Genomic DNA, 108226 nt, shown 5'->3' with positions numbered 1-108226 from the left:
GATGCAGAAGACCATGCAGGCCGACGCCGCCGTGTTCCGCACCGCCAAGACCATGGCCGAGGGTGTCGAGAAGATGACCGCGATCGCCGGCAAGATGGACGACATCAAGGTCACCGACCGCAGCCTCGTGTGGAACTCCGACCTGATGGAGACGCTCGAGCTGGCGAACCTGATGCCGAACGCGCTGGCCACCATCATCTCGGCCGAGGCGCGCAAGGAAAGCCGCGGCGCGCATGCGCACGAGGATCACCAGGAACGCGACGACGAGAACTGGCGCGTGCACACCATCGCCCGCGCCGAGGGCAACCGGATCAACTCGATCCGCATGACGCTGACCTACCGCCCGGTCATCACCGACCCGCTGACCACCGAGGACGCGGGCGGCATCGCCCTGAAGAAGATCGCGCCCAAGGCGCGGACCTTCTGATGGCGCGCCGTGCCCGGGGGGCGGCATGAGGCGCGCGCTGACCCTCGTCCTCGCGCTGGCGGTTCCGCTCGCGGCCTGCACCGCGGCCCAGCAGGACGCGGTCGCGCGCAACGCCGCGCGCTCGACCGTCAACCGCGTGGTGCTGGAACGGTATCCCGGCGTGCCGCTCGAGCCTGCGATAAACTGCGTCATCGACAATGCCAGTGCGCAGCAGATCCTCGCGCTTGCAGCCGACTCGGTGGGCGGCCCGACGGAATCCTCGGCCCAGATCGTGGCCCAGATCGTCCGCCAGCCGGCCACCCTCAACTGTCTGGCAGCCCAGGGGCTGCCGGCGTTGCTCCGAACAGGAGGATAGAATGGTTCAACTGACCCTGCCCAAGAACTCCACCATCCGGACCGGCAAGACCTGGCCGAAGCCGGAGGGCGCGACCAATGTCCGCAAGTTCAAGATCTATCGCTGGTCGCCGGACGACGGCCAGAACCCGCGGGTCGACACCTACTTCGTCGACATGGACAGCTGCGGGCCGATGGTCCTGGACGCGCTGATCAAGATCAAGAACGAGATCGACCCGACGCTGACCTTCCGGCGGTCCTGCCGCGAGGGGATCTGCGGGTCCTGCGCCATGAACATCGACGGCATCAACACGCTCGCCTGCATCTACGGCATGGACGAGATCAAGGGCGACGTGAAGATCTACCCGCTGCCGCACATGCCGGTGGTCAAGGACCTGATCCCCGACCTCACGCATTTCTACGCGCAGCACGCCTCGATCATGCCGTGGCTCGAGACCAAGACGAACCGCCCGGCCAAGGAGTGGAAGCAGTCGATCGAGGACCGCGAGAAGCTCGACGGCCTCTACGAATGCGTGATGTGCGCGTCCTGCTCGGCCGCGTGCCCGTCCTACTGGTGGAACGGCGACCGCTATCTCGGCCCCGCCGCGCTGCTGCACGCCTATCGCTGGATCGTCGACAGCCGCGACGAGGCCACGGGCGAACGGCTCGACGATCTCGAGGATCCGTTCAAGCTCTACCGCTGCCACACGATCATGAACTGCGCCAAGACCTGCCCCAAGGGCCTGAACCCGGCCAAGGCGATCGCGGAGATCAAGAAGCTGATGGTCGAGCGCACCATCTGAGGGTGACGCAGGGGCCGGCATGCACAAGGCTCATGCCGCACTTGCAGCCGGTCCCCCGTGACAGGGACCGGCGAACCCCCCATCTTAGGCGTCGGGGAGGGGCCACATGCAGCATCTGCGAAAGGCACCCGACATGACGCAGCAGAGCGAATCCCGCCCGACCACCCGCGCCGACCAGGCGCTGGCGATCCTCGCGGACCAGTTGTCCTACTTCACGCCCGACAGCCCGGCGCGCCCCGTGCGCGAGACCGACGAGATGCCGGGCTTCGTCTACTACAACGCGGCCTGACACGCCCGCGCGGCCCCGAGGGGCCGTGCCCTGCGCTCCGTTCCGCGCGGCACCGCCCGCGCGGGGCGGCACGGCGGCGCAGACGGGCCGGGGCAGGCGCAGCCTCGGGAGCCGGCCCATGCTCACGCTCATCGGCCTCGTCGTCGCCTTCGTCCTCGTCGCGGTCCTGACGAACCGCGCCACCCGCGCCTGCCGCTGGCGCGAATACCGCCACAGTGACACGGAAAGCACATGGACCTGCGTCCAGTGCGGGGCCAGGACCACCGGAATACGGGGTCGGGCGCCCGAAACGTGTCTGCGCGACAACGCCTGAACGCTCCGGGAAAATTTCGTCGAAAGGGCGCAGATCCCCACTTGATACGACTCGGGGTTTGCCCGATATGCGCATTCAAGACGCCAACGCACGCGCCTCTGTCCCATGGGTGCGCCCCACGGTTACGTAGCGACGGTAACGTCTCTGACAGCACTGGTCGGTTCCTGAAGGGACCGGGTCCTATTGGAGATGAACCATGAACGCTTACGCAACCGAGTTCTCGGCACCAAAAGTCGTGCGCGCTGATCGCGCATCCCGCCCCGAAACGCGGGCAGAGGCGTTCATCCGCCAGAACAGCTTCGACCGTCCGACCCTCGTGATCGACACCGAGGCCGTCGCGCAGCAGTACCGTGCGCTCAAGCAGGGCCTCGGCCGCGCAACGCTGCACTACGCGGTCAAGGCGAACCCCGAGCCGGCGGTGATCCGCACCCTCGTGGGCCTCGGCTCGCATTTCGACGCGGCCTCGCGCGCCGAGATCGCGCTCTGCCTGGCAGAGGGCGCGCAGCCCGACCACGTCTCCTTCGGCAACACGATCAAGCGCGCGACCGACATCGCCTGGGCCCATGACGCCGGCATCCGCCTCTTCGCGGTCGATGCCGAGGAGGAAATGCACAAGATCGCCGAGCACGCGCCCGGCGCCCGCGTCTACGTGCGCATCATCGTCGATGCGTCCGAGGCCGACTGGCCGCTCTCGCGCAAGTTCGGCTGCGCCCGCGACAAGGCGGTGGCGCTCCTGGACCTCGCCCGCGCGCTGGGCCTCGAGCCGGTGGGCCTGTCCTTCCACGTGGGCTCGCAGACGAAGCGCGCGCGCGGCTGGGCGGTCACCCTCGACCAGGTGGCGGCGGTCTGGACGGCCGCGCAGGAAGCCGGCCACGCGCTCAGCGTGCTGAACATCGGCGGCGGCTTCCCGGCCTTCTACACCGAGGAGATCGACGCGCCCAACGCCTACGCGGCCGAGGTGATGGCCCAGGTGACCGAGCGCTTCGGCGACGTGCCGCACATCATGGCGGAGCCCGGCCGCGGCCTCGTGGCCGAGGCGGGCGCCATCGCCGCCGAGGTGCTGCTGGTGTCCAAGAAGTCCGAGAACGACCTGCACCGCTGGGTCTACCTCGACATCGGCCGCTTCTCGGGTCTCGCCGAGACCGAGGGCGAGGCGATCCGCTACCAGTTCGTGACCGCGCGCGACCACGAGGATCACGGTCCCTGCATCGTCGCGGGCCCCTCCTGCGACTCGGCCGACGTGCTCTACGAGAAGCGCCCGGTCGAGCTGCCGCTCGGGCTGAAGGCCGGCGACCGCGTGATCATCCGCTGCTGCGGCGCCTATACGTCGACCTATTCCTCGGTCGGCTTCAACGGCTTCCCGCCGCTCGCGGTCGTCGCCATCTGACGATCGCCGCAGCACGAGATCGGAAAGGCCGGGCATCGTCCCGGCCTTTGCCTTTTCGGCGGCGCGGGATTTGGATATTTGGGCCAAGAAGAAGCAGGGGGACGGCACGATGACCGACACGCGGCACCCGGAGGCACCCGAGGATGCGGAGGCGCGCCGCGCGGTCCGGCCCGTGATCTGCTATCCCGACGACACGCTGCCCGACCCGCCGCTCGCGCTCTACCGCGCGGCGCTGGCCGCCGCCGTGCCCGCGGGCGGCGTGACCGTGCCGCCGCGCGAGGCCGCCTGTTTCCGCGTGCCGGCGGGCGCGTTCTTCCGCATCCGGTCTGTTGGGGGGCCGCAGGTCGGGGATCTGAACCTCTGGTCCGCCGAGGACCTGTCCGAGCGGTTCTATTCCGGCAAGACCCGGGCGCTGCACGGCACGCATGTGAGCACGGGCGACCGGCTCTGGTCCGCGTTCCCGCACCTGCGCCCCATGGCCACCATCGTGGAGGACAGCCTCGGCTGGTACGGCATCGACGCCGACGGCGGGTCGGTCCACGATGTCATCGGCACGCGCTGCGATCCCTACACCGCCCGGCTCTTGTCGGGGCACGATTACCACCAGTGCTGCCATTCGAACCTGACGCGGGCGCTGGCGGCCGAGCTGGGCGTCGCGCCCGAGGCGGCCGAGCCGCACGTGCACGACGTGCTCAACGTCTTCATGTGCACGGGGTTCACCCGCGAGACCGGCCAGTACTTCATGAAGGCGAGCCCGGTGCGCCCGGGTGACGCGCTGACCTTCTTCGCAGAGATCGACCTGCTTGGCGCGCTCAGCGCCTGTCCGGGCGGCGATTGCGGGTCGGAGCATTCGAGCGACACCGCGCGCTGCTTCCCGCTCGAGGTCGAGCTCCTCGCCCCCGGTGCCGGCACGCTGGCGGGCTGGGTGCCGCCGGCGCGGAGCGCCTACGACCGCAGCCACGGCCTCTGACGCGGCGGCGGGGGCGGGCCCGCCGGGCCCGCCGCCGTCATTCCGTGCCGAGCGCCGCCTCGAGCGCGATCTCGACCATCTCGCCGAAGCCCCGCTCGCGATCCTCCGACGGCAGCGCCGCATGGGTGATCAGGTGGTCGCTGACCGTCAGGACCGCGAGCGCCCGCGCGCCGTGGCGCGCCGCGACGGTGTAGAGCTCCGCCGCCTCCATCTCGACCGCCAGCACGCCGTGGCGGGACAGCTGTTCGCCGAGATCCGGCCGCTCGTCGTAGAAGACGTCCGAGGAATGGATGCCGCCCACGTGCACGCGCGCGCCCCGCGCCTCGGCCGCTGCGACCGCGGCCCGGAGCAGGCCCCAATCCGCGCAGGGTGCGAAGTTCATCTCGCGGAATATGCCGCGCGAGGGCGTGGACACCGCGCTCGCGGTCATCGCCACGATCACGTCGCGCAATTCGATGTGGTCCTGCATGGCGCCGCAGGATCCGATCCGGACCAGGGTCCGGGCGCCGTAATCGCGGATCAGCTCGTTGGCATAGATCGACAGCGACGGCATTCCCATGCCGGAGCCGTGGATCGTCACGGGTTTCCCGCGCCACGTGCCGGTATAACCCAGCATGCCGCGCACTTCGTTCACGAGCCGGCAATCCTGGAGATAGCGCTCCGCCGCCCATTTCGCCCGGTAGGGATCTCCGGGCATCAGGACGGTTTCCGCGATATCCCCGGGAGCCGCGCCGATATGAATCGTCATCTGCTCAGATCTTGAGGTCGTCGAGCGATTTTCCGGCGTCGAGTGCCTCGATGACCCAATTCGGCTTGCGGCCGCGACCGGTCCAGGTCTGCGCCGGATCGGCCGGATTGCGGTAGCGCGGGATGCCTTTCCCGGCCTTTCCGTCCGCCCCGATCAGGTCGTCCAGCGAGAAACCGTATTCCTTTGCCGCCGTTTCGGCGGCGCGTTTCGCTTCGGCCTTCCGGCGCGCATCGATCGTTTTCAAGGCACGATCCACGTCTGCTTTCAGTTTCTTGAGCTCGTCTTTGGACAGCTCTTCGATGTTGATATCCATCATGACTCCGATGTTTTTCTTTTTCTGATCCTCGCATTCCCTGAAACGCAAGCATCTTATTGTGTCAACCCTGCCTCGGGCTGCAATAATGTATAAGGCCGTTCACCTTTCGGATGAACGGCCTTCGAAAAATGATCCTGAAAAAGGAGTCCGGTCGGCGCTATTCCGCCGCAACCGCTTTGGCATCGGCCAGAGTCACAATATCGTGCATGATGCGGTTCAACTCGAAATCCTTGGGTGTATAGACCTTCGCCACCCCCATGGAGAGCAGCGCGCGGGCATCATCCTCGGGAATGATCCCGCCGACGATCACCGGCACATGGCCCAATCCCTCGGCGCGGAGCCGCTTCAGCGTGTCCTCGACGAGCGGCAGGTGGCTGCCCGACAGGATCGACAGGCCGATCACGTGCGCGGCGCCGTCGCGGGCCGCCGCGACGATCTGCTCGGGGGTGAGCCGGATGCCCTCGTAGTCGATCTCCATGCCGCAGTCGCGGGCGCGGAAGGCGATCTGCTCGGCGCCGTTGGAATGGCCGTCGAGGCCCGGCTTGCCCACGAGGAAGCGCAGCCGCCGGCCCAGCCGGTCCGACACCGCGTCGACCGCGCTGCGCAGGTCGTCGAGCCCCTCGGTCTTGTTCGACCGCGCCGCGGAGACGCCGGTGGGCCCGCGATACTCGCCATGGGCCGCGCGCATCTCGCCGGCCCATTCGCCGGTGGTCACCCCGGCCTTCGCCGCCGCGATCGAGGCGGGCATCACGTTGCGGCCCTCGCGTGCCGCCGCGCGCAGGTCCGCGAGCGCCGCCGCCACCGCCGCCGCGTCGCGGCCGGCGCGCCAGGCCTCGAGCCGCGCGATCTGCTCCGCCTCGACTGCCGGGTCCACGGTCATGATGCCGCCGTCCTCGCCGAGAAGGGGCGAGCGCTCGCTCTCGACCCAGCGGTTCACGCCGACGACCACCGTCTCGCCGCGCTCGACCCGGTTCACCCGGTCGGCGTTGGATTCCACGAGCCGGCTCTTCATGTAGGCGATGCAGCCGATGGCTCCGCCCATGGCGTCGAGATTGGCCAGTTCCGCCCGCGCGCCCGCCACCAGTTCGGCCACCTTGCGTTCCACCGCCGGGTTGCCGTCGAAGAGGTCGTCATATTCCAGGAGGTCGGTCTCGTAGGCCATGATCTGCTGCATGCGCATGGACCATTGCTGGTCCCAGGGGCGCGGCAGGCCCAGCGCCTCGTTCCAGGCGGGCAGCTGCACCGCGCGGGCGCGGGCGTTCTTCGACAGCGTCACCGCCAGCATCTCGATCAGGATGCGGTAGACGTTGTTCTCGGGCTGCTGTTCGGTCAGGCCCAGGCTGTTGACCTGCACGCCGTAGCGGAAGCGGCGGAACTTCTCGTCGGCGACGCCGTAGCGGTCGCGCAGGATCTCGTCCCAGAGCGCGACGAAGGCACGCATCTTGCACATCTCGGTGACGAAGCGGATGCCCGCGTTCACGAAGAACGAGATGCGGCCTGCGAGGACCGGGAAATCCTGTTCCGGCACGCGTGGCCGCAGCTCGTCCAGGACCGCCGTCGCCGTGGCCAGCGCGAAGGCCAGCTCCTGCTCGGGCGTCGCGCCCGCCTCCTGCAGGTGGTAGGAACAGACGTTCATCGGGTTCCACTTGGGCACGTGCTTGTAGCAGTACTCGGCGACGTCCCCGATCATGCGCAGCGACGGCTTCGGCGGGCAGATATAGGTGCCGCGGCTCAGGTATTCCTTGATGAGATCGTTCTGCACCGTGCCCTGCAGGCGCGAGACGTCCGCGCCCTGCTCCTCGGCCACCGCGATGTAGAGCGCGAGCAGCCAGGGCGCGGTGGCGTTGATCGTCATCGACGTGTTCATCTGGTCGAGCGGAATCCGGTCGAAGAGCGTGCGCATGTCGCCCAGGTGGCAGACCGGCACGCCGACCTTGCCGACCTCGCCGCGCGCCAGCAGGTGGTCGCTGTCATAGCCCGTCTGCGTCGGCAGGTCGAAGGCCACCGAGAGCCCCGTCTGCCCCTTGGCGAGGTTCGAGCGGTAGAGCGCGTTCGACGCCTGCGCCGTGGAATGGCCCGCATAGGTGCGGATGAGCCACGGCTTGTCGCGTTGCGGCAGGTCAGGGCTGACGGTCATGGCGGCACTCGCTCCGGTCTGAATCGTGGTGGCAACTATGTTGCGCCGAAGAAGTCATATGTGAAACTTTGTGGCGGTGTCAATTCGCCGCGCCGCGGCGACGCGGGTGGCGAGCGAACCGCTCCCGCACATGTCTAGCCGTGAAGCCGCGCGCGGCCCAAGACTTTCCGTGGGGCAGGCCCGGCCCGACGGCAGCCATACGCGACCCATACGCGGGCCATACGCCTGCCGGCGCCTCTTGCCGGGGCCCGGACATGCTGCAACGGTTCCCCTCATGACCGGTACCGTGACGCTTCCCGTGTGGCTCTTCGCGCTGATCCTCGCCTTCGCGGGCGTCACCTTCGCATCGCATTTCCTGTTCCCGTCGGTGCGCTGGTTCTTCCGCCGCCGGCTCGAACGCGCGGTCGCGCGCCTCAACGAGCGGCTCGAACGGCCGATCCAGCCGTTCAAGCTCGCGCGCCGCTACGACCTGATCCAGCGGCTCTGCTACGACCCCGAGATCACCCGCGCCATCGTCGACCATGCCCGCGCCACCGGCGTCCGCGAGGACGTGGCTTTCGAGGAGGCGCGGCGCTATGCCCGTGAAATCGTTCCGTCCTTTTCGGCATTTGCCTATTTCGGCTTTGCCATCCGGGCGGCACGGGCGCTGTCGAACGCGCTCTACCGGGTGCGCATGGGCCACCATGCCGCCGAGGCGCTGTCGGAGATCGACCCGCAGGCGACCGTGGTCTTCGTGATGAACCACCGCTCGAACATGGACTACGTGCTGGTGACCTACCTCGCCGCGGATCGCTCGGCGCTGAGCTACGCGGTGGGAGAGTGGGCGCAAGTCTGGCCGCTCTCCCGGCTCATCCGCGCGATGGGCGCCTACTTCATCCGCCGCCGTTCGCGCAACGCGCTCTACCGCCGGGTGCTGCAGCGCTACGTGCAGATGGCCACCGAGGGCGGCGTGACGCAGGCGATCTTTCCCGAGGGCGGGTTGTCGCTCGACGGTGGCCTGGCGCCGCCGAAACTCGGCCTGCTCAAGTACATCGTTGAAGGCGCTGACCTTTCCACGCGCGACGTGGTGTTCGTCCCGGTCGCGCTGAACTACGACCGGGTGCTCGAGGACCGCGTCCTCGTGGCCGCGCACGGGGCCGGCACCCGGCGCTTCGAGGCCCGCCTGTCGGTCGCCGCGCGGTTCGCGCTGTGGCAGTTGTGGCTGCGCCTGACGGGCCGCTTCAACCGCTTCGGCTATGCCGCGGTCAGCTTCGGCACGCCGGTCTCGCTGCGGGCCCTCGGGCCGCTCGCCGATCCCGCGGTGCTGGCGCAGCGGCTCCTGTCCGACATCGCCGCGGTCGTACCCGTGCTGCCGGTGCCGCTCGTCGCACGGATCCTGTTGCGGCAGGGGCCCGTCGACCGCGCGGGGCTGCAAGCGGCCGTTGGCGCCGCGCTCGACACGCTCGGGCAGGCGCACGTGCACCTGCCGCGCGACAGCCGCGACTATGCCGCCGAGGTGGGCCTGCGCACGCTCCTGCGCCGCGGGATCGCCGAGGAGACGCCGGAGGGCTTCCGCATCACGGCGGCGGAGGTGCCGCTCGCGGCGTATTATGCAAGGTCCATCGGTCACCTTTTCGGCTCCGACGGCGATGCTGGACAGGACTCACCCCACCCGATCGGCCAGGTTTCTGCAACTGCTCGGTCATAAAATTACAATCGCAGACCTCAATGTATTGAAAAGTTGCGTGACGGGCGATATTTCCCTGTGGAACGGGCCGCGATTCTGCGTTGCGGCAGAGGCCCGATGCGCATGTCAGCACAAGGAGGCCCCGATGGCTCTGGATACGCAAACCGGCATCGCCAAGTACGACGCCCCTGAAAAGGAGCTGTACGAGATCGGCGAGATGCCCCCGATGGGCTACGTGCCGAAGAAGATGTATTGCTGGGCGATCCGGCGCGAACGCCACGGCGATCCCGACAAGTCGTTCCAGCAGGAAGTCGTCGACGTGCCCGAGCTCGACAGCCACGAGGTGCTGGTCCTCGTGATGGCGGCGGGCGTCAACTACAACGGCGTCTGGGCCGGCAAGGGCGTGCCGATCAGCCCCTTCGACGTGCACGGGGCGGAGTTCCACATCGCGGGCTCGGACGCGTCCGGCATCGTCTGGGCCGTCGGCGACAAGGTGAAGCGATGGAAGGTCGGCGACGAGGTCGTCATCCACTGCAACCAGGACGACGGCGACGACGAGGAATGCAATGGCGGCGATCCGATGCTGTCGCCCACCCAGCGGATCTGGGGCTACGAGACGCCGGACGGCTCCTTCGCGCAGTTCACCAACGTGCAGGCGCAGCAGCTCATGCCGCGGCCCAAGCACCTGACCTGGGAGGAGGCCGCCTGCTACACGCTGACGCTCGCGACCGCCTACCGGATGCTCTTCGGCCACCACCCGCACGAGCTGAAGCCCGGCCAGAACGTGCTGGTCTGGGGCGCCTCGGGCGGCCTCGGATCCTACGCGATCCAGCTCGCCAACACCGCGGGCGCCAACGCCATCGGCGTCATCTCTGACGAGGACAAGCGCGACTTCGTCATGTCCCTCGGCGCGAAGGGCGTGATCAACCGCAAGGACTTCAAGTGCTGGGGCCAGCTGCCCATCGTCAACACGCCCGAGTACAAGGAATGGCTGGGCGAGGCGCGCCGCTTCGGCAAGGCGATCTGGGACATCACCGGCAAGGGCGTGAACGTCGACATGGTGTTCGAGCATCCGGGCGAGTCGACCTTCCCGGTCTCGACCCTCGTGGTGAAGAAGGGCGGCATGGTCGTCATCTGCGCCGGCACCACGGGGTTCAACTGCACCTTCGACGTCCGCTACATGTGGATGCATCAGAAGCGTCTGCAGGGCTCGCACTTCGCCCATCTCAAGCAGGCGGCGGCCGCGAACCAGCTGATGATCGAGCGCCGGCTCGACCCCTGCATGTCCGAGGTCTTTCCCTGGACCGAGATTCCTGAGGCGCACATGAAGATGATGCGCAACGAGCACAAGCCGGGCAACATGTCCGTCCTCGTGCAGGCGCCGACCACCGGCCTCCGCACCCTCGAGGACGCGCTCGCCGCGCGCCGCTGACGCCCCCGACGACCCGCCCGCGCCGCCTCGGCGCGGGCCGCATGGCGGGGCGCCAAGTCCCTCTCCAGAAATCAGCAGCTTGCCGCGACGCACCTCCCCGAAAATGGGGAGTGCGATTGCGCGAATACCGGCCGACGGCAAGTTTTGGTAGAGTAACGTTAACTGCCTGTTAACGATTTCCGGTGAGCAAGTATGAAACACGAGTGGATCATCGACGTGATCTCCGATCTCCGGGGCTATGCGTACGCGAATGGCCTGGACGCGTTCGCCCGGGAACTCGACTCGGCCGAACGTGTCGCCCGGGTCGAGATCGCGTCGGTCGCAGGGGACGGCGAGCTTGGGTCGGTTGGGGCAGTTCATCAGGGGGGCGTCCGCGGAAAACGCGCTGGCCCGGTTGGAGTCGGTTGAAACCCTGGCCGACTTGCAGTCCATAACCGAAGCGTTGCGCGACCAGTACGGCGTGGACCACATGGTCTACCACTGGGTGAACAGCGACGGAGAGCAGTTCGGCTGCGGCACCTATCCGCAGGCATGGGTCACGCGCTACCTCGACCAGGGCTACCTGCGCATCGATCCGGTCATCAAGGGCTGCTACCAGCGGTTCCATCCCGTCGACTGGAAACGCCTCGACTGGAGCGGCAAGGCCGTGCGCATGTTCCTGCAGGACGCGCGCGCCCACGGCCTCGGGCACCAGGGCTATTCGGTGCCCATCCGCGGGCCGAACGGGCAGTTCGCGCTCTTCACCGTGAACCATTCCTGCACCGACGCGGAATGGGAGACGTTCTCGCAGATGCACCGGCGCGACCTGATCATGCTTGCGCACGACTTCAACCACGCGGCGCTGCGTCTCGAACCCGGACGCACCCCGCGCGAGGCGACGCCGCTCTCCCCGCGCGAGCTCGAGGCGCTGACGCTGCTCGCGCTCGGCTACAACCGCGCGCAGGCCGCGAACGCGCTGTCGATCTCGGAACACACGCTGCGCGTCTACATCGAATCCGCGCGCCACAAGCTCGGGGCGCAGAACACCACCCACGCGGTGGCGCGCGCCATGCAGCGCGGGATCATCGTGGTCTGAGGCAACGCTCGCTGTCGCGCAATCGCGTTAACCGCGTCCGCGCACGGTCTCCCTGTCGATCCTGACGAGGGAGATCCAGAATGATCCGCTTCATCTATGGCGACGCGCTCGCGGACGCGCCCCGCCTTGCCGACAGCATGTTCCGCGACCGCGCCGCGCAGTTCCGCGACCGCATGGGCTGGGACGTCACCGTGGACGCTCAGGGCCGCGAACGCGACGCCTACGACGACCTGAACCCCCTCTACGTGATCTGGGAGGGGGCGGATGGCCGCCACGGCGGGTCCATGCGCTTCCTGCCGACGCTGGGCCCGACCATGGTCAACGACCATTTCGGCCACCTCACCGGCGGCGTGCGCATCGAAAGCCCGCTGATCTGGGAATGCACGCGCTTCTGCCTCGCCCCCGGCGCGGAACCGCGGGTCGCCGCGGCCCTGATGCTCGCCGGCGGCGAGATCATGCGCGGCTTCGCAATCGAGCACTTCGTGGGCGTCTTCGACGCGCGCATGGTGCGCATCTACGGCCGCATCGGTGCGTCGCCCGAGGTGCTGGGCAGCGTCGGGCAGGGCCGGTCTCTCGTGGCCGTGGGGCTCTGGAGCTTCAGCGCCGCGGCGCAGGCCCGGGTGGCGGCCCAGGCGGGAATCGCGCCCGCGCGGTCGCGCGCGTGGTTCGAGGCGGCCTTCGGCCCCGAGGCCGCGCCGGCCCGCGCGGTCGCCTGACGCCGACGCGACCGCTTGCCGGGGCAGGGGGCTTCGGCTAATCCCGGCGCCCATGCCCCGCTACGCGTTCAAGGTGGAATATGATGGCCGGCCCTTCTCGGGCTGGCAGCGGCAGGCCGACCTGCCGACCGTGCAGGGCGCGGTCGAGGCCGCTCTTGCGCGGCTCGAGCCGGGCCCGCACACCATCGCCGCCGCCGGCCGCACCGATGCGGGCGTCCATGCCCGCGGGCAGGTCTGCCATGCCGATCTCGCCCGCGACTGGTCGCCCTTCACGCTGCTGAACGCGCTGAACCACCACCTGAAGCCCGCGCCGGTGGCGATCGTCGCCGCGGCCCTCGTGCCGCCCGACTGGCACGCGCGCTTCTCGGCGGTCGAACGGCGCTACCTCTACCGCCTGCTGAACCGCCGCGCGCGCCCGACGCTCGAGGACGGGCAGGTCTGGCAGGTGCCGCGCCCGCTCGACCTCGACGCCATGCGCGAAGGTGCGGGACATCTCGTGGGCCGGCACGACTTCACCACCTTCCGCTCCAGCATCTGCCAGGCGAAAAGCCCCGACAAGACGCTCGACGCGCTCGACATCGACCGGGTCGAGGGGCCGGGCGGGCCCGAGCTGTGGTTCCGCCTGCGCGCGCGGTCCTTCCTGCACAACCAGGTGCGCAGCATCGTCGGCACGCTGGAACGCGTGGGCGCGGGCGCCTGGACGCCCGACGACGTGCGCACGGCGCTCGAGGCGCGCTCGCGGCCCGCCTGCGGGCCCGTGGCGCCTCCCTACGGCCTGTCGCTGGTGGCGGTGGGCTATCCCGACGATCCCTTCGCCGAAGACGACACCGGCCGCGCTTGAAGCGGCCCCGCCCGCGCCTAGCTGCGCCTTCCATGGAAAACGCATTGATCATCGGTGCCTCGGGCGGCATCGGCGCAGCCATGGCGCGGGAACTCGAGACGCGCGGCACCCGCGTCACCGGGCTGTCGCGCTCGGCCGACGGCCTCGACGTCACCGACGAGGCGTCGGTCGAACGGCTGCTGGGCGCGCTCGAGGGGGCCTTCGACCTGGTCCTGACGGCCACCGGCGCGCTCGAGATCGACGGCGCCGAGCCGGAGAAGACCATCCGCCGGCTCGACCCGCGCGCGATGATGGACCAGTTCGCGCTGAACGCGGTCGGGCCGGCCCTGGTGCTCAAGCACGCGATCCGCCTCGTGCCGCGCAGGGACAAGGCGGTCATGGCGACGCTTTCGGCGCGCGTGGGCTCGATCGGCGACAACGGCTATGGCGGCTGGTATTCCTACCGCGCCGCAAAGGCGGCGGTGAACCAGGTCGTGCGCACCGCGTCGGTGGAGTTCGCGCGCTCGCACCGCGCGCTTGCCTGCGTCGCCCTCCATCCCGGCACGGTCGCGACGGCCTTCACCCGCAAATATGCGGACCGCCACCCGACGGTCACGCCAGAACACGCGGCCGGGCGGCTCGCGGACCTCCTGTCGGGTCTCGACGCGACCCAGACCGGGCGCTTCTTCGACTATGCCGGCAAGGAGATCCCGTGGTGAGCCGCCTGATCCTCGTTCTCGGTGACCAGCTGTCGGACAGCCTTTCGGCGCTGCGCGAGGGGCACCGCGACAGCGACGTCGTCATCATGGCCGAGGTCGCGGACGAGGCGAGCTATGTCCGCCACCACCCCAAGAAGATCGCGCTGATCTTCGCCGCCATGCGCAAGTTCGCGCGCCATCTGCGCGAGGACGGTTGGGACGTCCGCTACACCGAGCTCGACGACACGCGGAACAGCGGCTCCATCCCCGGCGAGCTCTTGCGCCGCGCCGACGAGACCGGCGCCACGGAGGTCATCGCGACCGAGCCCGGCGAGTGGCGGCTGATCGGCCTTCTCGACGACATGCCGCTCACGTGCCGCCAGCTGCCCGACGACCGCTTCATCGCCAGCCACGAGCGGTTCGAGACGTGGGCCAGCGGCCGAAAGGCGCTGCGCATGGAATATTTCTACCGCGAGATGCGCAGGGAAACCGGCTACCTGATGGAGGGCGGCGAACCGGCGGGCGGCAAGTGGAATTACGACCACGACAACCGCAAACCGGCGCCGGACGGGATCGATTTCGGCGGCCCGATGCAATTCGCACCCGACGACGAGGTCGAGGCGGTGCTCGACCTCGTGGAGCGCCGGTTCGGGAATTCCTTCGGCGAGGTGCGTCCCTTCTGGTTCGCCACCGACCGCGGGCAGGCACGGCGCGCACTGTCGCATTTCGTGAAGAACGCGCTGGCGAATTTCGGGGATTTCCAGGACGCGATGATGGATGACGAACGGTTCCTCTACCATTCCGTCATCTCGGGATACATGAACATCGGACTTCTCGATCCGCGCGAGGTCTGCGACGCGGTCGAGGAGGTGTGGAAGTCCGGCGACGTGCCCCTGAATGCGGCCGAGGGATTCATCCGCCAGGTGATCGGCTGGCGCGAATACATGCGCGGCATCTATTTCCACGAGGGTCCGGATTACCCGCGCCGCAACCGGCTCAATCACCAGCGCAAGCTGCCGGATCTCTACTGGGGTGGCGAGACGCACATGCGGTGCCTGTCGAAGGCGGTCGCGCAGACCCGCGAGGAGGCCTACGCCCATCACATCCAGCGGCTGATGGTCACCGGGAATTTCGCGCTCCTCGCGGGAATCGATCCCGCCGAGGTCGAGGAATGGTACATGTGCGTCTATTTCGACGCCTTCGAATGGGTCACCGCCCCCAATACCGTGGGCATGAGCCAGTTCGCCGACGGCGGGATCATCGCGTCGAAACCCTATGTCTCGTCGGGCAGCTACATCGACCGGATGTCGGATTATTGCGGCGCGTGCCATTACCGCGTGAAGGACAAGACCGGCGAGCGCGCCTGTCCCTTCAACCTGCTCTACTGGCATTTCATGGACCGGCACCGCGACCGGTTCGAGGGCAATCCGCGCATGGCGCAGATGTACGCGACCTGGGACCGCATGAAGGACGACCGCAAGGAAACCGTCCTGAAGGAGGCCGAGGCCTTCCTCGACAGGCTTTCCGCGGGCGAGAAGGTCTGAGCGCGGCTCAGCCGTCCTCCGCCGGCGGCTCGGGTGTCTCCACGTCCGTCTCCTCGGGCGCGGCCTGCGCGGCCTCGTTGCGCAGCGCGCCGTTGACCCACTCGCCCTCGGCCGTCTCGCCGGTGGCGTAGGTCATGGTGCCCTCGCCCTGGCGCTTGCCGTCCACGAACATGCCCTCGTAGACGTCGCCATTCGCGTAGGTGGCGGTGCCGCGGCCGTTGATCTCGCCGTCCTGCCACTCGCCGGCATAGCGGAACCCGTCCGCCATCACGATCTCGCCCGTGCCGTCGCGCTGGCCCTCGGCGAAGGTGCCGGTGTAGACCGTGCCGTCGGGATAGGTCGCGGTGCCCTCGCCCTCGCGCTGGCCGTCGACCCAGGCGCCCTCGTAGCGGTAGCCGTCGGGATAGGTCATGACGCCCTGGCCATGGTTCTTCGCATTGCGGAACCCGCCCTCGTAGACGAGGCCGTTGGCGTATTGCGCGCGGCCCTCGCCCTCGATCACGCCGTTGACCCAGTCCCCGGCATAGGTCGAGCCGTCGGGATAGGTGATGGTCCCCTCGCCATGGGCGAGCCCGCCGGCCATGCCGCCCTCGTAGACCGATCCGTCGGGATAGGTGACGCGGCCCTGGCCCTCGATCCGGCCCTCGACCCAGGTGCCCTCGTAGACATACCCGTCCTGACCGCGGAAGGTGCCCTGGCCGTGGCGCTGGTCGTCGGCGAACTGGCCCTCGTAGGTGTCGCCGTTGGCATAGGTGACCGTGCCCTGGCCGTCGCGGCGGCCCTCGACCAGCTCGCCCTCGTAGACGTCGCCGTTGGGCTGGATCAGCCGGCCCTGGCCGTCGATCTGCCCGTCCTCCCACATGCCCTCGTAGACGAGCCCGTCTGGCATGGTCAGCTTGCCGTCGCCCTCGCGCGCGCCGCCCGACACGCGACCCTCGTAGACCGACCCGTCGGGATACTCGATGCGGCCGTTGCCTTCCTTGACGCCGTTCACCCAGTCGCCGTCGTAGACGTAGCCGGTGGGGGCCGTCATGGTGCCGCGCCCGTGGTGCAGCGCGTTGCGGAACGATCCCTCGTAACGCACGCCGTTGGCGTAGATCGCGACGCCCTGTCCGGTGATGTTGCCGTCGACCCAGGTGCCCTCGTAGGTGCCGCCGTCGGCAAAGGTGATCTTGCCCACGCCCTCGGGCTTGCCCTTGGCGAACTGGCCCTCGTAGAGCGACCCGTTCGGGAACTTCGCGGTGCCCTCGCCGCGGATCTCGCCCTCGACCCAGTCGCCGGTATATTCGTAGCCGTTCGGCAGCCGGTAGGTGCCGGTGCCGTGCTGCAGACCGTCCTGGAATGTGCCCTCGTAGACGCCGCCGTCATCGTACTGCTTGGTGATGACCTCGCCATCGGACTGCGCGCCGGTGACGACCGGCAGCATCAGGATGGCCGCCGAAATGGTCAGAATGCGCCCGTATCCGCTCATCGGCTCCCGCTCGCCCCCGGTCTTGTGCTGCCGTGTGGAAGTGCCCGGAAACTAGAGGACGCAGGCGCCCCGCACAACGCCTTTCGCCGCACCGCGCTTCCCCTCGGGGCGTCATCTGCTATGTCGGCACGCGAATGTGACCGCGAAGGATGGGCGGATGACGGACCGGTTCCGGCTGACACTTGCACAGCTCAACCCCACCGTGGGCGATCTCGACGGCAATGCCGCGCTCGCCCGCGAGGCATGGGAGGCCGGCCGCGCCGCGGGCGCCGACCTCGTCGCGCTGCCCGAGATGTTCGTGACCGGCTACAACGCGCAGGACCTCGTGATGAAGCCGGCCTTCCACACGGCCGCGATCGAGACGGTGCGCGCGCTGGCCGCCGACTGTGCCGACGGTCCCGCGCTCGCCATCGGTGGCCCCTGGGTCGAGGGGACGGAGCTCTACAACGCCTACTTCATCTGCCGCGGCGGCCGCATCCAGTCCACCGTGCTGAAGCACCACCTGCCGAACTCGGCGGTCTTCGACGAGGTGCGCATCTTCGACAGCGGTCCCATCGGCGGGCCCTACAGCGTCGGCAACACCCGCATCGGGTCGCCCATCTGCGAGGACGCCTGGTTCGAGGACGTGGCCGAGACGCAAGCCGAGACCGGCGCCGAGTTCCTGCTGGTGCCGAACGGCTCGCCCTATCACCGCGACAAGTTCGAGCTGCGCCTGAACCACATGGTCGCCCGCGTGGTCGAGACCGGCCTGCCGCTCGTCTACCTCAACATGGCCGGCGGACAGGACGATCAGGTGTTCGACGGCGGCTCCTTCGTGCTCAATCCCGGCGGCGAGATGGCGGTGCAGCTGCCGCTCTTCGACGAGGTGATCGAGCATGTCGACCTCGAACGCGGCCCCGAGGGCTGGCGCGCGGTCCCGGGCCGGTTCGACCGCCACCCCGACCCGATGGAGCAGGATTACCGCGCCATGGTCGTCGGCCTGCGCGACTACCTGCGCAAGGCGGGCTTCGGAAAGGTGCTGCTGGGCCTGTCGGGCGGCGTCGATTCGGCGCTCGTGGCCACCATCGCCGCCGACGCGCTCGGGCCGCAGAACGTGCGCTGCGTCATGCTGCCCTCGGAATTCACCTCGGAACATTCGCTCGAGGACGCGCAGGCGGTCGCCGAGCGGCTGGGCTGCCATTACGATCACGTGCCCATCGGGCCCGGTCGCGACGCCATCACCGCGACGCTCGCGCCGCTCTTCCGGGGCCGGAACGAGGACCTGACAGAGGAGAACCTGCAGTCGCGCCTGCGCGGTCTCCTCCTCATGGCGATGTCGAACAAGTTCGGCGAGATGCTCCTGACCACCGGCAACAAGTCCGAGGTCGCGGTGGGCTATGCCACGATCTACGGCGACATGGCGGGCGGCTACAATCCGATCAAGGACATGTACAAGACGCGGGTCTTCGCCTGCTGCCGCTGGCGCAATGCCAATCACCGCCCGTGGATGCAGGCGCCGGCGGGCGAGGTGATCCCCGACCGAGTGATCTCGAAGCCGCCCTCGGCCGAGCTGCGTGCCGACCAGAAGGACAGCGATTCGCTGCCCGACTATCCCGTCCTCGACGGCATCCTCGAGATCCTGATCGAGCGCGACGGGTCGATCGAGGATTGCGTGGCGGCGGGCTACGCGCGCGAGGACGCGGCCAGGGTGGAACACCTGATCTATGTCAGCGAGTACAAGCGTTTCCAGTCGGCACCGGGCACCCGGCTGACGGCAAAGGCGTTCTGGCTCGACCGGCGCTACCCGATCGTGAACCGCTGGCGCGACGGTAGGCGCTGAGGCGCGGCGGTCATTCCCACCAGCGGTCGATCTCGGCGATCTCGTCGTCGGACCAGCCGAAATGGTGCGCGAACTCGTGCACGGTCACGTGCGCCACGAGATCCTCGAGGGGGACGTCCCCCCGGTCGCGCCATTCTTGCAGGATCGGTTCGCGGAACAGCCACACCGTGTCGGGCCAGGGCGCCGGGTCGCTCACCGATTTCTGCGTGACCGGGATGCCGTCGTAGAGGCCCGTCAGGTCGAGCGGGTCGTCGATGCCGAGTTCGTCCAGCATGTCGGCCTCGGGCCAGTCCTCGACCCTGAGCACGACATCCGCCGCTCCGCGGCGGAACGGGTCGGGAAGGGCGTCGATCGCCCGGCGGGCCATCGCCTCGATGGCGGAAAGGTCGGTCGCTGTCATGCCCTTCCTATGCCGCAGCGGCGCCGCGGCCGGAAGCCCCGGCAGGTCGTCGTTTCCGACCGATCGCGTCGCTGCCGGACGTGCCCGGCGGGGGCGATCATGGCATGCGTGCTGACCTTCCTTCCGATCGGCACACCCATGATCTGCACCCATACCGTTTCCGACGCCTTCAGCGGCGTCGACTGCGACCGCATCCTCGACCTCGTGGCGGGGGCACCCGCCAACGACGCGCGGCTCGTCGGCCGGCAGCGCGACCACAACCTGCGCCGCGCCGATCTCGTCTGGCTCGACGACCTGCCGGGCACGGGCTGGGTCATGGACCGCATCGTCGATCTCGTGCGCCGCGCGAACCGCGCGGTGTTCGATTTCGACCTCTCGGAATTTGCCGAAAGCCCGCAGGTCGCCCGCTACGGGGCCGAGCGCGAGGGACATTTCGACTGGCACGCCGACATCGGCGACGGGCCTCTCGCCGCGCGGCGGAAACTGACCATGGTCGTGCAGCTCTCGGACCCCGAGACCTATCGCGGCGGCGCACTCGAGATCATGCCGAGCGCGGCTGTGGTGACCGCTGCCGCGCGCCGCGGCGCGGCCACGCTCTTTCCCGCGTTCCTCCTGCACCGCGTGACGCCGGTCACGGGCGGCGCGCGCCATTCGCTGACGGTCTGGGCGCACGGCCCGGCCTTCCGCTGAGCCGCCTCGGTCAGGACAGGGGGAACTCCGCCAGCGGTTCGTAGACGGCGCCGTCGCGGGTCAGGATCGATTCGTAGAGCACGAAGCGGTCGGCGGGCACGTCGTCCAGGGCGATGTCCGCCTCGCGCGCGAGGAACGTGGCCAGCCGCCGGTCCTCTTCCGGCGACATGCGGCCCGGCAGGCGCGCGAAGGTGACGTGCGGCCGGAAGCGCCGCCGCTCCTGCGCGAGCCCCGCCCCGTGCAGCCGCGAGCGGATCCGGTCGCGCAGGTCGCGCAGGGCGGCGCCGCCATCGGCCGCGAGGGCCAGCGCATGGCCGGCCTGCGGCGAGCCGAAGCTCTCGACACCGGACAGACGGTAGGCGAAGCGCGGCGGCGCGAGCGTCTCGAGCATCTGCGCGGCCTCCGCCAGGTCGGCCTCGGGCACCTCGCCGAGGAAGGCGAGCGTCAGGTGGACGTTGTCGGCGGGAATCGGGCGGCCCACGCCCAGCCTGTCCCCCATGGCCTCGAGCGTCTCCGCATCCGACGGTGGCAGCGGCAGGGCGAGGAAGGCGCGCATCGATCAGGGTCCGGATGGCAGGGGCGGGCGATGCCGCGACGCTGCCGCCGATCGCCGCCCGATGCAACCGCCCTCCGTCAGGCGGCGAAGGGCGCGATGCCGCGCGCGGCCAGGGCCTTGTCGATCCAGCCGCGCAGCGATGCCGGCAGCACCTGCGCCCTAGGGTAGAGCGGCGCGGCGCGATCATCCAGCACCGGCGTCTCCCACCCCTCGGTCGTGTCGAAGAACCGCGCAGCACCCGCCTCGCCGAACATGTCGAGATAGCCCTGCAGGACCACGTCGAGATAGCTCAAGAGGATCGGCGCGGTCCGCCGGCCCGGCGCGCGCGGCGCCCGTGTCTCGGGCACGGCGTAGATCGCGATGGCGGCGGCGGGGCCGTCATGGTGCACCACCTCCGTCGCGTCGAGCCGATCGTAGAACGCCTCGCGCAGGTCGAGCGCGCGCCAGTCGCCGCCCGGCACCGGCGCGATCACGCCCTCGATCTCGGCGCCCGCGTCCGGCACCGCCGTCAGAAAGGCGTGGTCGCCCTCGGGCAGGGCGCGCCATTCCCGCCGCCAGCCCCGCGCCCGTGCCAGGTGCGCAGGCGCGTGATCGTGCGTGCGCAGGTTCACGAGGCTGCCATAGCCAAAGAAAAAAGGCGCATTCTGTTCTGGTGTTTGCATATAATTATGTAGTACACTTAAGTTGTTGGCTGGGCATCTGGGTCCCGCGCTGCACGAAAAGGGATGCCGGTCACATGCGCATCACGAAACGGGCGAACATTGCAACGCGGGTCCTCATGTATTGCGCGGCCAGTCCCGGCAGGCGGATCACCAAGACCGACGTGGCCGAGGCGTGCAACGCATCCGAGCACCATCTCGGCCAGATCGTCAATCAGTTGGCCCAGCTCGGCTACCTCAAGACCTGGCGCGGCCGCTATGGCGGGATCGCCCTCGGGCGGCCTGCCGAGAAGATACTCATCGGCGAGGTCTTCCGCGCGTTCGAAAGCGACCTGCCGATCGCGGAGTGCTTCTCGAACGAGACCAACACCTGCCCGCTCGTCAACGGCTGCCGGCTGCGCCCGGCGCTCGCCCGCGCCGGCGAAGCGTTCTACCAGGTCCTCGACACGATCACGCTGGCGTCGCTCATCGACGACAATGCCGTTCTTCTGGGCCTTCTGACCGAGAGCGACGTTCCCCGCCCGCGATCGCTTGTCACTTCCGGCACCTTCGTCTAGCGTCCGTCTCGACCGCGATGGGAGAACCGGCGCAAGGCCGGTGCCGAAGGAGCAACCGCCCCGGAAACTCTCAGGCCAGACGGACCGTCGCGGGCGACACACTCTGGAGAGAGGCGTGGGAAATCTGCCCGCGCCCGCCGAAGGGATAACGATCTCAGGCGGATGGACAGAGGGGGCGTTCCGGGCACGGGGAAGATCCGTGCCGTGAATGCCCGCGTGTCGGCCAGCCGAGTCGCCGTTCCGGGCAAGCAAGGACGGGAGCCGATGGCGACAGGCGAGGACGACAGGTTCAAACATCTCGAGACGCGGGACATGTGCGGGTGCGGGCTGCCGCACGGGCATGACGGGCACCACCACGCGCCCCAGCAGGAAGCCGCGGAGCCCGACCAGGAGCCCGATGCTCCGAAACGCACCCCGCTGCACGCGCTGCACCGCGAGCTCGGCGCGAAGATGATCGATTTCGCGGGCTACGAGATGCCGGTCCAGTACCCGATGGGCGTCCTGCAGGAGCATCTGCACACGCGCAGCAAGGCGGGACTCTTCGACGTCAGCCACATGGGGCAGGTGGTTCTGCGTGGCCGCGGTGCGGACGTGGCGCAGGCGCTCGAGCGGCTCGTGCCCGCGGACATCGCGGCGCTCAAGGACGGGCGGCAGCGCTACGCGGTCTTCACCAACGACGAGGGCGGGATCGAGGACGACCTGATGGTCGCCAACCGCGGCGACCACCTGTTCCTCGTGGTGAACGCCGCGCGGAAGGTCGAGGACCTCGCGCTCCTGCGCGCGGGGCTCGAGCCCGACGTGACGGTGAAGGAGATCACCAACCGCGCGCTCCTCGCGCTGCAGGGGCCCGCTGCGGCGGATGTCCTGGCGGCTCTCGCGCCCGCGATCGCCGAGATGCGGTTCATGGACGTGGCCACGGTCGAGATCGCCGGCGCGGAATGCTGGGTGTCCCGATCGGGCTATACCGGCGAGGACGGCTTCGAGATTTCGGTGCCGGCCGCGGCGGCCGAATCGCTTGCGCGGCGGCTGCTCGACCACGACGACGTCGCGCCGATCGGGCTCGGGGCGCGCGATTCGCTGCGGCTCGAGGCCGGGCTCTGCCTCTACGGGCACGACATCGATGCTGGCACCTCGCCGGTCGAGGCGGCCCTGTCGTGGTCGGTCGGCAAGGCGCGGCGCGCGAACGGCGCCCGCGCCGGCGGGTTTCCCGGCGCCGACCGCATCCTGCGCGAACTGGCCGAGGGCGCGCCGCGCATGCGCGTGGGCCTTGAGCCCGAGGGACGCGCGCCCATGCGCGAGGGCGTGGCCCTGTTCGCGGCCGAGGACGGCGGCGTCGCCGTCGGCCGCGTCACCTCCGGCGGGTTCGGCCCGACCGTGGGCGCGCCCATCGCCATGGGACTCGTGCCGGCGGCGATGACAGCGCCCGGCACGCTGCTGTATGGCGAGGTCCGCGGCAAGCGCCTTCCGGTGCGCGTCGCCCGCCTGCCGTTCACCGAACCCGGCTTCAAACGCTGAGACTTCCAGGAGATATCCATCCATGAAATTCACCGAAGAACACGAATGGCTTCGCCCTGAAGACGACAACATCGTCGTCGTCGGCATCACCGCGCACGCCGCCGAACAGCTGGGCGACGTGGTGTTCGTGGAACTGCCCGACGTGGGCCGCACCGTGTCGAAGGACGACGAGGTCGTGGTGATCGAGAGCGTCAAGGCCGCGTCGGACATCCTCGCGCCGCTCGACGGCGAGATCGTCGAGGTCAACGACGCCATCGTCGACAACCCGTCCAAGGTGAACGACGACCCCGAGGGCGACGCCTGGTTCTTCAAGATCCAGGTCGAGAGCCTGTCGGCGCTCGACGAGTACATGGACGAAGCCGCCTACAAGGACTTCATCGCCTGAGGCCCGGCTGGCCCGGCCCCCGAGGGCACGGGCCATGCCTGCCGCACCGCGCGACACGCGGGAGGGAAGGGCGCGCGCCGGTCGACGCGCGCTCCTCCTCCCGGTCACGGAGACATGACATGCCGTACGAACCCACCGATTACCGTCCCTACGATTTCGCGAACCGCCGGCATATCGGCCCCTCTCCGGCGGAGATGGACGAGATGTTCGCGACCCTCGGCGTCGACGGCATCGGCGCGCTGATCGACGAGACGCTGCCCGACGACATCCGCCAGGAGACCCCGCTCGAGACCGGCAAGGCGATGTCGGAACGCCAGCTGCTTTGGTGGATGCGCCAGATCGCCAAGGAGAACCAGGTCCTGACGTCGCTCATCGGCATGGGCTACCACGGGACCATCACGCCGCCGGCGATCCAGCGCAACATCCTCGAGAACCCGGCCTGGTACACGGCCTACACGCCCTACCAGCCCGAGATCAGCCAGGGCCGGCTCGAGGCGCTCCTGAACTTCCAGACCATGGTGTCGGACCTGACCGGGCTCGAGATCGCCAACGCCTCGCTGCTCGACGAGGCGACGGCCTGCGCCGAGGCGATGACCATGGCGGGCCGCGTCGCCAAGTCGAAGTCCAAGGCGTTCTTTGTCGACGAGAACTGCCACCCGCAGAACATCGCCGTGGTGAAGACGCGGGCGAAGCCGCTCGGCATCGAGGTGATCGTGGGCGATCCCGACGAGATGGATGCCGGCAGCGTCTTCGGCGCGCTCTTCCAGTATCCGGGCACCTACGGGCACGTGCGCGACTTCACCGACCACATGGCGCGGCTGCACGCGGCCGATGCGGTCGGCATCGTGTCCGCCGACCCGATGGCGCTCTGCCTGCTGAAGGAGCCGGGCGCGATGGGCGCCGACATCGCCGTCGGCACCACGCAGCGCTTCGGCGTGCCCATGGGCTATGGCGGGCCGCACGCGGCCTACATGGCCTGCCGCGAGGCCTACAAGCGCGCACTGCCCGGGCGACTCGTCGGCGTGTCGATCGACGCGCGCGGCAATCGCGCCTACCGGCTCGCGCTCCAGACCCGCGAACAGCATATCCGCCGCGAGAAGGCGACCTCGAACGTCTGCACCGCGCAGGCGCTGCTCGCCGTCATGGCGGGCTTCTACGCGGTCTTCCACGGGCCCGAGGGGCTCAAGGCCATCGCGCAGCGCATCCACCGCAAGACCGCGCGGCTGGCGCGCGGGCTCGAGGAGGCGGGCTTCGTCATCGAGCCCGAGGAATTCTTCGACACGATCACCGTCGAGGTCGGACTCTTCCAGAAGGGCGTGCTGGCCGCGGGCGTGCGCGAGGGCGTGAACATGCGCCCGGTCGGCAGCACGAAGATCGGCATCAGCGTGGACGAGACGCTGCGCCCGGCCAAGATCGAGGCGGTCTGGCGCGCCTTCGGCATCGACCGGCGCGACGACCCCGCGGCGCAGGACTACCGTCTGCCCGAGGCGCTCCTGCGCCAGTCGGCCTACCTGCAGCACGACATCTTCCACATGAACCGCGCCGAGACCGAGATGGTGCGTTACATGCGGCGTCTCGCGGACCGTGACCTCGCGCTCGACCGCGCAATGATCCCGCTCGGCTCCTGCACGATGAAGCTCAACTCGGCGGCCGAGATGATGCCGCTCTCGTGGCCCGAATTCGCGAACCTGCATCCCTACTGCCCCGACGATCAGGCCAAAGGCTACCGCGCGCTGATCGACGGGCTGAGCGGCAAGCTCTGCGACGTCACGGGCTACGACGCGATCTCGATGCAGCCGAATTCCGGCGCGCAAGGCGAATATGCGGGGCTCCTGACCATCGCCGCCTACCACGAGGCGAACGGCGAAGGGCACCGCAACGTCTGCCTGATCCCGACGAACGCGCACGGCACCAACCCCGCCTCGGCGCAGATGGTGGGCTGGAAGGTCGTCCCGGTGAAGTGCGACGCCAAGGGGTCGATCGACCTCGAGGATTTCCGCGCGAAGGCGGAAAAGCATGCCGCCGACCTCGCCGGCATCATGATCACCTATCCCTCGACCCACGGCGTGTTCGAGGAGACGGTGAAGGAGGTCTGCGAGATCACTCATGCCCATGGCGGGCAGGTCTACATCGACGGCGCGAACCTCAACGCCATGGTTGGCCTGTCGCGGCCGGGCGACCTCGGCGGCGACGTGAGCCACCTGAACCTGCACAAGACCTTCTGCATCCCGCATGGCGGCGGCGGTCCCGGCATGGGCCCGATCGGCGTCAAGGCGCATCTCGCGCCGCACCTGCCGTCGCACCCGCTCGCGGGCGAGGGACCGGGGCCGGTATCGGCCGCGCCCTACGGCTCGCCGTCGCTCCTTCCGATCTCGTGGGCCTACTGCCAGATGATGGGCGGCGAGGGGCTGACGCAGGCGACGCGCGTGGCGATCCTGAACGCGAACTACATCGCCAAGCGGCTGGAGGGGGCCTACAAGGTGCTCTACCGCGGGCCGAAGGGGCGGGTGGCGCACGAATGCATCCTCGACGTGCGGCCGTTCCAGGAAAGTGCGGGCGTGACCGTCGACGACATCGCGAAGCGGCTCGTCGATTGCGGCTTTCACGCGCCGACGATGAGCTGGCCGGTTTCGGGCACCCTGATGGTCGAGCCGACCGAGAGCGAAACCAAGGCGGAGCTTGACCGCTTCTGCGACGCGATGCTGGGCATCCGCGAGGAGATCCGCGCGATCGAGGACGGCACTGCCGACGGCGAGAACAACCCGCTCAAGCATGCGCCGCACACGGTCGAGGACCTCGTCGGCGACTGGGACCGGCCCTACAGCCGCGAACAGGGGTGCTTTCCGGCGGGCGCCTTCCGGGTCGACAAGTACTGGCCCCCGGTCAACCGCGTCGACAACGTCTACGGCGACCGGAACCTCGTCTGCACCTGCCCGCCGATGGAGGATTACGCCGAGGCGGCGGAGTGATCGCATGGGGGCCGGGGCGCGCGCGTCCCGGCCTCAGCTTTCCCGTTCGGTCGTGAATGCCAGCGGATAGCCCTCGGCGCGGCCGCGCGCGTTCGCGGCCCGCGTCTTGGTCTCGGCGACCTCGCGGGTGTAGACCGCGACGACGCAGGCGCCGCGCCGGTGGGCGGTCAGCATGACGCCGTAGGCTTCGCCCTCGGTCATGCGGAAGACACCCTTCAGCACGCCCACCACGAAGGCGCGGGGCGTGAAGTCGTCGTTGAGCAGGATCACCTTGTAGAGCTTCGGCCGTTCGGCCCGGACCCGCGTCCGTGTCCGCCTCTCGACGATCTGGTCCATGGGCGCCTCCGCTTGGATGCGCCGCAATGATCCTGATTCCCGCCTGCTGCGTCCAGTGGCGCCGCGGCGCCGTCCTCAGCTTTCGAGGAGGAACGACCAGAGATCGCGCAGCCGGTTCCACGTCGGCCGGTCCGCGGCGGCCAGGAGGTAGCCGTCGGTGCGGCCCGCGCGGTAATCGGTGCCGTCCAGCATCGCCACGTGGCCGCCTGCGCGCTCGATGATCAGCGCGCCGGGCGTGTGGTCCCAGGGCGTGACCTTGGCCGCCAGCACGAAGTCGACGCCGCCCTGCGCCATGGTGCGGAACTCGTGCGCCGCGCAGCGCATGGACACGGCCCGCGACAGCCTGGGCAGGGTGGCGGCGAACCGCTCCTGCTTGTCCTGCGGCAGGAGGTAGAGCCCCGCGAAACCCGACAGGTCGGCGATCTGTCCGCCCGCGGACACCGACAGCGGCTTCGGCCGGCGCTGGCCCTTCACGAATTCCGCGGCGCCGCCCGCCTCGGCCCAGATGCAGTCGTCGATGACCGGGTCGTAGATCAGCCCGAAGACCGGGACGCCGTAGCGCGTCATGGCCACCATCACGCCGAACAGCGGCAGGCCGTTGGCGAAGTTCCAGGTGCCGTCCACCGGGTCGATGGTGAAGCCCGTCTCGGCGTCGCCGATCCTGGACACGAGTTCGGGCCGCGACGATGCCTCCTCCTCGCCGACGATCAGCGCGTCGGGCCAGAGCGCCTGCAGGCCGCGCGTGATCATGCGCTCCGCCGCGCGGTCGGCTTCGGTCACGAGGTCCTGCGGGCCGGTCTTCTGCGCGATGTCGGCCGCAGACAGCGACCGGAAGCGTGGCAGGATCTCGGCGCGCGCGGCGCGCCGGACGAGGTTCAGCACCTGAACCTTCTGCGCGCGGGTCATGCGCGAGGAGAGCGGCGCGGGCAGCCCGCTCGCTGCGGCGGGCGTCGAGGGCGTGCGGTCTTGCATGCGGTCCGGGGTCCCTTTCGGCGGGGTGGCGTCGGCCGCCATCGGGCGGCGGTGGCGTCGGCTCCGGGCTTAGGCGCGGGCGGCCCCGGGTTCAAGCCGGGACCGGCACCTGCGGGCAGGTCATTCCCGCGCGCGCAGCACCTGGGCCGGCCGGGCCGACAGCGGCCGCCATGCAAAGGCGAGCCCCGCGCCGAGCGTCGCGGCCACGCCGCCCGCCACGATGCCCACGGCCGAGGACCAGACCGGCGTGAACGACGTCTCCATCACGAAGACCGACACCGCCCAGCCGCCAAGGACGCCCGCGACGATGGCCACCACGCCCGCGCCGGCGCCAAGCAGCGCCGAGCGCAGCGCGAAGCTCACGAGGATGCTGCGGCGTCCCGCGCCCAGCGTCTTGAGCAGCGCCGCCTCGTAGGTGCGCGCCTGCTCGCCCGCCGCCGCGGCGCCGATCAGCACCAGGAACCCGGTCACGAGCGTCGCCGCCGCGCCCCAACGTACCGCCTCGGCCACCCCGGCAAGGAGTTCGGAGACCCGGTCGATGGCGTCGCGCACCCCGATCGCCGTGACGTTCGGCAGCGCTTCGGCCACGTCGCGCAGGATGCCGGCTTCGGCCGAGGCGTCGGCGTAGACGGTCGAGATGAAGGTGTGCGGGGCGCCCTCGAGCGCCGAGGGGTTCATCACCATGACGAAGCCGATACCGGCGGTCGAGAAATCGACGACCCGCAGCGACGTGATCTCGGCGGTGATGTCGCGGCCGAGGATGTTCACGGTAACCTCGTCGCCGATGTCGAGCCCGATCTCACGGGCCTCCTCTTCGGCAAAGCTCACCTGCGGCGGGCCGTCGTAATTCTCGGGCCACCAGGCGCCGGCGGTGATCCGCGTGTCCTCGGGCGGGGTCTCGGCATAGGTGATGCCGCGGTCGCCGCGGATCACCCAGTGGTCGCCCGCGACCTCGGTCGCCGGTGTTCCGTTGATCTCGGTGACGACGCCCCGCATCATCGGGGCAGACTGCACCTTCTCGACCGCCGGATCCCCCTCCACGATCTCGAGGAAGCGTGGCATCTGGTCCTTCTGGATGTCGACGAAGAAGTAGGACGGCGCCACCTCGGGCAGGTCACGGGCGATGGCGCTGCGCAGGTTGCCGTCGATCTGGCCGATCGCCGCGAGGACCGCGAGGCCGAGGCCCAGCGACAGCACCACCGACGACGCCTCCTCGCGCGGGCCGCCGATGGCGCCGAGGGCCCAGCGCCATGCGGGACGCCCGCGGGCGGCGGGCGCCGCGCGGCGGGCGAGGAACCGCAGGCCCGCCGCCGCGGCAACGAGGATGATCAGCGACCCGAGGATGCCGCCGGCGGTCCAGAGCGTCAGATCCCAAGCCCCGGAAAAGGCCATGGCGATGCCCACGAGAAGGACGAGCAGGACCACGGTCGCTGCCACGTAGCGCGGCGCGGGCAAGAGCCGCGCCGACCCGAGCGCGTCGCGGAAGAGCGTCGCGGCGCGCACTTCCTCGGTCCGGGCGAGCGGCCAGAGGGTGAAGAGGAGCGCGGTCAGTACCCCGTAGATCGCCGCCTCCATCAGCGGCGCCGGGTGCAGGCCGAAGAGCGCGGGCACCGGCAGCGCGTCCGAGATCAGCGGCGCGAAGAGAAGTGGCAGTGCCGCGCCCAGCACCAGCCCGATGGCGATGCCGAGCAGAGCGAGCGCCCCCACCTGCAGGAAATAGGTCTGGAAGATCGTCGCGCGGGTGGCCCCGAGGGTGCGCAGGGTGGCGATGACCGACGTCTTGCGCGCAAGATAGGCGCGCACCGCCGCCGAGACGCCGACACCGCCCACGGCGAGGCCCGAGAGGCCCACGAGGACAAGGAACGCGCCCAGCCGGTCGACGAAGCGCGCGGTGCCCGGCGCGCCGTTGCGGCTGTCGCGCCAGCGGATGCCGCTGTCGCGGTAGCGCGCCTCGGCCTCCGCCTTGACCGCGTCGAGGTCGGTGCCGGGCGGCAGCGTCACGCGGTATTCCGTCTCGTAGAGCGTGCCGGGCGACAGGAGCCCCGTGCCCTCGAGCGCCTCTGTCCGCACCAGCGTCCGCGGGCCGAGCTCGAAGCCGCCGCCCGCATCGTCCGGTTCGCGTTCGAGCGTCGCGCGCAGCGTGAAGTCCTTGTCGCCGAGGCGGAACGTGTCGCCGGGGGCGAGCCCAAGCCGGTCCGCGAGGATCGGCGCCATCACCGCGCCGTCGTCGGCCAGCGCTTCGGCGAGCGGCATCTCGGGCGCCAGCACCACCTCGCCCAGGAGCGGATAGGCATCATCCACCGACTTGACCTGCGTCAGCGCGCGCGCGCCGCCCTCGTCGTTCGGCACGACCGCCATGGACCGGAAGTCGGTGACCTCGGAAATCTCGGTCGAGATGCTCTCGAGCCAGGCGCGTTCCTCCTCCGTCGCGAAGCGGTAGGTGAACTGCGCCTGCGCGTCGCCGCCGAGGAGCACCGCGCCCTGGTCCTCGAGCCCGGTCTGGATCGCGGAGCGGACGGAGCCCACGCCGGCGATCGCGGCGACGCCGAGCGCGAGGCAGGCGAGGAAGATGCGGAAGCCCTTCAGGCCCCCGCGCAGTTCGCGCCGGGCGAATGTCGCGGCCGTGGCGAGGCTCATTCCGCGGCCCGGAGCTGCGCGTCGGCGACCCGCCCGTCGGTCAGGCGCACGACCCGGTCGCAGCGCTCGGCCAGCGCCGGCGCGTGCGTGACGAGGACGAGCGTCGCCCCGTGCCGGTCGCGCAATCCGAAGAGCAGGTCGATGATCGCGTCGCCGGTCGAGCCGTCGAGGTTGCCGGTGGGCTCGTCCGCGAGCAGGATGCGCGGACGCGGCGCGGCGGCGCGGGCCAGCGCGACCCGCTGCTGCTCGCCGCCCGACATCTGGCTCGGGTAGTGGTCGGCGCGGTGACCGAGGCCGACCGATTCGAGTTCGGCCCGCGCGCGGTCGAAGGCATCCCTCGCACCGGCCAGCTCCAGCGGGGTCGCCACGTTCTCGAGCGCGGTCATGGTCGGGATCAGGTGGAAGGACTGGAACACCACGCCCATGCTGTCGCGACGGAAGCGCGCGAGCGCATCCTCGTCCATCGCCGTCAGGTCCTGTCCCAGCGCGTGCACCGATCCGGCGGTCGCCCGCTCGAGCCCGCCCATGATCATCAGGAGCGACGACTTGCCCGACCCCGAGGGGCCGATCAGTCCCAGCGTCTCGCCTGCCGCCACGTCCAGCGAGATCCCGTGCAGGATCTCCACCGGCCCGGCATTGCCGCTCAGGCTCAGGGTCACATCTTTTAGGGACAGTACGGTATCAGGCATGAAAACAGAGGACCCCGGTCATGAAGCACGAGTGCAGATATGGGGCCTTGCGCCACGGCAGCAAGGCGGCGCTGGCGGTGGTGCTGCTCTGCGGAACGGCCGCGGCCGATCCGCTCGAGGTTGTGGCGCTGGGCGATTCGCTGACGCAGGGCTATGGCCTGCCGAACGGTCAGGGCTTCGTTCCGACGCTTCAGGACTGGCTCGACACACGCGGGCATGACGTGGAAGTGATCAACGCCGGCGTGTCGGGCGACACGACCGCGGGCGGGCTCTCGCGCGTGGAATGGTCGCTGCGCGAGGACACCGACGCGATGATCGTGGCGCTCGGCGGCAACGACATGCTGCGCGGGATCGCCCCGGAGGTCACGCGCGCGAATCTCGAGGGGATCCTCGACGTCGCCGAGGCGCGCGGCGTGCCGGTGCTGCTCGTGGGCCTCGACGCGCCGCGCAATTACGGCGCGGACTACGAGCGCATGTTCGAGGCGATCTACCCGGAACTCTCGCAGGCCTACGGCACGCTCTATTACGAGAATTTCTTTGCGGCGCTCGGATCGGGCGATCCGTCCGCCATGACGCGGTTCATGCAGCCCGACGGCATCCACCCGAACGCCGACGGTGTCAGCCGCATCGTCGATGCCCTGGGTCCCTCGGTCGAGGACCTGCTGTCGCGGGCGGAATGACATGCCCGGCCGGCTCTTCCTGACCCGGCCGCTGGCAGAGGTCGCGCAGGCCGCGGGAATGGCGCCGCCCGCCGGCGGTCCCGACGACGGCCCGCGCCCGAACATCGCGCCCGGCCAGGAAGTGACGGCGCTGACCGCAGGCGGGTTCCGGCGCATGCGTTGGGGTCTTATCCCGCAGGGGCGCAGGAACGCGCGCGGCCGCCCGGTGATGGAGACGCTGGTCAACGCGCGGTCCGAGACGCTGTTCGACAAGACGGCCTTCGCGGGCCTGCACCGCGCCGCCGTGCCGGTCGACGGCTGGTATGAATGGACCGGCGCGCGCGGGCGCAAGACCGCCTGGGCCATCCGCGACAGCGGCGGGGACACCCTCTGGATGGCGGCGGTCTGGGATGTCTGGCAGGCCCCGGGCGGCGTCGAGGTCGCGCAATTCGCCACCGTGACCTGCGCGCCCAACGCCGATATCGCGCCGGTGCATGAGCGGATGGGCGTGATCCTGACGCGGGACTGCGTCGACGCCTGGATCGCCGGAGCGGAAGAGGAGGCGCGCGCCCTCATGGTTCCGTGGCCCGAGGGCCGGCTGTCGGTGGCGCGGACGCAGGACCCGAACGCCGCCTGACGCCGCGGGGGCAGGGCGCGCAAAAAACGGGCGCCCAAGGGGCGCCCGTTCCGAGAATGCCGGGTCGCGCCGCGCGGGTGACGCGTCTACCGGATCAGTCGACCACCAGGTTGACTGCCGACTCGCGGCCGTCACGGCCGGACTGGATGTCGAAGGTCACCTTCTGGTTGTCCTTCAGTCCGGTGAGGCCCGAACGCTCAACCGCGCTGATGTGCACGAAGACATCCTTCGCGCCGCCATCAGGGGCGATGAAGCCGTAGCCCTTGGTGGTGTTGAACCATTTGACGGTGCCGGTGGCCATCGTCTCTACTCCTGTCACGTTACTGCCCGCGGGATTGCGGCAGGTCGGCTCGGTCAGTGCAAAATCGAAGCGCTGGACCTTGAAGAGGAGCAGGTCGATAGTGGTAACGTCGCGGGCGCTTCTATGCGCGCGCAGAGCCAATTTTGCAAGAAAAATCCCACCCGATCACGCAGGGTTTGATGGCTCCGGGCTTGCCCGTCGGCGGCCTTGCGCCACGTCACACGCTCGACATGTCGCACGGTTTGGACGCGGCATGCGGGATCAGACGAGGCTTGCACGATGGACGGATCGAACATTTACGGCGCGGACGACACGGAACGCATGAAGGAGCGGTACGCGACGCTGCGCAAACAGCTGGTGCGTCGGGAGCGCATCGAGAAGGGGCAGGGTGGTGCAGCGTTCTACGCGGCGCAGGCCTACGGGTCGGTTCTCGAGGAAAGCGCGATGCTGCAGAAGGCGACGCACGCGGCAAAGTTGTTCTGCATCGCCGCGGTCTTCGCCGTGCCGAACCTGCTAGTGATACACGTGCTGCTCTGACACCCGCAGGGAGCCGTTGGCGGTGACCGCCACCCGGTCGGGATAGTCCGGCGGATCGCCGGCATTCGACCGGGCCACGCTGGCGATCATGCCGAGACACAGCGCCGCGATGCCGGTGCCGGCGTAGAGCGAGAAGGCTTCGAGCATGCTGATGCCGAAAGCCACGTATCCCAGACCGCCGAGGACAAACCCGAGGGTGCTTCCCGCGATCAGCATCATGAGTGCCATGCGAACCGTGCTCCACCATGTACCCGGCGGACACGGTGCCCGCCGCCTTGGGGTCGAGATTGACCGTGGAACGCGGGCGAAAATGTGGCGCGAAACGTGCGGAACGGCGGTCTTTCCCGCCGTTCCGGAAGTCCGGTTAACGGGCCTCAGAGCACCGTGACCGGCGTGCCGATCGGCACGCGGTTGTAGAGGTCGATCACGTGGTCGTTGATCATCCGGATGCAGCCGTTCGACACCGAGCGTCCGATGGATTGCGGCTCCGTCGTGCCGTGGATGCGGTAGAACGTGTCGCGTCCGTTCTGGAAGAGGTAGAGCGCACGCGCGCCCAGCGGGTTCTCGGGCCCGCCCGGCTGGACGTACTCGTTGTCCTTGAAGCGGCTGTAGGTCTGGGGCTCGCGCTCGATCATCTCGTCGGTCGGCCGCCAGGTCGGCCATTCCTTCTTGACCTCGATCACGGCGCGGCCGGAAAATTCCAGCCCCGCGCGACCGACGCCCACGCCGTAGCGGAGCGCGGATCCGGGCTGGTCGATGAAATATAGGAAATGCGCCCGCGGCAGGATGAGGATCTGCGTCGGCGGCAGGCTCTGCTTGATACTCACGCGCTGCGGCGCGTAGATCGGATCAAGCTGGAAGCTCGACTGCGCGCGCAGCACTGCAGGCGTTGCGAGGCCCGCCGCGGTCGCGGCGAGAAAACGTCGGCGAGAAATCATGGCAGCACTCTTTCCGTTCCGGACAGCAAAAGTCTTGTGCAGAAGCCGGCGCGGGAATCAATCTCCTCGTGCCGGCACCCCGCGTGGGGGCGGCCCCTGCGCCACACCCCGTCTGCATCCAAACGCACGAAACGCCTGAGGTTTCCCGCTTTCGGACCGATGCGGCATGCTGACGCCACGTCGGGGCAGGCGCCTCCCGACGCCGGTCCCGGCAGGCCGTCCGTTTGCAAATCGCGGTCACAGATACTACGATTCCCCGTGTACGACGACGAGTACCTGCGCCGGGACGTCACCGCGCGGCCTCGTCCAAGCCACCCTCCCGAACGCGATTGGAAAATACATGACCGAAGTCAAGACGGGTGACACCGTCCGCATCCACTATACCGGCACCCTCAAGGACGGCTCCACGTTCGATTCGAGCGCCGGCCGCGATCCGCTGGAATTCACCGTGGGCTCCGGCCAGATCATCCCGGGCCTGGACCGGGCGATGCCGGGCATGACCGTCGGCGACACCAAGAAGGTCGAGGTCCCCGCGGCGGAAGCCTATGGCGAGCCGAACCCCGAGGCGCGCCAGAACGTGCCGCGCAGCGAGATCCCCGACGACATCCCGCTCGATCCGGGCACGCAGCTGCAGGTGCAGACGCCGAACGGCCAGGTGATGCCCGTGGTCGTGGCCGGTGTCACCGACACCGAGGTCACGCTCGACGCGAACCACCCGCTCGCGGGTCAGGACCTGACGTTCGACATCGAGCTCGTCGAGATCAAGGCGGCCTGAGGCCGCGTGCGGCCGGCCATCCCGAGGGACGGCCGGTCCCCGCGCCGCCGGTGCCCTCAGCGGGCGCCGGCGAAGCGCGTCTGCCAGTCCTCGCGTTCCGCGTCGGTGATCTTGCGGAACGTCACGTCCGGCACCTTGAAGGCATGGCCGGGCGCGAGCGTCGACAAAGCGGTCTCGATGTCGTCGGGCCAGTCCGCGTCTTCCGCCTTCAGCGCCGCCAGCAGTTCCGCGCAGGCATCGGGAATGAACGGGCCCGAGATCGCCGCGTAGAACCGGATCAGGTTGAGACCCAGCCGGACCTGCATCGCCGCCGTTTCCGGGTCGGTCTTGAAGGTCGACCACGGCGCGGCCTCCTGCAGGTACTCGTTCCCGAGCACCCAGAGCCCGCGCAGGCTCGCGGCCGCCTTGCGGACCTCGATCGCCTCCATCTGCCGCGTGTAGGCGGCAAGGCCGTCGGTCAGGTCGCGCACCAGCGCCTGCTCGCGCTCGCCCCAGGCACCGCCCTCGGGCACGACCTCGCCGAATTTCGAGCGACAGAACTTGGTGACGCGGCTCGCGAAGTTGCCGAGCACATCCGCGAGGTCCTTGTTCACCGAGGCCTGGAAGTTCTCCCAGGTGAATTCCGCGTCGGCGTTCTCGGGGGCGTGGGACAGCAGCCACCAGCGCCAGTAATCCGCCGGCAGGACCTCGAGCGCCTGGTCCATGAACACGCCGCGCCCGCGCGAGGTCGAGAACTGCCCGCCCTCGTAGTTCAGGTAGTTGAACGACTTGATGTAGTCGACGAGCTTCCACGGCTCGCCCGAGCCGAGGATGGTCGCGGGGAACGACAGGGTGTGGAAGGGCACGTTGTCCTTGCCCATGAACTGCGTGTAGCGCACGTCGTCGGCGCCCTTGTCGGTGCGCCACCAGCGTTCCCAGTCGGTGCCCTTGCCGGCATCGACCCATTCCTGCGCGCAGGCGATGTACTCGATGGGCGCGTCGAACCAGACGTAGAACACCTTGCCTTCCATGCCCGGCCAGGGCGCGTCGCCCTTCTGCACCGGCACGCCCCAGTCGAGGTCCCGGGTGATGCCGCGGTCCTGCAGGCCGTCGCCGTCGTTCAGCCATTTCTTGGCGATGGAGGTGGTGAGCACGGGCCAGTCGGTCTTGCCGTCGATCCAGTCCGCGAGCCGCTCCTTCATCGCCGACTGGCGCAGGAACAGGTGCTTGGTCTCGCGCATCTCGAGGTCGGTCGCGCCCGAGATGGTCGAGCGCGGGTCGATGAGGTCGACGGGGTCGAGCTGCTTGGTGCAGTTGTCGCACTGGTCGCCGCGGGCGCTCTCGAAGCCGCAATTGGGGCAGGTGCCCTCGATGTAGCGGTCCGGCAGGAAGCGGCCGTCCTGCGGCGAATACATCTGCGTCTCGGAGACTTCGCGGATGAGGCCCGCCTCGTCGAGTCGCGCCGCGAAATGCTGGGTCAGGCGGTGGTTCTGCGGGCTCGACGAGCGGCCGAAATGGTCGAAGGACAGCCGGAAGCCCCGGGCGATCCCGGCCTGCACCGCGTGCATCTCGGCGCAGTACTCGTCCACGGGCTTGCCGGCCTTGGCCGCGGCGAGCTCGGCGGGCGTGCCGTGCTCGTCGGTGGCGCAGAGGAACAGCACCTCGTGGCCGCGCGCGCGCAGGTAGCGGGCGTACAGGTCGGCGGGAAGCTGGCTGCCCACGAGGTTTCCGAGGTGCTTGATCCCGTTGATGTAGGGGATCGCCGAGGTGATCAGGTGTCGGGCCATGCGTCTCGCTCGCTCGGGGTCAGGCGTGTCGCGCCCTCCCTTATCGGATGCGTCCGGCCTCTGCCAGTGGCCGGGTCCGTCACTGCGAAAGCGCGACGCTCGAGGGCAGGGGGTGCAGCGTCTCCTCGCCCTCGAGCGTCCAGGCCCGCGGCGGGGCCATGCGCGCGCGCAGTCGCGCGATCTGCCAGCGGTCGGCGCCCGGCGCGTGGTCGGGCTCCATCCGGAACCGCGTCTCGACTCCCGGCGCGCCGCCCTCCCCGGGGGTCAGCAGCAGGCCGAGCGGCCGGCAGAGCCCGTGCCCCGTCCCGGCCTCCGCTGCGAGGTGCAGCCGACGCACCGGCGTCAGCGGCGGCGGTTCGGGCAGGTCGGCCACCACCACCGGCGCGGCCCCCGCCCGCAGCGCCTCCTCCATCGCCCAGAGCAGGTCCTCGGCCCGCCGCGGCGTGACGAAGACCATGTCGCGCGGCGGCATGATCCCGGCGATGCCGTCGGGATTGAGCGGCGCGTCGCACCAGTCGGGGGCGATCCACAGGACCGGCGCCCCCGCCCGGGCCGCGATCCGCAGGGCCAGCGTGCGTCGTGCCCTGCCGCAGATCTCGTGCACCCGCGAGAGCGGCAGCGTCACCTCGCCCCAGAGCGTCAGCGCGGGTGGCGGGGCATGCGGGCGGCGGGACAGGATCGCGGCGGTCATGGAGCGCATCATAGGGTGTTCGTCAAATGTTCTCAACCTGCGCTGTCGCGGCGATGCAGGAGCGGGCTTGCCCCGTGGGCGGCATTATCGCGTTGTCGCACCGGGCGGCGTTCGCTAGTCCACCCGCAGAAAGGGCGGCCCAGCACGCCCCCGTTTCCGTTACGCGTTGCCCGGGAGACCACGACCACATGAAGATGCGACCGCTCGGCCGGACCGGCCTTTCCGTTTCCGAGCTCTGCCTCGGTACCATGACCTACGGCAACCAGACCCCCGCCGACGACGCCCATGCCCAGATCGAGCGGGCGCGCGAGGCGGGCATCAACTTCATGGACGCGGCCGAGATGTACCCGGTCAACCCCGTCGCGAAAGAGACGGTGGGCCGCACCGAGGAGATCATCGGCGACTGGTTCGCCCGCACCGGCCGGCGCGACGAGTGGATCCTCGACACCAAGGTGACGGGGGCCGGGTCCGAGGCCGTGCGCGACGGCGCGGACGTCACCCCCGACACGCTGCGGCAGGCGCTCGAGGGGTCGCTCCGGCGGCTCCGGACCGACGTGATCGACCTCTACCAGCTGCACTGGCCGAACCGCGGCAGCTACGCCTTCCGCCAGACCTGGACCTTCGCGCCCTGGGAACAGGACCGCGCGGCGACGCGCCAGCACATGACGGATCTTCTCGGCGCGCTCTCGGACGAGGTGGCGCGCGGCACCATCCGGCATTTCGGCCTGTCGAACGAATCGACCTGGGGCACCGCGGAATGGCTGCGGATCGCCCGCGAGACCGGCACCCCCGAAGTCGTGTCGGTGCAGAACGAGTACTCGCTGCTCTACCGGCACGCCGACACCGACCTCGCCGAGCTCCTGGTGAACGAGGGCGTGGGCCTTCTGCCCTATTCGCCGCTCGGGGCGGGGCTCCTGACCGGCAAGTACCAGGGCGGCGCCGTGCCCGACGGCAGCCGCATGTCGCTCAACGGCAATCTCGGGGGGCGCAAGACCGACCGGGTGTTCCCCGCGGTCGATGCCTACCTGCAGGTCGCCCGGGACTTCGGGCTCGACCCGGTGCAGATGGCGCTCGCCTGGTCGGCGCGCAGGTCCTTCGTCGCCTCCTCGATCCTCGGCGCCACGACGCTCGAGCAGCTCGAACACGCGCTGGGCGCGGCCGACCTCACCGTGACCGCCGAGCTTGCGCAGGCGCTCGACACGGTGCACCGGGCGCATCCCGCGCCCTACTGAGGGCCCGGAGCGCGGCGCCCATGGAGGCCTGGATCCTCTTCACCCTCGTGGCCGCGACGCTGCAGACCCTGCGGTTCGCGCTCCACAAGGTGCTGAGCCTCGGCGGGCTCAGCAACGGCGGGTCGACCTTCGCGCGCTTCGCCTTCGGGTTTCCCTTCGCGCTGCTGACGCTCTGCGCCTGGCTCGTCTGGACCGGTGCCGCGGTGCCGGCGCTCGGGCCCGGCTTCTGGCGCTTCGCGCTCGCCGGCGCGCTCGGGCAGGTGCTGGCGACGCTCTGCATGATCGCGCTGTTCCGGCAGCGCCACTTCGCCGTCGGTATCGCGCTGATGAAGACGACGGTGATCCAGACCGCGCTCATGGGCCTCGTCGTCCTGGGCGAGCCCCTGTCGGCGTGGGGCTGGGCCGCGATCGCGGTGGGCGTCGCGGGAGTCGTGCTTTTGTCCGACCCTCCGAAGGACGGGGGCGCGCGGGCCTGGGCCGCGGGCATCGGGCCGCGGGTCCTGGCGCTCGGCCTCGCGGCGGGCTTCCTCTTCGCGGTGGCGGCGATCGGCGTGCGCGGCGCGACGCTCGCGGTCGACAGCGACGACCCCTTCCTGCGGGCCGCGGCGACGCTTGCCGTCGTCACGCTGGTGCAGACGGCGGGCGTGGGGCTCTGGCTCAGGCTTTCCGCGCCCGGCGAACTGACCCGCGTCTGGGCGGCGCGGCGCACCGGCGCGCTGATCGGGCTGTCGTCCATGGCCGGCTCGGTCTGCTGGTTCACCGCCTACACGCTCGAACGCGCGGCCTACGTGCAGGCACTGGGCCAGGTCGAGGTGATCCTGTCCATCCTCGCCGGCGCGGTCTTCTTCGGCGAACGGATCACGCGGCGCGAGGGCGCGGGCATCGCCGTCCTCACCCTGTCCATTCTGACGCTGGTGGCGCTCGCCTGACCGTTCGGGGCTGTTGCCAGCGGCCGCGCGGCCCGGTAAGCGCCCGGCCCATGACCGAGACACGACATGCGAGCGGCGCGCCCTGGCGCAACTTCTACGGACGCTTCCGCGGCAAGACCCTGCGCCCCATGCAGGAGCGCTACCTCGAGGAGGACCTGCCGCGGCTGGCGCTGCAGGGCGTCGGCTGGGAGGAGAATCCCGGGCGCGCGCCGCTCGACCTCGTCTCGGTCTTCGGCGACCGGCCGGTCTGGCTCGAGATCGGCTTCGGCGGCGGCGAGCATCTCGTTCACCTGGCCGAGCGTCATCCCGAAGTGGGCTTCATCGGCTGCGAGCCCTTCGTGAACGGCGTGGCGATGCTGCTCGGCAAGCTGCGCGACAGCGGGGCGGACAACGTGCGCCTCCATCCGGGCGATGCGCGCGACCTCTTCGACGTTCTGTCCGCGGGCAGCGTGGCGCGGACCTACCTCCTCTATCCCGACCCCTGGCCCAAGGCGCGCCATCACCGCCGCCGCTTCGTCACCGAGGAACATCTCGCGCCCCTGCACCGCGTCATGACGCCCGGCGCGGAGCTGCGCGTTGCGACCGACATCCCGGACTACGTGCGCCAGACGCTGGTCGAGGTGCCGCGCGCAGGCTTCGACTGGCTGGCAGAGGGTCCCGAGGACTGGCGCAGGCCGTGGGACGGGTGGCTCTCGACCCGCTACGAGCAGAAGGCGCTCCGCGAGGGGCGGGTGCCGCATTACCTGGCCTTCGCGCGGCGCTAGAGCGCGGGCGATGGACGGCGGGCGGGGGGCTTGCTAAAGCGCGGTCCGGAACCACCCGAGGAATGCCCCATGTCGAGCCACGGCGCGCCCATCCCCATGACTTCCGACCGCTCCGGCCCCCTCACCGGGACCGCGGACGTGCCGGGGGACAAGTCGATCTCGCACCGCAGCCTCATCCTCGGCGCGCTCGCCGTGGGCGAGACGAAGGTGACGGGCCTTCTCGAGGGGCAGGACGTCCTCGACACCGCCGCCGCCATGCGGTCCTTCGGCGCCGAGGTCGAAAAGCGCGGCGACACCTGGCACGTGCACGGCGTCGGGGTCGGCGGCTTCGAGGAGCCGGACCACGTCATCGATTGCGGGAACTCCGGCACCGGCGTGCGGCTCATCATGGGCGCCATGGCCACGACCGGCATCGCCGCGACCTTTACCGGCGACGCGAGCCTCAACGGCCGGCCCATGGCACGGGTGACCGACCCGCTGGCGCTGTTCGGCGCGCAGGCCTTCGGGCGCTCGGGCGGGCGGCTGCCCATGACCATCCTCGGCGCATCGGACCCGCTGCCCGTGCGCTACGCCGTGCCGGTGCCGTCCGCGCAGGTGAAATCCGCCGTGCTGCTCGCCGGTCTCAACGCGCCGGGCGAGACGGTGGTGATCGAGCGCGAGGCGACGCGCGACCATTCCGAGCGCATGCTCGCGGGCTTCGGCGCCGAGGTGCGCGTCGAGGACACCGACGAGGGCCGCGTCATCACGCTGACCGGGCAGCCCGAGCTTCGCCCGCAGGAGATCGTCGTGCCGCGCGACCCCTCCTCGGCGGCCTTTCCCGTCTGCGCCGCGCTCATCACCGAGGGGTCGGACGTGCTCGTGCCGAATATCGGGCTCAACCCGACGCGCGCGGGTCTCTTCACCACGCTGCAGGAGATGGGCGCCGACCTGACCTTCGAGAACCCGCGCGAGGAGGGCGGCGAGCCCGTCGCCGACCTGCGCGCGCGCTTCTCGCCCGGCATGAAGGGCATCGAGGTGCCGCCCGAGCGCGCGGCGTCGATGATCGACGAATATCCCGTGCTTTCTGCGGTCGCCGCCTGTGCCGAGGGCCGCACCCTCATGACCGGCGTGCGCGAGCTGCGCGTCAAGGAAAGCGACCGCATCGACGCCATGGCGAAGGGCCTGCGGGCCTGCGGCGTCGAGGTCGAGGAGGGCGAGGACTGGTGGGCGGTGACGGGCCGCGGCGCGGGCGGCGTGCCGGGCGGAGCCACGGTGGAAAGCCGGCTCGACCACCGCATCGCCATGTCGTTCCTCGTGCTGGGACTTGCGGCGCAGGCGCGGATCACGGTCGACGACGCGGGGCCCATCGCCACGTCCTTCCCGGTCTTCGAGCCGCTGATGACGGCGCTCGGCGCCCGCATCGCGCGCGGCGGCGCCTGACCCGGAAACCCCCCGTTGCGGTTGCCCGCGCGGGACACGTCCGCTAGCAACGGCGCTCAGGAGGGTTTTCCATGGCGTTCACCATCGCAGTCGACGGTCCCGCGGCCTCGGGCAAGGGCACGATCTCGCGCAGGCTCGCCGCGCATTTCGGGTTCGCCCATCTCGATACGGGGCTCCTCTACCGCGCGGTCGGCCGGCAGATGCTCGAGGGTACCGACCCGGTGACCGCGGCGCGCGCGCTGACGCCCGAGGACGTGGCCGATGCCGACGCGCTGCGCAGTCAGGCGGTGGGGCAGGCGGCCTCCAAGGTCGCGGCGATGCCCGACGTGCGCGCGGCGCTTCTCGACTTCCAGCGCGCCTTCGCGCGCAGGGCTGGGGGGGCCGTCCTCGACGGGCGGGACATCGGCACGGTGATCTGCCCCGAGGCCGAGGCGAAGCTGTTCGTCACCGCGTCGACCGAGGTGCGGGCCGAACGCCGGTTCCGCGAACTTGCCGCGAAGGGCCACGAGACCACGCTCGCCGAAGTGCTGGACGACGTGATGGCGCGCGACGCGCGCGATTCCGCGCGCTCGGACGCGCCGCTCAAGCCCGCGCCGGATGCGGTCGCGCTCGACACCACGCAGATGGACATCGAGGCCGCCGTCGCCGCGGCCATCGACGTCGTACAGAAGGCGGGCGCGCCCGGCTGACCGGGACCTGCGGCGGATCGGTGCCGCACGCGGGACGCCCGATCGCAAGAATTCGCTGACGGTTTTGCAGCCTGCCGCAGGAGCCCCTACGTGCAGGGCATCGGGCGCGACCCCCGCGTCCCGTGGTCAACGCGACACACACGCGAAACCAGAGAAAGGAGCGCTCATGTTCCAGAAGCGCAAGATCACCGCCGCAACGCTCGCTGCCGCCCTGGCGGCTGCCCCGGTCAGCTTTGCCGTGGCGCAGCAGTCCCCCTCGGCCGACGTGCCGGCGACCGACGCGCCGCAGACGATGACCGCGCCCGAGGCCACGGCACCCGAGGCCCCGGTCTTCGAGGACGCGCAGATCGAGGCCTTCGCCGCCGCAGTGATGGAGATCACCGAGATCCGCGACCAGTACGCCGCCGAACTCCAGTCCGTCGAGGAGGAGACCGAGCAGCAGGCGCTGATCGAGGAAGCGAACGCCGAGATGCGCACCGCCATCGAGGACACCGAGGGCCTGACCTTCGACGACTACATGGCGATCAACCGTGCCGCCTCCATGGATCAGGAGCTGAACCAGCGCATCGCGCAGCGCCTGCAGGAGATGCAGACCGAAGACGCGGGCTGACCCCGAGGGTCACCCTTCAATGAATTCCGGGCTGGGCGGGGCAAAAGGCCCCGCCCTTTTTCCGTTTGGCACGAGCGCTGGACATGCGGGCGATTCTGGGCTCTGTCACAGGTGCGTGTTAGCGCTATCAGGAGGCCGCTTGCCCGACAGAACGATACCCGGAGACGGCGCACGGACCAGATTGGTACTCTACGCGCTGATGACCTCGCTCACGGCCGTGAGCATCGACGCGATCCTGCCCGGCCTGCGTGCCATCGAGAGCTCCCTCGGGGCGCACCCTCCGCTCGAGGCGCACCACGTGGTGTCGCTGTTCGTCTTCGGAATGGTCTTCGGCGAACTGGTGATGGGCCCGCTGTCCGATGCTGTGGGGCGCAAGGCGGCGCTGGTCGCGGGCCTGGGCGTCTACGTCCTCGGCACCCTGGTCGCCCTGACGGCCATGTCCTTCGAGGGCGTCCTCCTCGGCCGCGTGCTGCAGGGCGTGGGGGTGGCCGGCCCCAAGATCGCGACCCGCGCCATGATCCGCGACCGGTTCGAGGGCGACGCCATGGCGCGCGTGATGTCGTTCATGTTCACGCTCTTCATCCTCGTGCCGATGGTCGCGCCGGCGCTCGGGCAGGGCATCGTCGCGGTTGCAGGCTGGCGCGGGGTGTTCGTGATGTACCTGGTCCTCGCCCTCGGGCTCGGCGCCTGGATGATGCTCGGCCACCCCGAGACCCTGCCGCCGGAGCGGCGCATCCCGATCCGGCCGGGAATCCTCCTCGCGAACGCCGCGCGCATCCTGGCGCACCGGCGGGTGGTGGGCCTGATCGCCGCGACGGGCTGCGTGTTCGGGGCGCAGCTCTTCTACCTCGGCATCGCGGCGCAGCTCTTCTTCGATGCCTACGGCGTCGACGCGGGCTTCCCGGTCCTCTTCGCGATCCTCGCGTCGGGCATCGGTCTCGCGTCCTACGCCAACGGGATGTTTGTCGAACGGTTCGGCGCCGACGCCATGGCGCGCATCGGCTTCGTCGGGCTGTGCGTTGCAAGCGCCGCAATGCTCGCCGCCTGCGCGCTGACGGAGGGCCCGCTCCCGCTGGCGGCCTTCATGGGACTCGGGCTCGCCGTCTTCCTCGCGATCGGCATCCTCTTCGGCAACCTGAACGCCATGACCATGCGCTCGCTCGGCGCCGTGGCCGGCATCGGCTCGTCGCTGCTGGCATCGGGGTCGAGCCTCGTCGCCGCGCTCTTCGCCCTCGTCGCAGGCAGCTTCTACGCGGGCGAGGTCGCGGTCGTCGCAGGGGCGTTCCTGCTGGCGGGCTGCCTCGGCCTCGCTCTGACCGAGATCGCGCTCCGCAGCGACGACCGGCCCGTTGCGGCGGCCGGAGCGGCAAGCCGGCCCGAAGCCTAGCCCGCGCCCGGGCAATCGTCCGTTGCGTGGCGTGCAAGGCTGCCCTCCGCGGCGAGTGCCTTGACCTTCCGGCAACCGGCAGGTCAGGTGCGGCGACCGACCCGGAGCCCCGCCATGGACCTCAAAGCCATCCTCATGGGCCTCGCCTTCGCGGCGATGTGGTCCTCCGCCTTCACCTCGGCGCGGATCATCGTGACCGCGGCGCCGCCGCTCTTCGCGCTGTCGCTGCGTTTCCTGATCTCGGGGCTCCTGGCCATCGTGATCGCCCGCGCGCTCGGTCAGGGCTTCGGCCTGACGCGGGCGCAGTGGCGCGCGACCCTCGTCTTCGGCATCTGCCAGAACGCGCTCTATCTGGGCCTCAACTTCGTCGCGATGCAGAGCGTCGAGGCCTCGCTCGCCGCGATCATCGCCTCGACCATGCCGCTCATGGTGGCCTTTGCCGGCTGGGCCGTCCTCGGGCAGAGACTGCCGGCGCTGGGCGTCGCGGGCCTCGCCGCGGGGGTCGCGGGTGTCGTCGTCATCATGGGGGCGCGGCTGTCGGGCGGCGTCGACCTCGGGGGCGTGGCGCTCTGCGTGCTGGGCGCCGCGGCGCTGGCCACCGCCACCCTGTCGCTGCGCTCGGCCAGCTCGGGGGGCAACGTGCTGATGGTGGTGGGCTACCAGATGCTGGTCGGTGCCGCCGCGCTCCTCTTGCCCGCGCTGGTCCTCGAGGAGCCGGTGTTCGAACCGTCCTGGACGCTCTTCTGGGCCTTCGCCTACACCACGATCGTGCCCGGGGTGATCGCGACGCTCGTGTGGTTCCTGCTCGTCGACCGCATCGGGGCGGTCAAGGCCGCGACCTTCCACTTCCTCAACCCCTTCTTCGGGGTGGCCATCGCCGCCGCGTTCCTCGGCGAGGCGCTGGGCGCCCTCGACGTCGTGGGCGTGGCGATCATCGCGGCCGGCATCCTCGCGGTGCAGCTGTCGCGGGCCCAGAAGGTGCCGCCGCCGGCGGAATGACGGGGCCCGCGGCGCGCGCGGGCCCCGGGACGCTCACTCCTCCGCGTCGAGCGGGACGGTGATCGCCGGGTTGTGGTCGAAGAAGTTGAACGGCGCGAGCGTGATCGACTTCCACATGAGCGGCATGACGGGCCAGTCCTCCATCCGCGGGATGTGGTGGAAGCCCATCGTGTACCACGCCACGATGTCGGTGTCGGCGATAGAGCGGTCCTCCTCCATCCACGCGAGCAGGCTGTCCGATCCGTCGCCCTGGAAGGCGTATTCGCCCCCCGCATAGCGCTGGTCGCGGTCATAGGGCGTCACGTAGAGGGTATGCGCGATGTAGGGGTTGCGCATGGCCGGCGGGTCCATGGTCACGTCGAGCGGGCTGTAGGCGACCGAGTTCCCCGGATTGATCATGTAGCTCGGATGATGGCCGAGCTTGCGGGTCTCGTTCATGTTGCCCACGTGGTACATGGCCGGCGTCTCGGGAGTGATGCGGTACTTGGCCTCTCCCTCGGTCATGGGCATGTCGTGCTCGGTCACCCAGAGCGTGCGGCGCGGGATGTCCGCGGGCGCCTCGGCCGGCACGATCCCGGTCCGCATGAAGCTGTTCGCGGTGCCGTCGATGTCGAAATCGAGCCGGAAGTTGAAGAAGTGGTCGTGGTTCGGCGCCACGAGGTTCGGCGCGATCAGGGTGCCGTGGGCGGTGTCCTCCGCCGCGGTCGGATCGGTGATCGACGTCGCCGCCACCCCCTTGACCGCGTCGAGCCCGGTGGAGCCCACGGCGATGTGAATGCGCCCGGACTGGTCGAAGCGGTAGTCGATCAGGTAGTCGTAGTTCCCCACCTCCGACGCCGAACGCACCACCAGTTCCGTCGCCGGCCGGCCCTCGGTCGGGGTAAAGGTCTCTGGCCCCTGGGCGAAGACCTCGAAATGCCGCCAGGCCGGATCGCCGACCTGCCGCTCGAAGATGCAGACCGCGTCGGGGATCTCGAGCGGGGTGCCGTCATCTGCGTGAACGAGCGCCGGCAGGTAGGTCGCGTAGGCGGGACAGTCGACGCCCGCGCGCAGCGGCGACAGGAAGATGCCGAAGCCGTATTCGCCCGAATCCATGTAGGTCCGCCAGTACCAGCCTTCGGACGGGTCCATGTAGGGCACGAAGACCTCGGAGAGGTGCGCCTGGTAGAGCACCTCGCGCCCATCGGCGCGGATGTCCGACAGCACGACCCCCGGGCGCTTGTCGATGCGCCAGCGGAACGACCACATGTCCCACGTGACCCGGCTGCCGTCCACGGTGACGTTGCCCGCGCCCTCCTGCGCGAGGCCCGCGCGCGTCACGCTCTCGCGCAGCTCCATGTCGTCCCGCGCGCCGATCTCTTCGGTGGTGTAGCCCCAGGGGTCCTCGGGGATCGGCACCACGCCCGTGTCGATGACCTCGACCACCTCGCCGCCGGTCAGGTCGACGGTGGCATAGAGCCCCTCGATCGGCCGGGCATACCAGTTCGATTGCTCGGGCAGGAGATAGCAGGGCACCTTCATCAAGCGGCGCCCCTCCTCGTCGGGATCGCCGAAGGCGCCCGCGGTCAGCGGCAGGCAGAACACGTCGTCGGGCGTGACGCCGCGCGCCTCGAGCCCCGCGATGAAGTCGGGATGCGAGAGCGCAAGCTCCATCGCGCCCACGAATTCCTCGAGCAGCAGCATCGACTGCCCCTCGGCCGGGGCCCATTCCACAACGCTGCCCGAATCGAGATCGACGAGACCGCGGAACGTGCCCTCCGCGGTGGTGACGTTGACGCGCACCTGCCGGCGCTCGGGCGTGCCCTCCTGCCACTCGAGGACGAAGTCCTTCTCGGGCTCGTAGAGCTCGATCAGCGGCCAGCGGCTTTCTTCGGTCACGTGCCCGGCTTCGGCCAGGATGGTGCGCGTCGCGGTCATCTCTTCCGCGGTCAGCCCGTCGAGCGGGTGCGCCCCCGCCGACGCGGCACAAAGAAGCGCCGCCGCGCAGGCAAGGTGTGATGTTTTCGGAACCGGCATCCTGTCCTCCCTCGGTATCCCTCGGGGGAACGCTAGCTGCGGGGGATGGCCTGCGTAAACGGAAAGTTGCATCCGCGGGCGCGGCTGCGCGGAACCGGGGCGGGGCCTCGAGGGCTTCGTCCACGTGATGCCCCGCACGACCCGCCGCATCGTCCTGACCGAGACCCCGCGCATCCCCTGGGACGGGCTCGTCCTCGGCTGGGGGGCCATGCTGCCCTTCGCGGCCTTGGCCGGCATCGCCTGGGGGGCCGGCGAGCCCTGGCCCGGTCTTGCGCGCGAAGCCGCGCGTCTCTGGGCGGGGGCGATCCTGATCTTCCTCTCTGGGGTGCGCCGGGGCCTCAGCTTTCGCACCGAAGGCGGACCGCGGGCCGCGCAGCTCGTCACCTTCGCGGTGCTCTTCTTGAGCGGGGCCGCGATCCTCGTGCTGCCGCCCGACTGGGCGCTGCCGCTCGGGAGCCTGGCGCTCGCGGCGCTCGCCGTGGCCGATCCGCTGGCTGCGCGCAGCGGCGCCGCTCCGCACTACTTCGCACGGCTCAGGCCCGCGCAGATGGGCGTCGCCGCCTTGGCCGTCGCCGCGTGCTGGGCGGCGACGGGCTGAATCGCGCGGTTCCCCACCATGTGGCCCATCGGGTAGGATCGTCCCGCAACCGGGCGCCACATCCGGAAGGACGGCCATGAACATCAAGGAAGCCGCGGCGGCCAGCGGGCTGCCGTCGAAGACGATCCGCTACTACGAGGAGATCGGGCTCGTCGCGCCGGCACGCGCAGCCAACGGGTACCGGGCGTTCAGCACGCGCGACGCGCATGTGCTGTCGTTCCTCGGGCGCGCGCGGTCCCTCGGCTTTTCCATCGAGGAGTGCCGCACGCTCCTGTCGCTCTACGACGATCGCGGGCGGGCCAGCGCCGACGTCAAGCGCGTCGCGCATGCGCACCTCGCCGACATCGACCGCAAGATCGACGAACTGCGCGCCATGCGCGAGACGCTGCAGCAGCTGGTGGACCGCTGTCACGGCGACGACCGGCCCGACTGCCCGATCCTCGAAGGGCTCGCCGGTCAGTCTCCGGGGTCCGGCGACAGCTCGTCCGGGTAAAAGCACGCGGCCCGATGCGCGCCGCCGACGAGCGCGGGGTCGTTGTCGCGACAATCGGGGCGGGCGACGGGGCAGCGGGGCGCGAAGCGGCAGCCGCCCGTCATGTCCGCGCCCGCATCGCCCGGCAGCACCACGCGCCCGCTGCGGCGGCCGGGTTCCGGCCGCGGCACGGCGCTCAGGAGCGCGGCGGTATAGGGATGGCGCGGAGCGGCAAAGAGGTCCTCCGCCGCCGCCTCTTCGACGATGCGCCCGAGATACATGACCGCGACGCGGTCGGTCACGTGGCGGATCACCGACAGGTCGTGGCTGATGAAGAGGTAGGAAAGGTTCAGCCGCGCCTGCAGGTCGAGGAGCAGGTTCAGGATCTGGCTCTGGATCGACACGTCGAGGGCCGACACCGCCTCGTCGAGGACGACGAGGTCCGGATCGAGCGCCAGCGCCCGCGCGATGACGACGCGCTGCCGCTGCCCGCCCGAGAGCGCACCGGGCCGGCGGCCGGCCATGCTGCGGTCGAGCCCCACGAGCGACATGAGTTCGGCCACGCGGTCGGCGCGCGCCCGCGCTGACCCGGTGCGGTGGATCGCCAGCGGCTCGCCGATGCTGTCGCCGATGCTCATGCGGGGGTTGAGCGCCGCGGTTGGGTCCTGGAACACCACGCTCATGCGGCGCGCGATCTCGCGCGCGGGCATCTCGGCCACGTCGCGGCCGTCGAACCGCACGCTGCCCGAGGTCGGTGCCTGCATCCCGAGGACGGCGGCGCCGGCGGTGGATTTCCCGCAGCCCGATTCGCCGACGAGGCCCAGGATCTCGCCGCGGCCCACGGTCAGCGACACGCCGTCGACCGCGCGGACATGGCGGGTCACGCGGCGCAGCGCGCCCTCGCGGATCGGGAAGTGCACGTGCAGGTCCCGCACGTCGAGAAGCGGTTCGGTCATGTCACCTCCTCGCTGCGCCAGCAGGCGGCGGCATGTCCGGGAGCCACCTCCGCGAATGGCGGCGATTCGGCGCGGCACGTGTCGATGGCGAGCGGGCAGCGGGGGGCGAAGCGGCAACCCTGCGGCCAGTCGGCGGGCGCGGGAACCGCCCCGGGGATCGCCGGCAGGGCGGTCTTGCGCGGGCCGTCGAGGCGCGGGATCGTCCGGAGCAGCAGCGCCGTGTAGGGGTGCCGCTGGCGCGCGAACAGCGTGGCCGCCGGCGCCTGCTCGACGATACGGCCGGCATACATCACGGCGACGCGGTCCGCGACCTCGGCCACCACCCCCATGTCGTGGGTGATGAGCAGGACCGCGGTGCCGGTCTCGTCCCGGAGCCGCGCGATCAGGTCGAGGATCTGCGCCTGCGTGGTGACGTCGAGCGCCGTCGTCGGCTCGTCCGCGATCAGGAGCCGCGGCCGGGTGATCAGCGCCATGGCGATCATCACGCGCTGGCACATGCCCCCCGACAGCTCGTGCGGGTACTGCCGCATCCGGAGCCGGGGATCGGGAATCCCCACGTCGGCGAGCATCGCGGCGACCCGCTCGGCGGCGGCCGCGCGCGGCATGGGATCGTGCAGGCGCAGCGCCTCCATCACCTGCGCGCCGATGCGCATGGTCGGGTCGAGCGACAGCACCGGTTCCTGGAAGATCGTCGAGACGACGCGCCCGCGCAGCCCGTCCATGCGGTCGGGCCGCGCGGGGTCGATCGCGTGGCCGTCGAGCGTGGCGCGGGCGGCGCGCGGCGCGGCGGCCTCGGGCGCGAGGCCGAGGATCGCCATGGCGGTCATGCTCTTGCCGCAGCCCGATTCGCCCACGAGCGCGAGCGTCTCGCCCGCCGCGATGGACAGGCTCACGCCGTCGACCACGGGCGCGCCGCGGATCTCGACGGTGAGGTCCTCGATGGCGAGAAGCGGGCTCATCGCGCAGGCTCCGCCACGGCCGCGGACCAGGGATGGTTCGGGTGCGCCATGCCGACGCTCCCGCCCTCGGCGCGCATCACCGCCGAGGGCACCGAGAAGCGGACCGGGTAGAGCGTGTCGGCCACCACCGCCACCTTGTGGCTGCGCGCGATGCGGCCCGCGGCATCGGCCGGCGCGGTGTCGGGCACGGCGACGAGCGGCGAGGACGCGTCGATGCGCGGGGCATGGAACGCCGTCTCGAGGTCCATGCCCACATCGGCGAGATAGGACAGGATCTGCGCGATGGCCGGGAAAATCTGCCGACCGCCCGCCGCGCCGAGCGCCAGCACCGGCGTGCCGTCCCGCGCCGCGACGAGCGGACACATGTTGGCCAGCGGCCGGGTGCCCGGCGCGATGGCGTTGGGTGTGCCGGGGCGCGGGTCGAACCACATCATGCCGTTGTTCAGCGGCAGGCCGGTGCGGCCCGACACGACCTTTGCGCCGAAGCGCGACAGGAGCGTGTTGGTCAGCGACACGAACGTGCCGTCAGCGTCGACCGCGCTGATATGGGTCGTGCAGCTCTGCCCGCCATGGGGCTGGGTGCGGAGCCGCACCTCGTAGGCCGCGCGGATCGCGTCGGCGCAGGCGGCCATGTGCGCGCCGTCGGCGGCGCCGCCGGGGACGATCGACGTCGTCATCCGCCCGAGCGCGTCGGCGAGGGCCGGACCGCCGCTTGCGCCCGGCACCAGCGCGAGGTCGAGATCGCGGTAGCGCGCGCCGAGCGGCGCGCGCCAGGCGGGCCTGTAGGCGGCGAGGTCGGCGGCCTCGATCGGCGCACCGCCTTCGGCAAGGTCCGCGAGGAGCAGCGCCGCGCTCTCGCCCTCGTAGAAGTCGCGCGGTCCGGCCTCTGCCAGCCGCTTCAGCAGCGCGGCCTTCGCGGGCCAGGGGCGCGCGATCTCGGCCGTGCCTTCGGGCAGCGCGGGCGCGCGGCCGTCCTCGAGAAAGAGCGCCGCGGCATCGGGACAGCGCGCGAGGTTCGGCGCGTCGATGGCAAGGCAGAGCGCGGTGTACCAGTCGACCCTGAGCCCGTGCTCGGCCTCCGCGATGGCGGGCGCCAGCGCCTCGGCAAAGGTGAGCGAGCCGAAGCGCTCGAGCGCTTCGGCGAGGCCCGCGACCGCGCCCGGCACGCAGACCGACGTCCAGCCGCGCAGGTTGCGGTCGTCCACGACCGCCGGCCAGTCGAACCAGTCGCCGTCGCGCCCGCCCGCGGGCGGGTAGTCCGCCGGATCGACCCGGCTGCCCGAGGCGACGTTGAAGTCGAGGACCTGCGCCGCGCCGTCGCGGTCCATGCGGACCATGAAGCCGCCGCCGCCCAGGCCCGACAGCCAGGGCTCGACCACCGACAGCGTCAGCGCCGCGGTGACGGCCGCGTCGACCGCGTTCCCGCCGGCCGCGAGGGCGGCCGCGCCGGCCTCGGCCGCGCGCCAGTGCTGGCAGGCGACCATGCCGCGGGGGCCGTGCGCCGCGCGCTTCTCCGTGCGCCAGACGCTCACAGCCGCGCCTCGAGCGGGCGGAGGTCCGCAGAGACCGGGCGGTGGCCCACATGGCCGGTCTCGGCATGCCAGTCCGCGATCTGCCCTGCGGTGGCGATCCAGACGTCCCCCGCCTCGGCGATCTCTTCCCAGAGACGTTCCAGCATGGCGACGCGGCTCGCCCGGCCCGAGATCCATGGATGCACGGTCTGCATGAAGAGTGCGCCGTAGTGCCGGCCGGCATCCCACTCGTCTCGCCAGGCCTCGCCGATCTGGCGGGCGGGCACCGGCGGCCACTTGTCGGCGCCGCCGCCCATGAACTTGAAGTAGATGGCGTCGTCGGTCAGCCACTGGATCGGGACCTCCGTGATCCCGTCGATCTCGTAGGGGTGGTCGAAGCCGCTGAGCGAGCTGTCCCACGCGATGTCGCGGTCCTTCAGCGCCGCGATCATCTCGGCCGTCATCTCCCACGCGGGAGAGCGGAAGCCGCGTGGCGGCCGGCCGGTCTGCGCCTCGAACAGGGCGAGGGACCGGTCGAGCGCGCGGCGGAAGGTGTCGATGTCGGTTTCGGCCACGAGTTCGTGCAGCCAGCCGTGCAGGCCCACCTCGTGGCCGCGTTCGACGAGCGCCGGCAGCACCTCTGGGTGCAGGTCGGCGACGACGCCCGGCACGAAGAACGAGCCGCGCACCTTCACGCGGTCGAGCATGTCGAGCAGCCGCCAGAGGCCTGTGCGCACGCCGAAGCGGCGCGCCTCGACGGTCGCGATGGTGCGCGGCAGCCCCTTGCGGTGCTGCCAGAGATAGGGGCTCTCGGCGTCCACGTCGACGCTGAAACAGGCGGCGGACCGGCGCCCCCCGGGCCAGGCGTAGTCGGTCACAGCGGCTCCTTCTTGTCCTGGAAGACGGCGCTCGTGCCGATGGAATTGCCGCCGTCGACCGCGAGCGTCGCGCCGGTCACGTAGGACGCGGCCTGAGAGGCGAGCCAGAGCGCGGCGCCGGGTGCGTCCGCGGGCCCGCTCTGCCGGCCGAGCGGGATGCCCGCGGTCGTCGCCTCAACATGGGCATCGGTCAGCGGGCTCGCGGCGCTGCCGGGCGCAAAGCCCGGCTCCAGCGCGTTCACGCGGATGCCGAAGCGCGCGAGTTCCAGCGCGAAACCCTTGGTCAGCCGGTCGAGGGCGGTCTTGGACGTACAGTAGGGCACGACCGTGGTGCGCATCTTGCGCGAGGCGCCCGAGGAGACGTTGATCACTGACCCGCCCTTTCCGGCGGCGATCATCTGCCGCGCGGTGCCGCGGGTCAGCGCGAAGACCGCCCGCAGGTTCACGCCCATGATGCGGTCCCATTCGGCAAGGTCGATGTCGAGAAGCCAGCCGGACGGGAAGACGCCGGCATTGTTCACGAGAATGTCGGGCGCGCCGAACAGGGCCTCGGCCCGCGACAGGAGCGCCTCGAGGTCGGCATCGCGGGTCAGGTCCGTCACGATGGTCTCGGGTCTGTTGGGCAGCGTGGCCGCGAAGGCGTCGAGCCCGGCCGCGTCGGCATCGGACAGGAGCAGGCGCATGCCCTCGGCCGCGAAGGCCTCGGCCATCCAGCGGCCGTAGATGCCGGCCGCCCCGGTGATGACGGCGCACTTGCCGTCGAATTCGCCTTCGTAGTTCATTCAGCTCTCCTCAATCCGATCCGCGGTCGACGCGGTCGCGCAGGGTGTCGCCGATGACGTTCACCGATAGCACCAGCAGGAACAGGCACAGGCCCGGGAAGGTCGCGATCCACCACGCGGTCGACACGTAGTTGCGCCCGGTGGACAGGATCGACCCCCAGGACGGGGTGGGCGGCTGCACGCCGAGGCCGAGGAAGGACAGGCCCGCCTCGAACAGCACCATGAGCCCGAATTCGAGCGTCGCGACGACGATGATCGGGCCGATGATGTTGGGCAGCACGTGACGCCACAGCAGCCGCACCGGCCCCGCCCCTGTGAAGCGCGCGATGCGCAGGTAGGGCATGGTCACGACCGACAGGGTCTGGCCGTAGGCGACGCGGGCGTAGCGCGGCCAGCGGGTGAGCGCCAGGACGACGACCACGTTGACGATGCCCGGTCCCAGCACCGCGACCGTGATGATCGCAAGCAGGATCGGCGGGATCGACAGCACGATGTCCACGACCCGCATGATGATCGTGCCGGTCCAGCCGCCGCGCAGCGCCGCGACCATCCCGAGCGCGGTGCCGATGATGCCCGACGCCACGACCGAGGCGATGGCGACCGCCAGAGAGATGCGCGCACCGTGGACGATGCGCGACAAGAGGTCCCGCCCGAGTTCGTCCGAGCCGAGCAGGTAGAAGGTGTCGCGCGCCGTGGTCCCGGGCGCCTTCAGCCGGCCGAGCAGGTTCTGCGCGTCGGGGTCGTGCGGCGCGATCAGCGGCGCGAAGACCGCCACGAGCACGAAGCCCGCGAGGATCGGGATGAAGGGCCAGAGCGCGGGGCGCGGGCGGGGTAGGGTGCGCGCGATCATGTGGCCCGTCCCCCGAGCCGGATGCGCGGATCGACCGCGCTGTAGAGAAGGTCCGCCACCAGGTTGAGCAGGATCGCCGCCGCGGCGCCGAGCAGCACGACGCCCTGCACGACGGGAAAGTCGCGCGCGTTGATCGACTGCACCGTCAGGAGCCCCAGCCCCGGCCAGGCGAAGACCGTCTCGACGATGACGGCCCCGGCCAGGAGGTTCGCGATCTCGAGCGCCGCGACCGAGATCACCGGGATCGCGCCGTTCCGCAGCACGTGGCGCACGACCGTCGCGCGCGCCCCGAGGCCGCGGGCGCGGGCTGCGCGGACATAGAGCTTGGGCATCTCGTCGAGGATCGAGGTCCGCGCGATCCGCGCGAAGGTCGCCATGGACAGAAGGCCGAGCGCGACGGAAGGCAGGATCATGGAGGAGACCGATCGTGCGCCCGAGGTCGGCAGCCAGCCGAGGGTGATGCCGAAGACGAGGATCAGGAGGATGCCGCTCCAGAACGTGGGCAGCGACTGGCCGGCATAGACGAGCGCCATCAGCGCCTTGGCGCCGCGGCTCTGCCGCCGGACGCCCATGTAGATGCCCGCGGGCAGGCCGAGTCCGAGCGCCACGACCAGCGCGCCGCCGGCGAGCCACAGCGTGTAGGGCAGGCGCGCGGCGATGATGTCGGCCACCGGCACGCCCTGCGCCACGGACCGGCCCAGATCGCCCTGCACGAGGCCTGCGAGGAAATCGGCGTACTGCACCGGCAGCGGCCGGTCGAAGCCGAGGCTGACACGCAGCTGCTGCAGGTCGGCCTCGGTGGCGTTCTCGGGCGCGAGCAGCAGCACCGGGTCGCCCGTCATCCGCGCGAGGAAGAAGACGAGCGTCGCGACGCCCCAGAGGGCAATCATCGCCTGGAAGAGGCGCGCGGCAAGGAAGGCGGCCATGGCGGTCGAAGGCTCCGTCTCGGCGGTGGCGCGGTGGGGGGAACGGGGCCGGGCGGGCCGGCCCCGCAATGGTCACTCGGACCAGTCCATGCGGTTCAGGAACATGCTCTCGTTCGGCGTCGGCTGCCAGACGAGGTTCGCGTCGGCGCCGTAGAGGATCGCCGCGCGGTAGAGCGGCACGAAGGGCACGAGCTCCGCCACGCGCTCGTTGACCTGATGGTAGAGCTCCTGCCGCTCCGTCTCGTCGAGCGTGTTGCGCGCTTCGCTCAGCAGGCGGTCGAAGGTCTCGTCGCGGGTCTTGGACCAGGACGAATCCGAGTCGAGCAGCGGATAGAGCACGCCGTCGGCGTCCTGGCAGGCGCAGGACCAGCGGCCGAAGCTCATGTCGGGAGCGTCCGCGGGCGCCGAGCGCACCTTGGAGAGGTAGGTGGACATGTCGGTCATCTCGATCGACACGTCGAGGCCCACGTCGGTCAGCATCTGCTGCAGCGCCTGCACGATGCGCTGGTCGAAGACCGGCGAGGTGGCAAAGGAGAACTCGCGGTCCGCGGCCTCGCCCAGGCCCTCGATGATCTCGCGCGCCGCCTCGGGATCGTAGGGCACGCCCTCGACGCCGCCGCCGTAGCCCGCGTGCACCTCGGTGATCATGCTGTCGATCGGCGCGTCGAAGCCGCCGAGCAGGCCCTCGACGATCAGTTCCTTGTCGATCGCCATGGCGACGGCGCGGCGCAGCTCGACATCGTCGAGGCCGGGCTTCTGCGCGTTGAGGTTGAGGTAGCCCACCCGTTCGGTCAGCACGTCGCGCACCTCGACCCCCGCGGCGCCCTGCAGCTGCAGCGCGAGATCTGGATCGAGCGACACGACCAGATGCGACTGGCCCGCCTGCAGGTTGGCGACCCGCGTCGCCGCGTCGGGCACGGCGCGGAACTCGGCCGCGGCGAAGGGCGCGGTGTCGCCCCAATAGGCATCGTTGCGGGTCAGCGTGACCTGCACGCCGCGCTGCCACTCGTCGAAGGCGTAGGGGCCCGAGCCCACCGGCGCGAGGTTGAACGCCTCGGTGCCGACCTCCTCCACGTGCGCCTTGGGCACGATGGACAGCTTCACGAGCTGCGCGAGCAGCGCGGGATAGGGCGTCTCGGTGGTCAGCGTGACCTCGTTGTCGCCGGTGACCTCGGCCCCGGTGATGGACGAGAACTGGCCGAGCTGCGGCGAGCCGAACTCGGGATCGGTGATGCGCTCGACCGAGAACACCACGTCCTCGGGCGTGAGCGCGGTCCCGTCGTGGAAGGTCACGTCGTCACGGATGGTGAAGGCGATCTCGGTGTCCGAGACGTAGGTCCATTCGGTCGCGATCTGCGGCGCGATCTCGCCCTCGTCGGTCCGGGTCAGCAGGTTGTCGAAGATGTTGCGGTAGACGTAGTAGCTGTCCGGGTTCCACTGCATGTGCGGATCGAGCGACGAGGGCTCGTTCACGATGTCGATCACCAGCGTCTCGGGCGGGGCCGCGGACGCCGGCAGGGGCGCGACGAGCGCCGCGATCGCAAGCGCCGCCGCAGCGGTGGCCTGCCTCAGTCCCAGTGTTCCGGGCATGGTCTGTCTCCTCTGTCGGTCCGGTCTGTTGTCGGTTCAACGTGGTCCGGTCTGCCGGCGTTGCCACGCCGCGGGCCGGGAGCGGGTGGCGCGACCCGCGCCGCATCCAGAAGGATGTCGGTCGCCGTTGCCCGGAAGCTCTCGATCTGCGCGGCGATCGCCGTCTCTGCCGCGCCCGCGTCGCGGCGTGCGAGCGCCGCGAAAAGCGGCGCGAGCGGGACCGGCGGGCTGGCAGGGCCGAGCGCAAGGATGCGCGCGCCGCGGTCCCAGAGATCGGCGAGCGCGCGGGCGAGAAAGGGATTGTCGAGCCGTGCGGCGAGCGTGTCGCGGAGCTGGCGTGCGGCCGCGTGCGCCGCCGCCCGGTCGCCCGCGTCGAAGCTGCGCCGGACGAGCGCGTCGCGGCCCTGCAGCAACGCCGCCTCCTCGGGGTCGAGGGGGACATGGGCGAGGGCCGGCTCGATCCTGAGCCGCGCGGCGACGATCCGGCGCAGCTCGGCCCCCGTCACGGGCGCGACCTGCCAGCCGCGCCGCGCCGCGGCCTCGATGATGCCGCTCTCGGACAGCCGCGCGAGCGCGCTGCGCACCGCCGCGCGGCCGAGCGAGAAGCGCGCGGCCAGCGCGCCCTCGGAGAGCGTCGCGCCCGGGGCCAGGTCGCAGCACATGATCGCGTCCCGCAGCCGGCGGTAGGCGAAGTCCTGCATCGGCTCGGGGCCGGGCGCCGTCGGCGTGAAGGGCGATTGCGGATCGAACATGATGAGGCAGGGTTTAGCGTGCCGTCTGACATGTCAAGGCTGCGAACCTGAGATGTCAGTCCGGGCGCGGGATCCGCGCGTGGTCTGCGTGCGTTTGCAGCAGGGGAGAGAGGGAGGCGCCAATGGGCGAACCACGACGGAACCGCGTGACGCCGCACGGCGAGATCGTCGCGCACGCCGCGCGCGGCACGGTCATGGGCAATCGCGGCATCCTGCACGGGCCGGACGGCACGCTCGGCAGGGCGCGGTGGCGGCACCACGCCTGGGTCGCCTGCCTGCTCGACTTCAAGGGCAGGCGGCGCAGGATCATGGCGCCGGGCAGCTACACCGAGCTGTTCTTCACCGACGAGGCGGTGGCGCTCGCCGCGGGCCACCGGCCCTGCGGCGAGTGCCGGCGGATCGACTACCTTCGGTTCCGAGACGCCATGGCCGCCGCCGATCCCGCGCTCGGACCCGCGCCCGGGGCGGGCGACCTCGACCGCGTGATGCATGCCGCCCGTGTCGATCCCCGCTCGCGGCGGCAGGTGACGCACGCGGCGCGGCTGGATGCTCTGCCCGACGGCGCGTTCTTCGAGGACGTGGAGGGGGCGCCCGCGACCCTGCACGACGGCCGCTGCCTGCGCTGGACGCCCGAGGGCTACGTCGCAATCCCGCGGCCCGGGGGAACGGTGCGCGTCCTGACACCGGCCCCGACGGTCGCGGCGTTGCAGGCAGGCTACGCCCTCCGGGGCTGGGCGCCTGACGCTGGGTAAAACATTTTTGTCATCGGGTGACGAAGCCTTACCTTAACCTCCAGATAATACCCTCCGGTCCGAACGACCTTTCCGTGGGCGGGAACACGGCGGGACAAGAACAGGCATTTCGAGACGCATGTCATTTCAGACAAGGTTCAAGGACATGAGCTGCCCGGGGGCGCAGATCGCGGCATTGCCGGTCCGCGTGGACGGATCGGGCATACTGCGCGTGCTCATGGTCACCTCCCGGGACACCGGCCGCTGGGTGATGCCCAAGGGCTGGGAGATGGACGGCAAGAAACCGTGGGACGCCGCCGCCATCGAGGCGCTGGAAGAGGCGGGCGCCAAGGGCACCATCGCGAAGGTGCCGATCGGCGAATACGTCTACGGAAAGGTGCTGGACGACGGCAAGGTGCTGCCGTGCCGCGTCCGCCTCTACCCGATGGTCGTGGACAAGCTGAAGCGCAACTGGAAGGAACGCGGACAGCGCAAGCGGTGCTGGTTTCGGCCCCGCGCAGCGGCGCGCCGGGTCGACGAACCCGAGCTGGCGCAGCTCCTGGCGAAACTCGACAGCTGCAAGCCCGGCAGCCAGCCCTGGCTGCAGGACCTGCTCTGACGGCGTCAGGCCGTGGCGGAACTTGGGTCCGGAAACGACAAGGGCCGCACCGGCGGGATGCGACCCTTGCGCTCCAAAAGCGCGTGCGACCGACCGCGAGTGGCCCCTCAGCCTTGCGGCCGGCCGGTCCGCACTTTCGAAACCAATGCCCGGATGCTCTGGGCCGAGAACGGCATCTCGTCCAGAACCACGTCCTCGCCCTCGGGGATCTCGAACGTCCGGTTCGAGGTCAGCACGACGAGCGCCGCATCCCGTGCGCGCAGCAGCGGCAGCAGCGGATTCCCCGCGAGCGGCTTGCGCGGCGACAGCATGAACAGCGCCGTCAGCGGCCGCGGTGCCGCGACCGCGTCGACGGCGTCGTCCAGCGTGCGGCAGAACACGACCGACGCACCGGGATCGATGTCACCGATGCTGTGTGCCGCGTCCTGTCCGACGAAACTGTCGTCGCTCAGCACGACATAGCGTCGCTCGGCTTCCGGTCGGGAAATGGGCGAGACTCCTTCGGGAATCAGATGTGTTTCCATGGACCACCCATGGAACGTTCCGAAGATCCGCGCATTAAACTGTGACATACCGGAAGGGCATTAATGTCTATCAAATGCAGAAATTGCCCGATACGCGGACTTCCGCTCTTCCAGCAGATGACGGATTCCGAACTCGCCTTCATGGAGGGGTTCAAGGTCGGCGAAATGCAGGTCCAGCCCGGCACGCCGCTTCTGTCCGCGGGCGCGAGTTCCCCGCAACTCTTCACCGCGCTGCGCGGCTTCGGGCTGCGCTACAATCTCCTGCCAGACGGACGGCGGCAGGTTCTGAGCTTCATCTTTCCCGGTGACCTGATCGGGCTCCAGTCCGGCGTGATGCACCAGATGACGCACCACGTCGAGGCGACGACCGCCATGACGCTGTGCGTGTTCAACCGCAACCAGATCTGGTCGCTGTTCCGGAACCTGCCCGCCCGGGCCTACGACCTGACCTGGCTCGCCGCGTCCGAGGAGCGGTTCCTGGGCGAGGCATTGACCGCGATCGGACAGAAATCCGCCCTCGAGAGCCTGTGCTGGGCACTCGCGCGGATCTATCGCCGGCTCGAGGCGCTGAAGCTCGACGACACGAAATCGGTGCCGCTGCCCTATCGCCAGCAGGACCTCGCGGACGCGCTGGGGCTCTCGCTCGTGCACACCAACAAGACGCTGGCCCGGCTGCGCGAGCGGCAGGTGGCCACGTGGAACGACGGGCGGCTCACCGTCAACGACATCCACCAGCTGGAAGAGATGGGGCTTGTCGAATCGCGGCTGCCGCAGACCCGTCCGCTGATGTAGGCGCGCCGCCACGCCCCGCGGGCGGGGTCCGCCCGCCCGGTTGCGCGGGACGCCCGTTGCGTCGAAGGTGCGTGGATCGCCCGACGCATCCGGAACGCGCCTTCATGTCCGACCGCCACGCCCTGCCGCTCTACATCCAGTTGAGCGAGATGCTCATCCGCGAGATCAAGGCGGGCCGCTATTCCGAGGGCGAGCGCCTGCCGCCCGAGCGCGACATGGCGGCGTCGCTCGGCACCTCGGTCGGCACGCTGCGCAAGGCGCTGGCGGACCTCACCGACAAGGGCATGCTGGAACGGCGGCAGGGCTCGGGCAACTACGTGCGCGCGCGCTCCGATGCCAAGTCGGTCTACGCCTTCTTCCGGGTGGAGCTGATCGGCGGCGGCGGCCTTCCGCGCGCGGATCTCCTGTCATTCGACGCCTGCCCGAAATCGGCCGCACCCGCGCCGTTCGGCGCCGCGGACCGCGCCTACCGCATCCGCCGGCTGCGCTCGCTCAACCGCCAGCCCGCTGTGCTCGAGGAGATCTGGCTCGACGGCGCCTTCGCGGACGGCATCGATCCCGACGACCTGTCGGAATCGCTCTACCTCTTCTACCGCGAACGGCTCGACCTCTGGATCACGCGGGTCGAGGACCGGCTGGCGGTCGGCGCGGTGCCGCACTGGGCGCCGGCGACGTTCGGCGTTCGGCCGGGCGCCACCGCGCTCGTCGCCGAGCGCCGCGGCTGGGCGCAGGACGGCCGCGAGGCGGAGCTGTCGCTGAACTGGATCGACACCTCGGTCGCGGTCTACGTCTCGCGCCACGGCTGAGCCGCGTTCAGGCGGCGGTGTCGAGCCAGATGGTCACGGGACCGTCGTTGACGAGGTGCACCTTCATGTCGGCGCCGAACCGGCCGGTGGCGACCTCGATCCCCTCCGCTTGCAGCCGGGCCGCGACATGCTCGTAAAGCCGCCGGCCCTCGTCGGGCGCCGCGGCGGCCGAAAACCCGGGCCGGTTGCCGCGCGAGGTGTCGGCGGCGAGCGTGAACTGGCTGACAACCAGCGCGGCGCCGCCCGCGTCCTTCACCGAAAGGTTCATCTTGCCGGCCGCGTCGGCAAAGATGCGCAGCCGCGCGATGCGCTGGGCGAGCTTCTCGGCCTCCGCCTCGGTGTCGCCCTCCATGGCGCAGACGAGGATCAGGAGGCCCGGGCCGACCTCGCCCAGCACGGCGCCGTCGACGCGCACCGACGCCTCGGTCACCCGCTGGAGAAGCGCCCTCACAGCTCGTGATCCCAGGGCGGGTTCGCGCCGGCGCGGCTGACGGTGACGGCGGCGGCCCGGCCCCCCAGGCGCACCGCGGGCTCGAGCGCGGCGGGATGGGCCGCGCGGAGCGCCTCGCGGGTCAGGAGCCCGTCGCGCCAGAGCCCGCAGAGCAGGCCCGCGTTGAACGTGTCTCCCGCGCCCACCGTGTCGACCACCGTCGCGGACTCGGCCGGGATCCGCGTCGTGCCGGCGGCGGTGGCCATGTCCGCGCCCTCGGCCCCGCGCGTCACGAGGACGAGCGCCGCGCCGCCCGAGATCAGGCTTTCGGGCGTGACGTCGAGCCAGGACATGTCCTCGTCCGACACCTTGACGATGTCGGCGCGGCCAAGCATCGCCGACAGCCGCGCGCGGTACCGGGCCGCATCGCGTATGAAGCCCGGCCGCACGTTCGGGTCGATCATCACGACCCGCCGGCCGGCCTCGCGTTCGGCCAGCGCGGCATAGGTATCGGCGGCGGGTTCGGAGACAAGCGAGATGCCCCCGAAGAACAGGGCCGCGACCTCGTCGCCCAGGATCGGCAGGTCCGCCGGATCGAGCATCCGACCGGCCGTGTTCTCGTCGTAGAAGGCGTATTGCGCGTGCCCGTCGGTAAGCGTCACGAAGGCAAGCGTCGTCGGCCGGTCGCTGCGCGCGCAGTGGCGGGTGTCGACCCGCGACTGTTCCAGCCCCGAGGCCAGCATCTGCCCGAAGAGGTCGTTCGACACGCCGCCGAAAAAGCCCGACGGCGCGCCGAGGCGCCCGAGCGCGATCGCGGTGTTGAAGACGGCGCCGCCCGCGTAGGGCGCGAAGGCGGGTTCGCCCGCGGCGCTCTCGCGCGGCAGCATGTCGATGAGGCTCTCGCCGCAGCACAGGATCACGTGTCCCCTCCTTCTGATCGGCCGGTGCGCGAGACCATGCCGCCCAAGCCCGCCCCGCGCAAGGTGGCGACCAAGGTCAGGACCGCGCGGCGACGTAGCCCACGATGGCGGCCACCACGAGGCCGGCCAAAACGGCGAGCGCGATCTTCCACGCCGACCACGGCCGCTCGCCCTGGACGCGGCCGGTCTGCCCGTTCAGCACGATGCGGTAGGTCTCGCCGCGGAACTTGTAGGCGGCGAGCCAGACCGGCAGCAGCACGTGCTTGAAGGTCACGTCGCGCACGTCGGTGTCGACGCGGCCGACCCGCTGGCGGTCCCCGCCGATGTCGAACTTCACGTCGCGCTCGATCTGGCGGTCCATGACCGCGCGCGCCTCGGCGAAGCCCGCGTCGAGCTCCACCGTGTAGGCCTCGGCGCGGAACCCCGCGACGTATTCCGGCCGGTAGGGTTCGAGCCGCGTCAGGTCCCACGGGGGCAGGGCGTCGGTGTAGGTCTTCGGCAGCGATTGCGAGGCGAGCACCAGCACGTCGTCGAAGAACCGCGCCACGCGCCCCGAGACCGGCGTCCAGCGCACCTTCTGGACCTGGATCGTCTGCGGCTTGCCGTCCCGGACCACCGTGCGCGTCTCGTAGTAGACCGTCCCGCGCTGCCCCGTGTAGCGCGAGGCCGTGTCGGCGTCGAACGTCCAGTAGGGCACGTAGATGCCCTGCATCCGCCGCCCCTTGCGGGCATAGTCCTTGAGCCCGTTCGGCGCGAACCAGAGCGTGCCGAGCCAGGTCGACACGGCCTGCCGCGCCTCCTCCTCGCCGATGGCGAAGGGCAGGAGGCCGCGCGGCTTGATATGGCGGTTCTCGCCCGTGTCGGTCACGACCGGCGTGGCGCAGAACGGACATTCCGCGGCATGGCTCGCGGGATCGAATTCCACCTGCGCCCCGCAATTCGGGCAGGACGAGACGCGCGTGATCTCCATGTCCTGCAGCGGCAGCAGGTTGTCGAGCGCCGCGCGGAAATCGAGCTCGCGCAGTCCCCCTTCCCACGGCCCGCGCGGCGCCACGGCCTCGGCATGGCCGCAATGGGCGCAGCGCAGCTCCGCGGCGGCGGGATCGTAGCGCAGGTCGGCGCCGCACTGATCGCAGGGAAAGCGGTGTTCCTCGACGGGGCTTCCGTCTGCGCCGGGCGGCGGGGGCGGTGGTGGGGGCGTGGCTGTCATGGGCGCAGCCTAGGCGGCGCGCGGGGGGACTCAAGACGGAATCGTGCCGCCGCTTTACGCCATCTTCACCCCGGGCAGCGCATAGCCTCGGGCGGCCGGGATGAGGCGGGGGGCCGCGGATGAAAGGGCACGACCTGCAGGCACTGATCGCCCGCGCGCTCGACGCCGAGGGTGCGTGCGCGCAGGCGCTGCGCGCGGCGGCGATCGGGGACGGCACCTGTGCCGATCCGGGCCTCGGGGCAGAGACCGCGCGACGGCTCGCCGCCCTTGCGGAGGCGCTGCGCGCGGATACGCGGACGGACCCGGTGGCGCCGCTTCTCGGTCCGCTCGGCGCCTCCTATGCGCGCGAGGCGGACCGCATCGCGGGGCTCATCGCCCGGGGCGAGCGCCGCCGCGCGCTCGAGGCGATGGCAGCGGGCACGTTCGGCGCCCGCACGCGCGAGCTGCACGCGCGCCTCGCGGCGCTGCGTGCGGCGGCCGTCAGCTCCTGAAGCCGGTTCAGCCCGCGGGCGGCGGGGGCGGCGGCGGCGGGGGCATGACGGTGAAGAGCTGCGCCAGCTCGGTCACGTCGCCGGCCTTCATCCAGCCGTCCTGCCCGGCGGTCCACACGAGCGTGTCGCGGGTGAGCGCACCCTCGGCGGCCATCCGGCCCATGCGCGCCTTCGAGAACGGGCCCTGCGTCTGGCCGTTCTCCGCGATGTGCCAGACATGTTCGACCGGCGGCGGGGGCGGCGTGGCGGCGCCCGCGGCGACAGACGCGGCGCCCCAGGGACCCGCGCGGCCCGCCTGGCCCGCCATCTGCATGCCGAGCCCCGCGCCGAAGCCCATGCCCATGGCGCCGCCCGCGGCGCTGCCGCCATCGGCAAAAGCCTCGGCCGCGCGCCATTTCATGTGCTCGTCGAGATTGCCGGCGATCCCGCGCGAGGTCCGCGCGTCGAGCGCCTTTTCCACCGCGGGCGGCAGCGAGATGTTCTCGATGTAGAGCTCGGGCATCACCAGCCCGTAGGTGGCGAGGGTCTTCGACACCTCGCCGGCCACGAGCCGGCCGAGATCGGCGGTGTTCGCCGCCATATCGAGCACCGGGATACCGGAGGAGGCCAGCACGCGCCCGACCTCCTGCACGATGATGTTGCGGATCTGGAACCCGATCTCGGCCATGGTGAATTCGCCGTCGGTGCCGACGATCTCGGTCAGGAAGAGGCCGGGATCGGTGACCTTGACGCTGTAGGTGCCGAAGGCGCGCAGCCGCACGGGCCCGAATTCCGGATCGCGCGCGATGATCGGGTTCTTGGTGCCCCATTTCAGGTCGGTGAAGCGGGCGGTCGAGACGAAGTAGACCTCGGACTTGAACGGCGACCGGAACCCGTGGTCCCAGTGCTGCAGCGTGGTCATGATCGGCATGTTGTTGGTCTCGAGCATGTAGAGCCCGGGTGTGAACACGTCCGCGAGCTGCCCCTCGTGCACGAAGACCGCCGCCTGGCCTTCCCGCACGGTGAGCTTCGCCCCGTACTTGATCTCGTGTCCCTCGCGCTCGAAGCGCCAGACCATGGTGTCGCGGGTGTCGTCCGTCCAGTGGATGACGTCGATGAACTGGCCGCTCAGGAAGTCGAGGATGCCCATCCGTAGTCCCCTTGGTTGCGTTTCGTCACTCGGCGTCGATGCTGGCGAGCCTGTCGCCGCCGGCCAGTTCCAGCGCGACGCGCTGCACCACCGGCCGCGCCTCGTCGGGCGTCATGCCGGGGCGCAGCCGCGGGTCGTACAGCATCTTGAGCAGCATCTCGTCATGCGTGGTCAGGAGCGCGAACTCGTCGTCGTCGTTGAAGATCGACGGCCGCGCGCCGGGGCTGTCGTTGGCGAGCCCGAGGCCCTGCGCCAGCTCCTCGTGGATGCAGGACTTCATCAGGAGGTCGGGATGTTCGGCGCGGATCAGCGCGATGGCCTGGCCGTAGGCGTAGCCGCCCGGCTGGTCCGAGAACGCGACCACGAGGCAGTGGATCTCGCGCGGCAGCGAGGTGAGCGCGGCCAGCGAGGCGCTGTCGATGCCCGGCACGATCGAGCGCACCCGCGGGGCGATTTGCCCGCGGTCGTCCTCGCCCATGAACAGCACGTGGAAGTTCGGGTTGCTCGACGACATGGTGATCGGGTGGCTTGTCACCCGCGCCAGCCGGTCGACATAGCGCGACAGCGTCCCGCTTTCGCGCGCGCGCTGGTCGCGGTCCACCGACGGGCCGAACTCGGCCTGCACGCGGACGGGCTGCGTCCATTTCTTGATCCGGCCGAGCCCGCCCGAGGACGGACGGAAGCCCGCGCCGCGCTCGTATTCCTCCGCAAGCGCGATGCGTTCGAAGTTGCGGACAAGCTGCGTCTCGGTGAAGGGCGTGTCGACGCCGCCGCCGTCGGTGCGCAAGAGGCCCTGGCCCACGAGATCCGCCTCGAGACGCGCGTAGTAGGTGGCAAGGTCGCGGCTGCGCGCCGACGGCTCCCGCGTCGTGGGAGGGCGCGTGTCGGGTGTCGCCGCGGGGCGGTCGGGCCGCACCTGCGGCTTGCTCGACGTGTCGAGCCCCTCGCTCGGGCCGAAGTCGCAGGCGGCAAGCGCCGCGAACGCCATCGCGGCGCCGAAAGCCTGGAACCTGCTCGGTCGGTGCATTGCGCCTCTCAGTGTCCTGCGGGCACGGCGGTGCCGGACGTGTCGCCCGATCCGTCGCGGCGCGCGCGTGCCGCGGAGAGCGTGTCGCGCAGTTCGGTTTCCATGCGGCGCAGATCCTCCTCGGCGGCCGCGCGGCGTGCCTTGCCCTCGTCGGCGATCTGCAGGCTTTCCTGGATGGTGCCGATCAGGTCGGCATTGGCCTTCTTCACCGCCTCGATGTCGAAGACGCCGCGCTCCATCTCCTGCCGGACGGTGCGGTTGGCATCGCGCAGGTTCGAGGCGTTCGCGGTCAGCAGCTCGTTGGTCAGGTCGTTGGCGTCCCGGACGGCGGCGGCCGCCTCCTTGGACCGCTGGATGGTGACGGCCTGCGCCAGCTGCGTCTCCCACAGCGGCACGGTATTCACGAGCGTCGAGTTGATCTTGGTCACCAGCGACTTGTCGTTTTCCTGCACGAGCCGGATCGAGGGCAGAGACTGCATGGTGACCTGTCGCGTCAGCCGCAGGTCGTGCACCCGGCGTTCGAGGTCGTCGCGGGCCGCGCGCAGGTCGCGCAGTTCCTGCGCCTTCATCACCTGGTCGGCCTCGACCGCCGCCTGCACCTCCGCCTCCTTGGCGGGGATCTCGGTCCCGTCGATCTCTGCAAGCTTCGCCTCGCCGGCCGCGATGTAGAGCGCCAGCTCGTCGTAGAATTGCAGCGTCTTCTCGTAGAGCAGGTCCAGCGACTTGATGTCCTTCAGCAGTGCATGCTCGTGTTTGAGGAGGTCATCGGTGATCCGGTCGATCTGGCCCTGGACCTCCTCGTAACGCGCGGTGAACTTGGCGAAGGGCGTCGCGCGCCCCATCAGCCGCTCCCACCAGGAACGGTCCCGCCGCGTGTCCAGTTCCGAGACCGAGAATCCGCGGATCGTGGCGACGATCCCGCGCAGGCTGTCGCCGGCCGGGCCCACGTCCTTGTTGCGCACGCCGGTCAGCATCGACTGGCTGATCTCCTGCAGCTCGGCCTGTGCCGCCGACCCGAAGGAGACAATCGAGTTGGTGTCGCCGATATCGATCTCGTCCATGCGCGACCGGATCTCCTCGCTCTGGCGCGGATCGGCGCCGTCGAGCCCGACGATGGCGTCGGCCGCCGAGGGTTCAGGGAGGGCGGCGCCGTTCACGTCCTCGACCAGCGCGGCGGTTTCCTGGGCCTTGGCCCGGACTGCATCAGACATTCGTCGTCATCCCCTTCAGACCACGTTAGGACGCGTCGGCGCCCGGCCGCACGCCTTCGCGCTTCAGCCGGTCGCGCAGCACGTCGATCTCGACCTGCAGGTCGCTGTTCGTGTCGAGAAGCAGCGCCCGCGTCTTGGTGCCGAAACTCTCCTCGAGATCGCCGAGCAGCGCCAGAAAATCGTCCTTCGCCCCGGCATCGCGGGACCGGGCGAAGATGTCGGCGAACTTCACCGCCGCGTCGCGGGCGCCCATCAGGTAGACGCCCAGATACTTGCGCGCGGCCGTCAGGTCGCGCGGATCCTCCTCGACCGTGCGGATGAGGCCGCGCGCGGTGGTGACGAAGCGTTCGACCCGCGCCATCACCTCGCGGTCGCCCGCCCGGCGCGCCGCCGCGTCCATGTCCGCGAGATAGGTCTCTGCCTCGTCCACGACCCGCGCGACGCGGTCCTGCTGGAACTGATCGACCCCCTCGAGCCCCTTGCCCCGCATCGGGTCGATCCCGAAGGCCGCGAGGTGCAGCCCGCCCGCGATCATCCCGTAGAGCGCGGCGGTGGTCACCCCGCCGTCGCCGGACAGGACCGCGAAGCCGGTGCCGACGCCCGACAGGATCGCGGCGAAGGTCTTGCGCGGCAGGGCGGGCCGGTTCGCGACCTTGCGCGCGTGGAACGCCGCCTCGGCCTTGAGCCCGTCGCGCAGCAGCCATGCGCCGAGCACGAGCGCGCCCGCGCCGGCGAGCCCGAGCGCGAGGCCCGCGGCCCCGGCGCCGAGCGACAGGAAGGCCAGCACCACCGGGGGCACGAACATGACGTTCGCGCGCGCGCCGACAGGGTTGACGCGGGCCCCCGCATAGGCGGGCGGGTCCTTGCGCGGCGCGCCGGCAGGACGGGACGCACCGGGGCTGTATTTGCCGCCGAACCGTTCCGCCATGGCTCAGAACCCGCCCAGGAGGCCGGTCGCCACGCCGAGTTGCAGCAGGATGAGCAGCACAAATGCGAGTTTCTGCAGGCCGGTGGCCGACATGACGCCCCCGTCGTCCTAGGTTCGCTCCAAATCTAGGCGAAAGGTCCGGGTGTTACCAGTGCGATTGCCGCGGATGCAGCATCGCCGGCGGTGCGTCAGGCGGCCGCGTGCCCGCCCATGCGCTGCAGCAGCAGGTCGGCGTCGAGCGCGTAGGTGTCCGGCGTCGCCCGCTGGCGCCGCTGGCGCGCGCCGGTCTCGAAGGCCGCCGTCAGCGCCGCGAGCCGCGTCGCGTAGCTTTGCGCCGCGGTGGCGCGGTCGTGCCGCCAGCCGTGCTCCAGCCTGCCGACCTCGGCCGAGGCGAGGCGCAGGAACTTGTCGAGCGGCCGCTCGAGGTCGAGGAGCTGGCCCGGATCGGCCGAGAACGCCCGCAGGAGCCGCAGGATCGCGCCGTGCATCGCCTCGGTCCGGAGCGCGAGGTTCGGATCGCCCAGCCCCGCAACCCGGTCGACGATGTCGCGCAGCGCGCCGTCGGTTTCCGTCAGCAGGGCCTCGGCGGCCTTGCGGCCGAGATAGGTCGGATCGTCGAGCCCCTTGTCGCGCAACGGGTCCGCGCCAAAGGCCGCGACCGCGAAGCCGAAGCCCGCGAGGCCCAGCGCCACCGGCGGCAGCCAGACCGTGAACTGCGCCGCGGCCAGCAGGAAGACGAGAAGCCCGAGGAGCGCGGAGCCGAGCAGCTTGCGGGGGACGCGCGGGCGCGCGGCGGCCTCGGCCGCGTCGTAGCCCTGCGCGCGCCGGTGGCCCGCCCCGATCAGGAGCGCGCCGCCCACGAGCAGCGCGAAGTGGAACACCGCGCCCAGCATCATCAGGAGCGAGCCGTCGAGCAGCCAGAAGAGGAGGGGGCACGCCGACAGCAGCAGCAGCGGCAGCGCGTCGGCCAGGGTGCGTTCGGACGGCCGCGGGATCGACGGGATGTGGGTCACGGTCACCTCCTCACGCGAAGCTCAGGCCGAAGATCATCAGCCACAGGCAGACGAACGCGATCGTGGGCGCCAGCCGTCCCGACCGCAGCGTCCGCCGCACGCCCGACCGCATCAGGAGCGCGGTCCCGCTGGCGACCTCCCGCATGGAGAGGACGGCGAGCGCGGCCGACACGACGGCGATGAGGATGGCGACGGACGTGATCAACATGGTCCCGAGATGCCTGCGATTCGCGGCAAAATCGGGGCCGGAGACGGGAAGGATTCGGGAAAGACTGCCGCAATCAGCGGCGGCGCGGCGCCCGTTTCGGCTTGCGCGGGGGCGGCGTGCCGTCGGCCTGCGGCGTGGCGGCATCGAGCCCGAGCTGGTCGCGCACGATGCGCGGCCGAACCTCCTCGACCTCGCCGCGGCCGAGCTGGCCCAGCTGGAACGGGCCGTAGGACACGCGGATCAGCCGGTTCACGCTCAGGCCCACATCCGCCATGGCGCGGCGGATCTCGCGGTTCTTGCCCTCGCGCAGGCCGATCGTCAGCCAGGCGTTGGCGCCCTGCTGGCGGTCGAGCGTGATGATCATCGGCTGGAAGCGGATGCCGTCGACCTCGATTCCCTGCCGCAGCGGCTCGAACGTGGCGTCGGAGGGCGAGCCGTTCACCCGCACCCGGTAGCGGCGCAGCCAGCCGGTCGACGGAAGTTCCAGCTGCCGCTTGATCCCGCCGTCATTGGTCAGGAGCAGCAGGCCCTCGGAATTGAGGTCGAGCCGTCCGACGCTCATCACCCGCGGCATGTCCTCGGGCAGGGCGTCGAAGATCGTCGGCCGGCCCTGTTCGTCGCGCGTCGTCGACACGAGCCCCGAAGGCTTGTGGTAGCGCCAGAGCCGCGGCGCCTCGGCCGCACCCAGCGGCCGTCCGTCGACGGTGATGCGGTCGGCGGAGGTGACGTTCAGCGCGGGGCTGTCGATCACCGTGCCGTTCACGGTGACGCGGCGCGCCTCGATCAGGCGCTCGGCCTCGCGGCGGGACGCGAGACCCGCGCGCGCGATGACCTTCGCGATGCGGTCGCCGGGAGGGGTGGGTTTCTTCATGCCCGTGGCTCTAGCCGGTTGCGCCGCGTCCGGAAAGGGGGCGCACGCACAATCGCGCGCCGTTCCGTTGGCATCGGCGCGCGCGACGCGGTAAAGCGCCTCATGCGGTTCCGGAGCCACATGGATCTCGCGCTTGCCGAGGCGCGCGCCGCCGCCATGCGCGGCGAGGTGCCCGTGGGCGCCGTCGTCGTCGCGCCCGGCGGGTCGGTCGTCGCCTCGGCCGGCAACCGGACCCGCGAATTGTGCGACCCGACCGCACATGCCGAGATCCTCGCCCTGCGCGCGGCCTGCAGGGCGGCCGGGTCGGAGCGGTTGCCGGACCACGATCTCTACGTCACGCTGGAGCCCTGCGCCATGTGCGCGACCGCGCTCTCGTTTGCGCGGATTTCGCGGCTATATTACGGCGCGGCCGACCCGAAATCGGGCGGTGTCGCCGCCGGGGCCCGGGTGTTCGCGCACCCGCAATGCCACCACGTGCCCGAGATCTACGACGGCCTGTCCGCGCGCGAGGCAGAGACGCTGCTGCGCGACTTCTTCGTCGCGCGGCGCTTGCCGGGGGGGGACGCGCCGTGACGGTGATCCTGTTCAACAAGCCCTTCGGCGTCCTTTCGCAGTTCACCGATCGCGGGACGGAGGGATCGGCGCGGCCCACCCTGTCGCGCTACGTGGACGTGAAGGGCGTCTACCCTGCCGGGCGGCTCGACCGCGACAGCGAGGGGCTTCTCGTCCTGACCGATGACGGACGTCTGCAGGCGCGCATCGCCGACCCGCGGCACAAGCGGCCCAAGACCTACCTCGTTCAGGTCGAGGGCACGCCCGACGAGGCAAGCCTCGAGGCGCTGCGCCGGGGCGTGGTGCTGAAGGACGGGCCGACCCGGCCTGCACGCGCGCGGCTCATCGCGCCGCCCGCGCTCTGGCCGCGCGACCCGCCGGTGCGGTTCCGCAAGAGCGTGCCCGACGCCTGGCTCGAGCTGTCGCTGACCGAGGGGCGCAACCGGCAGGTGCGGCGCATGTGCGCCCATGTGGGTTTGCCATGCCTCAGGCTCGTGCGGTGGTCGGTCGGCGACTGGACGCTCGACGGGATCGCGCCGGGGACGTGGCGCAGGGTCTGAGCGCGGCGCTCAGACCCATTTCGCGAGGGGCGGAAGCGACATGAGCACCGCGTTCGCGTCGTGCCCGGTCTCAAGCCCGAACTTGGTGCCGCGGTCGTAGACGAGGTTGTATTCCGCGTAGAGCCCGCGGTGCACGAGCTGCGTGTCGCGGTCCGCCTCGGTCCAGGGCTGGACGCGGCGGCGGTCGACGAGGGGCAGGTAGGCGGGCAGGAACGCCCGGCCGATGTCCTGCGTCAGCGCGAAGTCCGCCTCCCAGTCCCCCGTGGAATGGTCGTCCATGAAGATGCCGCCGACCCCGCGCGCGCGTCCGCGGTGTGGAATGTAGAAATACTCGTCCGCCCAAGCCTTGAGGCGCGGATAGTGGTCGGGTCCGTGGGGATCGAGATGCGCCTGCTGCTGGCCGTGGAAATGCGCCGTGTCCTCGGCATATTCGATGCAGGGATTCAGGTCCGATCCGCCGCCGAACCACCAGGCATGCGGCGTCCAGAACATGCGCGTGTTCATGTGCACGGCCGGGACGTGCGGGTTGCGCATGTGCGCGACGAGGCTGATGCCGCTCGCCCAGAAGCGCGGGTCGTCCGCCATGCCGGGAATGCCCTTGCGCGCGGCCATGGCCGCCTGCGCACGGGCGCCGAGCGTGCCATAGACCGTCGAGACGTTTACCCCGACCTTCTCGAACACGCGGCCGCCGCGCATCACGCTCATGAGCCCGCCGCCCGCGTCCGATCCGTCATCCGAGGCGCGCCGCGTCTCGGTCACCTCGAACCGGCCAGCGGGCAGGTCCGCACCGGGGCCGTCATGGCGCGTCTCGACATCCTCGAAGGCTGCGACGATGGCGTCGCGCAGTTCCCGGAACCATGCGCTGGCACGGGCCTTTTCCGGCCCCATCTCTTCGGTCATCTGGCGTCCTCTCCTGTCCGGCTTCTTCCTAGCCGGGGCATCGGAGCGCTCGCAAGAGCGGGACGCGGGCGCGGGTCAGTGCGCAGGGGCCGCGACCGGGTCGAGCAGGGTGCGCCCGCCGTCCACGGTCATGATCTGGCCGGTGACGAAACGCGCGGAATCCGAGCACAGGAACTGCACCGCCTCGGTCAGCTCGTCCGGCGACGCGATGCGCCCGAGCGGCGTGTGCTCCTCGATGTCGCCGCGGTATTCGCGGTGGTCCTTGAGCGTCTGCTTGAGGCTCGCCGACATCACCGACCCGAAGGACACCGCGTTGACGCGGATGCGGTGCGGCGCCAGCGCCACCGCCAGCGATCGCGTCATCTGGTCGAGCGCCGCGCAGGACACCGAGTAGCCGAGGAGCGAGGGATGCGTGCGCCGTGCCGCGATGGACGACAGGTTGACGATGGCGCCCGCCTGTCCGCCCTCCTGGCCCTCGGCCTGCTTGATCATCCGCTTGGCCACCTGCTGCGAGAGGCGCAGCGCGGTCATCAGGTTCTGGTCCATCAGCGTCTCGACCGAGGTGTCGTCCATGTCGAGCGGATCGGTCGGCATCATCTGGCGCGAGCCGTTCACGAGGATGTCGACCCGGTCGAAGGAGTCGAGCGTCGCCGACAGGAGGTTCGCCAGCGTCAGCCGTTCGCGGAGGTCGCCGGCGAAGTAGCGCATGCGCGCCTCCTCGGCCTGCTTGCCCACCTCCTTCATCAGGCGGCCCTCGTCGATGTCGGCGAACATCACGTTCGCCCCCTTCTCGACAAAATGGCGCGCGATGGCGAGCCCGACGCCGTTCGCGGCCCCGGTGACGATGGCGGTCTTGCCTTCGATGGAAAAGCTCATGCCGGGGCTCCCTGGCAGGTCACGCGGCGGCGCGGCAGGGCCGGGCGGCGTGCAGGATCTTGAAACGCGTGTCGCCGCCCGCCTCTGACACATCGCGGAAACGCTCCGCAAGGGTGGTCTCGTAGGGCAGGTGGCGGTTCGCCACGAGCCAGAGCGCGCCGGTGGGCGCCAGCATTCCGGCCGCCGCGGCGATGAAGGCGCGCCCGAGTGCCTGATCGGGCTGCCGGCCGGCGTGGAAGGGCGGATTCATCACGACGGCGTCGAGGCCCGCGGGGGGCCGCCACGTGGTGGCGTCGGCCCAGTGGAAGGCCGCGCGCGGATCCGTGACGTTGCGGCGCGCGCAGTCGAGAGCGACCGCGTCGGCCTCGACCACGTGCAGGGCCGCGATGTCGGGGGACCGATCGAGCATCCGCCGCGCGAGGTAGCCCCAGCCGCCGCCGAGGTCCGCCACGGTTTGCCCGGGGATCGCGGGCAGGGCCGCGGCCAGCGCCTCGGACGCCGGATCGGGACCGTCGGCCGAGAACACGCCCGGCGCCGTGATCCAGCCCGAGGGCAGCGCCGCGGGTCCGCGGTGCCAGTCGGCGAAGGCCGTCGCGTCGGCGTCGAACAGGAAGACCTTGCCGTGCGCCTTGGCCACGGGCGGCGCGACGGTCGCGCGCGCGCGACAGGCCTTGAGCATCGCGTCGGCGCCGTCGGTGCGCGCGCCGTCGACCACCACCGGCCCGTCGGTCGCGGCCGCGGCCTCGGCGATCCAGGTCATGGCGCGTTCGCGTGCCCGCGGCAGGGTCACGACGGCCGCGGCGTACCGGCCCTCCGGCGCAGCGACGCAGCGGACGCCGCGCGCGGTCAGGGTGGCGCGGTCCGGAAAGAACGGCTGCACCACCTCGATCCGCTCAGGGGCGATGTCGGGCAGCTCGGCGTCACCCGGCAGGCCGAACACGACGATGCGGCCCTCGGTGGGCAGCGCGAGCGCGCCCGTGTCGAGCGCGTGGTTCAGGCGGGAGCGGGACATCGGGTCGGAGATCCGGGCGCGGTGACCGGGATCACTCCTTTTCCATTGTGCATTGCAGGGGGTGCTGGTGGCGCCGGGCGAAATCCATCACCTGGCCCACCTTGGTCTCGGCGATCTCGTGGCTGAAGACGCCCACGACCGCCACGCCCTTCTTGTGGACGGTGAGCATGACCTCGAACGCCTGCGCGTGGGTCATGCCGAAGAATCGCTCGAGCACGTGCACCACGAATTCCATGGGCGTGTAGTCGTCGTTCAGGAGCAGGACCTTGTAGAGCGGGGGACGCTTGGTCCGCGGCTTCGTGTCGACGACGACGCCGGTCTCGTCCTTGCCGCCGTCGCGACCGGGCGGAGTCGCGGCGCTGCTTGTCGTGTGGCGGAAGGTCGGGGTCGGATGTGTCATGAGGACGGGGGCTGTCCGTGTCGGATGCGGGATCGAACGCAACATATAATGGGTGACATAGACTAGAAAAGGGTTGAGACAGACTCGCCGGAGATCAGAAAGTCACGATTCATGACGACCGCGCTTCAGACCATCGCCTTCGATGCCGACGACACCCTCTGGCACAACGAACGGTTCTACCAGCTGACGCAGGACCGGTTCCGGTCGCTTCTCGCCGCGCATTGCGACGCGCCCGACCTCGACCGGCGGCTGCTCGAGGCGGAGCGGCGCAACATCGGCCATTACGGATTCGGCGTGAAGGGATTCGTGCTGTCGATGATCGAGACCGCGGTCGAGGTGACCGAGGGGCGGGTGCCGGGGCACGTGATCGCCGAGCTTCTCGAGGCCGGGCGCGAGATGCTGGACCATCCCGTCGAGCTCCTGCCGCATGCGGCGGACACGGTCGCGGCCCTGTCCGCGAGCCACCACATCGTCCTCATCACCAAGGGCGACCTGCTGCACCAGGAGCGCAAGCTGGCGCAGTCGGGCCTCGGCGCGCATTTCTCGCGGGTCGAGATCGTGTCGGACAAGCGGCCCGCGACCTACACGCGGATCTTCGCCACCACCCCGGGCGGGGCGGAGGGCGCGATGATGGTCGGCAACTCGATGAAATCCGATGTCCGGCCGGCGATCGAGGCGGGGGCCTGGGGCGTTTTCGTGCCGCACGACCTCGCCTGGGATCTCGAGCATGCGGAGGCCCCCGAGGCACCGCGCTACCGCGAGGTGGCGGACCTCGGCGCGCTGCCGGATCTCGTCGCCGCGCTCGGGTGAGTCGCGAGGGCGTTGCCACTCTTTTGGCGCGATCGCCGAAGTGGTGTGCGTGGGGCCACGGAACGACAAGATCTGGTGCATCGCCAAGGCGCGACTGGGAAAAATTCATGCATTGGAGTGCTTTGCGAGCCGCTTTTCCTGTGCTATCATGCGATCGGCGGTAAAGGTTCGCGTCAGTCGGACCACGTTAAAAAAACTAGAGCGAGCAGCCCACCGAAACATCGGGGGCGTTGAGGCAGAGAAGGCGGAACATCGTGACGGGACGGCGCAGGCGGCCGGGCCATACCGGTCTGTTGATTCTCACGGCAATCTGGTTCCTTGTCCTGATCCCGCTGGCGGCGCGGGCGGCGCCCTACGCGGGCATGGTCATGGATGCGCGATCCGGTGAGGTCTATTACTCTGAGAATGCGGACACGCGGCTCCATCCGGCGTCGCTGACAAAGATGATGACGCTCTACATCGCCTTCGAGGCGGTGGAGCACGGCGAACTCAGCATGGACACGATGGTGACGGTGTCGCGGAACGCGGCGTCCGAGCCGCCCTCCAAGCTGGGGCTCCGGGCGGGTCAGAAGATCCAGTTGCGCTACCTCGTGCGGGCGGCGGCGGTGAAGTCCGCCAACGACGCCGCCACCGCGATCGGCGAGGCGATCTCGGGCTCCGAGGCGGCCTTTGCGCGGCGCATGAACCGCACCGCCAAGGCGCTGGGCATGACGCGCACCACGTTCAAGAACGCGCACGGTCTGACCGAGGAGGGCCACCTGTCAACCGCGCGCGACATGACGATCCTCGGGCGCCACGTACTCTACGACTACCCCGAATACTACAACCTGTTCAGCCGGGTGACGGCGGATGCGGGCGTGCGGATGGTGTCGCACACCAACCGGCGGATGCTGGAAAGCTACGCCGGCGCCGACGGCATCAAGACGGGCTATACCCGTGCGGCGGGTTTCAACCTCGTGGCGTCGGCGGAGCGCGGCGGCGAGCGGGTGATCGCGACGGTCTTCGGCGGCAACTCCACAGCGTCGCGCAACGCGCAGGTGGCAAAGCTGCTCGAACTGGGCTTCCAGAAGGCGCCGAACCGGGTCGCCTTCAGCGCGCCGGGCCGGCCGGGCTACATGGGCAATTCGGGCCTGAACATCGAGGTCGCACGCGATTCCGATCCCTCGCTCGGGAATTACGGCAAGGCGGTGCGCATGGCATCGGCCGCGACCACGCGCAGCCTGCGGCCGATGCTGCGGCCGGGATCCGAGCCCGAGCCCGCGCCGCTCGTCGCCGAGGTCCAGCTGGACATCGAGACGGTGATCGCCGAGGCGCAGGAGGTGGCGGCGGCCGAACAGATCGCCGCGGCCGAACAGGTGGTCGAGGCGGAATCCGAGATCGTCGCGCAGGCCGTCGAGGCGGCGGTGGCCACGGCCGTCGCGCCCGGCGCCTCGGTCGCGCCCCGGGCCCGCCCGGTCGAGATGGCGCAGGTGACGCTCGCGTCGGTCGATGCCGACGCGGTCGCCACGCCGCAGCCCGAGGCCACGGAGGTGGTGAGCCGGGTGTCGACCTCGGGCGGACGCCACTGGGGCATCAACGTGGGCCGCTTCCCCAGCCGCTACGCCGCCGAGAAGGTGCTGGTGAAGACCGCCCTGTCGGAGATGTCGTCGCTCGACGGCAGCCTGCGCAAGGTGGTGGACCGCCCCGGCGGCTACGACGCGAACTTCATGGGCATGACGCGCGAGATGGCGGACCTCGCCTGCCGGCGCCTGCAGGCGCAGCAGGTGACCTGCTTCATGATCGGGCCCAGCTGAGACAACAACAAAAGACACACGAGGGACGTGACCTTGGCGCGCCGGAGACATCCGGCGCGCCTTTCTCGTCTCAGAGGCCCGCCTCGCGCCTGAGCCAGCGCAGGAAATCGGCAAGCGGACGCCGGGGCACCCCCGGCGCGGTGACGATGTGGTACCCGCCGTGCCGGCGCTCCTCGAAGAGGAGCCGCAGGCGCCCCGCGCGCACGTCCTCCTCCACCGAGACGCGGGTGGTCACGACGATGCCCTGGCCGTTGCGTGCGCCGTCGAGCATGAGGTTGCCCGGCACGTGCACGACGCCCTTGGCGCGCCGCCCGGTGACGCCGTGCTGCGCGAACCATTCCGTCGCCTCGGTCGTGCCGAGTTCCTGCAGCCACGGGAAGGCGAGCAGGTCCTGCGGCCGCTCCGGCACCAGGTCGCCGATCAGCTCGGGCGCGGCGACGATCCAGATCGGCGAGGTCAGCAGCGGCTCGCTCGTCAGCCCGGGCCAGCCGCCGTCGCCGTAGCGCAGCGCCACGTCGATGCCGCCGGGGACCGGGTCGTTCATGGCGGGCGTCGGGTCGATCATGATGTCGATCTCGGGATGGGCCATGCGAAATCCCGCGAGCCGCGGCATCAGCCAGTTCGCGGCAAAGCTCGGGGTCGTCGAGACGTGCAGTGGCCGGTCCGCGTCGGCGCCGGTCAGCGCCTCCACCGCCTCGGCGATGCGTCCGAACCCCGCTGCGAGCGCTTCGGCCAGCTGGCGGCCCTCGGGCGTCAGCGTCAGGGTGCGGCCCGCGCGGTCGATCAGCCGCACGCCGAGATGCGCCTCGAGGTTGCGCAATTGCTGGCTGACCGCAGCGTGGCTTACATTCATCGCTGCGCCTGCACGGGTCGCGGAGCCGGTTTCTGCAAAGAAATGAAAGGCTTTGAGGGCCGAGAGCGCGGGCAGGCGATGGGGCATGCGTAAGCCTGGCTTACAGGGTCCAAGAATTCCTGAGTCGCATGGAATGCGTGTCGGCGCAATATTCGGGGTATCGATGCCAGCGAGACAGGAGATGCGCCATGCTCGGTATCTACGCCCGAAGCTTCATGACCGCGACCGGCCATGCCGACGATCCCCGCCGCGCAGTCCGCTGGACGCCCCCGCGCCGCCGCGACGAGACGCGCCGCATCCGCGGCTGAGACACATCCCTCCTGCGAAGGAGACACGCCATGATCGATCCCATCCTGCGCCAGACCGAGGCCCTGCTGCGCGGCGACATCGACGCCGCGCAGAAGATGCGCTGGGCCCTGCTGCCGCCGTCGGTCTGGACCGAGGGCCGCCGGCCGGTGCCGCCGCGGATCCGCCGCGCGCGCTGAGCGCGCGCACGCGTTCGGTCCCGGCTGCCGATCCCTGTGGCGGCCCGGGACCAAGACTGCGACCTCCGGAGGCCTGCGTGCCGCGGAGGTCGTTCTTTTTTCGGGCCGGTCAGCCGGTCGGGTCGAGGGCCGCGGCGATGAGCGTGCGAGTGTACTCGGTCTGCGGATTGTCGAAGAGCGCCTCGGTCTCGCCCATCTCGACCACGTCGCCGTTCTGCATGACGATGACCTTGTGGGACATCGCGCGCACCACCTTCAGGTCGTGACTGATGAAGAGGTAGGCGAGGTCGTACTTGCGCTGCAGCGCGCGCAGCAGGTTCACGATCTGCACCTGAACCGTCATGTCGAGGGCCGAGGTGGGCTCGTCGAGCACGACGAGGCGGGGGCGCAAGACCATGGCCCGGGCGATGGCGATGCGCTGGCGCTGGCCGCCGGAGAATTCGTGCGGGTAGCGGTGCATGGTGGCGGGATCGAGCCCCACCTCCTGCATGACCTCGGTCACGAGCTCGCGGTGCGGCCGCCCGTCCGGGGCGCCGTGCACGCCGAGCCCCTCGGCGATGATCTGCTCGCAGGTCATGCGGGGGCTGAGCGACCCGAACGGGTCCTGGAAGACGATCTGCATCTCCGAGCGCAGGCGGCGCAGGCGCCTGGTGTTCCAGCCGCGCACGTCCTCGCCGCGGAAGGTGATGGCGCCCTCGGACTGGATGAGGCGCATGACGGCGAGGGCGAGCGTGGTCTTGCCGGATCCCGATTCGCCGACGACGCCCACCGTCTCGCCGGCGCGCACCGCCATCGAGGCGTCGTTCACGGCCTTCACGTGGCCGACGGTGCGGCGCAGGAGGCCGCGCTGGATCGGGAACCAGATGCGCAGGTTGCGAGTCTCGGCCACCGTCTCGGCCCCGGACTTCACCGGGTCGGGGCGGCCGGTCGATTCCGCCGACAGGAGCTTCTGCGTGTAGGGATGGCGCGGATCGGCGAAGAGCTCGGCGGTGCGGCCGGTCTCGACGATCTCGCCGTCCTTCATGACGCAGACGCGGTCGGCGATGCGGCGCACGATGCCGAGGTCGTGGGTGATGAAGAGCAGGCTCATGCCCATGTCGCGCTGGATCTCGGCGAGGAGCGCCAGGATCTGCGCCTGGATCGTCACGTCGAGGGCGGTGGTGGGCTCGTCGGCGATGAGGAGGTCGGGGCCGTTGGCGAGCGCCATGGCGATCATCACGCGCTGGCGCTGGCCGCCCGAGAGCTGGTGCGGGTAGGCGGTGAGCCGGTCCTCGGGATCGCGGATCCCCACGCGCCGGAGGAGGTCGAGGATGCGCGCGCGGGCGGCCTCGCCGGCCAGCCCCTGATGCAGGGCGAGGCTTTCGGCCAGCTGCTTCTCCAGCGTGTGCAGCGGGTTGAGCGACGTCATCGGTTCCTGGAAGATGAACGACACGTCGTTGCCGCGGACCTTGCGCAGGCGGCGTTCCGGCGCGCCGATCATCTCCTGCCCGTCATAGAGCACCGATCCGCCGACCTTGGCCGCCGGCCCGAGGAGCTGCACCGTCGAGAGCGCGGTGACCGACTTCCCCGAGCCCGATTCGCCCACCAGCGCGACGGTCTCGCCGCGCGCGATGTCGAAGGAGACGCCCCTGACCGCGCGGCTGTCGATGCCGTCCTGCGTGAAGGTCACGGTGAGGTCGCGGACCTGGAGGAGGGGGGCGGTCATGTCAGGGCCTTCGGAACGCTGGTCTGGTTTCGGTCGGGGCCGCGTCCGCAGCGCGGGGCCGTGCGAGGGCGCTGCCCTCGCGCTCCCGGGATATTTTTCCCAAGAAGAAGCAGCGGGCCGGGGGACGCTGGGCCGGGACATGCGGTCACGAGAAGGTCTTTCGCGGGTCGAACGCGTCGCGCACGCCCTCGAAGATGAAGACGAGGATCGAGAGCATGAAGGCGAAGACGCTGAAGGCGGTGAAGGCGAGCCAGGGCGCCTGCAGGTTCTGCTTGGCCTGCAGCGTGAGCTCGCCCAGCGACGGCGCCGAGGAGGGCAGGCCGAAGCCCAGGAAGTCGAGGCCCGCGAGGGTGGAGATGGTGCCGGTGACGATGAAGGGCAGCATGGTGACGGTCGCCACCATGGCGTTCGGCAGCATGTGGCGGAACATGATGGTGAGGTTCGACACGCCGAGCGCCTTGGCCGCGCGCACGTATTCGAGGTTGCGCGCGCGCAGGAACTCGGCCCGGACCACGCCCACGAGGGCGATCCAGCCGAAAAGGACCATGAGCACCACGAGCAGCCAGAAGCTGCGCCCGAGGATCGCGAAGAGGATGATGATGATGTAGAGCGAGGGCGTCGCCGCCCAGATCTCGATCACCCGCTGGAAGACGAGGTCGGTGAGCCCGCCGAAATAGCCCTGCACCGCGCCGGCGACCACGCCGATGAGCGAGGAGGCGGCGGTGACGATCAGCGTGAAGAGGATCGAGAGCCGGAAGCCGTAGATCACCCGCGCGAGCACGTCGCGCTTGGTGTCGTCGGTGCCGAGCAGGTTCTGGCCGTTGGGCGGCAAGGGCGCCGCGCCGGGGCGGTCGACGGTGGTGTCGTAGGCATAGGGGATGGGGGGCCAGACCATCCAGCCCTTCCGGAAGTCGGGATCGTCGATCGTTCCCGCGCGCGCCGCCGCGATCAGCCCGTCGGGATCGTCGAAGCAGTCGACGAGGCCGCCCGTCTCGACCAGGCAGCGCACCTCCGGGTCGCGGTAGGCGGCCTCGGTCCGGAAGTCGCCGCCGAACGCCGTCTCGGGGTAGAACGAGAAGATCGGCATCCGGTACTCGCCACGATAGTTGACGAGGATCGGCTTGTCGTTGGCGAGGAACTCGGCGAACAGCGACAGCCCGAAGAGGACGGCGAAGATCCAAAGGCTCCAGTAGGCGCGGCGGTTGCGCTTGAAGTTGCGCCAGCGCCGCTGGTTGAGCGGCGAGAGCGCGAAGCGGCCGCGCGGCGGCTGCGGCGCCACGGACTTGCCGGGCATGGGCTGGGGCACGATGTCCTCGCGCGGGTCGGGATTCGCGGCCATGGCTCAGCCCTCCCGCTTCTCGAAGTCGATGCGGGGATCGACGATCACGTACATGAGGTCGGACAGGATGTTCACCACGAGGCCGATCAGGCCGAAGAGGTAGAGCGTGCCGAAGATCACCGGATAGTCGCGCTGCACCGCCGCCTCGAAGCCGAGCCGGCCGAGCCCGTCGAGCGAGAAGATCGTCTCGATGATGAGCGAGCCGGTGAAGAACACGCCGATGAACACCGCCGGGAAGCCGGCGATGATGATCAGCATCGCGTTGCGGAAGACGTGGCCGTAGAGCACGCCTCGTTCCGAGAGGCCCTTGGCGCGGGCGGTCATGACGTACTGCTTCTTGATCTCGTCGAGGAAGCTGTTCTTGGTCAGGAGCGTCAGCGTGGCGAAGGCGGCGATGGTCGAGGCCGTCACCGGCAGCGCGATGTGCCAGAAGTAGTCCCCAATCTTGCCGAGGAGCGACAGCTGGTCCCAGTTGTCGGAGGTCAGCCCGCGCAGCGGGAAGATCTGGAAATAGGAGCCGCCGGCGAAGAGCACGAGCAGGAGGATCGCGAAAAGGAAGCCCGGGATCGCGTAGGCCACGATGATGAGCGCGGAGGTCCAGGTGTCGAAGGACGTGCCGTCGCGCACCGCCTTGCGGATGCCGAGCGGGATCGAGACGAGATAGGCGATCAGCGTCGACCAGAGCCCGAGCGAGATCGACACCGGCATCTTCTCGAGCACGAGGTCGGTCACGTCGATGGAGCGGAAGTAGCTCTCGCCGAAATCGAAGCGCGCGTAGTTCCAGACCATGTTCAGGAAGCGCTCGAGCGGCGGCTTGTCGAAGCCGAACTCGCGCTCGAGCTGCTCGATGAACTCGGGCGGCAGGCCCTGCGCGCCGATATACTGGCTGTCGCCGGGGCCGAGCAGCTCGGTGTTGGCCGCGTCGGTGCCCTGCTGGCCGGCGAAGCCGCCGAAGGCATCGCCCTGGCCCTGGATGTTGGCCAGGACCTGCTCGATCGGGCCGCCCGGCACGAACTGCACGAGCACGAAGTTCACCACCATGATCCCGAGCAGCGTCGGGATGATGAGCAGCAGGCGTCGGAGGATGTAGGCTGCCATGAGGGCCTTCTACTTGAGCGCGCCGTCGGCCCGCAGTTCGGACGCCGCGTCGGCGTCGACCCACCAGAAATCGAGCACGCCGAGCGCGTAGGGCGGCATCTGGTCGGGATGCTGCATGTGGCGGTAGTAGGCCACGCGGTGGACGCTGGAATAGTGCATGGGGATCTGGAAGAGCGTGTAGCGCATGACCCGGTCGAGCGCCATCATCGCGGCGTCCTCCTCCTCCTGCGTCTCGCTCTCGAGGGCGACCTCGATCAGCGCGTCGACCAGCGGGTCGGCGAGGCCGGCGGGATTGAAGAGCGAGAACTCGGCGGATTCGGACCCGTACATCTGCCGGAGCCCGGTGCCTGCGCCGGTCAGCGCGCCGTAGCTGTCGTAGACCATGTCGTAGTCGCGGTCGCGGGTGCGCAGCGAGTACTGCGAGGGATCCATCTTCTCGATCCGCGGCTCGATGCCCATGGCGGTCAGGTTCTCGGCGAAGGTCTCGTGGATCGATTCGACGGTCGGGTCGGAATTCGCCGCGAGGGGGATGCGCAGGGTGAGCGCCTCGCCGGCCGCGTTGCGCCGGACGCCGTCGTCGCCCACGGTCCAGCCTGCCTCCTCGAGCAGGCGGCCGGCGCGGCGCAGGTTGCCGCGGTCGGTGAGGCGGCTGCCGTCCGAGCTGTGGGGGACCACTGCCTCGCCGTTCAGCACCTCGTCGGGCACGAGGTCGCCCAGGGATTCGAGGATTTCGCGCTCGCGGCCCTCGGGCACGCCCGTCGCCTGCAGGTCGGTGTCCTGCGCGAAGGAGACGCGCTGCTCGAAGAGGCCGTATTGCAGGGACTCGTTCGTCCATTCGAAGTTGTAGGCAAGCGCGATCGCCTGCCGGACGCGGCGGTCCTGCAGCTTTTCCACGCCGAGGTTGAAGACGAAGCCCACCGGTGCCGGCGGGTTGCCGTCGGGGATCTCCTCCTTGACGACATCGCCGCGGGTCAGCGCGGGAAAGTCGTAGGCGGTGGCCCAGAGGCGCGAGTTGGCCTCGGTGCGGTAGGTGATGTTGCCGGCCTTGAACGCCTCGAACGCCGCGATCGTGTCCGAGAAGAACTCGACCCGGATGGTGTCGAAGTTGTGCCGCCCGCGGTTGATCGGCAGGTCGGCGCCCCAGTAGTCGGGATTGCGCTTGAGCACGATGCGGCGGTTCGGCACGACTTCGTCGATGAGCCAGGGGCCCGATCCCGGCGGGGTCTCGAGGCGGCTCTCGTCGAGGCGGGCGCCGGTCTCCTCGAACCACTTCCGCGGGAAGACGGGCGTGGTGCCCACCTGGTCGATGAGCGAGCGGCGCGAGATGCCCTCGGCGAAGTCGTAGCGCACGGTGTGCTCGTCGATCACGGTCGCGCTCTTGATGCGGGCCCGCACCGCCTCGGCATAGGAGGGCAGGCCCTGCGTCACGAAGAGCTCGTGCGTGAAGACGACGTCGTCGGCTGTCACCGGCGTGCCGTCCGAGAACGTGGCCTCGGGGCGCAGGTGGAAGATCGCGTAGGTCTTGCCCTCGTCGTATTCGACCCGCTCGGCGAGCAGGCCGTAGAGCGCCTCGTTGTCGTCCGCGGGCAGCGTCTCGTTCGACACGCTCTCGGCGAAGAGGCCCTCGTAGGGGAAGATCGAGTAGATGTAGGCGCGGCCCTGGCGGGCATAGGGGTTCATGCTGTCGAAGGTGCCGGTGGTGGCGATCACCACCTCGCCGCCCTTGGGCGCCTCGCGGTTGACATAGTCGAGCGCCTCGAAATCGGGCGGGTACTTGAGGTCGCCGAAATAGGAATAGCCGTGGGCCGAGATGATGTCGCCCGAGCCTTCCTGCGCGGCGGCGCCGGCGGTGGCATCGGCGGCCTGCGAGACCGCCGAGGTCGCGGCGAAAGCGATGCCGAGCGCCGTCAGCGCGGCCAGGACGAGGCGCGGGGCATCGGGGGCCGCGGCCCTGGCGCGGGCCCGTGGCGCATGCGGCGCGGATCGTCTGGTGATGGTCATCGTGCTCCCCTCCGGCGCTCTGTGCGCGTCTCTTCTCGGCCTTCATGTAAGCTACAGGTCGCGGCTCGCCACGATCAAGTTGCGTCTGTGTTATCTTGCGCGAGCAGGCGCGTCGCGGCGCATGAAAAAGGGCCGCCGCCCCTCCGGGCAGCGGCCCCTGTTTCGGGCCCCGCGGTCAGTGCGGGGCGCGTGCGGCCCGGATCAGTTCCCGGTGCTCTGCAGGTAGGCGATCACGTTGGCGCGCTCTTCCTCGCTGCGCAGGCCGGCGAAGCTCATCTTGGTGCCCGGGGCGTAGCCGCGCGGGTTCTCGAGGAAGGCGTCGAGGTTCTCGGGGGTCCAGACATCCGCCGCTTCCTCGAGCGCGCCCGAGTAGTTGTAGCCCTCGACCGAGTCGACCTCGCGGCCCACCACGCCGTTCAGGTGCGGGCCGACGCCATCGGTCCCGTCGACCTTGTGGCAGGCGCGGCACTTGTTGAAGACGCGCTCGCCCGCGGCCGCGTCGGCATTTGCGAGGATCGCGCTGCCGGCATCGCCGCCCGCATCTGCCGGGGCCTCCTCGGCGGCGGCTTCCTCGGTCGCCTGCTCCTCGGCAGGCGCCTCCTCTGCAGCGGCCTGCTCGGTCGCGGGCTCCTCGGCTGCCGCGTCGTCGGATGCCTGCTCCTCGGCGGGGGCCTCCTCGGCTGCGGCCTCGTCGGATGCCTGCTCCTCGGCAGGGGCCTCTTCGGCGGCGGCTTCCTCGGTCGCCTGTTCCTCGGCGGGGGCGTCCTCTGCGGCGGCCTCCTCGGTCGCCTGCTCTTCGGACGCGGCGTCGTCACCTGCGGCCGCCTCTTCCTCGGAGCCGGCGGCGTCGCCGCCTTCGGCCGGCGCGCCCACCTCGGCGTTGCCGCCGAAGGTGTTGAGGTACGCGATCAGGTTCACGCGGTCCTCGGCATCCTTGACGCCCGAATAGCTCATGGACGTGCCGGGCGCCCAGCCCTGCGGGTTCTCGAGGAAGTTCGACAGCGTCTCGGGATCCCAGACATCGGCGCCCTGCTCGCTGAGCGCGCCCGAATAGGAGCCGTAGCCGTCCGCCGACCCGATCTCGCGGCCCACGACGCCGTAGAGGTAGGGACCGACCGCGTTGGCGCCTTCTTCGAGCTGGTGGCACGCGCGGCAGGAGTTGAACACGCGCTCGCCCGCATCGGCGTCGGCATTCGCCCACAGCGAGGCGAAATCGGCCGGGGCCTCTTCCTCTGCGCCCGCGTCTTCCTCGCCGGTCTCGATCACCCAGGCCGCCGTGTGCTCCTCGCCATGGCCGGCATCGCCGACATGGTAGATGGTTTCCCCGGCCCACTTGCCGAGGAGAAACACAAGCAGGGCGCCGCAGAAGCCGCCGACAACCTTGGTGAACGTCATGGTGTCAAACATGGGTCGCGTGTCCGTCTGAGGTCCGTATGGCGCCGCTATCTATTGGTTCCCTTCGGCCGAGGCAAGGTATACTAGCCGCGACCAAACGCCCGGCCATGCCGGCCGCTGGACAAGACCCGAGACACGACCCATGACCGACCGACCCAAGATCGCCTTCCAGGGCGAACCCGGCGCCTATTCCGACCAGGCCTGCCGCGAAGCCCGCCCCGACCACGCGCCGCTTGCCTGCCGCACCTTCGAGGACGCGATCGAGGCGGTGCGCAGCGGCGCGGCGGCGCTGGCGATGCTGCCGGTGGAGAATTCCACCTATGGCCGGGTGGCCGACATCCACCGCCTGCTGCCGCGTTCGGGGCTGCACATCGTCGGCGAGGCCTTCGTGCGGGTGCACATCAACCTTCTGGGCGTGAAGGGGGCCGCGCTCGCTGACGTGCGCGAGGCCTATTCGCATCTCGTGCTGCTGCCGCAATGCGCGGGCTTCCTGCGCACCCACGGCATCGAGGGGCGCGTGAGCCCCGACAACGCGCGGGCCGCGCGCGAGGTGGCCGAGCGCGGCGATCCCTCGGTCGCGGCGCTGGCGAGCGAGCTCGCGGCCGAGATCTACGGGCTCGACGTGCTGGCGCGGCACATCGAGGACCAGGGCAACAACACGACGCGGTTCCTCGTCATGTCGCCCGAGGTGGACATGCGCCGGCGCGGCAGCCACGGGATGCTCACGAGCTTCGTGTTCCAGGTGCGCAACATCCCCGCGGCGCTCTACAAGGCGATGGGCGGCTTCGCCACGAACGGCGTCAACATGACCAAGCTCGAGAGCTACATGATCGAGGGCTCGTTCACCGCGACGCAGTTCTACGCGGACATCGAGGGGCATCCCGACGACCCGGCGGTGGCGCGCGCGCTCGAGGAACTCGCCTACTTCACCTCGATGCTCGAGATCCTCGGGACCTACCCGCGCGATCCGCGCCGCGACTGAGGCCCGCCGGGCGGCGCGAGGGACAGCCGGATAGGCCCGCCGGGCGCGCAGGGATCGACCGGCGCGCCGCGGCGCGTGGCGCGCAGCGGCAGGCTCGCCGCGACGCGCCGTACCTCGGCCATGAGCGGGCGCCAGTCGTCGGACAGCGTCCGCGCCGCCTCGGACGGGCAGAAGCTCGACGCGGGCCCGCGGGCGCGGGCGAGCGCCATCAGCACCTCTGCGATCTCGTCATCGTCGGGCCGCGCATCCGTCATGCGCCGGAGCTAGCGCGGCGTGCCTCCGGGCAAGGGGCGCGCCCGCACAAGGGACTGTCCCGGACAGGGATCACTGGCTATCATCGCCCACGCAACGGAGGGGAACCCGATGCGGTTGAGGGGTGTGCGGCGCAGTGTACGCGTCGAGGACAGACGCCGGGGCGGTGGCGGAGGAGCCACGCGCATCGGCGGCGTGGGCCTGCTGATCGTTCTCGCGATCGGGTATTTCGCGGGCATCGACGTGATGCCGCTGATCGACGACGCGCGCGGCGCGGCGGTCCCGCGGGAGCTGACCCGCGCGGAGGAGCAGGCGGGCACCTTCGCCGCGCGCGTGCTCGCGACCACCGAAGAGGTCTGGTCCGAGGTGCTGCCCGACCAGGTGGGCATCGCCTACGCGCCGCCGATCCTCGTGCTGTTCGCCGGGGTCACGCCGTCGCCCTGCGGCACGGCGAGTGGCGCCACGGGCCCGTTCTACTGCCCGGCGGACGAGAAGGCCTATCTCGACACCGAATTCTTCGCGGTGCTCGAGCAGCGGCTGGACGCTGGCGGCGACCTCGCAGCGGCCTACGTGATTGCCCATGAGGTCGCCCATCACATCCAGAACGAGCTCGGCATTCTCGGGGCGGTGGCGTCCCGCCGGGCCGAGGTGGGCGAGGCCGAGGCCAACGCCTTGACCGTCCGGCTCGAGCTGCAGGCGGACTGCCTCGCCGGCATCTGGGCGGGCAGGGTCCGCGGCATGCTCGATCCCGGCGACCTGGAAGAGGCGCTGAACGCGGCCCGGCAGATCGGCGACGACACGCTGCAGGCGCGCGCCGGCCGGGTGCCGCAGCCCCACACCTTCACCCACGGGACGTCCGAGCAGCGCGCGCGCTGGTTCGCGACCGGCTACCGCTCGGGCGTGATCGAGGATTGCGACACCTTCACGGTGCGGGAGCCCTGAGCGATGACGGTCATCCACGCCCTTCCGGTCGGTGGCGGGATCCTGGCGCTGGCGCCCTTGCCGGGCGCGTCGGGCGATTACCGCGGCGATCTCGGCCACGTTCTGAACTGGACGCCGGCGGTGGTGGTGTCACTGACCACCGAGGTCGAGATGCTGGCGGTGGGGGCGCAGGCGCTCGGCGCGCAGCTGCAGGAACGGGCGACGCGCTGGGTGCACCTTCCGGTCGCTGACATGGGCGTGCCGGACGACGCGTTCATGGCGCGCTGGCCCGAGGTGAGCGCCTTTGCCCGGCGCGCGCTCATGGGCGGGGGCCGGGTGCTGGTGCACTGCCATGCCGGCCGTGGCCGGTCGGGAATGGTCGCGCTGCGCCTGATGATCGAGGCGGGAGAGGCGCCGGACGAGGCACTGGAGCGATTGCGGGGGGTGGTGCCCGGGGCGGTCGAGACCGCGGCGCAGATGGACTGGGCAAACCGCGCCGACCGCGGCGCCGCGCGGTTTGTCCGGGCACGGACATCCTGACGCGGCGATGCGGGGAAGGGTGAGAGGCTGGAGAGCGACCCAAGCGGGTCTCGTTACGGCTGCTTCCTTCCGGACCTGACCGGGTTGGCGAGGCGCTTGCCCGCACCAACCTCTCGATCCCTCAGATAGGCGGACGGGACCGGATTCGCAACCCCCCGGGGCGTCAGAGCCGGCCGCGGTAGCGCACGAAGCCCGCGTCGTCCGCGCCGGCCTCGGCAAGGCCGAGCGCGTGCGCGAGCTCGGGATGGGCGCGGGCGCCCGGCCCGGTCTCGAAGAGCACGCGCGCGCCCCCGGCCGGGCGGAAGGCAAAGGGCAGCTCGGGCCGCAGCGGCCCCGTGCCGTGACGGGCGAGCGTGTCGGCGAGGAGGATGGGCGCGTTGGCGGTGACCTCGGCCACGAGGCTTTCGGGCGCCAGTTCCGGGAAGCCGCCACTGCCCGCCGCGCGGTAGCTGTTGGCCAGGAGGAGGAAGCGGTCGCTGTCGCGGACCGGGCGGCCCTCCACCGCGAGATCGCTGACGCGCGTGGCGCCCGGCGCGACCACCGCGCCATCGGGTCCGTGCCGTGCCGGCACCGCGAGGTCGACCCGCCATGTCAGCCCGTGCAGGAGGTCGAGGTCGTAGAGCGCGAAGCGGCGGTCGACGAGAGGCGTGTCCTCGGCGCCGGGGCGCAGCGTCGCGTAGACCGACATGGCGCGCTCGAGCCACGCCGCCACGAAGGCGCCGGTGACGCGGTGCAGCGTGAGGGCGTTCGCGAAGGGGCAGAGCGCGTCCACGTGCCGCGCCGCGAGCCGGCCCGGGGGAATGTCGAGGTAGTTGTCGGGCCCGGCGCGGCCGCCGGCGCGGTAGATCGCCACCGAGACGAGCAGCGGCACGTCCGGGTCGTGGCGCGCGACCACGGGCGCGGCGGCGCGGCGCAGGGTGTCGGCCAGGAGGTTCGCGGCGCGCCCGTCGCCCGCCGCGGCGAAGTAGGTGGTGAGCGGGCCGGGAAGCCGGCAGATGTCGCGGGCCATGGCGGCGCGGGTGCGCGCATGGTCGTCGGCGATGGCGCGGGCGAGCCGTCGCGCCGTGATCGTCCGGTCCTGCCCTGTCGCGGTGGCGTGGTCCGGGCTGCGCAGGTGCGCGGAGCCGGAAATCCGGCGCCAGCAGCCGCCCGCGTCGCGCGCGAGCGTCAGGTCGACGACGCCGAGCGCCGCCCCGTTCGCGGCCGGCCCCACTACCGGCGGGCCGGTTGCGGGCAGTGGCGTCCCGGGGCCGACGTCCTGCGGGTGGGCGACGTGGTCGTGCCCGCCGATCACCGCGTCGAGGCCCGGCAGTTCGGCGAGCGCGAGCGTGACGTTCTCGGCCTCCGCCTCGGTCCGGGGCGGGGCGCCGCTGCCGAGGCCCGAATGCGACAGCGCCACGACGATGTCGGCGCCCGCGGCGCGCAGCGCGGGGATCGCCGCGGCCGCGGCCTCGAGGATCGGCGTGACGGTGACGCGGTCCCGCAGGTGGGCGCGGTCCCAGCGCAGGATCTGCGGCGGGCAGAATGCGAGGATCCCGATGCGTAGCCGGTGGCGCGCGCCCTCGGCATCGATCACCTGCCGATCGAGCAGTGCGTGCGGCCGGAACGCCACCGGCGGCGCGAGGGGCGTGGGCGTCACGTTGGTCAGCACCACCGGGAACGACGCCGCGCCGTAGATGCGCCGCTGGATGTCGAGCCCGTAGTTGAAGTCGTGGTTGCCGAGCCCCGCCGCGTCGTATCCCAGCGCATCGAGCGCGGCGATCGCCGGATGGGTGCCCGCGCCGGCGGTGACGGCGCGGCTTGCGGCGATCTCGCCCATGGGGCCGCCCTGGATCAGGTCGCCGTTGTCGAGCAGCAGGACATTGCGCACCTCGGCGCGGGCGGACTCGATCAGCGGCGCGAGGGCCGCGAGCCCGGAAAGCGGTGCCGGGCGGTCCGCGAGGTAGTCCCACGCGGCGAGCGCCATGTGCAGGTCGGTCGTGGCGAGGATGCGCAGATGCACGTGTCCCGCATCCGCTGACGATCCGGTCCGGCCCCGCTCAGTCATGTCACCCGGGCGCGCGTCACGTGCAGGATGCGGTCCCCTTCCGTCGGCAGATCAAAGGCTTGCGTCATGTGGCGCCGTCTGGGGAAACGGGCCGCGATACATCCAAGATAAGCTGCGCGAGGCCCGCGATGCAATCGCCAGATGTGTCGCAGGACAACTGCGCACCGCCGCCGCGCGGCACGGGCCCGGCGCGCCGCCAAATTGCCTCCGCCGCGGGGACGTGACATGCCTGTGGCCAGGGAACGCGAGGACGGGGCAGGGCATGCGACACGCGGAAGAGGTGACCTTCGGAGGATCGGCGCTGGACCGGGCGGCGGAGCTGCGGCGCGACGCGGAGGCGGTCGCGGCGCTGCGGGCGGACCCGGCGGCCGCGGCGGTGGTCCTGTGGCGGGGCAAGCCGCTGCTCGAGCCCGGTCCGGACGGGGCGGCGACGCTGGTGCGGCTGCCGCTCGACCACCCTGCGCTCGAGGGCGCGCACATCGACATCCTGCTGGGGCGAGAGGGCGGCGCGGCGCGCTTCGCCGCGGACCTCTCCGGCTGGACGCCCGAGGACGACGACACCACGACCGTCGGCGCCTTCGTCGATGCCTCCGAGCAGCGTCATCCCGGCCTGCCCGAGACGCAGCGCTTCGTGGAACTGCGCCGGGCGATGACGTGGCTCTCGCCGCGGGACGCGGAACTTGCCGCAACGGCGCGGGGTCTTCTTGAATGGCACCGCACGCACGGGTTCTGCGCCTGTTGCGGCGCCAAGAGCGACGTGGCCGAGGCCGGCTGGCAGCGGCACTGCCCGGCCTGCGGCAGGCGGCATTTCCCGCGCACCGACCCGGTGGTCATCATGCTGGTGACGCGCGGCAACCGGACGCTGCTCGGCCGGGCGCCGGCCTGGCCCGAGGGCATGTATTCCTGCCTCGCGGGGTTCGTCGAGCCGGGCGAGACGGTCGAGGCGGCGGTGCGGCGCGAGGTCTTCGAGGAGACGGGCGTGCGGGTCGGGCGGGTGCGCTACCTCGCCAGCCAGCCATGGCCGTTCCCGGCCTCGCTGATGATCGGGTGCCACGGCGAGGCGCTGAGCGAGGAGATCGACGTCGACCCCGAGGAGATCGAGGATGCGCGCTGGGTCAGCCGCGAGGACGTGGCGCTGTCCTTCGACGGCAGCGATCCGGGGCTCAGGCCGGCGCGCGAGGGCGCGATCGCTCGCTTCCTGCTGCGCAACTGGCTTGCGGACCGGCTGGATTGACGCGACAGTCCGCTCCCGGGGCGGTACGGGCAAGAGATACGGGAAGGGCGTCGGCAGGATGCAGTTTTCGGTACGGGAAGACATCGAGGGCGGGCAGGAACAGGTCTTTGCCGCGCTGTCGGATTTCGGCGCGCTGGAGCGCTCGGCCATGCGCCGGGGTCTCGAGCTCGAGCGCATCGACGCGCGGGCCGAGCCGGGGCCGGGCATGGCATGGCGCACGGTGTTCACCTTCCGCGGCAAGCCGCGCGAGGCGACGATCACCCTGACCGAATACGACCCGCCGAACCGCATGGTGTTCGACAGCGTGTCGGGCGGCCTCGAGGTGCGCAGCGTCCTGGACCTCGTGGCGCTGTCGCGCACGCGCACGCGCATCGCGGGCGACCTGACGCTGCTGCCGAAGACGCTGTCGGCGCGGCTCCTCGTGCAGTCGCTGAAACTGGCGCGGACGCGGGCGGAGCGGAAGGTCAAGGCGCGCGCGTCGGACTACGCGCGCGACCTCGAGGCGCGGCTCAAGCAGGGCTGAGGCCCGCTTCAGCGCATCCAGTCGAAGAAGCCGGGACCCGCGCGGTCGAGAAGCTCGCGCGCGAGGTCGCGGCCCATATCGGGGCCGTCGGCGACGCTGCCGGTGCGCGATCCGGAATGTGCCTCGGACCCGTCGGGGCGCAGCACCTCGCCGCGCAGCGTCAGGACGTCGCCGTCGATCTCTGCGAGGCCCGCGATCGGCGTCTCGCACGAGCCGTCGAGCGCCGCGAGGAAGGCGCGTTCGGCCGCGAGCCGCTCGCCGGTGGCTCTGTCGTGGATCGCCGCGAGAAGCGCCGCCGTCGCGTCGTCGTCGCTGCGCCGCTCGATCCCGATGGCACCCTGCGCGACCGCGGGCAGCATGTCCTCCGGCGCGATGGGGCTGTGCGGCAGGTCCGTCATGCCGAGACGGTTAAGGCCGGCGCGGGCAAGGAAGGTGCCGGTGGCCACGCCGTCCTGCAGCTTGCGCAAGCGGGTCTGCACGTTGCCGCGGAATTCCACCACCCTGAGGTCGGGCCGGCGGTGCAGCACCTGCGACCGGCGGCGGAGCGAGGACGAGCCCACGACCGATCCCGCGGGCAGCGCGGCGATGCCGTCGTAGCCCGGCGAGAGGAAGGCGTCGCGGGGATCCTCGCGCGGCAGGTAGCAGTCGAGCACGAGCCCCTCGGGTTGCAGGACGGGCATGTCCTTCATCGAGTGCACGGCGATGTCGATGTCGCCCGACAGCATCGCCTGCTCGATCTCGCGTACGAAGAGGCCCTTGTTGCCGATCTCCTTCAGCGGGCGGTCGGCGTCGATCAGCGCGCGGTCGTCGCCGGTGGTCTTGATGACCACGATCTCGAAGGCGGCCACGGGCAATCCGTGCGCGGCCGACAGCCTGTCGCGGGTCTCGTGGGCCTGGGCCAGCGCCAGCGGCGAGCCGCGGGTGCCGATCTTCAGGGGCGCGTCGGGGGAGGGCTTCGTGTCGCTCATGCGCAAAGGCTTAGAGGGGCCGCGCGGACGTGACAAGCATGCTTGACACTTCGCCGCCCGTGTCCGACCACGGGCGGGTGCCGACCGAAGGAGCCCCGATGACCAAGACCATCCTGCGTGCCCTGGCGGGCGAAACATGGGCCGTGCCACCGGTCTGGATGATGCGGCAGGCGGGGCGCTACCTTCCGGAATACCGCGCCACGCGCGAGAAGGCGGGCGATTTCCTGTCGCTCTGCTACAACCCGGAACTCGCTGCCGAGGTCACGCTGCAGCCGATCCGGCGCTACGGTTTCGACGCGGCGATCCTCTTTGCCGACATCCTGCTGCTGCCGCAGGCGCTGGGCGCGGACCTGTGGTTCGTGACGGGCGAGGGGCCGCGGCTGTCCACGGTCACGACCGAAGACGACTTCGCGGCGCTGAAGCCCGTGCACGCCATCGACGAGACGCTGTCGCCCGTCTACGAGACGGTGCGCATCCTGCGGCGGGAACTGCCCGCCGAGACGACGCTGATCGGCTTTGCCGGCGCGCCCTGGACGGTCGCGACCTACATGATCGCGGGCCGCGGTACGCCGGACCAGGGGCCGGCGCACGCGCTGAAGAACGCGAACCGTCCGCTCTTCGAGCAGCTTCTGGGCAAGATCACCGAGGGCACGATCGAGTATCTCTCGCGCCAGATCGAGGCCGGCGCCGAGGTGGTCAAGGTCTTCGACAGCTGGGCCGGGTCGCTCGCGGGCGAGGAGTTCGACCGCTACGCGACCGAGCCCGCGCGCATCATCGTCGAGACGCTGAAGCGGCGTCACCCGGGCGTTCCGGTCATCGCCTTCCCGCGCCAGGCGGGCGAGAAATACGTGGGTTTCCACGCGGCGACGGGCGCGGACTGCGTCGCGCTCGACGACCACGTGGCGCCCGACTGGGCTGCCGCCAACGTGCAGGTGTCGGGCTGCGTGCAGGGCAACCTCGCGCCGGGGCACATGGTCACCGGCGGCGACGCCCTGGTGACGGAGACGCGCAAGGTGGTCGAGGCGTTCTCGGGCGGGCCGCACATCTTCAACCTGGGCCACGGGATCACGCCCGATGCGGATCCCGACAATGTCAGCCGCATGATCGAGGCGATCCGCGGCTGAGCCTGGCTCAGTCGAATAGCGTGGACTGGCCCGGCGCCCGCGGCGCCGGCAGTCCCAGGTGCGACCAGCCCTTCTGTGCGAGCATCCGGCCGCGCGGCGTGCGCTGGATCAGGCCCTGCTGCAGCAGGTAGGGCTCGATCACCTCCTCGATGGCGTCGCGGCTTTCCGACAGGGCGGCCGAGATCGTCTCGATCCCCACGGGACCGCCGGCGTAGTTTTCTGCGATGAGACGCAGGTAGCGCCGGTCCGCACCGTCGAGCCCGAGCCCGTCGACGCCGAGACGGGTGAGCGCATTGTCCGCAAGCGCGCGCGTCACGACGCCGTCGCCCTCGACGACCGCGAAATCCACCACCCGCCGCAGGAGCCGCCCGGCGATGCGGGGCGTGCCGCGGGCACGCCGCGCGATCTCGCGCGCGCCATCCGGTTCCGCCGGCACGCCGAGCTTGGTCGCGTTCCGGGTCACGATCGCGTCGAGTTCCTCGACAGTGTAGAAGTTGAGCCGCGTCGGGATGCCGAAGCGGTCGCGCAGCGGCGTGGTCAGAAGCCCGAGCCGCGTGGTGGCGCCCACCAGCGTGAAGGGTTGCAGCTCGATTCGCACGGTGCGCGCGGCGGGACCCTCGCCGATCACGAGGTCGAGCTCGTAATCCTCCATCGCGGGATAGAGCACCTCCTCGACCGCGGGGTTCAGGCGGTGAATCTCGTCGATGAAGAGGACGTCGCGGGATTCGAGGTTGGTGAGGATCGCGGCGAGATCGCCGGCCTTGGCCAGCACGGGACCCGAGGTCATGCGGAAGTTCACGCCGAGCTCGCGCGCGAGGATCTGGGCAAGCGTCGTCTTGCCGAGGCCGGGCGGTCCGTGGAACAGCGTGTGGTCCATGGCCTCGCCGCGCGAGCGGGCGGATTGCAGGAACACCCGCAGGTTCGCGCGCGCCTCGGCCTGGCCCACGAAATCGTCGAGCATCTGCGGCCGCAGCGCGCGGTCGCGGTCCTCGGCCAGCGGTTCGGGCCTGAGCGTGGGGTCGGAGCCGCTCATGCCGGGGGTGCCAGGAGCTTCAGCGCCGCGCGGATGAGGCCCGCGGTGTCGGCGTCGGGCGCGTCACCGGCGGCCTGCGCCACCGCGCCCGCGGCCTCGCCCGGCCCGTAGCCGAGATTGGTGAGGGCGGACAGCGCCTCGGACTGCGCGGCGCCGCCCGAGGGTGTCGCCGCGGATCGCGGCGCCGCGGGGGCGGTCGAGGCGGGCTCCGTCCCCGTCGCCGCGACCGGTGGCGGCACGGCCATGGGGCCCGCGCCCATCGCCATGATGGCGGGCGCGCGGTCCTTGAGCTCGTTCACCACGCGCTGCGCGGTCTTGGGGCCGATGCCGCGCGCGGCCTTGATCGCGGTCCAGTCGCCGAGCGCGATGGCGCGGCTCACGCCGTCGGGGCCGAGCGCACCCAGGATCGCGAGCGACGCCTTGGCGCCCACGCCCTGCACGCTCAGGAGGAGGCGGAACCATTCCTTCTCGACCAGCGTCGGGAAGCCGAAGAGCTGCATCAGGTCCTCGCGGACCATGAGGTCGGTGAAGAGCGCCGTCGCCTCGCCCGGGGCGCCGAGCCCGGCCAGCACGCGGTCCGAGCAGAACACCACGTAGCCCACGCCGCCCGTGTCGATCAGCACGTGATCGTCCGCCTTGTAGACGATGCGGCCCGCGACGCGCCCGATCATGCGCCCGCCTCCGCCAGGGGCACGCGCGGCGCACGCATGTAGAAGGCATGGCAGATGGCGACGGCCAGCGCGTCCGAGGCGTCGGGCCCCGCGATCTGCACGCCCGGCAGCTGCATGCGCACCATGTGCTCGACCTGCCGCTTGTCGGCGTGGCCCACGCCCACCACGGTCTTCTTGACCTTGTTCGGGGCGTATTCGCCGACATCGAGCCCGAACGAGGCGGGCACCAGCAGCGCCACCGCACGGGCCTGCCCCAGCTTGAGCGTCGCCACCGCGTCCTTGTTGACGAAGGTCTGTTCGACGGCGGCGGTTTCGGGTCGGTGTTCGACGAGGATGGCGGTCAGCTGGCGGTGCAGCTCGAGCAGTCGCGTCGCGAGTTCCCCGGTGCCCGAATGGCACACGCCGTTCGCCACGTGGCGCAGGCGGCCATTCGCCGCCTCCACGATACCCCAGCCGAGGTTGCGCAACCCCGGGTCGATTCCAAGTATCCTGATCACTGCCGCCCGCGCCCTGTCGAGGTGTTCTTGTTGTGCCGTAGCTGCGCGAGGACTAGCACGAAAGGCGAACATCCTCCAAGCCCCCTTGGATGGCCGGCGTGTCGTCGCCTGTTTGCGACGCTTCGCATCCCGGGCGCGACGCGACGCGGGGCCGGATCTGGGTCATCCGGATTTTTACAAAAATTTCAGACATATGGCGGGAATGCTGCCATGCAGAAACTGCAAGGGACGCATGCGGTTTTTCGATCTTGAGAGTTTTCAGGACGCCTACTAACTGCGCATCAAGGTAGTGAAACCGCCCGCAACAACGCCAATCGTGGAACCCCCGAGATGATGAACATTTACACGCCCCCGCGCACCAACCATGCCGCCGCCGCCGTCGCAGGCCGCGTCGGCGCCGTGATCGCCTCTGCCTACGCCGCCCTCGTGGACTGGCGCGATGCCCGCCGCACCGAGCGGCTGCTGTCGAGCCTGTCGGACCGCGAACTCGACGACATCGGGCTGACCCGCAGCGACATCCTCCGCGTCTCGCGCCGCTGAGGCGCGACGCACGGACCGACACGACCGGGGCCGCGTTTCTGGGGGGGACGCGGCCCCGTCTCGTTTCCGGGGATCGATCGGACAGGGTGCACGCGGCCAGCCGACGTGACGGGGAATGCCCCGGCTCCGGCGTCGCGCGCAGGCGGGGTGGCACCGCGCCGAGCGCGCGGTGCGGTCGCAGGCGATCTCAGACGATCGCGCCGGCGATGGCGATGATCGCGCGGGTCAGCGGGTCGGCGCCCATGATGACGGCGCCCGCCTGTTCGGCGAAGTTCCCCTGCGAGAGCGTGGCGAGGTGGCTCGCGTAGGTCTCGGCGCCGAGCTGCGCGAGCAGCAGTGCCTTGAAGCCGAAGAACGTGGCGACGAGCAGCATGAGCGGCCAGGCGACGACGCCCGAGACGTCGCGGCTGGGTTCATGAACGATCGTACCGTTGGGCTGGAGCCGGGTGACGTAGCCGCGCGCGAGGCGGCGATGCTTGCGTCTAATGTCCCTGTGCCGCTTCTCGAAATTCTTCAGAGAGTCGTCCATGGTTACCTCTTGCACACACACATGACCGGAAAACACCCGGTTCTTTATCTAACAGGCTTTGATTAAACCTGGAATTGGGCGGCATTGAGGCGCTTCGCCACGGGGTTGCCCCAGTATTGGAAACGGTCAGGCGCGTTCGAGGGTGAGTGTCGTCCAGTCGCCGACGATTTCGGAGTGACGCAGCGTGAAGCCCGAAGCCAGGTAGGCCTCGATCACCGCGTCGGCCTGCGGGTTGAGCAGGCCCGACAGAATCGCGATGCCGCCCGATGCCGTGGCGCCCGCCATCGCGGGAGCGAGGTCGATCAGAGGACCCATCAGGATATTGGCGAAGACGAGGTCGAAGGGCGCGGCAGCGGCGATGTCGGGATGGTCGAACCCGGTGGCCTCGAGGCAGCTCACGCGGCCCTCGAGCCCGTTCGCCGCGACGTTCGCCGCCGCGACCTCGACCGCCACGGGATCGATGTCCGAAGCGAGGACCGGACCCGGTAGCGTGTCGGACCACAGACGCGCGGCCGCCATGGCAAGGACCGCTGTGCCGCAGCCCACGTCGATGACCGAGCGGCCCTGCATGCCGGCCTCGGCCAGCCGGTCGAGCGCGCGCAGGCAGCCGAGGGTCGTTCCGTGGTGCCCGGTGCCGAATGCCATCGCCGCCTCGATCAGCAGCGCGATCGACCCCTCGGGCACCCGGTCGGCGTCGTGGCTGCCATAGACGAAGAAGCGGCCCGCCTCGACGGGCGACAATTCGCGGCGCACCTTGGCGACCCAGTCGGTCTCGGGAAGCTCGGACACGGCAAACGGTGCCGCCTCGTAGGCGGCGGCCAGAAGCGCCAGTCCCGCGGTGTCGGGACGGTCCTCGAAATAGCCGCCGACCTCCCAGAGACCCGAGCCGTCCTCGATCTCGAACACGCCCACGCCGGTCGGTTCGGGATCGAGCGCCTCCATGGCCTCGCCAAGCGCCTCTGCCGCCTCGCGGCCCCGGAGCGTGGTCAGCGCGGTGAATGTCGCCATGGGATCAAACCTTTGCAAATATTGCGGGAACCGACCTCTGCACTTCCCGGTTGTGTCCCTGCGCTTCGGATCAGGGAGGGTTGTTTCATGGAAGAAGGTGCGTCGCAAGCGGTCTCGGGCGCGATCACCAGTCTCGATATCACGGTTCTGGTACTCTACTTTCTCGTCGTCATCGCCATCGGCGTCTGGGTGTCGAGACGGACGGAATCGGGGGAGGACCTGTTCCTTGCAGGGCGGACGCTGACCTGGGGGGTCGTGGGCTTCTCGCTCTTTGCCTCGAATATCTCCTCCACCACGCTGATCGGCCTCACAGGGGCGGCCTACACCACCGGTATCGCGACGTCGGCCTACGAGTGGATGGCGGGCATCCCGCTCATCGCGTTGGCCTTCATCTTTGCGCCGCTCTTCTTCAAGGCCAAGGTGACGACGATCCCGGAATGGCTTGAGCGCCGCTTCGACCGGCGGGCGCGGCTCTACTTCTCGGGCGTGACGATCGTGCTGACCGTCATCGTCGACACCGCGGGCGGCCTCTATGCCGGCGGCGTGGTGGTCAAGACCTTCTTTCCCGGCATCCCGATCTGGCAGACCTGCGTTGCGCTCGGCATCTTCGCGGGGCTCTACACCGCGGGCGGCGGGCTCAAGGCGGTGGTCTACACCGACGTGCTGCAGGCCGTGGTGCTGATCCTCGGCTGCGCCGCGATGACCTTCATCCTGTTCGGGCAGATGGGCTTTTCCTGGGAACAGGTGAAGGCGAGCATGCCCGATCCCGACCATCTGCGGCTCGTTCAGCCATTGTCCGACGAGACGCTGCCGTGGACCGGTCTGTTCTTCGGCGTGCCACTCCTGGGGTTCTGGTACTGGGTCACCAACCAGTACATCGTGCAGCGCGTCCTCGGTGCGCGCGACCTGCGCGAGGCGCAGCGGGGCGCGATCCTGGGCGGCTTCCTGAAGATCATCCCGATGTTCATCATGGTCCTGCCCGGCGCCATGGCGATCACCGTGGTGCCGGACCTCTCGAACGCGGACATGGTGTTCCCGACGATCACCACGACCGTCCTGCCGGCGGGCCTGACCGGCCTCGTCCTCGCCGGTCTCGTGGCCGCGATCATGTCGAGCGTCGACTCGACGCTCAACTCGTCCTCGACGCTGATCGGGCACGACTTCCTCGACGTGGGCAAGCGCGAGGAGCGCGAGCAGCGCCGCATCGGCCAGATCACGACGCTGGTCCTGATGGTGATCGCCGTCGTCTGGGCGCCCTTCATCGCGGACATGGGCGGTCTCTGGGACTACCTGCAGCAGATGTTCTCGGTCCTCGTGCCGCCGGTCGTGGCGATCTTCGTCCTCGGTGCGCTGTGGACGCGCGGCACCAACAGCGCGGCCTTCATCACGCTGTGGGGCGGGCACCTGATCGCGATCGGCGTCTTCATCCTGACGCAGGTGGGGATCTGGCCGATCCACTTCACCGCGAATGTGGGCCTGATGACGGCGGTGAGCTGCGCGATCTTCGTGATCGTCAGCCTGAACACCAGCCACGACGAGGACGAGGAGGTCGAGGGCGCCACCTGGACGCCGGACATGGCCACCATGGCGCTGTCGGACGACGCCCCGATCTGGGCCAACGTCAAGATCTGGGCGTGGCTGCTCGCCGCGTCGATGCTGGCGATCCTGGTCCTGTTCTGGTGATCCTCACTCCGCCGGCGCGGGCACCGCGCCGGCGAACACCGTCTCGTGCCCGGGGCAGGGGTGACGCGGGATCATCAGGGCCAGCGCGAAGGACACCGAGGCCATGCCGGCGGCGAGCGCGAAGACGAGCTGCGGCGCCGTCAGCCAGACATACCCGAGGAGCGCTGGCAGGAACACCGCGGCGATGTGGTTGATGGTGAAGGCGACCGCGGCGGTGGGAGCGATGTCGCCGGGATCGGCGATCTTCTGGAAGTAGGTCTTGAGCGCCAGCGCGAGCGCGAAGAACAGGTGGTCGAGCACGTAGAGCACCGCCGCCAGCACCACGCCCCAGCCGAACCAGTAGATGCCGCCATAGGCGAGGAACACCGCCACGAGCCCTGCATATTCCACGAGGAGCGTGCGCCGCTCGCCGAAGACGTGCACGGCACGGCCCATGAGCGGGGCGAAGACCATGTTGGCGACCAGCGTGACGAGGAAGAGCGAGGTCACCTCGTGCACCTCGAAGCCGAAGCGCTCGACCATCATGAAGCCCGCGAAGACCACGAAGATCTGCCGCCGCGCCCCCGACATGAACTGCAGCGCGTAGTAGAGCCAGTAGCGCCGGCGCAGCACGAACCGCTTCACCTGCGGGTTCGGCGCCTCGAAATGTGGCATCATCAGCGCGCACCATCCGACGATCAGCAGCGTGAGCCCCCCCGAGGCGAGGTAGACCGCGTTGTAGGAGAGCCCGAGCGCGTCCCAGGTCATGACGATGGCGACGTAGGCCACGAGCGTCGCGGCCGAGGCCGCAGCCACGAGCCAGCCCAGCATCTGCGGCGCGCGGTCCTTGGGCAGCCATTGCAGCTGGAGCGACTGGTTCACCGTCTCGTAGTAGTGAAACCCGATCGAGGACAGCATGGTGATCGTGAGGATGCCCGCGAGGCTCGGGAACCACGCGGTCACCGCCGTCGCTGCCCCGAGAAGCGCCAGCGACACCAGCGCCAGCGTCTGTTCGCGCATGAAGATGATGACCGCGATCACGCCCACGGCGAGGAAGCCCGGGATCTCGCGCACCGAGTGCAGCCAGCCGATATCCGCGCCGTCGAAGTTCGCCCGGTCGATGACGAAGTTGTTCAGGAGCGCCGACCACGTGGCGAAGCTGAGCGGCATGGCGATGGCCATGAGGAACAGAAGCGTCTGCGGGCGCTGCCAGACCGGCAGCGACCGCGCTTCGCCAAGGGGAACGATCCGTGTCATGCGGACCCGATTACGGCCTTTCCGCGGAATAGGCGAGCGCCACGATGGCAAGCCCTCAGTTGCGGATGCGCCAGCCGGTGCGGAAGATCCACCAGATCACGCCGAGGCAGATCGCGGTGAAGACGGCGATCGCGAACAGGCTCACCGCCACCGGCACGTCCGCGAGCCCGTAGAACGACCAGCGGAAGCCCGAGATCAGGTAGACGACGGGGTTGGCCAGCGCGATGGTCTGCCAGACCGGCGGCAGCATCGAGATCGAGTAGAACGACCCGCCGAGGAAGATGAGCGGCGTGACGATGAGCAGCGGCACGAGCTGCAGCTGTTCGAAATTCGACGCCCAGATCCCGATGATGAAGCCGAGAAGTGCGAAGCTGAGGCAGGTGAGCACGAGGAAGGCCAGCATGGCGAAGGGATGCGCGATCGACAGGTCGACGAACAGCGCCGCCGTGCCGAGGATCACCACGCCGATGAAGAGCGACTTGGTCGCCGCCGCGCCCACGTAGCCGATGACGATCTCGAGGAAGCTGATCGGCGCGGACAGCAATTCGTAGATCGTGCCGATGAATTTCGGGAAGTAGATGCCGAAGGACGCGTTCGAGATCGCCTGCGTGATGACCGACAGCATGATGAGGCCGGGCACGATGAAGGCGCCGTAGCTCACGCCCTCGACCTCCTCGATCCGGCTGCCGATCGCGGCGCCGAACACCACGAAGTAGAGCGAGGTCGAGATGACCGGCGACACGAAGCTCTGCAGCAGCGTGCGGAAGAAACGTGCCATCTCGAAGCGGTAGATCGCCGCGATCGCCGTCCAGTTCATGCCGCGCCCTCCGAGCGTTCGCCGTGCACGAGGTCGACGAAGATCTCCTCGAGCGAGCTTTGATGGGTTCTGAGGTCGCGCAGGACGATGCCGGCGTCGCCCATGGCGGACATGAGCCGCGCGATGCCGGTGCGTTCCGCCGAGCGGTCGTAGGCGTAGACCAGCGTCCAGCCGTCCTCCTCGAGCGCGAGGTCGAAGCCGGACAGCGCCGCGGGCACCGCGTCGAGCCGCGACGACAGCTCGATCCGCAGCTCCTTGCGGCCCATGCGGGCCATCAGCGCAGCGGTCTCCTCGACCAGCAGGAGCTCGCCGCGGGCGATGACGCCGATCCGGTCCGCGATCGCCTCGGCCTCCTCGATGTAGTGGGTGGTGAGGATGATCGTGGTGCCCTGGGCCTTGAGGCCCGCCACGATCTCCCACATGTCGCGGCGCAGCTCGACGTCGACCCCGGCGGTGGGCTCGTCGAGGAACAGCACCTCGGGGTCGTGGCTCAGCGCCTTGGCGATCAGGACGCGGCGCTTCATGCCGCCCGAGAGCTCGTTGATCTTCGCGTCGCGCTTGTCCCAGAGCGACAGGCGCCGGAGGATGTCCTCCAGCCGGGCATCGTCGCGCGGCCGGCCGAAGAGCCCGCGGGTGAAGCGGACGGTGTTCCACACCCTCTCGAAGGGCTCGAGGTTGACCTCCTGCGGCACGAGGCCGATCAGGTTGCGCGCCCGGCGGTACTCGTCGACGACGTCGTGGCCGCCGACGCGGATCGCGCCGCCCGTGGGCACCGCGAGCCCGCAGATGCACGAGATCAACGTGGTCTTGCCCGCGCCGTTCGGGCCGAGGAGCGCGAGGATCTCGCCCTTCCGGATGTCCAGCGAGACGCCCTTCAGCGCCTCGAAGCCGCCGGCATACGTCTTTCGCGCGTCCGCGATTTCCACCATGGCCTGCATGTCGCGCCCTCTCGTTCCGCAGGGGGTGCAGCCTAGCCGCGGGCGGGCGAAAGGCAATGTGCGTCGAGGGCGTCCCGCCTGTGCATCGTCGCGCGCGGGTCGGCACGGCCCCCATGGTGCCCGCCCGCACGCCGGGCTAAGCCGGGTCCATGACCCATCCCGTCGAAGACCGGCCGGCACTCGGCATCCTGCTCATCTCGCTCGGGGTGACCGCGATCTCCGTCAACGACATGGTCATCAAGCTGTTGTCGGGCGGCTACCCGCTGCACCAGATCGTGTTCATCCGCGCGGCGATCGGCATCCTGCCGATGCTCGTGCTGCTGTCGCGTTCGGGCGGGATCGCGGCGCTGCGCACCGCCACGCCGGGCCTGCACGCGCTGCGCGGGCTCCTCGTGGTGGCGGCGAACATGACCTTCTACGCCGCGGTGGCGGCGCTGCCGCTCGCGCTCGCCACCGCGCTCTTCTTCGTCGCGCCGCTCTTCATCACGCTCCTGTCGATCCCGCTGCTCGGCGAGCGGGTGGGTGCGCTGCGGCTCGGCGCGGTGGCGGTGGGGTTCTCGGGCGTCCTCGTGATGCAGCAGCCCTTCGGCGCGCTGCCGGGCGACGTGCCGCGGCTCGTGCTTCTCTTGCCGGTGCTCGCGGCGTTCCTCTACGCGATGCTGCAGGTGATGACCCGCAGGCTCGGGGTCAAGAGCTCCGCCGTCGCGCTCGCCATCTACATCCAGAGCGCGTTCCTCGTGGTCTCGGCGCTCATGTTCCTCGTGGCGGGCGACGGCCGCTTCGCCGAGGGGAGTGGCAACGACAGCGTGCAGTTCCTGCTCCGGGCGTGGGTCTGGCCGCCGGCCGAGGACTGGGCGACGTTCCTGCTCGTGGGCATCATGTCTGGCTTCGTCGGCTATTGCCTGTCGGCGTCCTACCGCATGGCGGCGGTGTCGGTGATCGCGCCCTTCGAATATCTCGGCCTGCCGCTCGCCATCGTCTGGGGCTGGTCGATCTTCGGCGAATGGCCCGCAGCCGAGACCTGGGCGGGCTGCGCGCTGATCGTCGGCGCCGGTCTCTTCGTGCTGCTGCGCGAGGCGCGGCTCGGGCGCCCGTCTCCCGGGCAACGCACGCGACCGTTCCGGCGCTGAGGGCGCACGCTGCTTGATCTTGGCCCTGCCGCCGTGGCAGGGGCAGGCCCGACAGGAGGGCACCAGGACCATGGCCGACGACATCATTCCGCCCGAGGACATCGAGGCGCTCTTCACCCGGTCGGACGGCACGTTCCTGTGCGCGCGCTGGGGCCGTCCGATCGCGCCCGTGGTGTTCGGCGTCGACGACGCGACGCTGGCGACCGTCAAGGGCGCCCTCGAGGCGGTGTGCACCCTCGCCGGTCACGAGATCGCCGAGACCGATCCCGAGCTCGGTGCGAACCTCATGGTGTTCTTCTTCCGCGAATGGTCCGAACTGCCCGAGGTGCCGAATCTCGACCGGCTGATCGAGGGCCTGCCGGACCTCGTGGCGCGGCTCGAGGCCACGGGCGCCAACCAGTACCGGGTGTTCCGCTTCGACGCCGGCGGCGCGATCCGCGCCTGCTTCGTCTTCCTGCGGATGGATGCCGATCTGTCGGCGGTGCCGGCCGACACGCTGGCGCTGGTGCAGGTGACGCAGACGATGCTCCTGTGGTCCGACACCGCCTTCACCGACCGCTCGGCCCTCGGGCGGACGGAGGGCGGGCACGTGCTGCTGCGGCCCGAGATCGCGGCGGTGATCCGCGCCGCCTACGATCCGGTCCTGCCCGCGGTCAGCGACGACCCGGCCCACGCGCTGCGCCTCTCGGCGCGGATCGCCGCGGGACGGCCGGCGTGAGCCTCCGCGCCGCCGGCCCCCCGACACCCACGAGGAGATCCCCATGAGCCCGCACGACTTTGCCGTCCGCGTCTACTACGAGGACACCGACATGGCGGGGATCGTCTACTACGCCAACTACCTGCGCTACATCGAGCGCGCGCGCTCGGCCTGGGTGCGGGATCTCGGCATCGACCAGAACGCCATGCGCGAACGCGACGGCATCGTGTTCGCGGTGCGGCGGGTCGAGGCGGACTACCTGATGCCGGCAAAGTTCGACGACGCGCTCACCGTGCGCACGGTCACCCGCGCCATCACCGGCGCGCGGCTCGTCATGGCGCAGGAGGTGCTGCGCGAGGGCGAGGTGCTGTTCCGCGCCGAGGTCACGGTGGTGTGCCTGACGCTGTCGGGGCACCCGGTGCGCCTGCCCGACGCGGTGCGCCGCCGCGTCCACTGAGTCGCGGGGCGCGCGGCGCCCGGGCCTGCAAGCGGTTTCCCGTGTCAGTCCGCCCGCCCGGCGGCAACGCGCCGGTCCGGGGGTGCCGTCGCGCGCGTTGACGCCAATGTGTTGGCGTCGGGCTGGCAATTCGGCTAGAATCATGTGCGAAACGCGGCCCGACGCCAAGAGGCCGCAGGAAAACGAGCAGGCTTATGGAAACGGAAACCCTCGCGCTCGCGCAGGAGATCGATTTCTCCATGTGGGCGCTCTTCATGCGCGCCACGTTCACGGTGAAGCTGGTGATGATCGCGCTGATCCTCTCCTCCTTCTGGTCGTGGTCGATCATCGTGCAGAAGATCATCATGTACCGCGCGGCACGCCGCGAGGCGGCGCGCTTCGACCGCGCGTTCTGGTCGGGCGAGCCGCTCGACGAGCTCTTCGACGAGATCGGCGTCGATCCCGACGGGCGCTCGGAACGGGTCTTTGCCGCGGGGATGAGCGAATGGCGCCGGTCGCACCGCGATGACGGCGGGCTGATCGCCGGCGCGCAGGCGCGCATCGACCGCTCGATGGACGTGGCGATCCAGAAGGAGGCCGAGGCGTTGCAGGGCGGCCTGCCGGTGCTGGCCACCGTGGGCGCCACCACGCCCTTCGTCGGCCTCTTCGGCACGGTCTGGGGCATCATGAACGCCTTCATCGAGATCGCCGCCGAGCAGAACACCAGCCTCGTGGTCGTGGCGCCGGGGATTGCGGAGGCGCTGCTCGCCACCGGCCTCGGCCTGCTGGCGGCCATCCCTGCGGTGATCTTCTACAACAAGCTCTCGGCCGACGCGGACCGCCTCATCGGCGGCTACGAGGCCTTCGCCGACGAGTTCTCGACCATCCTCTCGCGCCAGCTGGACGGCTGACATGGCGGCATCGGTCATCAAGAAGGGCGGCGGAGGCGGCGGGCGCCGCAGGCGGCATCGCCGTGGCGGCGCGCAGCCCATGGCCGAGATCAACGTCACGCCCTTCGTGGACGTGATGCTGGTGCTGCTGATCATCTTCATGGTTGCGGCGCCGCTCCTGACCGTGGGAGTGCCGGTCGAGCTGCCCAAGACGGCGGCGACGGCCTTGCCCTCGGACAACGAGGAGCCGCTGACGGTGACGGTGGCCAGCGACGGCACCGTGACGATCATGACCACCGAGGTCCCGCGCGGGGAACTGGTGGGCCGGCTGCGCGCCATCGCGGCGGAACGGTCGGACGACCGCGTCTACCTGCGCGCCGACGGCGCGGTCAGCTACGACAGCGTCGCGCAGGTCATGGGCGCGCTCAATGCCGGCGGCTTCACGTCGATCGGGCTGGTGACGGACCTCGGCGGGCCCGCGCTCGACGGCGGCCCGCAGCTCGCGCCGGCCGGAACGGGGAACTGAGGAGCGGCCCATGCACACGGGCCACACAATCTCGGGTACGGCGCACGCGGCGCTCATCCTCTGGGTGCTGTTCGGCGGAGTGTTCCGCTCCGAACCCGACGCGGTGCGCGTGCAGGACGTGTCGGTCCTCTCGGAGCAGGAATTCGCCGCGCTGAGCGAGCGTGCCGCGCCGCCCGAAAGCACGCAGGACGTGACCGCGCCGCCGGTGCCCGAGACCGAACCGGCCCCGGCACCGGAGATCCAGCCGCCCACGCCCGAGCCCGAGGCGCAGACCCCGCCGCAGCCCGAGCCCGCGCCGCAGCCCGAGCCCGAGACCGTGCCCGAGGCGGTGCCGATGCCGCCGCAGGCCGACGTGCAGGACGA

At 70.4% G+C, this 108226-nt stretch carries 115 protein-coding genes, 1 other RNA gene, 1 pseudogene and 1 riboswitch (1 of these 118 cut by a window edge); of the genes and pseudogenes, 58 read left to right on the top strand and 59 right to left on the bottom strand.

Going from position 1 to position 108226, the window contains the following annotated elements:
* The 7 genes from sdhA to RISW2_RS05545 all read left to right on the top strand — a co-directional run.
* Positions 1-427, top strand: the 3' end of a protein-coding gene (gene sdhA / locus RISW2_RS05575) for a succinate dehydrogenase flavoprotein subunit (RefSeq protein ID WP_043767703.1). The gene continues 1394 nt to the left of window position 1, outside the view; the window shows 427 of its 1821 coding nt (coding positions 1395-1821); the start codon falls outside the window, past its left edge; it ends in the stop codon at positions 425-427.
* Between the two features lie 25 nt (positions 428-452).
* On the top strand, positions 453-782 hold the full coding sequence (locus tag RISW2_RS05570; RefSeq protein WP_043767700.1) for a hypothetical protein: 330 nt from the start codon (positions 453-455) through the stop codon (positions 780-782).
* Between the two features lies 1 nt (position 783).
* Complete coding sequence (locus RISW2_RS05565) at positions 784-1563, top strand: succinate dehydrogenase iron-sulfur subunit (RefSeq protein WP_043767698.1); 780 nt, start codon at positions 784-786, stop codon at positions 1561-1563.
* Positions 1564-1669: 106 nt separating this feature from the next.
* The gene (locus tag RISW2_RS05560; protein WP_043767696.1) at positions 1670-1852 is read left to right on the top strand and encodes a hypothetical protein; all 183 of its coding nucleotides are present in this window, start codon (positions 1670-1672) and stop codon (positions 1850-1852) included.
* A 118-nt stretch (positions 1853-1970) separates the two neighbouring features.
* On the top strand, positions 1971-2165 hold the full coding sequence (locus RISW2_RS05555) for a hypothetical protein (RefSeq protein ID WP_043767693.1): 195 nt from the start codon (positions 1971-1973) through the stop codon (positions 2163-2165).
* Between the two features lie 196 nt (positions 2166-2361).
* Positions 2362-3552: a type III PLP-dependent enzyme gene (locus RISW2_RS05550; protein WP_043767690.1), complete on the top strand. Its 1191-nt coding sequence runs from the start codon at positions 2362-2364 to the stop codon at positions 3550-3552.
* Positions 3553-3661: 109 nt separating this feature from the next.
* The gene (locus RISW2_RS05545; RefSeq protein WP_043767687.1) at positions 3662-4522 is read left to right on the top strand and encodes an urea carboxylase-associated family protein; all 861 of its coding nucleotides are present in this window, start codon (positions 3662-3664) and stop codon (positions 4520-4522) included.
* 37 nt (positions 4523-4559) lie between these two features.
* Here RISW2_RS05545 and deoD read toward each other — a convergent pair whose 3' ends face one another.
* The 3 genes from deoD to RISW2_RS05530 form a co-directional block, all read right to left on the bottom strand.
* The gene (gene deoD, locus RISW2_RS05540; RefSeq protein ID WP_043767684.1) at positions 4560-5270 is read right to left on the bottom strand and encodes a purine-nucleoside phosphorylase; all 711 of its coding nucleotides are present in this window, start codon (positions 5268-5270) and stop codon (positions 4560-4562) included.
* A gap of 4 nt (positions 5271-5274) precedes the next feature.
* Positions 5275-5583 carry an H-NS histone family protein gene (locus RISW2_RS05535; protein ID WP_043767947.1) on the bottom strand — a complete coding sequence of 103 codons (309 nt, stop codon included), beginning with the start codon at positions 5581-5583 and terminating at the stop codon, positions 5275-5277.
* Positions 5584-5743: 160 nt separating this feature from the next.
* The gene (locus RISW2_RS05530) at positions 5744-7723 is read right to left on the bottom strand and encodes a protein meaA (protein ID WP_043767682.1); all 1980 of its coding nucleotides are present in this window, start codon (positions 7721-7723) and stop codon (positions 5744-5746) included.
* A gap of 274 nt (positions 7724-7997) precedes the next feature.
* On the opposite strand from RISW2_RS05530, the gene RISW2_RS05525 reads away from it, so the two are divergent.
* From RISW2_RS05525 to RISW2_RS05490, 7 genes are all read left to right on the top strand, one after another.
* Positions 7998-9410 carry a 1-acyl-sn-glycerol-3-phosphate acyltransferase gene (locus RISW2_RS05525; RefSeq protein ID WP_084615265.1) on the top strand — a complete coding sequence of 471 codons (1413 nt, stop codon included), beginning with the start codon at positions 7998-8000 and terminating at the stop codon, positions 9408-9410.
* 124 nt (positions 9411-9534) lie between these two features.
* On the top strand, positions 9535-10821 hold the full coding sequence (ccrA, locus tag RISW2_RS05520) for a crotonyl-CoA carboxylase/reductase (RefSeq protein ID WP_043767679.1): 1287 nt from the start codon (positions 9535-9537) through the stop codon (positions 10819-10821).
* Between the two features lie 421 nt (positions 10822-11242).
* The gene (locus RISW2_RS05510) at positions 11243-11896 is read left to right on the top strand and encodes a helix-turn-helix transcriptional regulator (protein ID WP_425277784.1); all 654 of its coding nucleotides are present in this window, start codon (positions 11243-11245) and stop codon (positions 11894-11896) included.
* A gap of 80 nt (positions 11897-11976) precedes the next feature.
* Positions 11977-12612: an acyl-homoserine-lactone synthase gene (locus tag RISW2_RS05505; protein ID WP_043767673.1), complete on the top strand. Its 636-nt coding sequence runs from the start codon at positions 11977-11979 to the stop codon at positions 12610-12612.
* A 52-nt stretch (positions 12613-12664) separates the two neighbouring features.
* The gene (gene truA, locus RISW2_RS05500; protein ID WP_043767671.1) at positions 12665-13453 is read left to right on the top strand and encodes a tRNA pseudouridine(38-40) synthase TruA; all 789 of its coding nucleotides are present in this window, start codon (positions 12665-12667) and stop codon (positions 13451-13453) included.
* Positions 13454-13485: 32 nt separating this feature from the next.
* Positions 13486-14151 (top strand): SDR family NAD(P)-dependent oxidoreductase, encoded by a 666-nt coding sequence (locus RISW2_RS05495; RefSeq protein ID WP_043767670.1) that lies wholly within the window; start codon positions 13486-13488, stop codon positions 14149-14151.
* Positions 14148-15674 carry a cryptochrome/photolyase family protein gene (locus RISW2_RS05490; protein ID WP_211238669.1) on the top strand — a complete coding sequence of 509 codons (1527 nt, stop codon included), beginning with the start codon at positions 14148-14150 and terminating at the stop codon, positions 15672-15674. Before RISW2_RS05495 ends, RISW2_RS05490 begins: the two co-directional genes overlap by 4 nt.
* Before the next feature lie 7 nt (positions 15675-15681).
* Here the strand turns inward: RISW2_RS05490 and RISW2_RS05485 are convergent, their stop codons facing one another.
* Entirely contained in the window at positions 15682-17145 is a 1464-nt protein-coding gene (locus RISW2_RS05485) for an MORN repeat-containing protein (protein WP_043767664.1), read from the bottom strand.
* Positions 17146-17302: 157 nt separating this feature from the next.
* On the opposite strand from RISW2_RS05485, the gene RISW2_RS05480 reads away from it, so the two are divergent.
* Positions 17303-18964 (top strand): NAD+ synthase, encoded by a 1662-nt coding sequence (locus RISW2_RS05480; RefSeq protein WP_043767662.1) that lies wholly within the window; start codon positions 17303-17305, stop codon positions 18962-18964.
* A gap of 10 nt (positions 18965-18974) precedes the next feature.
* Here RISW2_RS05480 and RISW2_RS05475 read toward each other — a convergent pair whose 3' ends face one another.
* A complete protein-coding gene (locus RISW2_RS05475) occupies positions 18975-19364 on the bottom strand; it encodes a metallopeptidase family protein (RefSeq protein ID WP_043767660.1) in 390 nt (129 codons plus the stop codon).
* Between the two features lie 138 nt (positions 19365-19502).
* Here RISW2_RS05475 and RISW2_RS05470 point away from each other — a divergent pair, with 138 nt between their 5' ends.
* Positions 19503-20054 carry a 2OG-Fe(II) oxygenase gene (locus tag RISW2_RS05470; protein WP_043767938.1) on the top strand — a complete coding sequence of 184 codons (552 nt, stop codon included), beginning with the start codon at positions 19503-19505 and terminating at the stop codon, positions 20052-20054.
* Positions 20055-20064: 10 nt separating this feature from the next.
* On the opposite strand, the gene thpR is transcribed toward RISW2_RS05470, so the two are convergent.
* Positions 20065-20610 (bottom strand): RNA 2',3'-cyclic phosphodiesterase, encoded by a 546-nt coding sequence (gene thpR / locus RISW2_RS05465; protein ID WP_043767657.1) that lies wholly within the window; start codon positions 20608-20610, stop codon positions 20065-20067.
* 77 nt (positions 20611-20687) lie between these two features.
* Positions 20688-21221 (bottom strand): gamma-glutamylcyclotransferase family protein, encoded by a 534-nt coding sequence (locus tag RISW2_RS05460; RefSeq protein ID WP_341872006.1) that lies wholly within the window; start codon positions 21219-21221, stop codon positions 20688-20690.
* A 125-nt stretch (positions 21222-21346) separates the two neighbouring features.
* Here RISW2_RS05460 and RISW2_RS05455 point away from each other — a divergent pair, with 125 nt between their 5' ends.
* From RISW2_RS05455 to gcvP, 4 genes are all read left to right on the top strand, one after another.
* Positions 21347-21826 carry an RrF2 family transcriptional regulator gene (locus RISW2_RS05455; RefSeq protein ID WP_051491818.1) on the top strand — a complete coding sequence of 160 codons (480 nt, stop codon included), beginning with the start codon at positions 21347-21349 and terminating at the stop codon, positions 21824-21826.
* An 8-nt stretch (positions 21827-21834) separates the two neighbouring features.
* Positions 21835-21923, top strand: a riboswitch (glycine riboswitch).
* Between the two features lie 167 nt (positions 21924-22090).
* Complete coding sequence (gene gcvT / locus RISW2_RS05450) at positions 22091-23341, top strand: glycine cleavage system aminomethyltransferase GcvT (RefSeq protein ID WP_280113157.1); 1251 nt, start codon at positions 22091-22093, stop codon at positions 23339-23341.
* A 22-nt stretch (positions 23342-23363) separates the two neighbouring features.
* Positions 23364-23726 (top strand): glycine cleavage system protein GcvH, encoded by a 363-nt coding sequence (gene gcvH / locus RISW2_RS05445; protein WP_043767652.1) that lies wholly within the window; start codon positions 23364-23366, stop codon positions 23724-23726.
* Between the two features lie 119 nt (positions 23727-23845).
* Positions 23846-26695 (top strand): aminomethyl-transferring glycine dehydrogenase, encoded by a 2850-nt coding sequence (gene gcvP, locus RISW2_RS05440; protein ID WP_043767650.1) that lies wholly within the window; start codon positions 23846-23848, stop codon positions 26693-26695.
* 33 nt (positions 26696-26728) lie between these two features.
* Here gcvP and RISW2_RS05435 read toward each other — a convergent pair whose 3' ends face one another.
* The 4 genes from RISW2_RS05435 to RISW2_RS05420 all read right to left on the bottom strand — a co-directional run bounded on the left by RISW2_RS05435 (position 26729) and on the right by RISW2_RS05420 (position 31329).
* Positions 26729-27031, bottom strand: coding sequence for an ATP-dependent Clp protease adaptor ClpS (locus RISW2_RS05435; protein WP_043767648.1), 303 nt, complete (start codon positions 27029-27031; stop codon positions 26729-26731).
* A 75-nt stretch (positions 27032-27106) separates the two neighbouring features.
* Complete coding sequence (locus RISW2_RS05430; RefSeq protein ID WP_051491817.1) at positions 27107-28003, bottom strand: inositol monophosphatase family protein; 897 nt, start codon at positions 28001-28003, stop codon at positions 27107-27109.
* A 120-nt stretch (positions 28004-28123) separates the two neighbouring features.
* Entirely contained in the window at positions 28124-30640 is a 2517-nt protein-coding gene (locus tag RISW2_RS05425; protein WP_043767645.1) for an ABC transporter permease, read from the bottom strand.
* Positions 30637-31329, bottom strand: a complete 693-nt coding sequence (locus RISW2_RS05420; protein ID WP_043767642.1) for an ABC transporter ATP-binding protein — start codon at positions 31327-31329, stop codon at positions 30637-30639. Before RISW2_RS05420 ends, RISW2_RS05425 begins: the two co-directional genes overlap by 4 nt.
* 20 nt (positions 31330-31349) lie before the next feature.
* Between RISW2_RS05420 and RISW2_RS05415 the strand changes: the two genes are divergently transcribed.
* On the top strand, positions 31350-32009 hold the full coding sequence (locus RISW2_RS05415) for an arylesterase (protein ID WP_051491816.1): 660 nt from the start codon (positions 31350-31352) through the stop codon (positions 32007-32009).
* Position 32010: 1 nt separating this feature from the next.
* Positions 32011-32625, top strand: coding sequence for an SOS response-associated peptidase (locus tag RISW2_RS05410; protein ID WP_043767640.1), 615 nt, complete (start codon positions 32011-32013; stop codon positions 32623-32625).
* Positions 32626-32719: 94 nt separating this feature from the next.
* On the opposite strand, the gene RISW2_RS05405 is transcribed toward RISW2_RS05410, so the two are convergent.
* Entirely contained in the window at positions 32720-32926 is a 207-nt protein-coding gene (locus RISW2_RS05405; RefSeq protein WP_043767637.1) for a cold-shock protein, read from the bottom strand.
* A gap of 279 nt (positions 32927-33205) precedes the next feature.
* Here RISW2_RS05405 and RISW2_RS05400 point away from each other — a divergent pair, with 279 nt between their 5' ends.
* The gene (locus RISW2_RS05400) at positions 33206-33463 is read left to right on the top strand and encodes a hypothetical protein (protein WP_043767635.1); all 258 of its coding nucleotides are present in this window, start codon (positions 33206-33208) and stop codon (positions 33461-33463) included.
* Here the strand turns inward: RISW2_RS05400 and RISW2_RS05395 are convergent.
* Both RISW2_RS05395 and RISW2_RS05390 read right to left on the bottom strand, forming a co-directional pair.
* A complete protein-coding gene (locus RISW2_RS05395; RefSeq protein WP_043767634.1) occupies positions 33440-33691 on the bottom strand; it encodes a hypothetical protein in 252 nt (83 codons plus the stop codon). The two genes, RISW2_RS05400 and RISW2_RS05395, sit on opposite strands and share 24 nt — an antisense overlap.
* Positions 33692-33837: 146 nt before the next feature.
* The gene (locus RISW2_RS05390; protein WP_043767631.1) at positions 33838-34401 is read right to left on the bottom strand and encodes a L,D-transpeptidase; all 564 of its coding nucleotides are present in this window, start codon (positions 34399-34401) and stop codon (positions 33838-33840) included.
* A gap of 340 nt (positions 34402-34741) precedes the next feature.
* Here RISW2_RS05390 and RISW2_RS05385 point away from each other — a divergent pair, with 340 nt between their 5' ends.
* Complete coding sequence (locus RISW2_RS05385) at positions 34742-35176, top strand: FKBP-type peptidyl-prolyl cis-trans isomerase (protein WP_043767628.1); 435 nt, start codon at positions 34742-34744, stop codon at positions 35174-35176.
* Between the two features lie 56 nt (positions 35177-35232).
* Here the strand turns inward: RISW2_RS05385 and metG are convergent, their stop codons facing one another.
* Positions 35233-36942 (bottom strand): methionine--tRNA ligase, encoded by a 1710-nt coding sequence (gene metG, locus RISW2_RS05380; protein WP_043767626.1) that lies wholly within the window; start codon positions 36940-36942, stop codon positions 35233-35235.
* Positions 36943-37021: 79 nt separating this feature from the next.
* Positions 37022-37633: an ImuA family protein gene (locus tag RISW2_RS05375; RefSeq protein WP_051491825.1), complete on the bottom strand. Its 612-nt coding sequence runs from the start codon at positions 37631-37633 to the stop codon at positions 37022-37024.
* A gap of 188 nt (positions 37634-37821) precedes the next feature.
* On the opposite strand from RISW2_RS05375, the gene RISW2_RS05370 reads away from it, so the two are divergent.
* From RISW2_RS05370 to RISW2_RS05335, 8 genes are all read left to right on the top strand, one after another.
* Positions 37822-38865 carry an aldo/keto reductase gene (locus RISW2_RS05370; protein WP_043767622.1) on the top strand — a complete coding sequence of 348 codons (1044 nt, stop codon included), beginning with the start codon at positions 37822-37824 and terminating at the stop codon, positions 38863-38865.
* A 20-nt stretch (positions 38866-38885) separates the two neighbouring features.
* The gene (locus tag RISW2_RS05365; RefSeq protein WP_043767619.1) at positions 38886-39794 is read left to right on the top strand and encodes a DMT family transporter; all 909 of its coding nucleotides are present in this window, start codon (positions 38886-38888) and stop codon (positions 39792-39794) included.
* Between the two features lie 50 nt (positions 39795-39844).
* Positions 39845-40558 carry a tRNA (guanine(46)-N(7))-methyltransferase TrmB gene (gene trmB / locus RISW2_RS05360; protein WP_043767616.1) on the top strand — a complete coding sequence of 238 codons (714 nt, stop codon included), beginning with the start codon at positions 39845-39847 and terminating at the stop codon, positions 40556-40558.
* Positions 40559-40627: 69 nt separating this feature from the next.
* Entirely contained in the window at positions 40628-41977 is a 1350-nt protein-coding gene (aroA, locus tag RISW2_RS05355) for a 3-phosphoshikimate 1-carboxyvinyltransferase (RefSeq protein WP_043767612.1), read from the top strand.
* Between the two features lie 71 nt (positions 41978-42048).
* Complete coding sequence (locus RISW2_RS05350; RefSeq protein WP_043767609.1) at positions 42049-42666, top strand: (d)CMP kinase; 618 nt, start codon at positions 42049-42051, stop codon at positions 42664-42666.
* A gap of 166 nt (positions 42667-42832) precedes the next feature.
* Positions 42833-43276, top strand: a complete 444-nt coding sequence (locus RISW2_RS24485) for a DUF4168 domain-containing protein (RefSeq protein ID WP_043767606.1) — start codon at positions 42833-42835, stop codon at positions 43274-43276.
* 181 nt (positions 43277-43457) lie between these two features.
* Positions 43458-44663: an MFS transporter gene (locus tag RISW2_RS05340; protein WP_211238668.1), complete on the top strand. Its 1206-nt coding sequence runs from the start codon at positions 43458-43460 to the stop codon at positions 44661-44663.
* A gap of 114 nt (positions 44664-44777) precedes the next feature.
* Positions 44778-45662: a DMT family transporter gene (locus tag RISW2_RS05335; protein ID WP_043767603.1), complete on the top strand. Its 885-nt coding sequence runs from the start codon at positions 44778-44780 to the stop codon at positions 45660-45662.
* A gap of 33 nt (positions 45663-45695) precedes the next feature.
* Here RISW2_RS05335 and RISW2_RS05330 read toward each other — a convergent pair whose 3' ends face one another.
* The gene (locus tag RISW2_RS05330) at positions 45696-47678 is read right to left on the bottom strand and encodes a copper amine oxidase (RefSeq protein ID WP_043767600.1); all 1983 of its coding nucleotides are present in this window, start codon (positions 47676-47678) and stop codon (positions 45696-45698) included.
* Between the two features lie 127 nt (positions 47679-47805).
* On the opposite strand from RISW2_RS05330, the gene RISW2_RS05325 reads away from it, so the two are divergent.
* Together RISW2_RS05325 and cueR are read left to right on the top strand one after the other, a co-directional pair.
* A complete protein-coding gene (locus tag RISW2_RS05325; protein WP_043767596.1) occupies positions 47806-48276 on the top strand; it encodes a DUF3429 family protein in 471 nt (156 codons plus the stop codon).
* A gap of 76 nt (positions 48277-48352) precedes the next feature.
* Complete coding sequence (gene cueR, locus RISW2_RS05320; protein WP_043767592.1) at positions 48353-48769, top strand: Cu(I)-responsive transcriptional regulator; 417 nt, start codon at positions 48353-48355, stop codon at positions 48767-48769.
* Here the strand turns inward: cueR and RISW2_RS05315 are convergent.
* From RISW2_RS05315 to RISW2_RS23430, 9 genes are all read right to left on the bottom strand, one after another.
* Positions 48733-49704: an ABC transporter ATP-binding protein gene (locus tag RISW2_RS05315; protein WP_043767588.1), complete on the bottom strand. Its 972-nt coding sequence runs from the start codon at positions 49702-49704 to the stop codon at positions 48733-48735. The two genes, cueR and RISW2_RS05315, sit on opposite strands and share 37 nt — an antisense overlap.
* A complete protein-coding gene (locus RISW2_RS05310; protein ID WP_043767586.1) occupies positions 49701-50663 on the bottom strand; it encodes an ABC transporter ATP-binding protein in 963 nt (320 codons plus the stop codon). Before RISW2_RS05310 ends, RISW2_RS05315 begins: the two co-directional genes overlap by 4 nt.
* Positions 50660-52195 carry a gamma-glutamyltransferase gene (locus tag RISW2_RS05305; RefSeq protein ID WP_211238667.1) on the bottom strand — a complete coding sequence of 512 codons (1536 nt, stop codon included), beginning with the start codon at positions 52193-52195 and terminating at the stop codon, positions 50660-50662. The genes RISW2_RS05310 and RISW2_RS05305 overlap by 4 nt, the downstream gene beginning before the upstream one ends.
* Positions 52192-53052: a polysaccharide deacetylase family protein gene (locus RISW2_RS05300; protein WP_043767583.1), complete on the bottom strand. Its 861-nt coding sequence runs from the start codon at positions 53050-53052 to the stop codon at positions 52192-52194. Before RISW2_RS05300 ends, RISW2_RS05305 begins: the two co-directional genes overlap by 4 nt.
* Positions 53049-53834 carry an SDR family NAD(P)-dependent oxidoreductase gene (locus RISW2_RS05295; protein WP_043767580.1) on the bottom strand — a complete coding sequence of 262 codons (786 nt, stop codon included), beginning with the start codon at positions 53832-53834 and terminating at the stop codon, positions 53049-53051. The genes RISW2_RS05300 and RISW2_RS05295 overlap by 4 nt, the downstream gene beginning before the upstream one ends.
* A gap of 10 nt (positions 53835-53844) precedes the next feature.
* Positions 53845-54684 (bottom strand): ABC transporter permease, encoded by an 840-nt coding sequence (locus tag RISW2_RS05290; protein WP_043767576.1) that lies wholly within the window; start codon positions 54682-54684, stop codon positions 53845-53847.
* Positions 54681-55610, bottom strand: coding sequence for an ABC transporter permease (locus RISW2_RS05285; RefSeq protein ID WP_043767572.1), 930 nt, complete (start codon positions 55608-55610; stop codon positions 54681-54683). The genes RISW2_RS05290 and RISW2_RS05285 overlap by 4 nt, the downstream gene beginning before the upstream one ends.
* A gap of 72 nt (positions 55611-55682) precedes the next feature.
* Entirely contained in the window at positions 55683-57200 is a 1518-nt protein-coding gene (locus tag RISW2_RS05280) for an ABC transporter substrate-binding protein (protein ID WP_043767569.1), read from the bottom strand.
* Positions 57179-57952, bottom strand: coding sequence for a GntR family transcriptional regulator (locus RISW2_RS23430; protein WP_051491815.1), 774 nt, complete (start codon positions 57950-57952; stop codon positions 57179-57181). The genes RISW2_RS05280 and RISW2_RS23430 overlap by 22 nt, the downstream gene beginning before the upstream one ends.
* Positions 57953-58074: 122 nt before the next feature.
* Between RISW2_RS23430 and RISW2_RS05270 the strand changes: the two genes are divergently transcribed.
* Both RISW2_RS05270 and RISW2_RS05265 read left to right on the top strand, forming a co-directional pair.
* Complete coding sequence (locus tag RISW2_RS05270; protein ID WP_043767566.1) at positions 58075-58704, top strand: hypothetical protein; 630 nt, start codon at positions 58075-58077, stop codon at positions 58702-58704.
* 145 nt (positions 58705-58849) lie between these two features.
* A complete protein-coding gene (locus RISW2_RS05265; protein ID WP_043767563.1) occupies positions 58850-59302 on the top strand; it encodes an NUDIX hydrolase in 453 nt (150 codons plus the stop codon).
* Positions 59303-59409: 107 nt separating this feature from the next.
* On the opposite strand, the gene RISW2_RS05260 is transcribed toward RISW2_RS05265, so the two are convergent.
* Positions 59410-59826, bottom strand: coding sequence for a hypothetical protein (locus RISW2_RS05260; protein ID WP_156943783.1), 417 nt, complete (start codon positions 59824-59826; stop codon positions 59410-59412).
* A 63-nt stretch (positions 59827-59889) separates the two neighbouring features.
* Between RISW2_RS05260 and RISW2_RS05255 the strand changes: the two genes are divergently transcribed.
* Together RISW2_RS05255 and RISW2_RS05250 are read left to right on the top strand one after the other, a co-directional pair.
* Positions 59890-60618, top strand: coding sequence for a Crp/Fnr family transcriptional regulator (locus RISW2_RS05255; RefSeq protein ID WP_043767557.1), 729 nt, complete (start codon positions 59890-59892; stop codon positions 60616-60618).
* A 104-nt stretch (positions 60619-60722) separates the two neighbouring features.
* Complete coding sequence (locus tag RISW2_RS05250; RefSeq protein ID WP_043767910.1) at positions 60723-61424, top strand: GntR family transcriptional regulator; 702 nt, start codon at positions 60723-60725, stop codon at positions 61422-61424.
* A gap of 7 nt (positions 61425-61431) precedes the next feature.
* Here RISW2_RS05250 and dtd read toward each other — a convergent pair whose 3' ends face one another.
* From dtd to RISW2_RS05235, 3 genes are all read right to left on the bottom strand, one after another.
* Complete coding sequence (dtd, locus tag RISW2_RS05245) at positions 61432-61875, bottom strand: D-aminoacyl-tRNA deacylase (protein ID WP_043767555.1); 444 nt, start codon at positions 61873-61875, stop codon at positions 61432-61434.
* Complete coding sequence (locus RISW2_RS05240) at positions 61872-62774, bottom strand: carbohydrate kinase family protein (RefSeq protein WP_043767553.1); 903 nt, start codon at positions 62772-62774, stop codon at positions 61872-61874. The genes dtd and RISW2_RS05240 overlap by 4 nt, the downstream gene beginning before the upstream one ends.
* A 76-nt stretch (positions 62775-62850) precedes the next feature.
* Complete coding sequence (locus RISW2_RS05235) at positions 62851-63984, bottom strand: TFIIB-type zinc ribbon-containing protein (protein WP_043767550.1); 1134 nt, start codon at positions 63982-63984, stop codon at positions 62851-62853.
* A 119-nt stretch (positions 63985-64103) separates the two neighbouring features.
* Between RISW2_RS05235 and RISW2_RS05230 the strand changes: the two genes are divergently transcribed.
* Positions 64104-64475: a hypothetical protein gene (locus tag RISW2_RS05230; RefSeq protein WP_043767548.1), complete on the top strand. Its 372-nt coding sequence runs from the start codon at positions 64104-64106 to the stop codon at positions 64473-64475.
* 7 nt (positions 64476-64482) lie between these two features.
* Here the strand turns inward: RISW2_RS05230 and RISW2_RS05225 are convergent, their stop codons facing one another.
* The 7 genes from RISW2_RS05225 to RISW2_RS05195 all read right to left on the bottom strand — a co-directional run bounded on the left by RISW2_RS05225 (position 64483) and on the right by RISW2_RS05195 (position 70862).
* Positions 64483-65604, bottom strand: coding sequence for an SPFH domain-containing protein (locus tag RISW2_RS05225; RefSeq protein ID WP_043767545.1), 1122 nt, complete (start codon positions 65602-65604; stop codon positions 64483-64485).
* Positions 65605-65629: 25 nt separating this feature from the next.
* Positions 65630-66631, bottom strand: a complete 1002-nt coding sequence (locus RISW2_RS05220) for a DUF2927 domain-containing protein (protein ID WP_084615262.1) — start codon at positions 66629-66631, stop codon at positions 65630-65632.
* A gap of 8 nt (positions 66632-66639) precedes the next feature.
* Positions 66640-67842 (bottom strand): toxic anion resistance protein, encoded by a 1203-nt coding sequence (locus RISW2_RS05215; RefSeq protein WP_043767542.1) that lies wholly within the window; start codon positions 67840-67842, stop codon positions 66640-66642.
* A gap of 25 nt (positions 67843-67867) precedes the next feature.
* Entirely contained in the window at positions 67868-68770 is a 903-nt protein-coding gene (locus tag RISW2_RS05210) for a 5-bromo-4-chloroindolyl phosphate hydrolysis family protein (RefSeq protein WP_043767540.1), read from the bottom strand.
* Positions 68771-68958: 188 nt separating this feature from the next.
* Positions 68959-69783 carry a hypothetical protein gene (locus RISW2_RS05205; RefSeq protein ID WP_156943782.1) on the bottom strand — a complete coding sequence of 275 codons (825 nt, stop codon included), beginning with the start codon at positions 69781-69783 and terminating at the stop codon, positions 68959-68961.
* A gap of 10 nt (positions 69784-69793) precedes the next feature.
* The gene (locus RISW2_RS05200) at positions 69794-69991 is read right to left on the bottom strand and encodes a hypothetical protein (RefSeq protein ID WP_043767536.1); all 198 of its coding nucleotides are present in this window, start codon (positions 69989-69991) and stop codon (positions 69794-69796) included.
* Between the two features lie 73 nt (positions 69992-70064).
* Positions 70065-70862, bottom strand: a complete 798-nt coding sequence (locus RISW2_RS05195) for a pseudouridine synthase (RefSeq protein WP_043767534.1) — start codon at positions 70860-70862, stop codon at positions 70065-70067.
* Positions 70863-70964: 102 nt separating this feature from the next.
* Here RISW2_RS05195 and RISW2_RS05190 point away from each other — a divergent pair, with 102 nt between their 5' ends.
* Entirely contained in the window at positions 70965-71435 is a 471-nt protein-coding gene (locus RISW2_RS05190) for a nucleoside deaminase (RefSeq protein WP_043767532.1), read from the top strand.
* Positions 71432-71974 (top strand): pseudouridine synthase, encoded by a 543-nt coding sequence (locus RISW2_RS05185; protein WP_043767530.1) that lies wholly within the window; start codon positions 71432-71434, stop codon positions 71972-71974. Before RISW2_RS05190 ends, RISW2_RS05185 begins: the two co-directional genes overlap by 4 nt.
* 9 nt (positions 71975-71983) lie before the next feature.
* Here the strand turns inward: RISW2_RS05185 and hemF are convergent, their stop codons facing one another.
* The 4 genes from hemF to clpS all read right to left on the bottom strand — a co-directional run bounded on the left by hemF (position 71984) and on the right by clpS (position 75162).
* On the bottom strand, positions 71984-72874 hold the full coding sequence (gene hemF, locus RISW2_RS05180; RefSeq protein ID WP_043767527.1) for an oxygen-dependent coproporphyrinogen oxidase: 891 nt from the start codon (positions 72872-72874) through the stop codon (positions 71984-71986).
* 75 nt (positions 72875-72949) lie between these two features.
* On the bottom strand, positions 72950-73750 hold the full coding sequence (locus tag RISW2_RS05175) for an SDR family NAD(P)-dependent oxidoreductase (protein ID WP_043767524.1): 801 nt from the start codon (positions 73748-73750) through the stop codon (positions 72950-72952).
* 19 nt (positions 73751-73769) lie between these two features.
* Positions 73770-74762, bottom strand: coding sequence for a class I SAM-dependent methyltransferase (locus RISW2_RS05170; protein WP_043767520.1), 993 nt, complete (start codon positions 74760-74762; stop codon positions 73770-73772).
* A gap of 31 nt (positions 74763-74793) precedes the next feature.
* Positions 74794-75162, bottom strand: coding sequence for an ATP-dependent Clp protease adapter ClpS (clpS, locus tag RISW2_RS05165; RefSeq protein WP_043767517.1), 369 nt, complete (start codon positions 75160-75162; stop codon positions 74794-74796).
* A 111-nt stretch (positions 75163-75273) separates the two neighbouring features.
* Here clpS and RISW2_RS05160 point away from each other — a divergent pair, with 111 nt between their 5' ends.
* Both RISW2_RS05160 and RISW2_RS05155 read left to right on the top strand, forming a co-directional pair.
* Positions 75274-75972: an HAD family hydrolase gene (locus RISW2_RS05160; RefSeq protein ID WP_043767516.1), complete on the top strand. Its 699-nt coding sequence runs from the start codon at positions 75274-75276 to the stop codon at positions 75970-75972.
* A 362-nt stretch (positions 75973-76334) separates the two neighbouring features.
* Positions 76335-77765 (top strand): D-alanyl-D-alanine carboxypeptidase family protein, encoded by a 1431-nt coding sequence (locus tag RISW2_RS05155; protein ID WP_084615268.1) that lies wholly within the window; start codon positions 76335-76337, stop codon positions 77763-77765.
* A 70-nt stretch (positions 77766-77835) separates the two neighbouring features.
* Here the strand turns inward: RISW2_RS05155 and RISW2_RS05150 are convergent, their stop codons facing one another.
* Positions 77836-78705 (bottom strand): LysR family transcriptional regulator, encoded by an 870-nt coding sequence (locus RISW2_RS05150; protein WP_043767511.1) that lies wholly within the window; start codon positions 78703-78705, stop codon positions 77836-77838.
* A gap of 251 nt (positions 78706-78956) precedes the next feature.
* Between RISW2_RS05150 and RISW2_RS24480 the strand changes: the two genes are divergently transcribed.
* Complete coding sequence (locus RISW2_RS24480; RefSeq protein WP_156943781.1) at positions 78957-79103, top strand: hypothetical protein; 147 nt, start codon at positions 78957-78959, stop codon at positions 79101-79103.
* A gap of 109 nt (positions 79104-79212) precedes the next feature.
* On the opposite strand, the gene RISW2_RS05145 is transcribed toward RISW2_RS24480, so the two are convergent.
* The 5 genes from RISW2_RS05145 to RISW2_RS25885 form a co-directional block, all read right to left on the bottom strand.
* Positions 79213-80808: an ABC transporter ATP-binding protein gene (locus RISW2_RS05145; RefSeq protein WP_043767509.1), complete on the bottom strand. Its 1596-nt coding sequence runs from the start codon at positions 80806-80808 to the stop codon at positions 79213-79215.
* A 145-nt stretch (positions 80809-80953) separates the two neighbouring features.
* The gene (locus RISW2_RS05140; RefSeq protein ID WP_051491822.1) at positions 80954-82102 is read right to left on the bottom strand and encodes an ABC transporter permease; all 1149 of its coding nucleotides are present in this window, start codon (positions 82100-82102) and stop codon (positions 80954-80956) included.
* A 48-nt stretch (positions 82103-82150) separates the two neighbouring features.
* Positions 82151-83245, bottom strand: coding sequence for a microcin C ABC transporter permease YejB (locus tag RISW2_RS05135; RefSeq protein WP_043767506.1), 1095 nt, complete (start codon positions 83243-83245; stop codon positions 82151-82153).
* 9 nt (positions 83246-83254) lie between these two features.
* Positions 83255-85246, bottom strand: a complete 1992-nt coding sequence (locus RISW2_RS05130) for an extracellular solute-binding protein (protein ID WP_043767503.1) — start codon at positions 85244-85246, stop codon at positions 83255-83257.
* Positions 85247-85447: 201 nt separating this feature from the next.
* Positions 85448-86653 carry a c-type cytochrome gene (locus tag RISW2_RS25885; protein ID WP_043767500.1) on the bottom strand — a complete coding sequence of 402 codons (1206 nt, stop codon included), beginning with the start codon at positions 86651-86653 and terminating at the stop codon, positions 85448-85450.
* A gap of 130 nt (positions 86654-86783) precedes the next feature.
* Here RISW2_RS25885 and RISW2_RS05120 point away from each other — a divergent pair, with 130 nt between their 5' ends.
* Positions 86784-87623, top strand: coding sequence for a prephenate dehydratase (locus tag RISW2_RS05120; RefSeq protein WP_043767498.1), 840 nt, complete (start codon positions 86784-86786; stop codon positions 87621-87623).
* Here RISW2_RS05120 and RISW2_RS05115 read toward each other — a convergent pair.
* Positions 87596-87877, bottom strand: a complete 282-nt coding sequence (locus tag RISW2_RS05115) for a DUF3253 domain-containing protein (protein ID WP_051491814.1) — start codon at positions 87875-87877, stop codon at positions 87596-87598. The two genes, RISW2_RS05120 and RISW2_RS05115, sit on opposite strands and share 28 nt — an antisense overlap.
* Before the next feature lie 109 nt (positions 87878-87986).
* Here RISW2_RS05115 and ypfJ point away from each other — a divergent pair, with 109 nt between their 5' ends.
* Complete coding sequence (ypfJ, locus tag RISW2_RS05110) at positions 87987-88817, top strand: KPN_02809 family neutral zinc metallopeptidase (RefSeq protein WP_043767496.1); 831 nt, start codon at positions 87987-87989, stop codon at positions 88815-88817.
* A 3-nt stretch (positions 88818-88820) separates the two neighbouring features.
* Complete coding sequence (locus RISW2_RS05105; protein ID WP_043767494.1) at positions 88821-89336, top strand: protein-tyrosine phosphatase family protein; 516 nt, start codon at positions 88821-88823, stop codon at positions 89334-89336.
* Between the two features lie 18 nt (positions 89337-89354).
* On the opposite strand, the gene ffs is transcribed toward RISW2_RS05105, so the two are convergent.
* Positions 89355-89451: signal recognition particle sRNA small type (gene ffs, locus RISW2_RS23900), an RNA gene on the bottom strand.
* 48 nt (positions 89452-89499) lie between these two features.
* Entirely contained in the window at positions 89500-91338 is a 1839-nt protein-coding gene (locus RISW2_RS05100; protein WP_051491813.1) for a 5'-nucleotidase C-terminal domain-containing protein, read from the bottom strand.
* A 307-nt stretch (positions 91339-91645) separates the two neighbouring features.
* Here RISW2_RS05100 and nudC point away from each other — a divergent pair, with 307 nt between their 5' ends.
* Both nudC and RISW2_RS05090 read left to right on the top strand, forming a co-directional pair.
* Positions 91646-92617 (top strand): NAD(+) diphosphatase, encoded by a 972-nt coding sequence (gene nudC / locus RISW2_RS05095; RefSeq protein WP_043767492.1) that lies wholly within the window; start codon positions 91646-91648, stop codon positions 92615-92617.
* Between the two features lie 58 nt (positions 92618-92675).
* Positions 92676-93140: an SRPBCC family protein gene (locus RISW2_RS05090; RefSeq protein ID WP_043767490.1), complete on the top strand. Its 465-nt coding sequence runs from the start codon at positions 92676-92678 to the stop codon at positions 93138-93140.
* Between the two features lie 8 nt (positions 93141-93148).
* Here the strand turns inward: RISW2_RS05090 and hemC are convergent, their stop codons facing one another.
* Positions 93149-94108, bottom strand: coding sequence for a hydroxymethylbilane synthase (gene hemC, locus RISW2_RS05085; protein WP_043767487.1), 960 nt, complete (start codon positions 94106-94108; stop codon positions 93149-93151).
* A 98-nt stretch (positions 94109-94206) separates the two neighbouring features.
* On the opposite strand from hemC, the gene hemE reads away from it, so the two are divergent.
* Entirely contained in the window at positions 94207-95232 is a 1026-nt protein-coding gene (gene hemE, locus RISW2_RS05080; RefSeq protein ID WP_043767483.1) for a uroporphyrinogen decarboxylase, read from the top strand.
* Positions 95233-95239: 7 nt separating this feature from the next.
* On the opposite strand, the gene ruvB is transcribed toward hemE, so the two are convergent.
* Genes ruvB through ruvC form a run of 3 tightly spaced genes read right to left on the bottom strand, consistent with a single transcriptional unit; the run spans position 95240 to position 97430 of the window.
* Positions 95240-96265, bottom strand: coding sequence for a Holliday junction branch migration DNA helicase RuvB (ruvB, locus tag RISW2_RS05075; protein WP_043767480.1), 1026 nt, complete (start codon positions 96263-96265; stop codon positions 95240-95242).
* The gene (gene ruvA, locus RISW2_RS05070; protein ID WP_043767477.1) at positions 96262-96936 is read right to left on the bottom strand and encodes a Holliday junction branch migration protein RuvA; all 675 of its coding nucleotides are present in this window, start codon (positions 96934-96936) and stop codon (positions 96262-96264) included. Before ruvA ends, ruvB begins: the two co-directional genes overlap by 4 nt.
* Complete coding sequence (gene ruvC / locus RISW2_RS05065) at positions 96933-97430, bottom strand: crossover junction endodeoxyribonuclease RuvC (RefSeq protein ID WP_084615267.1); 498 nt, start codon at positions 97428-97430, stop codon at positions 96933-96935. Before ruvC ends, ruvA begins: the two co-directional genes overlap by 4 nt.
* Before the next feature lie 333 nt (positions 97431-97763).
* Here ruvC and RISW2_RS05060 point away from each other — a divergent pair, with 333 nt between their 5' ends.
* On the top strand, positions 97764-97973 hold the full coding sequence (locus tag RISW2_RS05060; RefSeq protein WP_341872005.1) for a DUF1127 domain-containing protein: 210 nt from the start codon (positions 97764-97766) through the stop codon (positions 97971-97973).
* Between the two features lie 187 nt (positions 97974-98160).
* On the opposite strand, the gene RISW2_RS05055 is transcribed toward RISW2_RS05060, so the two are convergent.
* A complete protein-coding gene (locus tag RISW2_RS05055; protein WP_043767471.1) occupies positions 98161-98502 on the bottom strand; it encodes a hypothetical protein in 342 nt (113 codons plus the stop codon).
* Between the two features lie 126 nt (positions 98503-98628).
* Positions 98629-99510 carry a 50S ribosomal protein L11 methyltransferase gene (locus RISW2_RS05050; RefSeq protein ID WP_043767468.1) on the bottom strand — a complete coding sequence of 294 codons (882 nt, stop codon included), beginning with the start codon at positions 99508-99510 and terminating at the stop codon, positions 98629-98631.
* Between the two features lie 87 nt (positions 99511-99597).
* Between RISW2_RS05050 and RISW2_RS05045 the strand changes: the two genes are divergently transcribed.
* On the top strand, positions 99598-101193 hold the full coding sequence (locus RISW2_RS05045) for a sodium:solute symporter (RefSeq protein WP_051491812.1): 1596 nt from the start codon (positions 99598-99600) through the stop codon (positions 101191-101193).
* 3 nt (positions 101194-101196) lie between these two features.
* On the opposite strand, the gene RISW2_RS05040 is transcribed toward RISW2_RS05045, so the two are convergent.
* Genes RISW2_RS05040 through RISW2_RS05030 form a run of 3 tightly spaced genes read right to left on the bottom strand, consistent with a single transcriptional unit; the run spans position 101197 to position 104184 of the window.
* Positions 101197-102429 carry an MFS transporter gene (locus RISW2_RS05040; protein WP_043767465.1) on the bottom strand — a complete coding sequence of 411 codons (1233 nt, stop codon included), beginning with the start codon at positions 102427-102429 and terminating at the stop codon, positions 101197-101199.
* A 55-nt stretch (positions 102430-102484) separates the two neighbouring features.
* Entirely contained in the window at positions 102485-103246 is a 762-nt protein-coding gene (locus RISW2_RS05035; RefSeq protein ID WP_043767462.1) for an ABC transporter permease, read from the bottom strand.
* Complete coding sequence (locus RISW2_RS05030; RefSeq protein ID WP_043767458.1) at positions 103243-104184, bottom strand: ABC transporter ATP-binding protein; 942 nt, start codon at positions 104182-104184, stop codon at positions 103243-103245. The genes RISW2_RS05035 and RISW2_RS05030 overlap by 4 nt, the downstream gene beginning before the upstream one ends.
* 149 nt (positions 104185-104333) lie before the next feature.
* Between RISW2_RS05030 and RISW2_RS05025 the strand changes: the two genes are divergently transcribed.
* The 6 genes and pseudogenes from RISW2_RS05025 to RISW2_RS05000 form a co-directional block, all read left to right on the top strand.
* Positions 104334-105314 carry a DMT family transporter gene (locus RISW2_RS05025; RefSeq protein ID WP_043767455.1) on the top strand — a complete coding sequence of 327 codons (981 nt, stop codon included), beginning with the start codon at positions 104334-104336 and terminating at the stop codon, positions 105312-105314.
* A gap of 70 nt (positions 105315-105384) precedes the next feature.
* The gene (locus tag RISW2_RS05020; protein ID WP_084615258.1) at positions 105385-106032 is read left to right on the top strand and encodes a hypothetical protein; all 648 of its coding nucleotides are present in this window, start codon (positions 105385-105387) and stop codon (positions 106030-106032) included.
* A gap of 43 nt (positions 106033-106075) precedes the next feature.
* Positions 106076-106468 carry a tol-pal system-associated acyl-CoA thioesterase gene (ybgC, locus tag RISW2_RS05015; RefSeq protein ID WP_043767452.1) on the top strand — a complete coding sequence of 131 codons (393 nt, stop codon included), beginning with the start codon at positions 106076-106078 and terminating at the stop codon, positions 106466-106468.
* A 194-nt stretch (positions 106469-106662) separates the two neighbouring features.
* Positions 106663-107358, top strand: coding sequence for a protein TolQ (gene tolQ / locus RISW2_RS05010; protein ID WP_043767449.1), 696 nt, complete (start codon positions 106663-106665; stop codon positions 107356-107358).
* Between the two features lies 1 nt (position 107359).
* The gene (gene tolR, locus RISW2_RS05005) at positions 107360-107863 is read left to right on the top strand and encodes a protein TolR (RefSeq protein WP_043767445.1); all 504 of its coding nucleotides are present in this window, start codon (positions 107360-107362) and stop codon (positions 107861-107863) included.
* 10 nt (positions 107864-107873) lie between these two features.
* Positions 107874-108226, top strand: a pseudogene (locus RISW2_RS05000) (hypothetical protein); the annotation flags it as partial.

Origin of the sequence: Roseivivax isoporae LMG 25204, from assembly GCF_000521865.1 — a bacterium.
Taxonomy (GTDB): Bacteria; Pseudomonadota; Alphaproteobacteria; order Rhodobacterales; family Rhodobacteraceae; genus Roseivivax; species Roseivivax isoporae.
Note: the sequence above shows the minus strand (reverse complement) of the source record. Positions and strands in the feature narration are given on the sequence as shown.

Excerpts from the sequence above, each read along its gene's own strand:
- RISW2_RS05155 (WP_084615268.1), top strand. The coding sequence starts at position 76,335 with ATGGTCATGGATGCGCGATCCGGTGAGGTCTATTACTCTGAGAATGCG.
- RISW2_RS05420 (WP_043767642.1), bottom strand. The coding sequence starts at position 31,329 with ATGCCTGATACCGTACTGTCCCTAAAAGATGTGACCCTGAGCCTGAGC.
- RISW2_RS05570 (WP_043767700.1), top strand. The coding sequence starts at position 453 with ATGAGGCGCGCGCTGACCCTCGTCCTCGCGCTGGCGGTTCCGCTCGCG.
- clpS (WP_043767517.1), bottom strand. The coding sequence starts at position 75,162 with ATGACACATCCGACCCCGACCTTCCGCCACACGACAAGCAGCGCCGCG.
- RISW2_RS05470 (WP_043767938.1), top strand. The coding sequence starts at position 19,503 with ATGATCTGCACCCATACCGTTTCCGACGCCTTCAGCGGCGTCGACTGC.
- RISW2_RS05330 (WP_043767600.1), bottom strand. The coding sequence starts at position 47,678 with ATGCCGGTTCCGAAAACATCACACCTTGCCTGCGCGGCGGCGCTTCTT.
- RISW2_RS05395 (WP_043767634.1), bottom strand. The coding sequence starts at position 33,691 with ATGGCACTCATGATGCTGATCGCGGGAAGCACCCTCGGGTTTGTCCTC.
- RISW2_RS05400 (WP_043767635.1), top strand. The coding sequence starts at position 33,206 with ATGGACGGATCGAACATTTACGGCGCGGACGACACGGAACGCATGAAG.
- RISW2_RS05050 (WP_043767468.1), bottom strand. The coding sequence starts at position 99,510 with ATGGCGACATTCACCGCGCTGACCACGCTCCGGGGCCGCGAGGCGGCA.
- RISW2_RS05435 (WP_043767648.1), bottom strand. The coding sequence starts at position 27,031 with ATGGACCAGATCGTCGAGAGGCGGACACGGACGCGGGTCCGGGCCGAA.
- RISW2_RS05195 (WP_043767534.1), bottom strand. The coding sequence starts at position 70,862 with ATGAAGAAACCCACCCCTCCCGGCGACCGCATCGCGAAGGTCATCGCG.
- RISW2_RS05310 (WP_043767586.1), bottom strand. The coding sequence starts at position 50,663 with ATGAGCCCGCTTCTCGCCATCGAGGACCTCACCGTCGAGATCCGCGGC.
- RISW2_RS05390 (WP_043767631.1), bottom strand. The coding sequence starts at position 34,401 with ATGATTTCTCGCCGACGTTTTCTCGCCGCGACCGCGGCGGGCCTCGCA.
- RISW2_RS05495 (WP_043767670.1), top strand. The coding sequence starts at position 13,486 with ATGGAAAACGCATTGATCATCGGTGCCTCGGGCGGCATCGGCGCAGCC.
- cueR (WP_043767592.1), top strand. The coding sequence starts at position 48,353 with ATGAACATCAAGGAAGCCGCGGCGGCCAGCGGGCTGCCGTCGAAGACG.
- RISW2_RS05370 (WP_043767622.1), top strand. The coding sequence starts at position 37,822 with ATGAAGATGCGACCGCTCGGCCGGACCGGCCTTTCCGTTTCCGAGCTC.
- RISW2_RS05030 (WP_043767458.1), bottom strand. The coding sequence starts at position 104,184 with ATGCAGGCCATGGTGGAAATCGCGGACGCGCGAAAGACGTATGCCGGC.
- ruvB (WP_043767480.1), bottom strand. The coding sequence starts at position 96,265 with ATGAGCGGCTCCGACCCCACGCTCAGGCCCGAACCGCTGGCCGAGGAC.
- RISW2_RS05250 (WP_043767910.1), top strand. The coding sequence starts at position 60,723 with ATGTCCGACCGCCACGCCCTGCCGCTCTACATCCAGTTGAGCGAGATG.
- RISW2_RS05295 (WP_043767580.1), bottom strand. The coding sequence starts at position 53,834 with ATGAACTACGAAGGCGAATTCGACGGCAAGTGCGCCGTCATCACCGGG.
- thpR (WP_043767657.1), bottom strand. The coding sequence starts at position 20,610 with ATGCGCGCCTTCCTCGCCCTGCCGCTGCCACCGTCGGATGCGGAGACG.
- RISW2_RS05480 (WP_043767662.1), top strand. The coding sequence starts at position 17,303 with ATGACGGACCGGTTCCGGCTGACACTTGCACAGCTCAACCCCACCGTG.
- gcvT (WP_280113157.1), top strand. The coding sequence starts at position 22,091 with ATGGCGACAGGCGAGGACGACAGGTTCAAACATCTCGAGACGCGGGAC.
- RISW2_RS05425 (WP_043767645.1), bottom strand. The coding sequence starts at position 30,640 with ATGAGCCTCGCCACGGCCGCGACATTCGCCCGGCGCGAACTGCGCGGG.
- RISW2_RS05565 (WP_043767698.1), top strand. The coding sequence starts at position 784 with ATGGTTCAACTGACCCTGCCCAAGAACTCCACCATCCGGACCGGCAAG.
- RISW2_RS05140 (WP_051491822.1), bottom strand. The coding sequence starts at position 82,102 with ATGCCCGGCAAGTCCGTGGCGCCGCAGCCGCCGCGCGGCCGCTTCGCG.
- RISW2_RS05475 (WP_043767660.1), bottom strand. The coding sequence starts at position 19,364 with ATGACAGCGACCGACCTTTCCGCCATCGAGGCGATGGCCCGCCGGGCG.
- RISW2_RS05225 (WP_043767545.1), bottom strand. The coding sequence starts at position 65,604 with ATGGGCATCCTCGACTTCCTGAGCGGCCAGTTCATCGACGTCATCCAC.
- RISW2_RS05130 (WP_043767503.1), bottom strand. The coding sequence starts at position 85,246 with ATGACCATCACCAGACGATCCGCGCCGCATGCGCCACGGGCCCGCGCC.
- RISW2_RS05020 (WP_084615258.1), top strand. The coding sequence starts at position 105,385 with ATGGCCGACGACATCATTCCGCCCGAGGACATCGAGGCGCTCTTCACC.
- RISW2_RS05170 (WP_043767520.1), bottom strand. The coding sequence starts at position 74,762 with ATGTCCCGCTCCCGCCTGAACCACGCGCTCGACACGGGCGCGCTCGCG.
- RISW2_RS05025 (WP_043767455.1), top strand. The coding sequence starts at position 104,334 with ATGACCCATCCCGTCGAAGACCGGCCGGCACTCGGCATCCTGCTCATC.
- RISW2_RS05315 (WP_043767588.1), bottom strand. The coding sequence starts at position 49,704 with ATGACCGAACCGCTTCTCGACGTGCGGGACCTGCACGTGCACTTCCCG.
- RISW2_RS05055 (WP_043767471.1), bottom strand. The coding sequence starts at position 98,502 with ATGGACGACTCTCTGAAGAATTTCGAGAAGCGGCACAGGGACATTAGA.
- RISW2_RS24480 (WP_156943781.1), top strand. The coding sequence starts at position 78,957 with ATGATCGATCCCATCCTGCGCCAGACCGAGGCCCTGCTGCGCGGCGAC.
- RISW2_RS05260 (WP_156943783.1), bottom strand. The coding sequence starts at position 59,826 with ATGGAAACACATCTGATTCCCGAAGGAGTCTCGCCCATTTCCCGACCG.
- RISW2_RS05280 (WP_043767569.1), bottom strand. The coding sequence starts at position 57,200 with ATGCCCGGAACACTGGGACTGAGGCAGGCCACCGCTGCGGCGGCGCTT.
- RISW2_RS05365 (WP_043767619.1), top strand. The coding sequence starts at position 38,886 with ATGGAGGCCTGGATCCTCTTCACCCTCGTGGCCGCGACGCTGCAGACC.
- RISW2_RS05560 (WP_043767696.1), top strand. The coding sequence starts at position 1,670 with ATGCAGCATCTGCGAAAGGCACCCGACATGACGCAGCAGAGCGAATCC.
- RISW2_RS05525 (WP_084615265.1), top strand. The coding sequence starts at position 7,998 with ATGACCGGTACCGTGACGCTTCCCGTGTGGCTCTTCGCGCTGATCCTC.
- ccrA (WP_043767679.1), top strand. The coding sequence starts at position 9,535 with ATGGCTCTGGATACGCAAACCGGCATCGCCAAGTACGACGCCCCTGAA.
- RISW2_RS24485 (WP_043767606.1), top strand. The coding sequence starts at position 42,833 with ATGTTCCAGAAGCGCAAGATCACCGCCGCAACGCTCGCTGCCGCCCTG.
- RISW2_RS05530 (WP_043767682.1), bottom strand. The coding sequence starts at position 7,723 with ATGACCGTCAGCCCTGACCTGCCGCAACGCGACAAGCCGTGGCTCATC.
- RISW2_RS05090 (WP_043767490.1), top strand. The coding sequence starts at position 92,676 with ATGCAGTTTTCGGTACGGGAAGACATCGAGGGCGGGCAGGAACAGGTC.
- RISW2_RS05430 (WP_051491817.1), bottom strand. The coding sequence starts at position 28,003 with ATGCAAGACCGCACGCCCTCGACGCCCGCCGCAGCGAGCGGGCTGCCC.
- RISW2_RS05335 (WP_043767603.1), top strand. The coding sequence starts at position 44,778 with ATGGACCTCAAAGCCATCCTCATGGGCCTCGCCTTCGCGGCGATGTGG.
- deoD (WP_043767684.1), bottom strand. The coding sequence starts at position 5,270 with ATGACGATTCATATCGGCGCGGCTCCCGGGGATATCGCGGAAACCGTC.
- RISW2_RS05215 (WP_043767542.1), bottom strand. The coding sequence starts at position 67,842 with ATGTCTGATGCAGTCCGGGCCAAGGCCCAGGAAACCGCCGCGCTGGTC.
- aroA (WP_043767612.1), top strand. The coding sequence starts at position 40,628 with ATGTCGAGCCACGGCGCGCCCATCCCCATGACTTCCGACCGCTCCGGC.
- RISW2_RS05150 (WP_043767511.1), bottom strand. The coding sequence starts at position 78,705 with ATGCCCCATCGCCTGCCCGCGCTCTCGGCCCTCAAAGCCTTTCATTTC.
- RISW2_RS23430 (WP_051491815.1), bottom strand. The coding sequence starts at position 57,952 with ATGTTCGATCCGCAATCGCCCTTCACGCCGACGGCGCCCGGCCCCGAG.
- RISW2_RS05545 (WP_043767687.1), top strand. The coding sequence starts at position 3,662 with ATGACCGACACGCGGCACCCGGAGGCACCCGAGGATGCGGAGGCGCGC.
- RISW2_RS05105 (WP_043767494.1), top strand. The coding sequence starts at position 88,821 with ATGACGGTCATCCACGCCCTTCCGGTCGGTGGCGGGATCCTGGCGCTG.
- RISW2_RS05035 (WP_043767462.1), bottom strand. The coding sequence starts at position 103,246 with ATGAACTGGACGGCGATCGCGGCGATCTACCGCTTCGAGATGGCACGT.
- RISW2_RS05410 (WP_043767640.1), top strand. The coding sequence starts at position 32,011 with ATGCCCGGCCGGCTCTTCCTGACCCGGCCGCTGGCAGAGGTCGCGCAG.
- RISW2_RS05120 (WP_043767498.1), top strand. The coding sequence starts at position 86,784 with ATGACCGACCGACCCAAGATCGCCTTCCAGGGCGAACCCGGCGCCTAT.
- RISW2_RS05265 (WP_043767563.1), top strand. The coding sequence starts at position 58,850 with ATGAGCTGCCCGGGGGCGCAGATCGCGGCATTGCCGGTCCGCGTGGAC.
- RISW2_RS05385 (WP_043767628.1), top strand. The coding sequence starts at position 34,742 with ATGACCGAAGTCAAGACGGGTGACACCGTCCGCATCCACTATACCGGC.
- RISW2_RS05145 (WP_043767509.1), bottom strand. The coding sequence starts at position 80,808 with ATGACCGCCCCCCTCCTCCAGGTCCGCGACCTCACCGTGACCTTCACG.
- RISW2_RS05555 (WP_043767693.1), top strand. The coding sequence starts at position 1,971 with ATGCTCACGCTCATCGGCCTCGTCGTCGCCTTCGTCCTCGTCGCGGTC.
- RISW2_RS05485 (WP_043767664.1), bottom strand. The coding sequence starts at position 17,145 with ATGAGCGGATACGGGCGCATTCTGACCATTTCGGCGGCCATCCTGATG.
- RISW2_RS05040 (WP_043767465.1), bottom strand. The coding sequence starts at position 102,429 with ATGACACGGATCGTTCCCCTTGGCGAAGCGCGGTCGCTGCCGGTCTGG.
- RISW2_RS05175 (WP_043767524.1), bottom strand. The coding sequence starts at position 73,750 with ATGAGCTTTTCCATCGAAGGCAAGACCGCCATCGTCACCGGGGCCGCG.
- RISW2_RS05115 (WP_051491814.1), bottom strand. The coding sequence starts at position 87,877 with ATGACGGATGCGCGGCCCGACGATGACGAGATCGCAGAGGTGCTGATG.
- RISW2_RS05220 (WP_084615262.1), bottom strand. The coding sequence starts at position 66,631 with ATGCACCGACCGAGCAGGTTCCAGGCTTTCGGCGCCGCGATGGCGTTC.
- RISW2_RS05405 (WP_043767637.1), bottom strand. The coding sequence starts at position 32,926 with ATGGCCACCGGCACCGTCAAATGGTTCAACACCACCAAGGGCTACGGC.
- ypfJ (WP_043767496.1), top strand. The coding sequence starts at position 87,987 with ATGCGGTTGAGGGGTGTGCGGCGCAGTGTACGCGTCGAGGACAGACGC.
- hemF (WP_043767527.1), bottom strand. The coding sequence starts at position 72,874 with ATGACCGAAGAGATGGGGCCGGAAAAGGCCCGTGCCAGCGCATGGTTC.
- ruvA (WP_043767477.1), bottom strand. The coding sequence starts at position 96,936 with ATGATCGGGCGCGTCGCGGGCCGCATCGTCTACAAGGCGGACGATCAC.
- RISW2_RS05455 (WP_051491818.1), top strand. The coding sequence starts at position 21,347 with ATGCGCATCACGAAACGGGCGAACATTGCAACGCGGGTCCTCATGTAT.
- nudC (WP_043767492.1), top strand. The coding sequence starts at position 91,646 with ATGCGACACGCGGAAGAGGTGACCTTCGGAGGATCGGCGCTGGACCGG.
- RISW2_RS05190 (WP_043767532.1), top strand. The coding sequence starts at position 70,965 with ATGCGGTTCCGGAGCCACATGGATCTCGCGCTTGCCGAGGCGCGCGCC.
- truA (WP_043767671.1), top strand. The coding sequence starts at position 12,665 with ATGCCCCGCTACGCGTTCAAGGTGGAATATGATGGCCGGCCCTTCTCG.
- RISW2_RS05550 (WP_043767690.1), top strand. The coding sequence starts at position 2,362 with ATGAACGCTTACGCAACCGAGTTCTCGGCACCAAAAGTCGTGCGCGCT.
- RISW2_RS05285 (WP_043767572.1), bottom strand. The coding sequence starts at position 55,610 with ATGGCCGCCTTCCTTGCCGCGCGCCTCTTCCAGGCGATGATTGCCCTC.
- RISW2_RS05160 (WP_043767516.1), top strand. The coding sequence starts at position 75,274 with ATGACGACCGCGCTTCAGACCATCGCCTTCGATGCCGACGACACCCTC.
- RISW2_RS05230 (WP_043767548.1), top strand. The coding sequence starts at position 64,104 with ATGAAAGGGCACGACCTGCAGGCACTGATCGCCCGCGCGCTCGACGCC.
- RISW2_RS05535 (WP_043767947.1), bottom strand. The coding sequence starts at position 5,583 with ATGGATATCAACATCGAAGAGCTGTCCAAAGACGAGCTCAAGAAACTG.
- RISW2_RS05045 (WP_051491812.1), top strand. The coding sequence starts at position 99,598 with ATGGAAGAAGGTGCGTCGCAAGCGGTCTCGGGCGCGATCACCAGTCTC.
- RISW2_RS05325 (WP_043767596.1), top strand. The coding sequence starts at position 47,806 with ATGCCCCGCACGACCCGCCGCATCGTCCTGACCGAGACCCCGCGCATC.
- hemE (WP_043767483.1), top strand. The coding sequence starts at position 94,207 with ATGACCAAGACCATCCTGCGTGCCCTGGCGGGCGAAACATGGGCCGTG.
- RISW2_RS05200 (WP_043767536.1), bottom strand. The coding sequence starts at position 69,991 with ATGTTGATCACGTCCGTCGCCATCCTCATCGCCGTCGTGTCGGCCGCG.
- gcvH (WP_043767652.1), top strand. The coding sequence starts at position 23,364 with ATGAAATTCACCGAAGAACACGAATGGCTTCGCCCTGAAGACGACAAC.
- metG (WP_043767626.1), bottom strand. The coding sequence starts at position 36,942 with ATGGCCCGACACCTGATCACCTCGGCGATCCCCTACATCAACGGGATC.
- RISW2_RS05060 (WP_341872005.1), top strand. The coding sequence starts at position 97,764 with ATGATGAACATTTACACGCCCCCGCGCACCAACCATGCCGCCGCCGCC.
- hemC (WP_043767487.1), bottom strand. The coding sequence starts at position 94,108 with ATGAGCGACACGAAGCCCTCCCCCGACGCGCCCCTGAAGATCGGCACC.
- RISW2_RS05290 (WP_043767576.1), bottom strand. The coding sequence starts at position 54,684 with ATGATCGCGCGCACCCTACCCCGCCCGCGCCCCGCGCTCTGGCCCTTC.
- RISW2_RS05255 (WP_043767557.1), top strand. The coding sequence starts at position 59,890 with ATGTCTATCAAATGCAGAAATTGCCCGATACGCGGACTTCCGCTCTTC.
- tolQ (WP_043767449.1), top strand. The coding sequence starts at position 106,663 with ATGGAAACGGAAACCCTCGCGCTCGCGCAGGAGATCGATTTCTCCATG.
- RISW2_RS05235 (WP_043767550.1), bottom strand. The coding sequence starts at position 63,984 with ATGACAGCCACGCCCCCACCACCGCCCCCGCCGCCCGGCGCAGACGGA.
- trmB (WP_043767616.1), top strand. The coding sequence starts at position 39,845 with ATGACCGAGACACGACATGCGAGCGGCGCGCCCTGGCGCAACTTCTAC.
- RISW2_RS05135 (WP_043767506.1), bottom strand. The coding sequence starts at position 83,245 with ATGGCAGCCTACATCCTCCGACGCCTGCTGCTCATCATCCCGACGCTG.
- tolR (WP_043767445.1), top strand. The coding sequence starts at position 107,360 with ATGGCGGCATCGGTCATCAAGAAGGGCGGCGGAGGCGGCGGGCGCCGC.
- RISW2_RS05350 (WP_043767609.1), top strand. The coding sequence starts at position 42,049 with ATGGCGTTCACCATCGCAGTCGACGGTCCCGCGGCCTCGGGCAAGGGC.
- RISW2_RS05505 (WP_043767673.1), top strand. The coding sequence starts at position 11,977 with ATGATCCGCTTCATCTATGGCGACGCGCTCGCGGACGCGCCCCGCCTT.
- RISW2_RS05270 (WP_043767566.1), top strand. The coding sequence starts at position 58,075 with ATGGGCGAACCACGACGGAACCGCGTGACGCCGCACGGCGAGATCGTC.
- RISW2_RS05375 (WP_051491825.1), bottom strand. The coding sequence starts at position 37,633 with ATGACCGCCGCGATCCTGTCCCGCCGCCCGCATGCCCCGCCACCCGCG.
- RISW2_RS05210 (WP_043767540.1), bottom strand. The coding sequence starts at position 68,770 with ATGGCGGAACGGTTCGGCGGCAAATACAGCCCCGGTGCGTCCCGTCCT.
- RISW2_RS05415 (WP_051491816.1), top strand. The coding sequence starts at position 31,350 with ATGAAGCACGAGTGCAGATATGGGGCCTTGCGCCACGGCAGCAAGGCG.
- ybgC (WP_043767452.1), top strand. The coding sequence starts at position 106,076 with ATGAGCCCGCACGACTTTGCCGTCCGCGTCTACTACGAGGACACCGAC.
- RISW2_RS25885 (WP_043767500.1), bottom strand. The coding sequence starts at position 86,653 with ATGTTTGACACCATGACGTTCACCAAGGTTGTCGGCGGCTTCTGCGGC.
- gcvP (WP_043767650.1), top strand. The coding sequence starts at position 23,846 with ATGCCGTACGAACCCACCGATTACCGTCCCTACGATTTCGCGAACCGC.